Here is a 112,884-nt window from a genome sequence, read left to right as displayed (position 1 = left end):
CGCGCTGCGCGCCGCGACGCCGGAGGATGCCGGCGCGATCGCGGCCATCTATGCGCCGCACGTGCTCGCCGGCACCGTGTCGTTCGAGGAGGAGGCGCCCGATGCCCGCGCGATGCGCAGCCGGATGGCGGCGTCGCACGGCCTCTATCCCTGGATCGTCGCGGTGATGACCAATCCCGGCGACGCGGCGGAAGCGGGCGTGCTCGGCTATGCCTATGCCGCCGAATTCTCGCAGCGCCGCGCCTATCGCTGGGTGGTGGAGACGACGATCTACATGGCCGATGTCGCGCAGCGGCAGGGGATCGGCCGGCTGCTCTACGGCGGATTGATCGCAACGCTGCGCGAACAGGGCTTCACCCAGGCGATCGGCCGGATCGCCTTGCCCAACGAGCGCTCGATCGCCCTGCACGAGGCGGTCGGCTTCCGCCGCGCCGGCGTGTTCCGGGAGATCGGCTACAAGCACGGCCAATGGATCGACGTCGGCTATTGGCAGCACGAACTGACCGAACCGTCGGTGCCGCCGCGCGAGCCAAGGCCGTTCGCCGAGATCGGCGTGGTCAGGGGGTAAATGGCGACGGTTCTGGCGCGGCTCAACCACGCGGGGAGCCGGCAGACCGTCGTCATCATCGATCGCGCGATCGATCCGATTTGGCCCCTTGCATCCGGCGGCGCCACGCGGCACAGAGCGCGCATGACTTCGGCCATGATCCTGCGAATTACCGGGCGGCGACTTAGCGCCGGCGGTGTCGCCGTGTCTGCGCGTCGCCGCCAGCCGTAACGCCTCGCCGGTTCTTCGCCGCGCGCGTTTGCGCGGCCTTCGGACGGGGCCCTCATCCTCGCGCCGAAAGTCTTTCGATCATGACCGTTCCCATGCCGATGCGTGCCGCGTCGCCGTTCGTCGCCGTACAGTCCCCCGCCGCGCCGTCCCCCGCCCCCCGCCCGCGGCTGACGCTGGTCGGCGTCACCTCCGCCTGCCCCAGCGGGCTGATGCGCGTGCTTGACGCCGTGCTGGTCACCGGCGGCGTGCCGACCGAGATCAGCGTGCGCCGCGCCAGCGCCTCCTTCCGGTTCAGCGTCGTCGTCGCCGACAGCGACACCTCGCCGCAGCGGCTGCGCGACCGGGTGGCGCAGATCGTCGGCGTGCGCACCGTCGCCGCCGTCCCGGCCTGATCCTCGCCGGGCGGCTAGCGCCGGCCGCGATAGGCCGGCAGGCCGAGATGCCAGTGGATCGCCGCGGCGCGCAACGCGAAGCCCGCCGCCGCGGCGATGCCCGCAGCGACCGCGCGCGGCACGCCGAGCAGATCGAGCAGGACATAGCTCGCCGAGGCCAGCGCGGCGGCGGTGACATAGAGCTCCGGCCGCATCAGGATCGACGGCTCGCCTGCCAGCACGTCGCGGATGATGCCGCCGACGCAGGCGGTGACCACGCCCATCACCGCCGCAGGCACCGGCGGGATGCCATAGCCCAGGGCCTTGGCGGCGCCGTAGACGGCATAGGCGGCGAGGCCGATCGCGTCGAACCAGGCGAGCGCGTCGTCGCGCCACCAGCGTTCCGGCGTCACCCAGATCAGCGCGGATACCGCCAGGCATACCGTCGGCACGCGGGCATCGTGGACCCAGAAGACCGGTGCGCCGATCAACAGGTCGCGCACCGTCCCGCCGCCGACGCCGGTGATCAGGCCGAAGAAGGCGAGCGTCACCGCGGTCTGCCCCCGCTTCGCCGCGGCGAGCGCGCCCGAGGCGGCGAACACGCCGAGGCCGGCGATGTCGAACCAGGGCGCGAAGGCGGGCAGCAGCAGGGCGGTCGGCGTCAGCATCGCGACAGCGGTTAGCCCAGCCGCCGACATCGGCAAATGGTCATCCGACCCTGCCGCCGATGGCGACGACGACGACAGCGGCGGCGGCGATCAGAAGCGGTGGCCGATCACCAGATTGACCATCGGATTGATCGGGCTGCCGATCTGGTTGCGGTCGGCGCGGGTCTGGCGCGCGACATTGGCGACGTCGTTATAGGCGCGGCCCTGCATCGCCCCGACCTCGACCCCGACGCTGGTGTCGGTGTCGATCCGGTCGGTATAGCCCATCGTCACCGCGGGCGCGCGACGCATGCTGGTCTTCATCCCCGGCAGGTTGAGCCGGCGCTGGCTGGGCAGCAGGCCGCGCATCGCCACGTCGGACGGGCCGAGCGCGCGCGGATTGAACACGCGCGTGCCGGCCGACAGGTGAAAGCCGTGATCGCCGGCGGGGAAGAAGTCGACCATCTGACCGGTGATCCGCGAGTGGACCCGGTCGCGCGCGCTGCCGCCGCTATTCTCGACGGTGACGCGCATCGACAGCGTGCGGCTGAGGCGGGCGTTGCGTTCGACCCGGCCGCCCACCGCATTGGGCACCAGCGACAGATTGAGCGCGCCGCGCGCTGCGGGCGCAGGCGCCGGCAGGATGGTGGGCAGCGGCGTCGATGCCGTCGTCGGCGCGACCTGCGCCCCGGCCGCCCCGGCCGTGCCCCCAACGATCAGCCCCGCGATCCACCCCAAGCGCCGCATGTGCTCTCCCAGCCACAGCGTTGAATTCCCCGCTCCTCGTCCCCACGAGGAGCATTGTGCTGCATATCATCAGACGGCGCGGCGGCGATCAAGGCACAATTGCGGCAAGGATAAGATGCGACGAACCGTTTCGAAACGTCGCCGACATGTTGCATCCGGGAAATGCTGGCCAAGGATGAGGGAGGACGCTAAGGCCGCCGCCTTCCCTTCTATCAGATCAGAGCTCCATCCATGGGTTTCCGCTGCGGCATCGTGGGCCTGCCCAACGTCGGCAAGTCCACCCTCTTCAACGCGCTGACCGAAACGGCCGCGGCGCAGGCGGCGAACTATCCGTTCTGCACGATCGAGCCCAACGTCGGCAACGTCGCGGTGCCCGACCCGCGGCTGTACGAGCTGGCGCGGATCGCCGGATCGGCCAAGATCATCGAGACGCAGCTCGCCTTCGTCGACATCGCCGGGCTGGTCCGCGGCGCGTCGAAGGGCGAGGGCCTGGGCAACCAGTTCCTCGGCAACATCCGCGAGGTCGACGCGATCGTCCACGTGCTGCGCTGTTTCGAGGATGGCGACGTGACGCACGTGGAGGGCAAGGTCGATCCGATCGCCGATGCCGAGACGGTCGAGACCGAGCTGATGCTGTCCGACCTGGAAAGCCTGGAAAAGCGCGTCCCCGCCCTGATCAAGAAGGGGCAGCAGGGCGACAAGGAGGCGAAGATCGGCGCCGCGGTGCTCGGCCAGGCGCTCGAGCTGTTGCGCGAGGGCAAGCCGGCGCGGCTGACCCAGCCCAAGGATGCCGAGGAAGAGCGCGTCTTCGCCCAGGCGCAGCTGATCACCGCCAAGCCCGTGCTCTACGTCTGCAACGTCGAGGAAGCGAATGCCGCCACCGGCAACGCCCATTCGGCGCGCGTGTTCGAGAAGGCGGCGGCCGAAGGCGCGGAGGCGGTGGTCGTCTCCGCGGCGATCGAGGCCGATATCGCGACCATGGCGGCGGAGGATCGCGGCGAGTTCCTGAACGAATTGGGCCTGACCGAGACCGGCCTCGGCCGCGTCATCCGCGCCGGCTACAAGCTGCTCCACCTGCTCACCTTCTTCACCGTCGGGCCGAAGGAGGCGCGCGCCTGGACCGTCCATGCCGGCGCCAAGGCGCCGCAGGCGGCCGGCGAAATCCACACCGACTTCGAGCGCGGCTTCATCCGGGCCGAGACGATCGCCTATGACGACTACGTCAAGTTCAACGGCGAAGCCGGCGCGCGCGACGCCGGCAAGCTCCGCCAGGAAGGCAAGGACTACGTCGTCCATGACGGCGACGTGATGCTGTTCCGCTTCAACGTGTGAGGCGGTGACGGCGGCGGCGGGACGGGATAGCATGAGGCCATGCTGATTCTGCTCGCGCTTGCCGCCCAAGGCACCGACACCGCCCCCGCCCCCCTGTCCGACCCGGCGACCTGGTTCCCCGCCAGCGCCTATCCGGCGGATGGGCCCCGCGATGCCGGCCCGGTGTCGGCGTCGCTGGCGATCGATCCGATGGGCCGCATCATCGGCTGTCGCATCGTGAAAACGAGCGGCGTCGCGACGGTCGATCGCGCGACCTGCGAATGGGCGCATCGCAACGTCCGCTTCGCCCCGGCCCGTCATGCCGGCCAGCCGGTCGCGGGCACCTACGATCTCGATGCGATCCGCTGGACGACGGCGCGCTGACATCCCGATCGGCCGGCGCGGGCCGCCTGACCTGACCAGCGGCGTCGCAGCGATACGGCCAATCGTCCGCCGTGCGATCGGCGGGATCACCGCCCTGCCCGCGATCCGGCAATATATCCCGCCGCGTGACGGGGAGCGCGATCTGGGCTACCGTCCGCCCGTGCTGATCCGCCTGATCCTCGCGCTCCTGCTGGCCGCTTTCACGCTGCCGAATGCGGCGACCGCGGCCTGTCACGACACGATGGCGCCGGGGGCGGCGGCGCATGCGATGCCGATGTCGCACCCGGCGCCGCGGCAGGAGGCGGTGGCGGTCCATGGCTGTATCGGCTGCATCCCGCCGAGCGATTGGTGGCGGGCGCCGATCGTCGCGCCGGTGCCGGCGCCGCAGCCGCTGCTAGCCGCCACGATCCGCCCGCTCGATCTCGGCCGCGCCGCTCCGCCGGCGCTACCGCCGCCGCGCATCGCCTGAGAACGCAGGGGTCGACGCCCCTGCTTCCCCGTTCGAACGCGCGAAGAGAGATTCGATGACCAGTTATCTGTTGCTCGCGGCCCTGGCCGCGGGCCCGACTGTGCCGGCGACGGCGCAGGATCACGCCATGTCCGGCATGACGATGCCAATGCCACCGGCCAAGGACGCGGCGACGCCGCCCCCACCGCCCCACCATCAGGCCCATCCGAGCATGCGGCGACCGCCGGCGCCAGCGGGCCGTGACATGTCCGGCATGGATCACGGGCAGATGGACCAGGGCGGCATGGACCAGGCGGGCATGGCCGACGGCGCCATGACGATGCCCGCCTTCACCGCTCCCACCGCCTGGCAGGCGGCAGCCGTCGCCGCCTCTGCCAAGGCACCCGCCGGTGCGCCGCCGGCGACGATGACGATGGGCGCCGGCGGCGGCTGGTATCAGATGGGCAGCGGCACGGCGCGGCTGCCGGCGGGCGAAGGGCCGATGCGCGGCGCGATGATCCATGCCGGCGACTGGATGCTGATGGCGCACGGCTATGCCTGGGGCGTGGCGACCGAGCAGGGCGGCCCGCGCGGCGGCGGCGACGCCTTCGTCGGATCGATGGCGATGCTGATGGCGGACCGCGACCTGGGCGATAGGCTCCACCTGCAGCTGCGGGCGATGGGCAGCCTGGAGCCGGCGATGGGGCCACAGGGCTATCGCAACCTGTTCGCCACCGGCGAGGTGGCGGACGGACGGCCGCTGGTCGATCGCCAGCATCCGCACGATCTGTTCATGGAGCTGTCGGCCCGGCTGGACGCGCGAATGGGCGGCGACGCCACCGCCTTCGTCTATGCCGCGCCGGTCGGCGAACCGGCACTGGGACCGAGCGCCTTCATGCACCGCGCCTCGGCCCGCTATCTGCCGATGGCGCCGATCACCCACCATTGGTTCGATTCGACGCACATCACCTATGGCGTGATCACCGCCGGCTATGCCGGGCCGCGCGTGCAATTGGAGGCCTCCGCCTTCCGCGGGCGCGAGCCGGACGAGCGTCGCTGGGACATCGAACGGCCGAAGCTCGATTCGTGGAGCGTGCGCGGCAGCTGGACGCCATCGCCGTTCTGGGCCGTGCAGGTGAGCCACGGCCGGCTGGAGAGTCCGGAGGAGCAGCATCCCGGCGAGGACGAAGCGCGCACCACCGCCAGCATCGGCTATGCGCGCGGCGGGCTGGCGGTCACCGCCGCCTGGGCGCGCAAGCGGCGCCTGCCCGCCGATGGCACGGCCGGGCCGGTGCTGACCGCCTGGCTGGGCGAGGCGACGTGGGAGATCGACCGCCACCATGCGATCTTCGGCCGGATCGAGAATGTCGCCAACGACGAGCTGTTTCCCGCCCTGACCGACCCGCGCCACGATATCGCCTATCGCGTCACCAAGGCGGAGGGCGGCTATGCCTATCGCCTGCCGATCGCCGGCCCGTTCGGGGTCGCGCTCGGCGGCACGGTGGCGGTCTATGGCCGGCCGCGGGCGATCGCCGATGCCTATGGCAGTCCGGTCAGTGGTACGCTGTTCGCCAAGCTGGCATTGGGGTTGTAGCGCCCGGCACCATCCGAGGGAGCGCTTTCCCCGGTTACTCATAATGGCTAAGGCCCCGTAAGCAGTTAGCTTTTCGGATGGTCCCGCCGTGAGAACGCTTTCCCTCGCCGCCCTGTTGCTCTCGCTGGCGGGATGCGGCCTGCCCGTCACCCCGCCGGCGCTGGCGCCCGCCTCCCGCCCCGCGCCGCCGGCCATGGCCGCGGTGCCGAACGCCCCGGCCGCCCGACCGGCCGGGATGACGATGGCGGCGGATGCGCCGGTCACCATCCTCGTGTCGATCGACGGCTTCCGGCCCGACTATCTGACGCGCGGCGTCACGCCCAATCTCAATCGGCTCGCCGCCGGCGGGGTCAGCGCCTCAATGCGCCCGTCCTTCCCCTCGGTCACCTTTCCCAACCACTGGACGCTGGTGACCGGCAAGGTGCCGGATCACAACGGCATCGTCTCCAACAAGATGGAGGATCCGCGGCGGCCCGGCCAGACCTTCACCATGGCGAACGACGATCCCTTCTGGTGGGACGAGGCGGAGCCGATCTGGGTCACTGCCGAGAAAGCGGGCGTGCGCACCGCGACGATGTTCTGGCCGGGCGCCAACGTCGGCTGGGGCGGCACGCCGTCGCCGCACGGCCATGGCCTGATCGACGGCGCGACCCGGCCGGAGGACTGGCAGCAGTTCAACCAGGCGGTGACGCCGACCCAGCGGGTCGATGCGGTGATCGACTGGCTGCGCCGCCCCGCCGCGACGCGGCCGCGTTTCGTCACGCTCTATTTCGACACGGTCGATACCGCCGGCCACGCCAACGGCCCCTACGCGCCGGAGACGACGCAGGCGGTGGCGACGATCGACGCGCAGATCGGCCGCCTGGTCGCCGGTCTCGGCGCGCTGCACCAGCGTGCCAATCTGGTGATCGTCGCCGATCACGGCATGGCCGCGACCGACACGGCCCGCGTCGTCGCGATAGATCGCATCGCCGATCCCGCCGATTATCGCCTGTTCGATACGGGGCCGTTCGCGACGCTCTACCCCGTGCCCGGACACGAGGCGGCGCTGGCGGCGGCGCTGCTGAAGACACACGATCATCTGACCTGCTGGCGCAAGCAGGACATACCGGCCCGGCTGAACTACGGCACCAACCCGCGTATCCCGCCCTATGTCTGCCTGGCGGACGATGGCTGGCTGGTGCTCAAGTCGGCGCCGACCGAGGCCGTCCACGGCGGCATGCACGGCTATGACAACCGCGTCCCCGACATGGCGGCCTTGTTCATCGCCAACGGCCCCGCCTTCGCCGCGGGGCAGCGGCTGGCGCCGTTCGACAACACATCGATCGCGCCGCTGCTGCGCGACCTGATCGGCCTGCCCGCCGGCACGGGGCTCGACGGCACCGACGCGCCGTTCCAAAAGGTGCTCAGACGATAGGAGCGGGCGGGATATGCGCTATTTCGAGGATGTGGCGGTCGGCGACGTCGCCCGGTTCGGCGATTATGCGGTGACGCGCGACGAGGTGATCGACTTCGCACGCAAATACGATCCGCAGCCTTTCCACCTGTCCGACGAGGCTGCGGCGCAAACGCATTTCGGCCGGCTCGCCGCAAGCGGCTGGCACACGTGCGCGATGACCATGGCGATGCTGGTCGCGCATATGCACGAGGAGGGCCATGCCAGCCTGGGATCGCCGGGGATCGACGAACTGCGCTGGCTACGCCCCGTCTATCCTGGCGACCGGCTGCGATGCGAGACCGAGGTGCTCGACACGCGGCCGTCGGCGAGCCGTCCCGAGATGGGGATCGTGCGGAGCCGGATGCGCGTTCTCAACCAGGACGATGTGGTCGTGATGACCTTCGAGTCCAACGGCATGATGCGCACCCGGCCGGCGCAGGGCTGACCGTCAGCGGCGGCCGTGCCAGCCGCCATGGCCGCCACCGCCGCGGTTGCCGCCGCCCCAGCCGCGACCGCCGCCGCCCCAGTTCCGCCCGCCGCCGGTGCCGCGTGGCGTCACCGTTCCCGGCGTCGTCGCCTGGGGCTGTGCCTGCGGGGTGCCGGAGAAGTTGCGGCGCCCGTCCCAGCCGCCGGGCCGGCCGCCATTCCAGCCGCGGCCGTCGCCGCCCGGCCGGCCATTGAAGCCGCGCCAGTCGCTCTGGAAATTGCGATCACCGCGCCATTGGCCGCGACGGCCCTCCCAATAGCGGCGCTGGCCATCGTTCCAACGATAGGGGCGGCGGTAGCGGTCGTAGACGTAGACGCCGGTGCCGGGATAATAATAGTCGCCGTACCAGCCATAGTAGCTCGGATAGCCGTATCCGTAGCCGCCATAGCCGTACGGATCGCCGTAGCCGTCGTAATAGCCGGTGCCATAGCCGACGGAGACGCCGCTATAGCCATAGCCGTCGGTGCAGGCGGCGGTGCCGAGGCCGGCGCCGAGGATCAGGCCGAGGAGGCCGAGACGCTTGAGGATCATGATGCTCTCCCAATACGCGGGCGCGAGCTGAATGGCCGATACGCGCCGATCGTCGTAAAACGAGGGCGGATCATCGCTGGTTCCGGCTGAATGGTTACTGAAGCGTTGCAGATCGGGACGCGACCGTGCGCCCTTAGTGGCCGGGGAAGGCGAACAGCGCGTCGACGCGCACGCCGTCCGCGGCCAGCGCCGCGGCGCCGCCGAGATCGGGCAAGTCGATGACGAACTGCGCCTGCTCGACCGAGGCCCCGGCCTTGCGCAACAGCCGGATCGCCGCGCGCGCGGTGCCGCCGGTGGCGATCAGATCGTCGACCAGCAGCACGCGCTGGCCCGGCACCAGCGCATCCTCGTGCATCGCGATCCGGTCCTGGCCATATTCCAACGCATAATCCTCGGCGATGGTCGCACCGGGCAACTTACCGTCCTTGCGGATCAGCAGCACGCCGGCCTTGAGCGGCACCGCCAGCGCCGCGGCGAACAGGAAACCGCGCGCCTCGATCCCGGCGACGAGGTCGACCGGGCCGAGCGTGGCCGCCGCCATCCGCTTCACCGTCTCGGCGAGACCGTGCGGATCGAGCAGCAAGGTGGTGATGTCGCGGAACTGGATGCCGGGCTTGGGGAAGTCCGGGATGGTGCGGATCAGCGCCTTGAGGTCGTCGTTCATGGCCGCCGCTGTCGCGTGCGGCGATGGCGGGGTCAATGGGGTGGCGTCACCCGCCCTTTCCTTCGTCATCCCGGCGCACGCCGGGACCCATGGTTACGGGCGGCCGGTGGTGTCGCGCCATCGCTTCGCCACCGCATCCATGGGTCCCGGCATGCGCCGGGATGACGACAAAGGGAGGCCGACCTGTCCCAAACAAAAAGGGCGGGCGACGCCGTCCGCGCCCCCCGCCCCTTGCATCCACCCGCCCGTCAGGCGGCCGGCATCAATGTTTCACGTCGCGCCAGACGTTCTGATAGGCACCCCAGGCCAGCACGATGAAGATGCCGATGAAGATGATCGCGGCCAGACCGGCGGCGTGGCGTGCCTCGAGGTTCGGCTCGGCGGTCCAGGTCAGGAAGGCGGCGACGTCGCGCGCCATCTGGTCCTTGGTCGCCTTGGTGCCGTCCGAATAGGTCACCTGCCCGTCCTGGGTCAGCGGCGGCGGCATCGCGATGTTGAGGTTGGCGAAATAGGGGTTGTAGTGCAGCCCCTTGGGCGTCGTGAAATCCGGGAATTCGCGCTTCAGCGCGGGCGACGGCGTGGCATAGCCGGTGATCAGGGCATGGACGTAGTTCGGCCCATCCTCCCGCGCCTTGGTCATCAGCGACAGGTCGGGCGGCAGCGCATTGTTGTTCGCGGCGCGCGCGGCGACCTCGTTGGCGAAGGGCGACGGGAAACGATCCGACGGCAGGTTCTTGCGCGTCGCGGGCTCGCCCGTCTCCGCATTCACGCTCGGCTGTTCGATCTGCCACTGGTTGGCGATCGCCTTCACCTCGGCTTCCGAATAACCGATCTTGGTGAGATCGCGGAAGGAGACGAACTTCAGGCTGTGGCAGGCCGAGCAGACCTCCTTGTAGACCTGGAAGCCGCGCTGCAGCTGGCGGTTGTCGAACTTCCCGAACAAGCCGGCGGACGGCAGGTGGATGTTCTCCGGATGCAGGTGGAAGACCTTTTCGGGGCCTTCCTTGGCCGGTTCGGTGATCGCGGTCTTGACCGTGCCGAACAGCGCGATCGCCAGCACGAAGACGAACGCCGCGCCGACTAGGGATGAAATGAGACGGACCATGTGTTCTGTTCCCCCTAGGCCGGATCAGGCCTGCGCCGCGCTGTGCGCGATGCTGGTGCCGCCGTGCTTCGCCAGCACCGCCTCGGTGATCGAATTGGGCAGCGGGCGCGGGCGTTCCGAACGGGCGACCCACGGCAGGATGATGAGGAAGTGCGCGAAATAATAGGCCGCGGCGATCTGCCCCATGATGACGTTGCGCGCGATCGGCTCGGCGCCGCCGACATAGCCGAGCACCAGAACGTCGAGCAGCAGGATGCCGAGGAAGATGCGGTATTTCGGGCGGTAGTTGGCCGACCGCACCGGCGACGAATCGAGCCACGGCAGGAAGAACAGCAGCAGGATCGAGCCGAACATCGCCAGCACGCCCCACAGCTTGGCCGGCAGGATGAAGTCGGCGGTGAAGCTCTTGAGGATCGCGTAGAACGGCAGGAAGTACCATTCGGGCACGATATGCGCCGGGGTCGAGAGCGGGTTCGCCTCGATGTAATTGTCCGGGTGGCCGAGCAGGTTCGGGCTGAAGAAGATGAACAGCGCGAAGATCAGCAGGAAGACGCCGAGCCCGAAGCCGTCCTTCGCGGTGTAATAGGGGTGGAAGGGCACGGTGTCCTGCTCGTCCTTCACCTCGACGCCGGTCGGATTGTTCGAGCCGGGGATGTGCAGCGCCCAGATGTGCAGCATGATCACGCCCGCGATCACGAACGGCAGCAGATAGTGGAGCGAGAAGAAGCGGTTGAGCGCGGCGTTGTCCGGCGCGAAGCCGCCCAGCAGCCAGACGCGGATGGTCTCGCCGACCAGCGGGATCGCCGAGAAGAAGCCGGTGATCACCTGCGCGCCCCAGAAGCTCATCTGGCCCCAGGGAAGGACGTAGCCCATGAAGGCGGTCGCCATCATCAGCAGGAAGATGACGACGCCGAGCAGCCACACCATCTCGCGCGGCGCCTTGTACGAGCCGTAGTAAAGGCCGCGGCCGATGTGGATGTAGACGACGGCGAGGAACATCGACGCGCCGTTGGCGTGCGCATAGCGCAGGAACCAGCCGGCGTTGACGTCGCGCATGATGCTTTCGACCGAGCCGAAGGCGACGCCGGCATTGGCGGCATAATGCATCGCCAGCACGATGCCGGTGACGATCTGGATCGCCAGCGCGGCGCCGGCGAGCACGCCGAAGTTCCAGAAATAATTGAGGTTGCGCGGCACCGGATAGCCCGCACCGACGGCATTGTAGACGAGGCGCGGCAGCGGCAGCTTCTCGTCCAGCCAGCGCATCAGCGGCTGTTTCGGTTCGTAATGCTTGGCCCAGGGAAAGCTCATGTCTCGGTTCTCCCTCAGCTGGCCGCGCCGACCGTGACGGTCGTGTCGGTGTCGAATTTGTAATCGGGCACGACGAGGTTCTTCGGCGCCGGTCCCTGGCGGATGCGCGCCGCGGTGTCATAGGCCGAACCGTGGCACGGGCAGAAATAGCCCCCGAACGGGCCTCGGTTCTCGCCTTCGCCCGCGCCCAGCGGCACGCAGCCGAGATGGGTGCAGACGCCCAGCGTGATCAGCCAATTCTCCTTGCCCGCCTTGGTCCGCTCGGCGAGCGTCTGCGGATCGCGCAGCGTCTTGATGTCGACCTTGTTCGCCTCGGCGATTTCCGCGGGCGTCAGGTTGCGCACGAACAAAGGCTGTTTGCGGAACTGCGCCTTGATCGCCTGGCCGGGCGCGATCTTCGAAATGTCGATCTCGGTCGTCGACTGGGCGAGCACGTCGGCCGACGGGTTCATCTGGTTGATCAGCGGCAGGACGATCGCGACGGCGCCGACGCCGGCGAAGGACACGGCGGCGATGTTGATGAAGTCGCGGCGACGGGGATCGGCGACCTCCTCGTGGAACGGCTCCGGCGATTCACCGGGAGGCACCATGCTGTCAGTCGCCATGCGTCTCTCACCCTAACCGTCTTTATTGCGGAGAAGTCATCCCTGCTGTTCCGTGCGGAACCCGCGGAAGTGATGCCCCCGTCCGTGCCTTGCCATCCCCTTGGCAGGCCGATCGGGTGATAGACGGCGCGTGCGCGCTTTGCCAACAGGCTTTTTGCGCGAACCGCCGGTGGCAGGCGCCGCATCTCCGTCGGGACGGTTCCGGCCGGCGGCGATTCGCCCTATCGCGGCGCGATGCGCATCGCCCTGTTCGAACCCGATATCGCCGGCAATGTCGGCACGTTGATCCGCCTCGGCGCCTGCATGGGGATCGGCATCGACCTGATCGAACCGATGGGCTTTCCGTTCGGCGACCGGGCGATGGCGCGTGCCGGGATGGACTATGTCGCCCAGGCGGAGGTGCGCCGCCACGCCGACTTCCCGGCCTTTCTCGCCGCCGCGGCGGGACGGATCGTCTTGCTGACCACGGCCGGGGCGACGCCGCTGCCGGCGATGACCTTCCTGCCCGACGACATCTTGTTGCTGGGCAGCGAGGGCGCCGGCGTTCCCCCGCACGTCCATGCCCGCGCCGATGCGCGCGTGCGCGTGCCGATGCGCACAGGCGTGCGTTCGCTCAACGTCGCGATCGCCGGCGCCATCGTGCTGGGCGAGGCGCTGCGCCAGACCAATAGCTGGCCGAGCCCCGACAACTTTCCAACAAGCATCTGATAATCAATGTAAATCAAAACGATCGGGAGGCATTGGCGCTAGCAGCGGTAGACTGTCCGTCCGGAACCGCACACTTGCTCGATCACCTGCCGACCCACCGCCTCCACGAATTCACCACGCTCACCCCCGGCGAGGTGGAGCAGATCCGCGCGCTCGGCGAGCCGCCGGTCCGTCTGCCGCGGCATGGCATCGTCCGCCGCGAAGGTGAGCCGGCGCATGCCCTGTGGCTGCTGATCGACGGATGGGTCGCCTCCTCGATGCTGTTGCCCGACGGCGAACGGCAGATCGTCAAATTGCACCTGCCTGGTGACATGCTCGGTACCGCGAGCCTCAGCCTGACCCACGCCGCCGACACGCTGACGGCGCTGACCGCGATCACGATCAGCCGCGTGCCCGCCGCCGCATTTGGCCAGTTGTTCATGGCGAACCCGCGCTTCGCCGCCTGCATGTTTTTGAGCGCGCAGCGCGAGCGGGTATCGCTGATGGACCGGCTGGCCGTGATCGGCCGCACTTCGGCGGTGCAGCGGCTGGCGGCGTTGCTGCTCGACCTCAGCACGCGGCTGGCGTCGGCGGGCGGCGCCTCGGCCGAGACGTTCGAGATGCCGGTGACGCAGGAACAGATCGGCGACTATCTGGGCCTGACCGGAGTCCATGTGAACCGTATGATCCGTCAATTGGAGAGCGAGGGCGTCATCGTCCGTACCCGGCAGCGCATCACCATCGCGGAACTGGACCGGCTGCGGCGCATCGCCGCCGCCCATGACCGTGACACAATACGCGATCCCGAGTGGCTGGCGAGCGTTCCCCCCGGCGTGTAACCTTCTGCGCCACCACCGCGGCTTCAATTCCCGCCGCCACTTGCCTAAAGCCCGGCCCATGATCGCACTCGACGAGCAGCAGATGGCCGCGCGCCAATGGTTCGAAGCCCTGCGGACGCGGATCTGCGCCGAGTTCGAGGCGATCGAGCGCGAGGCCGGATCCGACGCCGCCTTCGACTATATCGCCTGGGACCGAGCCGATCCGTCGGGTGAGCCCGGCGGCGGCGGCGTGCGCGGCGTGATGAAGGGTCGCGTCTTCGAGAAGGTCGGGGTCAACGTCTCTACCGTCGGCGGCACCTTCGAAAGCGAGTTCGGCAAGACGATCCACGGCGCCGGTGACGATCCGCGCTTCTTCGCGACGGGCATCAGCCTGGTCGCGCACATGGCCAATCCGCATGTCCCGGCGGTCCATATGAACACCCGCTTCCTGGTAACCACCAAGCGCTGGTTCGGCGGCGGTGCCGACCTCAACCCACCGCTTCCCTATGCGGAGGACACCGAGGCATTCCATGCCACGCTGAAGACCGCCTGCGATGCGCATGATCCGGCCTATTATCCGCGCTTCAAGGCCTGGGCCGACGACTATTTCTACATTCCCCATCGCGGCGTGCATCGCGGCGTGGGCGGTATCTTCTACGATCATCTGGAAGGCGGGTTCGACGCCGATTTCGCCTTCACCCGCGCGGTCGGCGAGGCGTTCCTGGCGATCTATCCGCGCATCGTCCGGCGGCGCATGGGCCTGCCGTTCGATGCGGAACAGCTGGCGACGCAGCGCGCCTGGCGGGGACGCTATGCCGAATTCAACCTCGTCTACGATCGCGGCACGCTGTTCGGGCTCAAGACCGGCGGCAATGTCGACGCGATCCTGATGAGCCTGCCGCCGGTCGCGACATGGGATTGACGCCGGTCGCGCCGGATCAGCTGGCGACGGTGGTCACCACGCTGGAGATGCCGGCGCGGCCGCCGCTGCGCCCGCTTCCTGCCTCGCCGCTGCGGCTGATCGGCTGGCCGGCGCCCGATCCGGCCCGCTATCGCCTGCTGTTCGCGCGGGTCGGCGGGCCGTGGCTGTGGTATTCGCGGCTGGCGATGGACGATGCGACGCTGACCGCGACCATCCACGATCCGCAGGTAGCGGTGTTCGCAGCGGTCGATCCGCAAGGGATCGAAGTCGGCATGGTCGAGCTCGACTTCCGCGCCGCCGGGATCTGCGAATTGTCCTATTTCGGGTTGGTGCCGGAGCTGGCCGGCAAGGGCCACGGCCGGTGGATGATGGCGGAGGCGATGGCTCGCGCCTGGCGGCCGGGGATCGGCAAGGTGTGGGTGCGTACCTGCACGCTGGATCATCCGTCCGCGCTCAATTTCTATCGCGCGCAAGGCTTCGTCGCGGTGTCGCGGACGATCGAGACCTTCCCTGATCCGCGTGCGCTCGGCCTGCTGCCGGCGAGCGCGGCGCCGCACATCCCCTATCTGGCGACGGCCAGCCGGCGATAGGCGGCGACCGCGATCATCGCGCCGCCGAGTTGCGCGGCGGTGGCGACCGCCGCCGCAAGTGCATCGACCATCGCCACGGCGATCGGCTGCCCCTGCGCACCCTCGCCGAGGTAGGTGGCGAACATCAGGAACGGCTGCCCCGCCAGCATCGCGGCGAGATAGAGGAAGGCGGTAGCGCCGAGCAGCGCGAGTTGCGCGCGGCGGGTCCGCCGCCACGAGCGGCCGACCGCGGCGAGCGCGCCGACCGGCGCCTCCGCGACCAGGATCGGTCCGGCGAGCAGGAACCGGCTCATCAGCCACAGGCCGGGCAGCAGCACCAGCCACAGGCCGGCGCCGGACGGGATGGCGACGACCAGCATCGCCAGCAGGAATCGGGGGAACAGCCGCAGCGTGCGCAGCAATCCCTGTCCGACCGTCGGCCGGGCGGAGTCGAGCAACAGCACGTAGAGCAGTGCGATGCCGAAATAGGTGGCGAGATAGGCTAGGGTGCAGCCAAGGCCATAGTCGCCCATCCACCCGTCGACCGCGGTCATCCAGCTCTGCGCCCGCGCCTGCGCGTCGGCGATGGTGGCGTCGGGCATCGGAAAGGGCGCGACGAGCAGCACCAGTGCGTAACTGGGCACGAACAGGAACAGGCCCGCCGCGCGCAGCAGCAAATCGGCGTCGCGGCGGAACAAGGCCCAGGCGTCGGTCAGCAGGCCGGCGAAGCTCGGGCCGGCGGCAGGCGTCGTCATGCGGCAGGCCGGGCGCGGCGGACGAGCGCCACGTACAGCTGGGCGGTGAAGACGATGGCGATGACGCTGAACACGGTCGACACGGCCGCGCCGACGACCGCGACCAGGAAGGCGACGACATTGAGCGCCCCTGCCCCCAGCGCCAGCCGGAAGACGGTGCCGACCACCGCCTGCGCCGCCCAGGTCGCGATCAGCAGCACGATCCCCCAGAGCAGCAGCACGCCGACGATCCGCCAGGTATGGCGGCGGGTCAGCCGCCAGGCTTCGGCGATCGCGCCGATGCCGCGGCGTTCGTTGACCACCACGGCATAGAGCGGAACCAGCCGCGCACCGACGAACAGGATCACCAGTCCCAGCACCACGAGGTAGAGCGACAGGCCGATCGCCGTGCCGGGTGCCATGGTGACCGGCTGCGGCGCACCGGCGGGTGCGGTGAAGTCGAAGCCGGCTTGGATCGCGAGCACCGCCGGCGGCAACGCGAGCACGGTCAGCACCGCGACCAACAGCGCGGCGATCCCCAGCGCCGGCAGGAAACGCGCGGTGGCGAGACGGCGCGCGTCCGCCGCTTGCGTGGCCGGGTCGCTTGCTGCGGCGATCAGCGCCAATTGGCCCCACAGCGAGATCAGCGCGATGACGATGGCCAGCAGTCCGCCAACCAGCGCCGCAGCCGGCCCGGCCGCCGTGCCGGGCACCGGCGCCGTCGCCAGCGCCCACAAGGCGCGCAGCACCGCCGGCACGAACAGCGTCGGTATCGCGATGCCGGCAAGCATGCCGCCGCGCCCCGACAGCACCTCGGTGCTGCGGTCCCACACATTGCTCATCTTGACCATCACGCGTCCCCGCATTGCCTGCCCTGCCGCGCGGCCTAGCCTAAGCCGCGCGGCTTGACCATCGCACCGGCTTGCATCGCGTCGCATCGATCCCCATGCGTGACGGATCATGACCGACGACACGATGGCCGCCGCGCCCGCCGGCCTGCACGATATCGAATGGCGGGTGAGCCCCGGCCTGACCCCCTATGCCGAGGCGCTCGCCGAGATGGAGGCGCGGGCCACCGCAGTCGCCGCGGGCGAGGCGCGCGAACTGATCTGGCTGCTCGAGCATCCGCCGGTCTATACCGCCGGCACCAGCGCCGATCCCGCCGAGATGATCGACCCGCGCTTCCCGGTCCATGCCACCGGCCGCGGCGGCAAATATACCTATCACGGGCCGGGTCAGCGGATCGGCTACCTCGTCCTCGACCTCAACAAGCGCGGACGCGACGTGCGCTGCTTCGTTCACGGCGTCGAAGGCTGGGTAATCGCGGCGCTGGCGCAGCTCGGCGTCACCGCCTTCCGCGCGGAAGGCCGCGTCGGTATCTGGACGCGCGACGGGGCGGCGCCGGGCGAGCCGGAGGCGAAGATCGGTGCCATCGGCGTGCGCGTGCGGCGTTGGGTGACGCTGCACGGCTTCGCGGTCAACGTCGCGCCCGACCTGACCCATTTCGGCGGGATCGTGCCGTGCGGCCTGCCCGACTATCCGGTCACCAGCCTCGCCGCGCTCGACCGGCCTATCCCCATGGAAACCTTTGACGCCGCGCTGGCGTTGAGCGCCCGGTCGTTCCTCGAAACTCTTTCTTGTCCCCTATAAAACGAGGGTTGAGAGGCAGGCATTATACGACTAATGTCCACTGTGATTTGGGTATTAGGGGCCAGCAAGCCGTCCAAATCCTCTATCTAGGGAGCTTCCAATGCGTGCAATCATCTCCAAGGTCCTGACCGGCTCGCTGATCGCCGGCGCCGCGCTCGCCGTGTCGGCTTGCGGCCCGAAGACGGAGACCACCACCGAGAACACGATGGTCACCGACATGAACAGCACTGACGACATGGGCACCATGTCGGACAACATGACCGCCGTCGACGGTTCGATGAACGGTGGCATGATGGCCAACGACACGATGATGTCGAACGACACCATGATGTCGAACGACACGTCGGCGACCACGACCAACGCGATGTAATAACCCGCAAGGGTTCGTTACACGTACGAAACGGCCGTCCGGGCAACCGGGCGGCCTTTTCTTTTGGTTCCAGCGGCGAAACTCGGCTTGGCGACCGCCTGACCCGGTTCGTCGCCTCGGATCGTCGCAAATAGTAAATGGGGGATTGGGGAAGCCTGCGGATTCCTGTATTTGGCGTGCCATAACAGACCCGCTTCGGGAGGAACCCTTAGTCATGACCCAGTTGCGTATTGCGCTGGCGCTCGGCGGCGCGGCACTGGCCGCGATGCTGGCGACGCCTGCTTCTGCCCAATTCTTCCTGCGCTCGCACGATTTCCGCACGGACACGCTGAAGGGCGATCCCACCGGGATCAGCGAAGCGCTGCCCGGCGCCACCGATGCCGAAAAGCGCGCGATCGTCGCGTGGAACATGCGCGCCGCGCTCAACGCCGCTGCGTTGCAGTGCCAATTCGAGCCGACCTTGCTGACCCCGCAGAACTACAATGCCATCCTGACCGATCATAAGGCGGAGCTGGACGGCGTGTGGACGACGCTGACCAAATATTTCGCGCGCAACAACAAGACGCCCAAGGCCGGGCTCGCCGCGCTCGACCAGTTCGGCACGCGCCTCTATTCCGGCTTCTCGGCGGTGCCGGGCAAGATCGGCTTCTGTCAGACGGCGAGCGTGTTGGGCCGTGACGCCACCTTCGTGCCGCGCGGCGGCTTCACCGATTTCGCCACCCAGCATCTGCCGGAACTGCGCGCCAGCCTGGTGCCCTATGGCGAGCAGCATTTCTCGCGCATCCTCGGCCGGGACTATTCGTCCAAGCCGCGGTTCGACCCGATCTGCTGGAACAAGAAGGGCGACTGGGTCGTGAAGAAGTGCGGCGCCTTCAACTGGCCGCCCGCCGCCGTATCGACCAGCACGATCGCGACCAGTGCGGCCCCCGCCGCCGCGCAGACCGCGCTGCGCTGACGCCATGCCGCCGGCGGGCCCGTTCCGCCGGCGCACGGTCTACGGGCTGCTGCGGGTCAGCGCAGTCCGAGCATCTTGTGGGTCTGCAGGGTCAGCCGCCATTGCGGTCGCGCCATGACCAGGGCGATCGCCGCCTCGACATGCGCGGCGTGATCGGCATCGTCGAGCGGCTGCAGCAATCGATGCCGGAAGTCCCAGCCTTCCAGTGCGTCGATGTCGCTGCCCGCCTGCGGCCAGACCAGCTTCAGTTCGTCTCCCGAGCGCTGGACCACCGTGCTGCCCGCCTTGGGGCTGATGCACACCCAATCGATGCCGGGATGCGCGGGCAGCGTGCCGTTGCTTTCGATCGCGATGCGAAACCCGGCAGCGTGCAGCGCCTCGACCAGGGCATCGTCGACCTGCAGCATCGGCTCGCCGCCGGTTAGCACGACGAAGCGGTGATCGCGCCCCTCGCCCCAATGCCCTTCCACGGCTGCGACCAGCGCCGCCGCATCGGCGAAGCGGCCGCCGCCGACGCCATCGGTGCCGACGAAATCGGTGTCGCAGAAGCGGCAGACCGCGGTCGCGCGGTCCGCCTCGCGCCCGCTCCAGAGATTGCATCCGGCGAAGCGAACGAACACGGCGCGCGCACCGGCATTCGCTCCCTCCCCCTGCAGCGTCAGGAACATCTCCTTGACCGCATAGCTCATCGCCGCCTCACGCCCGCGTTGCGTAGACTGTCGGATCGGGGATGCCGGCCTCTTCGAACCCGCGTGAGCGCAGGCGGCAGCTGTCGCACAGGCCGCAGTGTACGCCGCCCGGCGCCGGATCGTAGCACGACCAGCTGAGACCCATGTCGACGCCCAGCCGCTGGCCCTCGCGAACGATGTCGGCCTTGGTCATGTCCTGCAGCGGCGCGTGGATGCGGAACGGCGATCCCTCGACGCCCGCCTTGGTCGCGATCTCCGCCAGTCCTTCGAACGCCTTGATGAATTCGGGACGGCAGTCGGGATAACCGGAATAGTCGAGTGCATTGACGCCGATGAACAGATCCCGCGCGCCCGCCGCTTCGGCCCAGCCGAGTGCGAGGCTGAGAAAGATGGTGTTGCGCGCCGGCACATAGGTGACGGGAATGCCGCCGCCCGCCTCCGTCCCCGCACCATCCTTGGGGACGGCGATGTCGTCGGTCAGCGCGGAACCGCCGAACGCGGACAGGTCCATCGGCAGCACGATATGCCGTTCGGCACCGAGTTCGTGCGCGACGCGACGTGCCGCGGCGAGTTCGACGCGGTGACGCTGATTGTAGTCGATCGACAGCGCGAGCAGGCGATAGCCCGCCTCGCGCGCGCTGGCGGCGGAGATCATCGAGTCGAGCCCGCCGGAGACGAGCACGACCGCAGCAGGATGGCGTGTCATGATCCGGCCGCGGCTAGGCCAGTTTCGACCAAAAGAAAAGGGCCGCGCACACATGCACGGCCCTTCGAGGGAGAGCATTGCTGCTCGCTTGGGAGAAAAGCGTGCTCACCGCAGGAGTTTGCACCCCCGCTGTCTAGCACGAGATGGTAAAAGACCGATTAACGCCATGAGGTTGCGCCAAATTTTTTTGCGAGGGCACAGCGTAGGACGAGTGGTGGCCCGTCTGCGATGAACCGCTCAGGCCTCCGCCGGCACCGGGAACTTGGTAGCGCAAAAGGCGCAATCGACCTGGATCAGGCCGTTCTCATCCGCCATTTCGCGACGTTCCTCGACCGTGAACTTGGACAGCACGCCGGCGATATACTCGCCGGTGCAGCGACAGCCGCGCGAGAGCGGCGTCTCCGCCAGCACGCGCACGTCCTCCTCCTCGTTGAACAGGCGCCAAATCAGCGTCTCGAGCGGGAGCGTCGGGTCGGCGAGCTCGTCGGCCCCCATCGTCTCGCCGAGCGCGGCGACATGTTCCCATTCGGGATGATCGAGCCGCGTGTGCAGCCGCTCACGCCCGACCTCGCCTTCCGGCAGATGCTGTAGGAACAGCCCCCCCGCGATCGTGTGGCCGTCCTTGCGGCTGATACCGACGCGGACCAAGCTGGGAATCTGCTCCGACTGGATAAAATAGCTCTGCGCCGCCTCGGCCAGCGTCGCGCCGTCGAGCGGCACGATCCCCTGATAGCGCTCGCCCGTCGTGGCGAGGTCGAAGGTGATCGCCAGATACCCCTCGCCGAACAGCGCGAACAGGGTCGGCTTCTCCGGCAGGCCGGCGAGCTTGTCGGCGTCATACTGGATATAGCCGCGCACCTCGCCACCGCGATAGTCGCAGACCATCAGGTTGATCGCGCCACGGTCGGTCCGCGTCTGGATAGTCAGCTGTCCCTGCGGATCCTTCAGCGTCGAGCCGAGCAGCGCGACCAGCGTCAGCGCCTCGGCAAGCAGTGCCTCGATCGCCGGCGGATAAGCATGGGCGGCGAGCACCTGGTCGAGCGCCGGCCCCAGACGCACGAAGCGTCCGCGGGCCGAGCGGGAGGGGATCGCGAACGCCAAAGCGCGATCGAGGTCGAACGTCACGGTCTGTTGCATCGCGACAAGATGGGGGCTCGGGAGCGGATTGAACAGTGGGCGGTTCCGCGGGGTGGCTCGTGGCCGATGACCGCCCCTCCCAGTTCCATCATTCCCGTGTTCGCGGCGATGACGAGGGACGTGAAGGCAGATGCCGTGCTATCCCACCTGTCCGAACACCCAGCGCAGCACCGCCTTTTGCGCATGCAGGCGGTTCTCCGCCTCCGGCCAGATCAGCGACTGCGGGCCGTCGATCACCGCATCCACCACTTCCTCGTCGCGATGCGCGGGCAGGCAGTGGAGGAACTTGGCGTCCGGCTTGGCCTGCGCCATCAGCGCCGCATCGACCTGGAAGGGCATCATCGCCGCCAGCTTCTCCTCGGCATGCGTCTGCCCCATCGAGATCCAGGTGTCGGTGACGACGATATCCGCCCCGGCGACCGCTTCCGCCGCCATGCCAACGACGCGGGCGCGGCCGTGCCCGAGCGCGATGTCCGCTGCGCCGGGCGCGAAGCCGGGCGGGCAGGCGGCGACGACGTCGAACTGCATCAGCCCCGCCGCCTCGATGATCGAGGCGAGGACGTTGTTGCCATCGCCGAGCCAGGCGACCTTGAGGCCGGGCAGCGCCTTGCCGCTTTCGATGATCGTCTGCAGATCGGCCATGATCTGGCAGGGATGCGACGCATCGGTGAGGCCGTTGATGACCGGGACGGTCGCATAGCGAGCCATCTCCTCGACCTTGGCATGGTCGTCGGTGCGGATCATGATCGCGTCGACATAGCCCGACAGCACGCGTGCGGTGTCGGCGATACTCTCGCCGCGGCCGAGCTGCATCGAGCCCGCGTCCATCACGATCGACGTGCCGCCGAGCTGGCGGATCGCCATGTCGAACGACACGCGGGTGCGGGTCGAATTCTTTTCGAAGATCATCGCCAGCACATGGCCGGCGAGCGGCGCGTCGGCATCGACGCGGCCTTTCGGCCAGCCGGCGCGTGCCGCCTTGCGATCGATGGCGTCGGCCAGCATCGCCGCGACCCCGTCGGCGCCGGCATCGGTCAGGTTGAGGAAATGGCGCATCGTCGATCCTTCTGTCCCCTCCCGCAAAGGGAGCCACGAAGCGCAGGGAGGAAGAGCGGCGCTGCGTCGGTGCCGCCCTCCTCCCCACGCTCGCGACGCGGGCTATGGTCGGGTCGGACAGCCACCGGCATGTCCCGAACAGTACGGGGCGCTGTTCACCCGAAATCCCCCTCCCACCGGGAGAGGGCAATCGATCAATCGTCGGCGACCGGCACGTAGACCCGCGCCGCCGCGCTCAGCTTCTCGACGCATTCGGCGACATGGCTTTCGTCGATCACCAGCGGCGGCACCAGGCGCACGACATTGTCGCCCGCCGAGACGGTGAGCAATTGATGCTCGTCGCGCAGGAAGCCGACGAAGCGGCGCGCATCGGTCTTCAGCTTGAGGCCGAGCATCAGACCATGGCCGCGTACCTCCTCGAACAAATGGTCGTGATTGGGGATCATCTGCTCGAGCGCCTGGCGCAGCCGCTGCCCCATGGCGGTGACATGGTCGAGGAAGCCCGGCTCCTGGATCACGTCGAGCACCGCCTCGCCCGCCGCCATCGCCAGCGGATTGCCGCCATAGGTCGAGCCGTGGGTGCCGAACACCATGCCCTTGGCTGCTTCCGCCGTGGCAAGGCAGGCGCCGAGCGGGAAGCCACCACCGATGCCCTTGGCCGACGCCATGATGTCGGGCGTGACGCCGTACAGTTCGTGCGCGAAGAACTTGCCCGTCCGGCCGTAGCCGCACTGGACCTCGTCAAGGATGAGTAGCAGGCCGTGCTCGTCGCACGCCTGGCGCAATCCCTTCAGGAACGCCTCGCTCGCCGGGCGCAGGCCGCCCTCGCCCTGGATCGGTTCGACCAGGAAGCCGGCGGTATGCTCGTCGACCAAGGCCAACGCCGCCGCGAGATCATCGAACGGCGCATATTTGAAGCCCGGCAGCAGCGGCTCGAAGCCGTCGCGCATCTTCGCCTGGTTGGTCGCCGAGATCGTCCCCAGCGTACGCCCGTGGAAGGCGTTGTTGAAGGTGATCAGGTCATGCCGTTCCGGATGGCCGTTGGCAAAATGGTAGCGGCGCGCGGTCTTGATCGCGCATTCCACCGCCTCGGCGCCCGAGTTGGTGAAGAACACCGTGTCGGCAAAGGTCGCGTCGACCAACCGCTGCGCGAAATGTTCGCCCTGCGGACTGCCGTACAGGTTCGACACATGCATCAGCGTCGCCGCCTGCCGCTGGATCGCCTCGATCAGCTTGGGATGGCTGTGACCCAATGCGTTGACGGCGATGCCGGCCGCCATGTCGAGATAGCGGGTGCCGTCCTCGGCGATCAGGTAGCAGCCTTCGCCTCGCACCGGTCGCACCCCGCACCGCGGATAGACGGGCATCAGGGGGGCAATGGTCACGGGACGTCTCCTCTTCTCCAAACGAGAAAGGGCGGCCCGTTCGCGGACCGCCCGATATCGTCATACCGGCAAGCTATGCGGCGAATCAACACCGTGTCGCGATCAGACCGTCAGGACACGGGCACCGTCGCATCGCCGAGGCCACCCGGCCGCACCGTCGTCACATCCATGGTCATCAGACGCCCGGCATCCGAGCGGATCGGAACCCGGCCGAAACCCGGCGTACGATCGAAGATCATCGAATAGCGTTCGACCCTGTAGACGCCGGGCGAATCGGCGCCGACGGGGAGCGGCGCATAGGTGCGCTTGGCGACATTGGCCATCTTCGCCCGCAGCCAGGCACCTGGTTCGGCAGCGGATCGCTGGACGACCTCGACATCATCGACCGATCCGTCCGGCCGCACCCAGAAGCCCACGTCCGCCCATTGCGGACGATCGTCGATCGTGCTGCCCTGAAGCTGATAACCGGTCAAATCGAGAAACGGCTCGTCGACCAACAAGGGCGAGCGCCGTTCGTCGGCAGGGAGGGTCATGAGCAATTGCCGCGCCGCCTCCCCCTTGCCGCTGCGCGCCGCGATCCGGGCTTGCAGCATCAGACCCGCACTGCGGAAGGGCGCGAACGCGGCCCCGTCATGGTCACGCAGCGCTGCAATCGCCCGTAGCGCCCGATCCTTATAAAGAGGCTGGTCGCGGGCAACTTCGGTCAGGACGGATGCCTTGCGGAAGAGCGCATGCCCCTCCACCGGCACGTTCCCGAGCTGCCGCGCCTTGGCGGCAACCTCGTCGTAGATGGCCAAGGCCATATTGAGGCGAACGACCGGATCGCCCCCGTCATTCAACAGCATCCGATCCGCCGTTTCGAGACGCTGAACTTGAATGATCGGATCGGTCGCCTTCAGGCCTGCCCGCAACGCATCCGTGGCCGATCGCGCGTCGATCCGCGACGCCATGATCCGACCGTCGTAAGATGACAGGACCGAACTCGCCCGGGCAAGATCGGACACTTCATAGGGAAATTGCGCAGCAAAATGGTCGTTGCGACTGCGCGACATGCGAATGGTGCGCAGGGCTTCAGGATAGTCGCCGGCGAGAAACTGTTCGTTGGCGTAGCTGAGTGCTGCGCGCATTTCCTTGTTCGGTGGGCATTGCTGCGCGATGCATGCGTCCAAGGCATGCTTCGCACCGGCCAGACGTGTCGCCGTGACGACGACTTCATCCTCTGCGTTGCCCGGGCTGGATGGTGCCGCGACAACTGTCTGCAAGAGAAGAAATGCTGCTAGCATCACGATCAACACTCCCCGTTTTTAGTCATCATACCTCAAAAAAGGACGGCAGGCGAGAGACCCCCGCGCAACACGTGACTGACCACCCGACCATGACAGGCCGCCGATGCTTGGCGACAGCCGCCACTTTCTGGTCTTCAAGCCCAAGGCGCTTAGCCACGGAATAGACATAATCTTTGTATTACAGCATCTTAGGTGTTTGGCATGGGTAATGCAGTGCATCAGGTACCGGGCAGCAAGCCCGGACCAGATATCAATCGCAGGAGGACCTTCATCATGACCCGTACCGCATTCGCCCGCCCCGCCCTGTTCGCCGCCGCCATCGCATTGGCCGCCGGCGCTTCCGCTCCCGCCTTCGCACGCAGCAAGGCGCCGGCGACAATCACGATGACCGCCAAGATGATGGATAACAAGGAAGGCCGTCTCTGCATGCCCAAGACGACGCTGGGCAGCAAGGCGACCAAGGACATGCCGCAGACATTGTGCCAGACCCGCGCCGACTGGGAAGCGCAGGGCGTGACCTTCGTCGTCAAGTGAGGGGCGACCCGGCTCCGCGGCCCGCGCCGCGGAGCCCCGTCACGCGTCGATCGCTTCCTCGTCCAGCCGTGCGGCATTTTCCTGGATGAAGGCGAAGCGGTGGGCCGGATTGTTGCCCATCAGCCGGTCGACCAGATCCTTGACGCCCGCCCGCTCCTCATATTCCTGCGGCAGGGTGATGCGGATCATGCCGCGTGTCTTCGGGTCCATCGTGGTTTCGCGCAGCTGCTGCGGGTTCATCTCGCCCAGCCCCTTGAACCGTGCGACCTCGACCTTCTTGCCCTTGAACGCGGTGCGCTCCAGCTCGGCGCGGTGTGCGTCGTCGCGGGCGTAGAGCGACTTGGCGCCCGCGGTCAGACGATAGAGCGGCGGCTGCGCCAGATACAGATGCCCACGCCGGACCAAATCGGGCATCTCCTGGAAGAAGAAGGTCATCAGCAGCGTCGCGATATGCGCGCCATCGACGTCCGCGTCGGTCATGATGACGATCCGCTCGTAGCGGAGATTGTCGGGCAGGCAGTCCTTGCGCGTACCACAACCCAGAGCCTGGATCAGATCGGCAATTTCCTGGTTCGCCAGGATCTTGGCGCTGGTCGCGCTGGCGACATTGAGGATCTTGCCGCGGATCGGCAGGATCGCCTGCGTCTTGCGGTCGCGCGCCTGCTTCGCCGAGCCGCCGGCCGAATCGCCCTCGACGATGAACAGCTCGGTGCCCTCCGGGCTGTCGGCGGCGCAGTCGGTCAGCTTGCCGGGCAGGCGCAGTTTGCGCGCGCTGGTTGCGGTCTTGCGCTTGACCTCGCGCTCCGCCTTGCGGCGCAGCCGCTCGTCCATCCGGTCGAGCACATAGCCGAGCAGCGCCTTGCCCCGGTCCATATTGTGGCCGAGCCAATGGTCGAAATGGTCGCGCACCGCCTTCTCGACCAGACCCGCCGCCTCCGGGCTGGTCAGCCGGTCCTTGGTCTGGCTCTGGAACTGCGGATCGCGGATGAAGACGCTGAGCATCAGCTCGCTGCCGATCATCACGTCGTCCGCAGTGATGTCCTTCGCCTTCTTCTGGTTCACCAGTTCGCCGAAGGCGCGCAGGCCCCGGACCAGCGCCTGGCGCAGGCCCTGTTCGTGCGTGCCGCCGTCGGGGGTCGGGATGGTGTTGCAATACCAGCTGTAGCTGCCGTCGCTCCACAACGGCCAGGCGACCGCCCATTCGACGCGGCCCTGCTCGCCGGGAAAATCCTGCCGCCCGGCGAAGAAGTCGGTGGTGGCGCATTCGCGAGCGCCGATCTGTTCCTTGAGATGGTCGGCGAGGCCGCCGGGGAACTGGAACACCGCCTCGGCCGGCGTATCGCTGCCCTCGACCAGCGCGGGCGCGCACTTCCAGCGGATCTCGACCCCCGCATAGAGATAGGCCTTCGACCGGGCGAGCTGGTAGAGCCGCTTGGGCTTGAAGCCGAGTTCGGGGCCGAAGATCTCGACGTCGGGCACGAAGGTCACCGAGGTGCCGCGCCGGTTCGGCGCCGCGCCGACATGCTCGAGCGGCCCCAGCGTCTGGCCGCGACTGAACCGCTGGCGATACAGCTGCCGGTCGCGCGCGACCTCGACAACCGTTTCGCTGGACAGGGCATTGACCACCGAAACGCCGACGCCATGCAAGCCTCCGCTGGTCGCATAGGCCTTGCCGGCGAACTTGCCACCGGAATGGAGCGTCGAGAGGATCACCTCCAGCGCCGACTTGTCGGGAAATTTGGGATGCGGATCGACCGGGATGCCGCGGCCGTTGTCGACGATGGTCAGCCGGTTGCCCGGCTCCAGCGTCACCTCGATCCGCGTCGCATGACCGGCGACCGCCTCGTCCATCGCATTGTCGAGCACCTCTGCGGCAAGATGGTGCAGCGCGCGCTCGTCGGTACCGCCGACATACATGCCGGGGCGACGGCGGACGGGTTCGAGCCCCTCCAGCACCTCGATCGAGGAGGCATCGTAATTCTGTTGGGTGGAAGCGTTGGAAGCGAACAGATCGTCGGCCATGTGCGAACGTATGGGGTACGGAGGCGCGAAGGGCAAGGTGCGGGCCGGATCGGCGCCCTGTCGACCGGTTTGCGGCTGCAAGGCCGATGTTCTATCTTAGCGCCGGTACGGAGGAGCGTTCGACATGATCCAGCGAGACCGCTGACGCGGCCGAACATTCGCAGGCGGCCGATGCCGCCGGTCGACCTCTGGTTACGAGACCATCATGCAACGACTGAAAGACAAGACGTGCGTCATCACCGGCGCGGCGCGCGGTATCGGCCGAGCGATCGCCCAACGCTTCCATGACGAAGGGGCGACCGTCGTCGTCACCGATATCGACGATGTTGCCGGCACTGCGACGGCCACGGCGATCGGCTGCCGGTTTGAGCCTCTTGATGTCGGAGAGGAAAGCGATTGGTCGCGCCTGGCCGCCTGCGTCCCGGTGGCGGACGTCGTGGTCAACAATGCCGGCGTCACGGGATTCGAATCCGGTATGACGCGACACGATCCGGAACATGCCAGTCTCGCCGATTGGCGGGCGGTGCATCGGATCAACCTGGACGGCACCTTTCTTGGCTGCCGCTATGCGATCGGCGCGATGAAGGCGGCGGGCGCCGGATCGATCATCAACATCTCGTCCCGTTCGGGGCTGGTCGGCATTCCCGGCGCCGCGGCCTATGCTTCATCCAAGGCGGCGATCCGCAACCACAGCAAGACGGTCGCGCTCTATTGTGCGCAGCAAGGCTGGCAAATCCGCTGCAACTCGATCCATCCCGCCGCGATATTGACGCCAATGTGGGAGCCGATGCTGGGTGATGGCGCAGACCGGGAGGAGCGGATGCAGGCCTTGGTCGCGGACACGCCGCTGCGGCGCTTCGGCTTGCCCGAGGAGGTCGCGGCGGTAGCGGTGACGCTGGCGTCCGACGAAGCCACCTATGTCACCGGGACGGAAATCACCATCGACGGCGGGCTGCTGGCAGGCTCCGCCGCGGCGCCGGGTTGAAGCAAGAATGCCCGCGCACCCCGTCATGGGAGTAAATCCCATGACGTCGGACGCGGCTCGTGGCCGCGCCGGCCGGCCCGCAGACCGCGGCGCTGAAGCTTGGCTTCAGCGCACGCGCGGGCCGCCGAAGGGCAGCGGCGGCGGCGGGCGACGGTCGCGGCGGGGCAGCTGCGCCTGATAAGCGTGGCCGCAATGGGCGACGCAATAGGGGAAGCCGGGGTTCACCTTCTCGCCGCAGAAATGGAAGTCGGGCTCGCCGGGATGGCCGAGCGGCCATTTGCAGATGCGGTCGTTGAGATCGAGCAGCGTCGTCTTGCCCGCGATCTCGGGCGAGGGCTTGGCCGGCACCAGCCGGCGCGGCGGCGCGGGGGTGGCGGGCGGCGCTTGCTCGCCGGGCGACTGGCGGACGAAGCCGCCGGGGCCGACCGAACGCAGCACCGGCTGCGGGTCGCGCACCGGTTCCGGCGTCGGCGGCGCGACCGGCTCGTCGCGGAACGGCGGTTCCTCGGCGGCGGCCTCCACCTGAGGCTCCGGCGCGGGCGGGGCCGGTGGCGCGGCGACGGCCGCGACCGGTTCGGACGCCGCCTTGGCCTCCGGCTCGTTCGGCTTGACCGGCGACGGGCGCGACTGCAGGCCCAGCCGGTGCGCCTTGCCGATCACGGCGTTGCGGCTGACGCCGCCCAGCGCGTCGGCGATCTGGCTGGCGGTCTGCCCCGCCTCCCACATCGTCTTGAGCGTATCGATCCGCTCGTCGGTCCAGGACATGGTCTTTCCTCGTTAACACGTCAGCCGGGTTGCGGGCGGCAGTCGCTGCGGTTACCCGCATCGGCCATGAGCAGCCAGCCCCCAATCGGCCAAATTCCTTCGGCGATCCGGTCCGCACCCGGTGTTCCGGTGATCCGGAACGTCAATTGGGGCGGCCTGAAGACCCTCTATGTGAAGGAGGTGCGCCGGTTCTTCAAGGTGCAGCTCCAGACGGTATGGGCGCCGGCGATCACGACTTTGCTGTTCCTGATCGTCTTTACCATCGCGACCGGCGCGAAAAGTCCGGTGCAGGTCGGCGGCACGATCATCCCCTTCGCCGATTTCATCGCCCCCGGCCTGATCATCAGCCAGGGGATGATGGGTCCCGCCTTCGCCAACGCCAGCTTCTCGCTGCTCGTCGGCAAGATCCAGGGCACGATCGTCGACTACCTGCAGCCGCCGCTGTCGACCGCCGAACTGCTCGCCGCGCTGGTCGGCGGCGCGATGACGCGGGCGTTCATCGTCGGCTTCATCTGCTGGTGCGCAATGGCGCTCTATCCCGGCGTCCACGTCACGCCAGCCCATCCGCTGGCGATCCTGTGGTTCGGCTTCCTGGGCGCGGGCTTCCTCGCCTTCCTGGGCGTGCTGACGTCGATCTGGGCGGAGAAGTTCGACCATGCCGCGGCGGTGACCAATTTCGTCATCGCACCGCTGTCGCTGCTGTCGGGCACCTTCTATTCGGTCGATCGGCTCGCCCCCGCCTTCCGCGCGTTCAGCCACGCCAATCCCTTTTTCTATATCATTTCCGGCTTCCGTTACGGCTTCCTCGGCACCGCCGATTCGCCCATCATGATCGGCAGCGTCGCGATCCTCGCGGCGGACGTGGTGCTGGGGGTGACATGCTATCTGCTCTTGCGCAAAGGCTGGAAGCTCAAGAACTGATCGCCGCGCTGGCGCTCGCCGGGCTCGCGCCGAGCGTCGCAGCCGCACAGACACCGCCGACCGAAGCGGTCGCGGCCGACCCGGCGGTGCGGACGCAGGCAGAGGCCTTGCTGCCACTGCTCGCCGGCGGTCCGGGCTATGACAGCCTGTTTGCCCCCGTCTTCCGCCAGGCGGTGCCGCTCGGCCAGTGGTCGCCGCTGACGCAGCAGCTGGCCGATACTTTGGGCGCGCCGCGGCGGATCGCGTCGCTGACGCCGCGGGGGCGTTTCGCCGCGACGGTCGAGGTCGCCTACGACCGCGGCACCGCGACGATGCTGATCGCGGTCGATCCCGCCCCGCCCCATGCGATCGCCGGGCTGCGAATCACCGGCACCACGCGCGCCGACGACAGCGCCGCCGCCCTCGCCAAGGATCTGGCCGCCCTGCCCGGCGCCACCGGCCTTGGCGTCTATGCCCTCGCGGGCGCGACGCCGAAGGCCACGCTCGCCATCGACGACGCGACGCCGGCACCGATCGGCTCCGCATTCAAGCTGTGGGTGCTGGCGGAGGCGGCGCGTCAGGTGGCGGCGGGCCGGCATCGCTGGGACGAGGTGGTGCCGGTCGGTGTGCCGTCGCTGCCCTCGGGCATCCTGCAGGGCTGGCCGCGCGGCACGCCGGTGACGTTGCAGACTTTGGCGACGCTGATGATCGCGATCAGCGACAATACCGCGACCGATACGCTGATCGGCGTGCTCGGTAGGCGCGAGGTGGATGCGATGGCGGCGCGCTTCGGCGGCGCGGGGCCGGTGCTGACGACGCGAGAGGCCTTCGCGATCAAGGCCGATCCGGCGCTCACCGCCGCCTGGACCGGCGCCGATGCCGCGGCGCGTCGAGCCCTGCTGACGGCGCAGGCCGCGCGAATCGCCGGTGAGCGGATCGATGCGATGATGTTCTCATCAGGCCCGGTCGCCAATGACGCGGTCGAATGGTTCGCCGCGCCGCGCGACATGGCGCGATTGCTCGCACATCTACGCGATGCGGGGCCGGTGGTGCGCGCGATCCTGGCTGTCAATCCGGGGATCGACCCTACGACCGCCGCGCGTTTCCGCTACGTCGGCTTCAAGGGTGGGTCGGAACCGGGGGTGATCGCCCTCAACCTGCTGGCCGAGACGCAGGACGGCCGCTGGTATGCCGTGGTCGGCGACTGGCATCGCCGCGACGCCGCGGTCGACGACGCCGCCTTCATCGCGCTGGTCACGCGCGCGCTGGCGCAGGTCACGCGATGAATAGGCGCGGCTCAGCGCGCGTGACGACCCGACCGGCGGGAGCGCACGAGCAAGACGAGGCTGGCGAGCAGCCTCGCCCGGCATTGCCGGTTGCTCAGTGGCGCCATTCGTCCCGCAACAGGCCGAAGAGCAGCGTGTCGCGAACGCCGATATGCGTCTCCCACTCCCCGCGCAGCCGCCCCTCCAGCGTGAAGCCGAGGCGGCGGAGCAACGCGATCGACCGGCCATTGTCGGGATCGGTATCGGCGAAGACGCGGCGATCCCCCTCGACGAACAGGCGGTCGATCACCGCCGACACCGCCTCCGCCGCGATCCCCTGTCCCGCAGCGTCCTGCGCGAGGAGATAGCCGATCTCCGTGACGCCGGGCCGACGCGCGCCGGCGGATACGAAGCCGATCGCGGTGTCGTCGCCCGTCCGAGTGATCGCCCAGGCACGCCACGGCCCGGTGTCGCACAGCGCGAAATGATCGGCCAGCTCCGCAACGTCGGTGAACGGCGGCCGCGACCACCAGGTCATCGCCGCCGGATCGCGCATCGTCGGGAACAGCGCCGCCGCATCGGTCGCCACCCGCGGCCGTAATGTCAGCCGCGCCGTGGCGAGGATCGGGATCACGCGGTCAGCGCGTCGACCAGCGCCCGCACCTTGGCCTGGCGCCATTGCGGCAGGGGAGCGACGAACCAATAGCCGAAGCGCGACGGTTGCGGCTCGCCGATCGCGACCAGCCGTCCCGCCGCAATGTCGGCAGCGGCGAGCAGTTCGGGCACGGTCGCCCGGCCGAGGCCGGCCGCCGCGGCGTCGATCGCCAGACCGGCATCGCCGACCCGGACCAGCGTCGTCCCCTCCGGATCGGGACCGCCGGGCCAGCCGATCGTCGCCTCGCCCGCCTTGCCGCTGCCCGGCGCGACGACGGTGATCATGCCGTCCGATTCGATCGCCTCGCCCTCATGTTCGCCGGGCCCCTCGCCCCAGCGAAGCGCGAGATCGAGGTTGGCTTCGGTGAAGTCGATCGCCGCCGCCGGCCCATGGCTGTCGGCGGCGACGAGCACGAAGCGCAGGTCGGGATCGGCAGCGGCGATCCCGGCGAGGCGCGGCATCAGCCACTTTTCGGTGACGTCGCGCGGCGCCGCGATGGTCAGCGACTTGGACGACTGACCCGCCTGCATCGCGCGGACGGCTTCCTCGAACTGCAGGAAACCGTCGCGCAGCGGGGCGAGCCCCGCCTCCGCTTCCGGCGTCAGTTCCAGTCCCCGCGTCGTGCGGCGGAACAGCACCACGCCCAGCGTGTCCTCCAGCGCGCGGATCTGCTGCCCGACCGCGGCGGGGGTCACTGCCAGTTCGTCGGCGGCACGGGTGAAGGACAGGTGGCGCGCCGCGGCGTCAAGCACGCGCATGCCGTTGAGGGGAAGGTGCGTCCGCTTCATCGCCGGCGGCTCAGATCTCTACCGCCGGGGCGCTCAGCGCGAAGCGGGGAATGGCGACGTCGAACTCTGCGCCGTCGCCACGGACCATGCGGTAGCTGCCCTGCATCGCACCGCTTGGCGTCGCCAGCGGACAGCCGGAGACGTAATCGTAGCTGGCGCCGGGAACGATCAGCGGCTGTTCGCCGACCACGCCCTCGCCCTCGACGCTGTGCCGCGCGCCACGGCCGTCGGTGATCACCCAATGGCGGGTGAGCAATTGCACGGGCTGCACCGAATCATTCTCGATGCGGATGTGATAGGCCCAGAACCACCGCCCGCGGCCCGGCTCCGACTGATCGGCAAGATAGCTGACCGAGACGCGCACGGTGACCCCGTCCGTCGTCGCGGCATGCGGGAACAGCCTCTGGACGCCGGCGGCGATCACAGGCCGACCTGGCGCAACGCCTGGTCGAGATCGTCGATCAGGTCCTGCGGATCCTCGAGCCCGACGTTGAGCCGCAGCATCCCCTCGGTCACGCCCATCTCGCTGCGCGTCTCCGCCGACACGCCGGCGTGGGTGGTGGAGGCGGGATGCGTCATCAGCGAGCGGGAATCGCCGATGTTGTTCGAAATGTCGATAAGCGTCAGCGCGTCGAGCAGGCCATGCGCCTGGGCGCGGCCCGCCACCTCGAAGGCGAAGATCGGGCCGGTCGCGCGCATCTGGCGCATCGCCAGTTCGTGCTGCGGATGGCTCGGCAGGCCGGGGTGGAGGATGTGCGGCACCCGCCCTTCGAGGAAGCGGCCGACCGTCAGCGCGCTCTCCGACTGGCGCATGATCCTGAGGTCGAGCGTCTCCAGCCCCTTCAGCACCACCCAGGCGTTGAACGGCGACAGCGTCGGGCCGGTGTTGCGGGTGAAGGGCAGCAGCGTGTTGGTGATGAAATCCTCCGTCCCGCACACCGCGCCGGCGAGGACGCGGCCCTGGCCGTCCATCATCTTGGTCGCGGAATAAGCGGTGACGTCGGCGCCGAACTCCATCGGCCGCTGCAAGGCCGGCGTGGCGAAGGCATTGTCGACGACGGTGGTGATGCCGCGCTCGCGCGCGATGCCGCAGATCGCCGCCAGATCGGCCACGTCCATCGTCGGATTGGCCGGCGTCTCGAAGAAGAACACCTTCGTCTCCGGCCGCACCGCATCGAGGAATTGCTGCGGATCGCGGGCGTCGACGATCGAGGTGGCGATGCCGAACTTGGGCAGCAACGTGTCGGTCAGCCAGCGGCACGAGCCGAAGGCGGCGCGGCCGCCGACCAGATGGTCGCCGGCCTGCAACTGGCAGAGCAGCACCGCGGTCATCGCCGCCATGCCGCTCGCCATCGTCCGGCACGCCTCGGCGCCTTCGAGCAGGGCGATGCGCTTCTCCAGCATCTCGACGGTCGGATTCTGCAGGCGGGAATAGGTCATCCCCTGCTGCTCGCCGGCGAACCGTGCCGCGGCATCCGCCGCCCGGTCGTAGGTGTAGCCGGAGGTGAGGAAGAGCGCCTCGCTCGTCTCGCCATATTCGCTGCGCGCGGTGCCGCCGCGGACGGCGAGCGTCGCGGGGCGCCAATGCTGGGTGATCGAGGGGTCCTGGCCTGCCTTGCGCTTCATGATGCCAAGCGCTTTGCCGGACCGGAGCCGCGCTCGCAAGGGCGTGCGGCTAAGCCCATGGCTTGCCAAGCGCCTGTGCAGCGGGAAGAACCATAGGGTGCGATCGTTAGCCCGCCCCCTGCCCGTCGCCGCCGCCATCGGCCTTGTCGCGCAAATGCTGTTCAGCTGGCGGCTGACGGTACCGCACCAGCTCGTCTTCGACGAGGTCCATTATGTCCCGGCGGCGCGCATCCTGAGCGGCCTGATCGGCCCGACCAACATCGAACACCCCCTGCTCGGCAAGACGCTGATCGCGGCGAGCATGCGACTGTTCGGCGACGATCCGCTCGGCTGGCGCGCCGCCTCCACGCTGGCCGGGACGGCGGTGGTGGTCGGCGTGTTCGCGATCCTGTGGCTGGGCCTCGGCCGGCTGCGCACCGCGACGATCGGCGCGCTGCTGACGCTGCTCAACTTCACCGTCTTCGTGCAGGCGCGGATCGCGATGCTCGACGGGTTCATGGCGGCGTTCGTCGTCACCGGCCTGGCGACGTTTCTCTGGTCGATGCGCGCGGAGACGACAGGCGCGGCGTGGCGGCGCTGGATCGCGGGCGGCGTGCTGCTCGGCCTGGCCGTCGGCACCAAATGGACGGCGCTGCCCTATCTGGCCTTGGTCGGGGCAGGATTCCTGTGGCTGCGACGCGGCCGCCCCGACCGCTGGGCCGGGCTGCCGGCCTTGCCCGCGCTGGTCGTGCTGGGTGCAGCCAGCACCCTGACCTATGCCGCGACCTTCTGGCCGGCCTTCCTCTACACCAACGATCCCATGACGCTGGCGCGGCTGATCCCGTTCCAGCTCGATATGTATCGCCAACAGACGCAGGTGCTGCCGCCGCATACCTATCAGTCGGCCTGGTACAGCTGGCCGTTCGACTATCGGCCGATCTGGTATCTGTACGAGCGCGCCGACGATGCGCAGCGCGGCATCCTGCTGCTCGGCAATCCGGTGGTGATGTGGGGCGGACTGGTCGCGGTGATCGCCGGCCTGTGGGCGGGCGGGCGCGACCGCGCCGTCGCCCCGGGCCTGGCGGCGCTGCTGTGGATCGCCAGCGTCGCGATGTGGGCGGTGATCCCCAAATCGCTCGGCTTCTATTATTATTACTATCTGTCGAGCATCTGGCTGGCGGTGGCGTTGGCCGCGGTGGTCGATCACTGGCGCCGGCGGCTGACCTATTGGGACGAGGGGCTGTTACTCGCCGCGGCGGTGCTGTTCGTGCATTTCTTCCCGATCCTTGCCGCAACGGCGCTCAGCGGGCCGGGGGCGTTCCATCGCTGGACGTGGTTCGCGAGCTGGATCTGACAAGGCAGGGTTTTCTGCGCGAGTCTTGACAGAATTGACGCCTGAACGCGGTATTCCGCACTCCTCGGCGAAACGTGAATGCCGGTCATGATCTGGACGGTGCAAAGAGCCGGCAGCAGGGCTGCCGACTGACGGCTAGCACAGGGCGCGCCTTGTAGGAAAACGCCCAATTCCCACCATTCGTCATCCCCGCGGAGGCGGGGATCCAGGCGCGCAGGTTTGGCTTTCGGTCGCGAGGGTCAGCGTCTCTGGACTCCCGCCTGCGCGGGAATGACAGAATGGGCCGGAACGCCGCTCAGTACCGCCCCCAGACGAACTTCGACGACAGCGCATAATTCCACACCGCGCCGACCAGGATGCCGATCAGCGCCGACGCCGCCGCACCGCCGTTGCGGAAGTCGTGCAGGAAGGCGGCGATGCCGATGTTGGCGACCAGGCCGACCGAGCAGACGACGCAGAACGACACCCAGCCGTCGAGCATCTGGCGGAACCCCTTCAGCCGGCGGTCGCGATAGGTCAGCGCGTTGTTGAGGAAGAAGTTGAACGTCATCGCCGCCATCGCGCCGAGGATCTGCGCCAGCAGGAAGGAGGCGCCGAGGATCATGCCGAGGCCCAGCACGCCCATGTGCACGCCGACGCCGAGCACGCCGATGCCGGAGAACATCGCGAAGCGGACCGGCACGACATGGCCGAACATCCGGTCGTAGAGCGCGATCAGATATTCCATCGCGACGACGTGGTCGAGCTTGCTCTCCCCCTCCGTCCGCACGCGGAACGTATAGGGCAGTTCGGCGAAGCGCAGCGGCTGCGGCGACGTCGTCATCAGGTCGAGCAGGATCTTGAAGCCGATCGCCGACAGTTCGGGGACGAGCCGCCGCACCACCTCGGCCCGGATGGCGAAGAAGCCGCTCATCGGGTCGCTGAGATCGCCCTTGAGCACGCGGCGCGACAGCTTGGTCGCGAAGGCCGATTTGGCGACGCGGTCGCGATCCCAATCGCCGGTGCCGCCGCCGTCGACGAAGCGCGACCCGACGACGACGTCGAGGTCGCCGTCACGCTGGAGCAGGTCAAGCATCTTGGGCAGCAGCGTCTCGTCATGCTGCAGGTCGCCGTCGATCACCGCCACCACCGGTGCGGCGGTGGCGCACATGCCCTCGATGCAGGCCGACGACAGGCCACGCCGGCCGATGCGCTGGATCACCCGGACGCGGGCGTCGAGCCGGCCGAGCTCGCGCGCGGCATCCGCCGTGCCGTCGGGACTGTCGTCGTCGACGAAGATCGCCTCCCATTTGCGGCCGACCAGGGCCTGGTCCAGCTTCGCGACGAGCACCGGCACGTTGGCGCGCTCGTTGAAGGTCGGGATGACGACCGCGATCTCGAGCAGGTCGCTCATAGCTGGGCGAGGATCACGTCCGCCATCGCGCGGGTCGACAGGTCGCCGCCGAGGTCCGCGGTGCGCGCGCCGCCATCCAGCGCGCTCGCCACCGCCGCCTCGATCCGTTGCGCGGACTCCTCGTCGTCGAGCGAGTGGCGCAGCAACATCGCCGCCGACAGGATCGCCGCGCACGGATTCGCCCTGCCCTGGCCGGCGATGTCGGGGGCGGAGCCGTGGATCGGCTCGTACATGCCATTGTCGCCGCTCCACGCGCGCAGCGAGGCGGAGGGCAGCATGCCGATCGACCCGGCGCACATGCTCGCCTGGTCGGACAGGATATCGCCGAACAGATTGCCGGTGACGATGACGTCGAATTGGTTGGGCGCGCGAACGAGCTGCATCGCCGCGTTATCGACATACATATGTTGCAGCGCGACGTCGGGATATTGCGCGGACAGCTCGACCACCACGTCGCGCCAGACCTGCGACGTCTCGAGCACATTGGCCTTGTCGACGGAACACAGCCGCCTCTTGCGGCGACGCGCCATCTCGAAACCGACGGTGGCGATACGCCGCACCTCCTCCTCGTCGTAGCGCATCAGGTCATAACCCTCGCGCAGTCCCCCGTCCGTGGTGCGCTGGCCCTTGTCGCCGAAATAGACGTCGCCGGTCAGCTCGCGGACGATGACGATGTCGAGGCCGTCGACCACCTCCGGCTTGAGGCTGGACGCATCGGTCAGCGCCGGGAAGATCGTCGCCGGGCGGATATTGGCGAACAGGCCAAGCGCACTGCGCAGACCGAGCAATGCCGCCTCGGGCCGGAGATGCCGTTCCAGCCGCTCGTAGCGGGGATCGCCGATCGCGCCGAACAGCACCGCATCGGCACGCTGCACCAGCGCCAGCGTCGCGGGCGGCAGCGGATGGCCCGCCGCCTCATAGCCGGCGCCGCCGACCGGCGCCTCCTCGAACGTCAGGCCGAGGTCGAGCGCCTCGAGCACGCGGCGCGCCTCGGCCGTCACCTCTGGGCCGATGCCGTCGCCGGCCAGGATTGCTACCAGCGCCATCGCTGTCCCTCTTCATGGCAAAAGAACCGTCGCGGCTTCATGGCGGCGGCGTCGGTTTCAGGCAACCGCCCTTTTCATCAGGTCGACCAGCCGGGTACGTGCGGCGAGCGGCTCACTGCGGCGATCGATGAGGATGTCGCGTGCGAGAAAGTGGCCGGTGATGCGCAGCGCGTCGAAGACGTCGGGCCAATCCGCCATTCCGCCCTCGCGTAGAAAACCCGGCAGCGCGTAGAGGCGAGCCTCATAGCCCGCCGCCGCCGCGCGGCTGACCGCGCCGCCGCTTTTCGGGCTGACGAAGGCGAGGTCGTCGAGCGCGCCGCTGGCGATGCAGGCCGACAGGTCGAGGCCGAAGCCGAGTTCGGCGAGCAGCAGCAACTCGTATCGCGCCAATGCCGCCGCCCAGCCGCGCGCGCTCGGCGCCGCCTCGACCGCGTCGAGCACGCCGGTCAGCCCGTCGTAGACGCGCGGATAGGGCTGCGCCTCGGGCAGCGCCGCCGCGGTGAGCGCGGTCAGCCAGGCGAGGGCGGCGGCGGGCAGCGGTTCGGCATGCAGCGCGGCCCGGCTGTGCAACGGCTCGACGGTCAGCGCCGCGAGCTGTTCGCCGGTACGGGCGCGCCATTCGCCGCGGATCGCATTGGCGGGCTGCAGCACGGGCCGCAGCGCGCGCGACCGGCCGCCGCGGACGTAGCCGGGCTGCACCCCGTCCTGGCGGGTCAGCGCCCGCACCACCGCGCCATGCTCGCCATGCGCGCGGACGGCGAGGATCACGGCTTCGGCGAGGCGGTGCATCGAGAGGATATAGGCGGTGGGGGTGGCGTCGTCACCGGCGCCGCTTGGCGGCTAGCGAGGGGATCGGGGGACAAGCCGTGCGGTGCTGCCATCGGCGAAGGTGATGGTCAGCCGCCCCGCTGATGCTGCCCATGAGCGCGGCCGCCGCATCTTGTCCCAGAACAGCGTGCCGTCACGATCCGCCGGCGAGTCATCACAGCGGATCGTCGTCCAGAACATCGAACCTTTGGGATCGACGGTCAGGGTTCCCCGCGTGCCGGTCCGATCGGTCGACCACCGTATCCTGTTACCACCGAATGAACTGCAGCCGGCGCTCCCGCCGATCTGGCGATCGGGCCCGAAGACGAGATGAGCCGCGTCGAACCGCCCGGTTGCGACCGGTCGACCATCGATCTCGCTCAGCATCCATCGGGTCGTTGCCGGTCCGCCACGCGACTCGGTCGGCTGCGCCGAAGCCGCCAGCGCGACGACAACGATGCGATGGTGGAGGGGCGGCATGGCAAGAGCCTATCCGCGCTGTGCCGCTGCGTCACGCAATCACTGGGGCCGTCGCGGCACCGACGCGCACCTCACCCCCGCCCGTCCCCCGTCATCCCGTGTCGAGCGGACACCACGCGCCTAGATGACGCCTCGGGCGGCCGAGCGCGACGGTGACGAAGCCCCTTCCCGCTCAGGCGCCGCGGAAGCTGAGCGTGAACATCGCGCCGCGGCGGTCTGGGCCGGGGGTGATCGTCAGCAGGCCGTGGTGCGCCTCCGCGACGCGCTGGACGATCGACAGGCCGATGCCATAGCCTTCGCTGCGCGCGCCATCGCCGCGGAAGAAGCGTTCGGTCAGCCGCGCGACCTGGTCGGGGGCGATGCCGTCGCCATTGTCGCGGACCGACAGCCGCGCGCCGGGGCCGATCGCAACGGTGATCTGCGTGCCCGGCGGGGTGTGGCGGATCGCATTGTCGACCAGATTCTCCAGAGCCAGCGTCAAGGGTCCGGCAAAGCCGTGCATCGTCGCGCGCCCCTGATCCTCGAGCGCGATCGTCCGGCCGCCGGCGAGAATTGCCGGTGCCCGCGCGGCGACGACGTCCTCGGCAAGCGCGGCAAGGTCGACGCGGCCACCGGAATCCTCGACGCGGCGCTCGAGGTCGGCGAGGCCGAGCATCTGGGTCATCACGCGCGAGGCGCGGTCGACGCTGGCGAGCAGCGCCCGGCGCAGTTCCTCGTCGGCGACCTTCTCCGCGCGCAGCCGGACGATGGCGAGCGGCGTGCGCAACTCGTGCGCGATGTCGGCGGCGAAGGCGGCCTGGACGCGATAGCCCTTTTCCAGCCGGTCGAGCGCGGCATTGGTGGCGATCGCCAGCGGTTCGACCTCGATCGGCAGGGTGCCGCGCGGCAGGCGCTGGTCGATCGCCCGCGGCCCGATGCCGGCGGCGATGGCGGAGACGGTGCGCATCCGCCGCGTCAGCCGCCGGGTGAGCAGCGCGCCGCTGAGCGGCAGCAGCGCCGCGATCGGCAGCAGCAGCAGCGCGAACCGCTTCAGGAAGGTGCGGACGATGTCGTCGGTCACCGCCTGCGGCGCGGCGGCATCCTGCGACACGACGATCCAGCCGGCGGCGAACGGCCGGCTGATCGCACGCACCGTGCCGCGGCGGAAGAAGACCGCCCTCGGCCCGTGCGGTGCCTCGGCGACCAGACCGGGCATCGCCGGTCCATGCACCAGCCGCGTATGGCCGTTGCGGTCGATGACGCTGATCGACAGGCCGCTGACCGGCAGGTCGGTGGCGGAGACCAGCACCGCATCGGGCCGTCGCGCCAGCACCCGCGCCGCCGCCCCCGCCTGCTGGACCAGCAAGTCGCGCTGATAATGGCTGGCCGTACGGTTGAGCAGCACGGAGACACCGAGCGACAGCAGCACCGCGGCGAGGATGCCGAGCAGCACGTGCAGAGCGATGAACTGGCCGAACAGCGATCGCGGGATCAGGCGTTTCATGCGCCGGCCGCCGCCGCGATCATATAGCCAACGCCGCGGACCGTATCGATGCGCACCCCGCCCCCCGCCTCCGCCAGCCGTTTGCGCAACCGGTGGACATAGACCTCGATCGCATTCGAGCCGAGATCGCCGCCGACGCCGAACAACTGGTCCTCGGCGAGCCGCTTGGGAACGACGCTGCCCTGGCGGCGGAGCAGCAGCTCGAGCAATTCGGTCTCGCGGGCCGACAGGGCGAGCACCGTCGCGCCGATCCGCGCCTGACGGCCGGCGATGTCGAAGACGAGCGCGCCGCAGCTCAGCGTCTCGCCGACGTAGCCGCCCTGCCGGCGCAGCACCGCGAGGATGCGCGCATGCAGCTCGTCGGTGTCGAACGGCTTGACCAGATAGTCGTCGGCGCCGGCGTTCAGCCCCTGGATACGTGCCTCCACCGCGCCGCGCGCGGTGAGCAGCAGCACCGGCCGCGTCACGCCGCGCGCGCGCAGCCGGCGCAGCAGCGTCAGCCCGTCGGCGTCGGGCAGACCGAGGTCGAGCAGCAGCGCGTCATGCTGCGTCGCCCGCAGGAACGCCTCGCCCTCCTCGGCGTCGCGGGCATGATCGACCGCGAGACCGCGCCGCTCCAGCGCGTCGACCAGCTCGCGTGCCAGATCGGGATCGTCCTCGACCAGCAGAATCCGCAAAGTTCTTCGCCCCTTCCCGCAACGCAGCAACCGTAAGCATCCTGTAAGCAACAGGCCCTATCCGGACCAGTCTGATCTCGTCAGGACTTCCGATGCACGCTGCCGAACTCGCCGAACCGCTTCCCGCCGCCACCACGCTGTCGCGGTCCGCGCAGTTGCGCTGGCTCGGCATCGCCGCCGCGGTGATCGTCGGGGTCGCGCTGCTCATCGCCTTGATCGGCAAGCTGACCCATCACGAGGCCACGCCGCCCGCACCGCTGCCGGCGGGCACGCTGAAGCTGACCGGCGCGCAGATGGCCGGTTTGCAGACGGTGCGCGTGGGCGTCGGCGAGTCGGGCGAACGCACGCTCGCCTCGGGCGCGATCACGGTGGACGGCAACCATTCGACGCCGGTGCTGATGCCCTATTCGGGCCAGGTCGTGCGCGTCCTCGCCGATGCCGGCCAGCGTGTCCGCCAGGGGCAGGCGCTGCTGCTGATCAAGACCAGCGACTTCGTCGACGCGCGCAGCGGGCTGTTCGCGGCGCGGGCGGCGTTGCAGAATGCGCAGGCGCAGCTCGCCACCGCCCAGCGCAACGCCGACCGCCAGCAGCAGATCTACCAGACCGCCGGCGGCGCACTGAAGGATTACCAGCAGGCCAAGGCCGACCTCATCGCCGCGCAGGCGACCGCGCGCACCGCCGCCGCCTCGCTCGGCGCGGCGCGCGACAAGCTCGCCATCCTCGGCAAGTCGCCGGGCGAGATCGCCCGGCTGGAAAATGCCGGTGAGGTCACCGGCATTCACGACGTCACCACGCTGCATGCCCCGATCAGCGGCCTGATCGCCACGCGCGACGTGTCGGCGGGCGAATATGTCTCGCAGGGCGGCGACAAGCCGGTGATGACGATCACCGATCCGTCGCGCGTCTGGCTCGTCGCGCAGGTCGCGGAAAGCGATGCCAGCGACGTCCATCTCGGCGATGCGGTGACCGTCACGACGCCGGCCCTGCCCGGCCGCACCTTCCATGCGACGATCGATCTGGTCGGCGCCGCGCTCGACCCGCAGACGCACCGCCTGCCGGTGCGCGCCAGCATCGCCAATCCCGACGGCGCGCTGAAGCCGCAGATGTTCGCCAGCTTCGCAATCCACCGCCGCAACCTCGGCGAGGCGATCCGCGTGCCCGCGCAGGCGGTGATCCACGAGGGCGATAGCGCGCGCGTCTGGCTGGTTCGGCCCGATGGCCTGCTCGTCTCGCGCAACGTCGAGACCGGCGACGCCACCGACGGCCAGGTGACGATCACCGCCGGGCTGAAGCCGGGCGAGCGGATCGTCACCGCCGGCGCGCTGTTCGTCAACGAAGCGGGCCTCGGCCAGTGAACCGCATCGTCTCCTTCGCGCTGCGTCAGCGGCTGTTGATCGTCGGCGTCTTCGTCGCGATGCTGGTCGCGGGCGTGATCGGCTTCGCCAACCTCAATATCGAGGCCTATCCCGATCCCGTGCCGCCGATGGTCGAGGTGATCACCCAGACCAAGGGCCTGTCGGCGGAGGAGATGGAGCGCAACGTCACCATCCCGATCGAGGTCGGCATGGCGGGCATCCCGCACATGACCGCGATCCGCGCGATCAGCCTGTTCGGCCTGTCCGACGTCAAGATCCAGTTCACCTACGACTACACCAACGAACAGGCCAAGCAGCAGGTCATCAACCGCCTGTCGCAGCTGCCGCCGCTCGCCGGCGGTGCGCAGCCGTCGATCTCGCCGACCAGCCCGGTGGGAGAAATCTACCGCTACAAGATCACCGCGCCGGCCGGCTATTCGGTGATGGACCTGAAGACGATCCAGGACTGGATCCTGGACCGCCGCTTCAAGCGCATTCCGGGCGTGATCGACGTCACCGGCTGGGGCGGCAAGCTCCGGACCTATGACGTCGTCATCGACAACGATCGGCTGGCGGCGCACAATGTCTCGGTCAGCCAGGTATTGACCGCGCTGTCGAAGAGCGACGGCAACGTCGGCGGCCAGACGATCAACTTCGGAAGCCAGGCGGCGATCGTCCGTGGCGTCGGCCTGATCCAGTCGGTCGGCGGCATCGAGAACGTGCTGGTCGGCACCGCCGGCGGCCAGCCGATCCTGCTCAAGGACGTCGCCCACGTCCAGATCGGCAACGCGCCGCGGCTCGGCATCGCCGGCTACAACGACCAGGACGACATCGTGCAGGGCATCGTGCTGATGCAGCGCGGCGCCCAGTCGATGCCGACGATCAAGGCGGTGCAGAAGGAAGTCGCCGACATCAACGCATCGGGCGTGCTGCCGCCGGGCGTGCAGCTGACCCGCATCTACGACCGGTCGGACCTGATCAACCTGACGATCCACACCGTGCTCGAGAATATGGTGGTCGGCATCCTGCTGATCTTCGCGCTGCAATGGGTGTTCCTGGGCAATCTGAGGAGCGCGGTGATCGTCGCGGCGACGATCCCCTTCGCGCTCGCCTTCGCGATCCTGATCCTCGTGCTGCAGGGCGAGAGCGCCAATCTGTTGTCGGTCGGCGCGCTCGACTTCGGCCTGGTCGTCGACGCCAGCGTGATCATGGTCGAGAACATCTTCCGCCACATGGTCGAACGGTCCGCCCATGTCGAAAGCGGGCGCGGGCACTTCACGCTCGCCAACCGCTTCTCGGCGGTACTCGGCGCGTCGAGCGAGGTCAGCCGCGGCATCTTCTTCGCCGCCGCGATCATCATCGCCAGCTTCCTGCCGCTGTTCACGCTGACCGGGGTCGAGGGCCACATCTTCGGCCCGATGGCCAAGACCTATGCCTATGCGATCACCGGCGGCCTGCTCGCGACCTTCACCGTCGCGCCGGTGCTGGCGACGTTGCTGCTGCCCGACAGACTGTCGGAGGTGGAGACGTGGATTGTCGGCAAGCTGCGCCGCGTCTACGAGCCGGCGGCGGCCTTCGCGCTCGCCAACCGGCTGCTCGCGATCGGCGGCGGCGTGCTGATGCTCGGCCTGGCGGTGGTCGGCGTGCGGTCGCTCGGCATCGAGTTCCTGCCGCACCTCGAAGAGGGCAACATGTACATCCGCGCGACGCTGCCGCCGTCGATCAGCCTCGAGGCGGGGCAGCCGATCGTCAACGGCGTGCGCCGGATCATCGCGCAATATCCGGAAACCACCGCGGTCCTCTCCGCCCACGGCCGCCCGGACGACGGCACCGACGCGACCGGCTTCTTCAACGCCGAATTTTTCGTGCCGCTGAAGCCGTTCGACGAATGGCCGCACGGCATGACCAAGGAAAAGCTGATCGAGGAGCTGTCGACCAAGCTGCAGGCCAAATATCCCGGCGTCGACTTCTCCTTCTCGCAGATCATCGAGGACAATGTCGAGGAGGCGGCATCGGGGGTGAAGGGCGCCAATTCGATCAAGCTGTTCGGCCCCGACCTCGCCACGCTGGAAAAATACGCCGACCAGATCAAGACGCAGATGGCCAAGGTGCAGGGCATCGAGGATCTGGGCGTGTTCCAATCGCTCGGCCAGCCGACGGTGCGCATCGACGTCGATCGTGGCAAGGCGGCGCGCTACGGCCTGACGCCGGACGACGTTAACGCCACCGTCGCGGCCGCGATCGGCGGCGAATCGACCGCCGATCTGTACGAGGCGGGCACCGACCGGCACTTCCCGATCATGGTGCGGCTGAAGCCCGAACAGCGCGATTCGCTGGAGGCGGTGCGACGCATCACCATCGGCGCGCCCGCCCCCGACGGCACCGGCACCATCCAGGTGCCGCTGTCCGAGGTCGCGGACGTGCGGCTGACCACCGGCGCCTCGTTCATCTATCGCGAGCATCAGGAACGCTACATCCCGATCAAATTCTCGGTGCGCGGCCGCGATCTCGGCGGGGCGGTCGGCGAGGCAAAGGCGCGGATCGCACGCAATGTCCACCTGCCCGCCGGCTATCACCTCGAATGGGCGGGCGAGCTCGACAACCTCCAGAATGCGATCGCGCGGCTGGAGATCGTCGTGCCGATCAGCCTGCTCGTCATCCTGTTGCTGCTCTACGCCAATTTCGGCTCGATCCGCGACAGCCTGCTCGCCTTCTCGGCGATTCCGATGGCGATCGTCGGCGGCGTCACCGCGCTGGCGCTGACCGGCACGGCGTTCAGCATCTCGGCCGCGATCGGCTTCGTCGCCTTGTTCGGCATCGCGGTGATGGACGGCATCCTGGTGGTGACGACCTACAACAACACGATCGACGAGGGCGCGAGCCGCGATGTCGCGCTGGCGACGACGGTGAAGAACAGCCTGCGCCCGGTGGTGATGACCTGTCTGGTCGCCGCGATCGGCCTGCTGCCCGCGGCGCTGTCGCACGGCATCGGCAGCCAGGTGCAGAAGCCGCTGGCGCTGGTCGTGGTCGGCGGCATGACGCTGGCGCCGGTACTGATCCTGCTGCTGCTCCCCGTGCTGATCGCCCGCTTCTCGCATCGCGTGCCGCCGGTCGATCGCGGCGCCCACGGCCGCGACGTCGGCCATCATCCGCACGATCCCGGCCCCCATGGCCCGGATGCGCCGCAGACGGAGGCTCTGGCATGACGCGGACCCGGACGGCCACGCTCGCCACCACCCTGCTCGCCGGCTCGCTGCTCGGCGGGTGCGCGGTCGGGTCGCGCAATCTCGACGCCCATGCCGCGCTGCCGCCGGCGCCCGCGCCGGTGACGGTCGCGCCCGCCGGCGGCCCGGTGCAGGCAACCGGCACCGCAGCGGTCGCCGCCGACTGGTGGCATGCGTTCGCCAGCCCGTCGCTCGACGCATTGGTCGGCGAGGCGCTGGCGCACAACACCGACGTCGCGGTCGCCGAGGCGACGCTGCGCCAGGCGCAGGAGCAGGCGCGCGCCGCCGGCGCCGCGCTGCTGCCCCAGGCGGACGCCAGCTACCAGGTCGAACGCACGCGCGTGTCGAACGCGCTGTCGCCCGCGGTCGCCGACCAGAACCAGCAGATCTATACGCTGCACACCGCGCAGGTCACCGTCTCCTACGCGCCCGACGTGTTCGGCGGCACCCGCGCCCGTGTCCGCTCGGCGCGGGCCGCGGCGGCGGTCCAGGCGCATCGGCGCGACGCCGCGCGGACCACATTGGTCGCCAATCTGGTCACCGCCGCGATCACCCGCGCCGCGCTGGCCGACCAGATCGTCGCGGCGCAGACCAGCATCCGCGTCAACCGCGACATCCTCGCCGCGCTGCAACGGCGCCAGCAGCTCGGCGACATCGGCCTGGCCGACGTCGCGACGCAGCAGACCGCGCTCGCCACCGCGGAGGGCGTCTTGCCGCCGCTGGTCCGCGCCGAAGCGCAGCAGCGGGTGCTGATCGGCACTTTGATCGGCCGCCCGGCCGGCGATCCGCTGCCGGCGCTGCCCGACATGGCGTCCTTCACCCTGCCCGCCACCCTGCCGGCGATCGTGCCGTCCGATCTGGTCGCGCGCCGCCCCGACGTACGCGCCGCCCAGGCGCAATTGGAAGGGGCGGGCGCCGATGTCGGCGCGGCGATCGCGGCACGGCTGCCCAGCCTGCAGCTGTCCGCGACCGGCGGCGGCACCGCCCAGCGGTTCGAGGACATGTTCAAGAGCGGCAATCCGTTCTGGACGCTGCTCGGTGGCATCACCCAGCCGATCTTTCATGCCGGCGCGCTGCGTCACCAGCAGAAGGCGGCGGAAGCGGCGCTGGAGGCGGCCAAGGCGCAATATCGCGCCGCGGTACTGCAGGCCTTCGGCGACGTCGCCAATGCGCTGACCGGCCTGACGACCGATGGCGACGCACTGACCGCGGCGACGCGGGCGAGCAATGCCGCCGACCAGGCGCTGACCTTCGCACGGCGGCAGCTGGCGCTGGGCAGCGTCGGCACGCTCAACCTGCTCAACGCCACCGCCGCGGACGCCCAGGCGCGCCAGCAACTGATCCAGGCGCGCGCCGCACGGCTGACCGACACGGTGGCGCTGCTCCAGGCGGCGGGCGGGCCGATCACCGGCTGACCCTCGCTCGGCCGGGCGTGTCGTTGCGTCGGCGGATCGACAGGCGGGTTGCCGCGTTCGATCGGCCGGCGCTATGCGCGCCGTCGCGCGGTTCCGCACGACCGGGATACAGGGGCCGACGGATCCGGCCCGAAGGAGACTGGACGACGATGCTGCGCACGCCCTGGACGCTGGCGGCGGTGGCCGCGCTGGCCGCGGGTCTGGCCGGCTGCGCCGCCCCCCGCGTCACGCCGCCGCCGGTCGTTGCAACGCTGCCGCCCCCTCCCCCGCCGCCGCCGACCATGCCGCGCGGCGGCTATGCCGGGATGGAGATCGCCGCCAAGCGCGACGACGGCAGCTACGTAACCCCCAATTTCCAGATGACCGACGCGGCGGCCGTCTGGCATCTGCGCGGCGCGCTGAACGTCGCCGCGCTAGCCTGCGACGGTGCGGGCGGCGGCGTCACCGACCCTTACAATGCGTGGATCGTCGCCCATCGCACCGGGCTGGACGGCTACGTCAAACGCTACCAGCATGAATGGGAAGAGACGGGCTGGGCCGATTGGCAGGCGGCCTATGACAATCAGCAGACCCGCCTCTACAATTTCTACAGCCAGCCGGCGATCCGCGTCGCCTTCTGCGCGGTCGCGCGGCAGGAGATCGCCGCCGTCGCGCCGGTCGCCGACGCCGATCTGCCGCTGCACGCGCGCGGCGCGCTGGCGCGGCTCGACAAGCCGTTCATCGACTTCTTCACCGCCTTCGACAAATGGCGCGATTATTACGAGCCGAAGGTGACGCCGCCGCCGGTCGTTCCGACGCTGCCCGCCGCCGCCCCGACACCGGTGGAGACGGTCGCCATTCCGCCGTCGTCCGGTGCGGCGGCGGTGAGCGACGTTGCCGCGCCGGCGGATGCGGGCACGCCTGCTCCCACGGTGAATCCTGCAGCGGAAGCAGCATCGACGTCGCCCGCGCCACCGGAGGTCGAGGCGACGCCGGTGCCGTCGGCGACGCGCCCGGCTGCACCGGGGCAGCCGAGTTCTTGAGAAAGGACGACCTCACGATCCTGTAAGCGCGGAGTACTGGTCGGCGCTGCCGCGATGGGGCACCTCCGGACATCGGCATTTACCGCCTCGGTGATGCTCTTGCCGTGCCAGGTCGTCGGGGGACCGGTCGCACTGCCGCCCTGGGTGGGCAGGTGACGGGGCGGGCGTTTGGCCTATCGCCCTTCGTGGCCTGGACGTTATCGCATCCGGATGGTCATGCCGCAACGGCGAGACTGCGATGTCTTACTGTCGATCAAACGGCCGGCGCCCGTTACGCGCGTGACTTCGCGAGATCGCCGGCTGCAGAGATCACCGACCGTCGCATCAATGCGGGTCAGCCCTGGCCTGATTTTGCCGCCGCGGCGGCGAAGCTCTCGTTGCTCAGATCGACCGCATAGGCATTGATGATACCGGGCAGCAGGCCGGGGAATCGTGCCTCCACCTCGTCCCAGCGCGGCGCGTTGCGCACCTCCACCCCATGGCGCTCGCTGCGGATCAGGCCCGCGTCGCGCAGGATCTTGATATGGTTGGACAGCGACGATTTGGGGATCACCCGATCGCCGACGCACGCCACCGCCGAACAGGCGTCGACGCATCCCGCCTTCATGATCGTCGCGAAGATCGCGGCGCGCGCCGGATCGGACAGCGCGTGCAGGATCGCGTCGGGCCGAATGTCTTCGATCGCCGGGTGGATCAGGGGTCGCATGTTTTTTGCATATGGGGTCTTGATCCCGCTCCGGTTAGTTCCAGATTCCCGAACTATGGGATTAACGGTTGCCGTCGTGGGGCCGGCCCATAGCAGAAGGTTCAGGTCATGGCGAAACTTAGCGGCAAGGTTGCGATCGTCACGGGGGCATCGAAGGGCATCGGTGCGGGAATCGCCAAGGCGCTGGCCGCGGAGGGCGCGGCGGTGGTGGTCAATTATGCTTCCAGCCAGGCGGATGCCGACGCGGTCGTCGGCGGGATCGCCGCCGCCGGCGGACAGGCGATCGCGGTGCGGGGCGACGTGACCAAGGCGGACGACGCACGGGCATTGGTGACGGCGGCGGTGGAGCGGTTCGGGCGGCTCGACGTGCTGGTCAACAATTCCGGCATCTACGAATTCGCGCCGATCGAAGAGGTGACGGAGGAGCATTACCGGCGTCAGTTCGACGTCAACGTGCTCGGCACGCTGCTCGTCACCCAGGCGGCGTCGCCGCACCTTCAGGCCGGGGCGAGCATCGTCAACGTCTCGTCCGCGATCACGCACGTGCATACGCCCGGCGCGGCGGTCTATGCGGGCACGAAAGGCGCGGTGAATGCGATCACCGGTGTGCTCGCCAATGAGATCGCACCGCGCCAGATCCGGGTCAATGCGGTCAGCCCGGGCTTCGTCGTCACCGAAGGAACGCACAGCGCGGGCATCGTCCAGTCGGACATGGCGGCCGGCATCGTCGCGCAGACGCCGCTGGGTCGCGCCGGCCAGCCGGAAGACATTGCCGGCGTCGTCGCCTTCCTCGCCTCCGATGCGGCGGGCTGGCTGACCGGCGAGAATATCACCGCGAGCGGCGGTATCCGCTGATCGGGACGTGCCGCCGGGATGGGCCGATCGGCGCCGCGACGCGTTGTCGACGGCATGCAGACGATCCGCTTCCCCGACGGCACCGTTGTTCCCGCGCTCGGCCAGGGCAGCTGGATGATGGCCGAGGACCCCTCGCGCCGTGGCGATGAGATCGCCGCGCTGCGCGAGGGTGTCGCCCTCGGCATGACGCTGATCGACACGGCCGAAATGTATGCCGACGGCGAATCCGAACGGCTGGTCGGGGAGGCGATCCGCGGCCTGCGCGACGAGGTCTTCCTGGTCAGCAAGGCCTATCCGCAGAATGCGTCGCGCGATCGCCTGCCCCGCGCCTGCGAGGCGAGCCTGGCCCGGCTCGGCACCGACCGCATCGACCTGTACCTACTGCACTGGCGCGGTCGCGTGCCGCTGGCGGAGACCGTGGAGGCGATGGAACGGCTGGTCGCGGCCGGCAAGATCCGCCGTTGGGGCGTCAGCAATCTCGACTCGGATGACATGGCGGAACTGATTGCCGCCGGCGGCAGCGGCTGCCAGACCGACCAGATCCTCTACAATCTCACCCGCCGCGGACCCGAGCACGACCTGATCCCGTGGCTGGCGCAGCGGCACATGCCGGTCATGGCCTACAGCCCCGTCGAGCAGGGTCGGCTGATCGCCGATCGCGGCCTCGTCCAGTTCGCACGCGAACGGCAGGTAACGCCGGCCCAGCTCGCGCTCGCCTGGCTGCTGGCGCATGACGGCGTGCTGGCCATCCCGAAGGCCGGCTCGATCTCGCATGTTCGCGACAACCGCGCCGCCGCGGATCTGATGCTGACCGCCGAGGATCGCCAGCGCCTGGAGACGATGTTTCCGCGGCCCCGCCAGCGCCAGCCGCTGGAGATGCTGTAGGCCGTCAGGGTCGGGCGGAGGCCTCGTACACGCCGCCCGCCACCGCCGCGACGAAGCGGTCCGCGGCCCAGCCCTGCGCCGCCACCGCCTCGGCCAGCGCGGCAGCGGGTTCCTCGCGCGGTTCGTCGGTCAGCTGGAAGGTACCCCAGTGAATGCCGAGCGCGCGGCGCGCCTCCACCGTCGCGCAGATCCGCACCGCCTCGGCGGGATCGACATGCTGCGCCGCCATGAACCAGCGCGGCGCATAGGCGCCGATCGGGATCAGCGCGAGGTCGGGCGCACCGAGCCTGGCGCGGACCTCGCCGAATATGGTGCCGTCGCCATAGCCGGTGTCGCCGACGAACCAGATTGTGCCCGCCGGCGTGGCGAGATGATGCCCCGACCACAAGGCCATGCGCACGTCGCTCGGCCAGCGGTTCGCCCAGTGATAGGCGGGGGTCAGCGTCGTCGCGATCCCCTCGCCCAGCGTCAGCCGGTCCCACCAGTCGCCGGTGACGCAGCGGGCGCCGGGCACCGCGGCGCGGACGATCGTGTCGTTGCCCAGCGGCATCGCCATTAGCGGCGCATGCGCAACCTGCAGCCGGCGCAGCGTCGCGACGTCGCAATGGTCGTAATGGCAGTGGCTGAGCAGCACGACGTCGATCGGCGGCAGGTCGTCGAAGGCGATCCCCGGATCGGTCACCCGCTGCGGACCGGCGAACCGGAACGGGCTGGCGCGCGGCGACCAGATCGGGTCGGTGAGGATGTTGACCCCCGCCGCCTGGATCAGCAGCGTCGCATGACCGACCATCGTCACCCGCAGCCCGGCGACGCGGGCCGCGGGGCGCGCCGGCGTCACCGGCACGGATCTGGGCCAGCGCGCCGTCTCGCCCGCCATTCGCCAGCGGATCAGATCGCGCAGGCCGCGATCGGTCGGCGGCTGGCCCGGATTGAAGAAGCGGGTGCCGTCGAAATGATCGCTCGGCGGCCCCTGGTAATAACGGTTGCGCGCCATCAGCCGCGCGGCCGGATCAACGCCCGTCCCGCGTGGCGAGGTAGCGTTCCAGATCGTCGCTGCCGCCGATCCGCTCGCCATCGATCTCGATCTGCGGGGTGGTGTCGACGCCGCGGTCCGCCTTGAACGCCTCGACCGCCTCGCGGTCTTCGAGGATGCGGTCGTCGACCGTATAGCCCGCCGCCTCCAGCATCGCCTTGGCACGAACGCCGAACGGACAGACATGGTCGGGCAGGACCATACGGTAGAGGATCGCAGTCTGCGCGTCGGCCATCACATCGCTCCATGGCGGCCGGGGCGCCGCCGCGCCAACAAGCGCCCGGCCCCCACCGGCGTTCCGAACTGCCCGAATCGGCCAGAGCGCGCAATCATCCGGTCGCGCCGTTTGCGATCAGGTCGGCGAGGCGGACCGGCGCGAAGTCATGGGGATCGACGCCGACGTCGAACTGCCGCGGCATCGGCTTCAACCGGCCATGGCTGTGGCCGTGCAGGTTGATCGCGCCCTTGTGCTGGCCGTTCCAGCTGCGGAAGGGGTAATGGCACAGCACGAGGGCGTGGCCGTCGACAGTGACTTCGGCATAGTCGCCGACGCTCGCCCACCCCGCAGCCAGCCCCGTCGCCTCCGGATCGTTGTTGCCGCGCAGCAGGTGCTTGGAGCCGTGCAGCTGCGCGAGCAGCGCCGCCACGTCCGCCGGCCGCCGCGCCACGTCGCCGAGATGCCAGACGACGTCCTGCGGCCCGACCGTCGCATTCCAGCGCGCGATCAGCTGCGCGTCCATCTCGGCGACGCTGGCGAACGGCCGGCGCTGGATGTTGATCGTGCGGTGGTCGCCGAAATGCGTGTCGGCGGTGAAGAAGACGCTCATGTCCAATAGAGGATGCGCGCCGCCGGCAGCAGCACGGCGATCCGCTCCTCGAAGAAGCCGCGCAGCGCGCGCATCGTCGCCGCATCGTACACCTGCTTCTCCGTGCCGAATTTCGTCCGCTTGGTGGTGCGGTTGCCGTCGCCCATGTCGAGCGACGAGCCCGGATACCAGCTGTCGAGCACGGCCTTCGAACCGGCGGTGAAGCGGTGGGTGATCAGTTCGATCGTCAGGTCGAGCCCCGGCACGTCCGCCAGCGCGGCGGCCGCCGCCGCCAGCAAGCCGTCATAGGCTTCACGCCAGCCGTCGGCGGCGATGATCGGCGCGATCGTCAGCCCGACCGGATAGCCCGCCGCGGCCATCCGGCCGAGCGCCGCCAGCCGCGCCGCCACCGGCGCGGTGCCGCCCTCGAAGCGGGCGAAACGCGCGGGATTGATCGAGGCCCGCATCCGCGTCCGCCCGCGATGATCGAGGGTCAGCAGCGGCGCGACGTCGGCGAACTTGCTGGTGAAACGCAGCTGCGTCGCGGCGTCCCACCCGCCGAACCAGGCGATGGCGGTCGACAGCGATCCCGTGATCGGTTCCAGCGCGAGCGGATCGGTGTAGCACGACGCCTCGAAGGTCGTGCCCTCATGCGCCCGCGCCACACTGCGCGAGGTGACCGCCCCCTGCCCCAGATAGGCAGGCAGGCCCGCGAGGATCTCGTCGAGATTGGCATAGACACGCGTGATCGGCGGCCCCTTCAACGAACCGGCGAGATAGCAATAGCTGCAATGCGCCGGGCATCCTTCGGCCAGGTCGACGCGCCAGTCCGCGCTCGGTGCGATCGGCTGCAGCCTACGCTTCGACGGCGGCGCGACGACGACGGCCAGCGTCGACTTGGCGGCGGCATAGGCCTGGCGCGGATCGTCGGGCAGGTCGAGCGCCAGCCGGTCGCCGGCCAGCACTTGCACCTCGACGCCGAGCGCGGCGGCACGATCCGCGATCGCGCGGCCATGCGCGAACCCCATCGCCGCGCGCGTCACCAGGAGGCGACGCGGCCGCCAAGCTCGTTCCGTTCCCGCGTCCGATACCGCCCTGCTCGCCATTCCCGCCCAACGAACGGCATCGGCAAATGTCCCCGCCGACGCTAAGGGACATATTGTGACCACAACCGCGCGGCACAGGCGCGGTCGATCACTGCGGTTCCTCGTGAGGGCAAGCCGGTTCGGATGTCGCGTCTTCTTCGTACACTGGGCGGCCTGGCCCTGATCTTGGCCGGCGTCGCCGCCGATGCCGCCCCGTCGCCCTTCGACCTGACCGGCCCGCGGCTGGAGGTGGCGGTGACCCGCAATGGCCAGACGCTGCCGCTGGAATGGGTGCCCAACCTTGCCGAAGGCGACCGCATCTCGGTCAAGCTGACGCTGCCGTCCGGCCAGGCCGACCAATTCCGCCTCGTCTCCGCCTTCCTGCGCGGCCCCATCGACCGGCCGCCCGACGACTGGTTTCACGACACGGTGACCGGCAAGAGCAAGGCGGGCGACCTGTCGCTGGTCGTGCCCAAGGGCGCGCAGCAGCTCGTCCTGTTCGCGCTGCCGGTGCACCAGGCGGGCAAGAAGTCGATCGTCAGCGCGGTCCGCAAACAACCCGGCACCTTCGTCCGCGCCGCACAGGACCTCAACCAGGCGTCACTCGACCGGGCGCGGCTCGACACCTATCTCGACATGCTGTTCCAGGTCGGGCGCGAGGATCCGACCGCGGTCAACGCCGCCTCACAGGCGTTGACCCGCAGCCTGGCGATCAAGCTCAAGACCGAATGCCTGCAGCAGCCCGCCGCCCTGCAGGCCGCCTGCCTGACCGGCGATCGCGAGACCCTGCTGTTCGCCGACACGCACAGTTCCGCGCTGGCCGACACGCTGACCGGCGCGCCGGTCGACCTCGCCTTCCAGCTCAGCGCGACGCCGCAGGCGGGCTATGGCACCTACAGTTCCTATATCGGCGTGGTCCGCGACCTGTTCCGGCTGTTCGGCGCCTTCCAGTCAACCCAGCTGCAATTCGTCCCCGCGCTCGCCAAGATGGGGGACGGCGGCGTCACCCTGCTGCTCAACACGCCCTTGTCCTTCGCCAAGCCGGCCTCGGTCATGGTCATCGGCCTGCCGGCGATCGAGGCCGCCAAGCCGCCTCCCTTGCAGGCCGCGGGCGACGCGCCGCTGCTCTGCGGCAATGTCGGCGCGGTCTTACCGGTCGAAGGCGCGCCGTTGGTGTTCGCGACCCGCTACGCTCATGCGATGACGCTGCGGCTCGACGGCACCGGCGGCGCACCGGTCGACATCCCCGTCCATGCCGATCCGCGCCGCGGCGGCTTCGTGCTCGACAAGGGATTGCCCGACGCAGGCCGCGGCGCGACCGTCACCGGCCGCCTGCGCGGCAATTGGGGCTTTACCCCGTTCGACGGGCCGCGCTTCCGCCTGTCGGACCCGCGCGTACAGCATTGGGCGGCGGCGCCGGATGCATCTCTGGTCGTCGGGCGCACCAACAGCCTGACGCTGAAGGGGGATGGCGGCGGCTGCATCACCCGCGTCGAGGCGCGGATCGGCGACGGCGCGCCGCAGACCGTGACCTGGAAGCAGGTCGGCACCGATGCGATCAGCATCGACCTGCCGCTCGCCAAGGCCGCACCGGGACCGGTGACGCTGACCATCGCCGCGACCGGCCAGGCGACGCCGGTCTCGCTCTCCGTTCCTGCGCTGCAGGAGGTCGGCCGGATCGACGCGCTGACCTTCGCCGCCGGCGACAACGAGGCGGTGCTGACCGGGTCGCGTCTCGATCAGGTGCGCAGCGTCGCGATCGCTGGCAGCGAATGGCAGCCGGGTGCCCTGACGCGCGCGACCAATACCGACCGGCTGATGCTGCAACCGCGCGATCCCGCCGCGGCGGCCAAATTGACCGAGGGCGCGCGGCTCAACGCAGAGGTCACCTTCACCGGCAACCGCCACAGGACGGTCACGCTCACCGTGGCGGCGGCGCGGCAGACCCCCGTCCTGCTGCATCGCAGTGTCGAGCGGCCACCGCATGCCGGTTCGCTGCCGATCGCCCTCGGCCCCGACACGATGTTCGCGCAGGACGGCCGTGTCACCTTCGCCTTCCGGCTCGACCCGGCGACCCCGCTGACCGGGGCGGAGACGATCGAGATCGGCACCGTCGCCGGCGATGCGGTCACGTCGATCGCCCAGGGCAAGGGCTATGACCTGCAGGATACGACCACCGGCATCGTCGCCTTCGTTCCGGCCGAGACGCTCGGCACGGCGGTGCACGGTGCGCTGCAGTTCCGCATCGTCCGCAATGGCGAGGCAAGCCGCTGGACCGCGCTCGGCACGGCCGTCCGCCTGCCGGACGTCCAGTCCGTCGCCTGCCTTGCGACCGCACCGGCGCATTGCACGGTCAGCGGCAACCGGCTGTTCCTGATCGCCACGGTCGCGGCCGGGACGGATGGGCCGGCGCAGGCGGTTCCCGACGGCTTCACCGCCGGGTCGGTCGATGTGCCGCTGTCCGCCAGGGCAATGCCCGGCAGCCTGACGCTGCGCCTGCGCGACGCTCCCGAAGCGACCGGCACGGTGACGATCCCGCCGAAAGGCTAGTCGGGGGCTAGTCGGGCATGGCGTGGCCCGTGCACGAAATCAGCAGGGGCGGCGAGCGACGCTTCACCCGCGGACGTTCCGCGACTAGCAGGAGGGCATGCCCGCCCTGCTCGACGCCGATACGCTCCACCCCCTCTGGCCCGACACGCCGCTCGACGGCGCGATCGTCTTCGCCGATCCCGATGCCGCGCCGGACGCGGCGGTGGTCGCCGACGTGCATCGCCCCTGGCTGTTCGGCTATGCGCCCGAACGACCCAACGGACGGGCGATGCTGGTACTTGCAGGCGGTGGTTATACCGCGCTGATGGTCGGGCGTGAGGGAGTCGCGGTGGCGCGCTGGCTCAATCGCCTCGGCTTCCACGCCTATGTTCTCGTCCACCGCTTTCCCAATGCCGCGCATGGCGTTTCGGCGGCGCTCGACGATGCGATCGCGGCGATGCGGACGATCCGAGGACTGGCGGGCTATCAGGGTGTCGGCGTCGTCGGCCTGTCGTCGGGCGGCCACCTCGCCGCCTGCCTCGCCGCCGACTATCCGGCAGAATGGGCGCTGGCGCAGACGGCGGATGGATTGGCGATGCGGCGTCCCGACGTGCTGGTCATCGGGTATGCGCCGATCTCCACCAATGCCAAGGGCCGAACGATCGTCCCCGACAAGCCGCCGCTCGTACCGCCCGAGAAACAGGCCTTCTATGATCGCATGCAGCCGGACGCGCAGCTGACCGCGGCGCCGCCGCCGGCATTCATCGTCTATGCCGCCACCGACGACGTCGTTCCGGTCGACAATGCCCATCGGCTCGACGCGGCATGGCGGGCAGCAGGCGGATCGGCGGAGCTGCACGTCTTTGCCAACGCGCCGCACGGCTTCGCCCTCGACACGCAGGGCCTGCCGGTGTCGATCTGGCCGACGCTGTGCGCCCATTGGCTGGCGCAGATCGGATTCGGCGACGGCACCGGCTGACGGCCGGTCACTCGCCCGCGGTCAGGCTTTCGATCACCTCGTCGAGCAGGCCGGTGAGCGTCCGCATCTTCTCCGGCGACAGGCTGACGCTGGCATAATGGTCCTCGCGACCCGCAAGCAGGCCGAGCCGGGCGACCATCGGCTCTGCCGCGTCGGTCGCGTACAGGCGCTTGACCCGCCGGTCACCCGGATCGCTGCGCCGTTCAACCCATTGCAGCGCCTCCAGCCGGTCAAGCGTCTGGCCCATCGCCACCGGGCCGATCTCCAGCTTCTCCGCCATTTCCTTCTGCGTCCAGCCGGGATGCAGCCAAATCGCACCAAGCGCCCGCCATTGCGCCTGGGTCAGCGCCTCGTCCGCGCTCGACGCCATCGCCCGCGCCCGCTCGTCGAATCGCTTGCGCAGCAGCCGGGCGATCAGCGCGATCTGCGACGCAAAGCTGCGCTGGACGCCCTCGGCGGCGGGTTCGGGCGGGGCTCCGGCAGGAGCGGTCATCGAATATCTTCGTCCCATGCGAAACTCGTGGCGGCGTCACCCTAACCGTGCCGCCGGCGGCTGTCAGCGTGTTGCGGCTCCGTCGATAAAGGTCAATGTCACTTATCTGTAAGTTGCCTTATTATCAGGTTGCTTTCCATTCCCAACGGGTGCACCGGCGCGACATTGACCGAGATCATCGGGGCGAGTCCCCGGATCCGCGAGGTAGCATGAGCCTGGACGATCACGCCGATTCCCGCCCCGACCACCGGACCGACCCAGACGCGCTGGCCGATGCGCCGCCGATCACCGATCCCGCCCCCGTCGTGCAGGCGGCCGACCCGACCCCGGCGCGACGCAACCGGCTGCGCCTGCCGCTGCTGCTCGCCGCGCCGATCGTCGCCATCGCGATCGGCCTGTTCTTCTACCTGAGCGGCGGCCGCTACCAGTCGACCGACAACGGCTATATCCAGGCGGGGCTGGTGCCGGTCGCCGCCAGCGTCAGCGGACCCGTGGTCGCGGTGATGGTCCACAACAACCAGCACGTCCGCGCCGGTGACGTGCTGTTCCGGATCGACCCCGCCCCCTTCCAGGCCGCGGTCGACGAGGCGGCCGCGGAGCTCGCCAACGCCCGCACGCAGGTGTCGTCGCTGCGCGCCAATTACCGCGAGGGCGAGGCCGGCCTCGCCGCCGCCCGCGCGCGGCTGGCCTATGCGGAGCGTGAGGCGGCGCGGCAGAAGTCGCTGCTCGCCGAGGGCATTTCGTCGCAGAACCAGTACGACCAGGCGGTGCTCGCCGCGCAGACCGCGCGCCAGCAGATCCAGACCTCGGTGCAACAGAATGCCGGCGTCGCCGCGACGCTGACCGGCAGCGTCGACGCGCCGACCGCGGCGCAACCGGCGGTGCAGCGGGCGGAGGCGGCGCTGGAACGCGCCCGCCTCAACCTCGGCTATACGGTGGTGCGCGCCGCGCAGGACGGCATCGTCACCAAGGTCGACCAGCTCCAGCGCGGCAGCTACGTCACCGCCGCCAAGCCGGTGTTCACGCTCGCCGGCACGCGCCTGTGGGTCGAGGGCAATTTCAAGGAAGACCAGCTCAACCATATGCGCGTCGGCCAGCGCGCGACCTTCCACGTCGACGCCTTCCCCGATCTGGAACTGACCGGCCGGCTGACCAGCTTCAGCCCCGGCACCGGCAACAGCTTCGCATTGCTGCCGGCGGAGAATGCGACAGGCAATTGGGTCAAGGTCGTCCAGCGCCTGCCGGTCGAATTCAGCATCGACCGGCTGCCGCAGAACGTACCGCTGCACGCCGGGCTCAGCGTCGAGGTCAAGGTCGACACCGGCTACCGCCGCCACCTGTTCGGCGGTGACGCCGCCGCACGATGACCGGCAGCTATCCCGACCCGGTCTCGCGGCGCTTCATCACCGCCGCGGTGATGGCGGCGACGGTGATGAACTCGCTCGACAGCACGATCGCCAACGTCGCGCTGCCGCATATCCAGGGCAGCGTCTCCGCCTCGGGCGAGGAGATCACCTGGGTGCTCACCTCGTACATCGTCGCCGCCGCGATCATGACCCCGCTGACCGGCTGGCTGGCCGGGCGGTTCGGGCGCAAGCGGCTGATGCTGTGGTCGATCGTCGGCTTCACCGCGGTCTCCGGCCTGTGCGGCATTGCCAACAGCCTCGGCGAGCTGGTCGGCTTCCGCCTGTTGCAGGGCGTGTTCGGCGCGGCGTTGGTGCCGATGAGCCAGGCGATCCTGCTCGACATCAACCCGCCCGAACGCCACGGCCCGGCGATGGCGGTATGGGGGATGGGCGCGATCCTCGGGCCGATCATCGGCCCGGCGCTCGGTGGCTGGCTGACCGACAATCTGTCGTGGCGCTGGGTCTTCTACATCAACCTGCCGATCGGCGCGCTCGCCTTCGCCGGCCTGTCGGGCTTCCTCACCGAGACCAAGGATGCGGCGCGGCCCCGGCTCGACCTGTTCGGGTTCGCGATGCTGGCGCTCGCCATCGGTTCGATCCAGCTGATGCTCGACCGCGGCCAGACCAAGGACTGGTTCAGCTCGACCGAGATCTGCCTCGAGGCGGCGCTCGGCCTGTTCTTCGGCTATCTGTTCGTCGTCCACACGCTCACCGCGCGACGGCCGTTCATCGACATCGGCATGTTCAAGGACCGCAATTTCCTGACCGGATCGATCTTCGGCTTCTTCCTCGGCACCGTTCTGTTCGGCGTGCTCGCGCTGCTGCCGACGATGCTGGAGACGCTGATGGGCTATCCCGTCGTGCTGACCGGGCTGGTCACCGCGCCGCGCGGCATCGGCACGCTGATCTCGATGATCGTCGTCGGCCGGCTGATCAAAACGGTCGATGCGCGCATCCTGATCTTCGTCGGCTTCGCCATCGCGGCCTATTCGCTGCACATCATGTCGGGCTTCACGCTCGGCATGAACGAGCGGCTGGTGATCGTCTCGGGCTTCGTCCAGGGCATCGGCACCGGCCTCGTGTTCGTGCCGCTGACCACCATCGCCTTCGCGACGCTCGACGCGCGCTACCGCAACGAGGGCGCGGCGATGTTCACGCTGACCCGCAACATCGGCTCGGCGGTCGGCATCTCGATGCTGCAGGCGCTGACCATCCGCAACGGCGCGACGGTGCACGCGCGGCTGGTCGAGGGGATCCGGCCGGACAATCCGCTGCTGCCGTCCACCTTCGACTTCGACGCGCCGTCGGCGGTCGCGATGCTCAACGCGCAGATCACGCGCCAGGCAGCGATGGTCTCCTACGTCGATGCCTTCTGGCTGCTCTTCATCCTCACCCTCGCCGTCATCCCGCTGCTGCTGCTGATGCGCCGCCCCCGCGCCGGCGGCGGCGACGGCCCGACGATCCACATGGACTGATCCGATGCGCGTTGCCCCCCTGCTCCTCTCCGCCGTCGTGGCCGGCGCGCTCGCCGGTTGCACCGTCGGCCCCGATTTCACGCGGCCGCAGGCCCCCGCCGCGAGCCGCTACCAGCCCGCCGGCGAGGCAGCGCCGCCGCGCGTCGCGTTCGGCGCGGGGCCGGAGCAGCGCTGGTGGACCGCCTTCGGCTCGCCGCAGCTCGACGCGCTTGTCGATCAGGCGATCGTGCACAACCGCAGCCTCGCCGCGAGCAACGCGACGCTTGCCGCCAGCCGCGACGAGGTCCGCGCCATCGCCGGCCGCCGCCTGCCGCAGGTCGACGCCAATGCCCGCGCCGACCAGCAGCAGGTCAACCTCGCCGCCTTCGGCTTTTCCGGCAGCAATCCGCTCGCGCCCGGCGGCAATCCGGAGTTCAACCTCTATACCGTCGGCGGCGGCATCAGCTACGACCTTGACCTGTTCGGCGGCCTGCGCCGCAGCGTCGAGCAGAGCGCGGCGCAAGCGGAGGCGCAGCAGCGCCAGACCGAAGCGGCGCATCTCTCGATCGCCGGACAGGTGGTCAATCAGGTGCTGACCATCGCCGCGCTCAACGCGCAGATCGCCACCGCCCGCGCGCTGCTCGCCGACGACCAGCGCAACGTCGACCTGACGCAGAAGCGCCGCGCCGGCGGCGAGGGCACATTGGTCGAGGTGCTCAACGCGCAGAGCCAATATGCCGCGGACCGCGGCGATCTGCCGCAGCTCGACCAGCAGCTCGCCGAAGCGCGGCACCTGCTCGCGACCCTGATCGGCACCACGCCCGACGCGCTGCCGCCGACCGACGTCGCGCTCGACCGGCTGACCCTGCCGGCGACGATCCCCGTGGCGCTGCCGTCGGCGCTGGTCCACCGCCGCCCCGACATCCTCCAGGCGGAGGCGCAATGGCACGCCGCCACCGCCGCGATCGGCGTCGCCACCGCGCGCCTCTATCCCGACATCACTTTGGGCGCGACACTGACGCAGGGCGCGCCCGCGGTCGGCGACCTCGTCAAGAACGCCTTCCGCGGCTACGACCTGTTCGCCGGCCTGACCGCGCCGATCTTCCACGGCGGCACGCTGAAGGCCGAGCGCGCAGCGGCCATCGACCGGGCCCGCGCCAGCCAGGCGAGCTACGAACAGACGGTGCTGGTCGCGTTCAGCCAGGTCGCCGACCTGTTGTCGGCGATGCAGAACGACAGTCGCTCGGTCGCCGACCAACAGGCCTCGGTCGAAGTGGCCGAACGCTCGCGCCATCTGTCGCGGCGCAGCTTCGAGGTCGGCAATTCGGGCATATTGCAGGTGCTGGAGACCGAACGCCTCTATCAGCGCGCCAGCAATGGCCTGGTCGTCGCGCGGACGCGGCAGTTCCTCAACGTCGCCCGCCTCTATGTCGCCACCGCCGGTGGCTGGATCGCACCCGCCGATGGCGCCGAAGGCGTGGCGATCCGTTAGGCCGCCGGGGTTCAGCGAGAGCGACTGCCCGCCCTGTCGCGATCGATCGGGCGGGGGACGCCAGCGGGATGACGGGCGGCGCAGCATAGCCACGGACCGCCCGCCGAGAGGATCATGATCCGCCGCGGCGGGATCGACACGTGTCGTCAAAATTCCGACCAGTCGTCGTGGCTGACGGCCAGGGCCGTCGCGCCGCGGCTGCGCGCCACCGGCCCGCTCCTTGCGTGGCCGATCGTCGTCCGGCCCGTAGCGCGACGGATCGGCACGGGATGTGCTCCCCCGCCCGCCCCCGTGTTGAACCGGGCGATCTGCTCCGCCAGCCGGTCCGCTTCGGATGCCAAGGTTCGCGCAGCGGCGGTGGATTCCTCCACCATCGCGGCATTCTGTTGAGTCACGCCGTCCATCTCGGCGACGGCGGTGTTGATCTGCTGCAAGCCGGTCGCCTGCTGCTCCGTCGCCGTGGCGATCGACGTCATCAAAGCGTCGACCGAGACGATCTGCTCGACGATGTGATGCAGCGCGGTGCCCGCCTCGCCGACGAGGTGTACGCCCGACTTGACCTGTTCGGACGAGGCGGTGATCCGCGCCTTGACGTCCTTGGCCGCATCAGCCGTTCGCTGGGCCAGCGCCCGGACCTCCGATGCGACGACCGCGAAGCCCTTGCCGGCGTCACCGGCGCGCGCCGCCTCCACCCCCGCATTGAGCGCGAGCAAATTGGTCTGAAAGGCGATGGCGTCGATCACGCTGATGATCTCGGAGATTTCCGCGGAGGTCCGCTCGATCTCGTCCATCGCGCGGATCGCGGTGCCGACGACCTGCCCCGAATGGTCCGCGCGCTCGCGCGCGAGCCGCACCGCGTCGTTGGCCTTGGCCGCATTCGCCGCGGTCATGCGGACGGTCGCGGTAATCTGGTCCATGGCGGCGGCGGTTTCCTCCAGACTGGCCGCCTGCTGCTCGGTGCGCATCGACAGGTCGTCGGACGCCCGGCGGATGTCGTTGGCGCCGTTGTGGATCTCGCCGGTCGATTCCGCGACCTGTGCCAGCGTCGCCTGCAGGGCGGCGGCGGCGGCGTTGAAGTCGTCCTTCAGCTTGGCGAAGGCGCCGACCAATTCGGCGTCGACCCGGGTGACGAGGTCGCCCTGCGCCAGTCTCGCGAGGCCCGCCCCGATGCTGTCACAGATCAGGGCGGTCTGCGCCGCCTTGGACCGTTCGGCGGCGTCCAATTGGTCGCGGAACTGACGGAGCGCCGTGGCCAGCACGCCGACCTCGTCGGCGCGTGCATCGTCGTCGACGGCGACGCTCAGGTCTCCGCCGGCAAGACGGCGCATCGCCACGGTCAAGGTGCTGATCGGCGTCGCCACGGAGCGGACCAGGAGGGCAAGCACGGCGATCATCAGGGCGATGCCAAGGATGACGGCGGCGAGCGACAGCCACTTGCCGCGCTCGAACGACGCGAAGGCAGCGGCGGCGGTGCCGTCGGCGATCGACTGTTGGTAGGTCAGCAGCTCCTGCAGCGTCGTCTCGGCCGTGATGTACAGGCCGTTCGCGCGACGCAGCGCCGCCAGCGCCGCGTCGTTCCGATTGGCATTGGCGAGCTGGCTCGCGACCGCCGATGCCGCGACATAGGCCTGCCAATTGTGCTGGAAGGTCGCGAGCAATTCCCGCGAATGCGGCTTCTGCATCATGCCGTGCAGATTGGCGATCTGCCGCTCGACGAAGGCGGCGCGCTCCTGCTTCTGCTTGACGTCCGCGGCGATGCGACCGGGATCGACGTCGAGGATCTCGTCGCGCTGCGCGATCAGATAATCCGAGGTCGCCGTGTCGATGCTCGACACCGCCATGTTGATCGGCAGGCGGCGATGCGCGAGTTCGTCCGTCCCTTCGTTGAGCGAGGCGAGCTGGGAAACGGTGAACGCCGCGAAGCCGACGATGATCAGCGCGATCGGCACGAAGGCGAGCAACAGCTTGTTGCGGATAATCAGATTCTTCATCGGCAGCCCCCCGGCGCTGGAAACGGACCCGACGCGCGAGCGCGGCCGGGGAAGCCGAATCATCTAGCTATAAGGCTGAAAAACTTTGTAAATTTTGCGATTCCGGTGCGGAGCACGGCGCCGCTCCCTGTCGATCCACAACGGTGCTGCAGATGCCGCCGCACCGACGTGGGCCGCGCTAGGCGCGCACGAAGTCGATGAAGGCGCGTAGTGGCGGCGGCACCAGGCGACGGCCGGAGTAATACAGGAACGGGCCGGAAAACGACTGCCACCAGTCGGGCAGCACCGCTTCAAGCGCGCCGCTGTCCAGCGCCGGCTGCAGCCAGCCTTCGAACAGAGAGACGATGCCGCCGCCGGCGACCGCGACGTCGACGAGCAGGTCGACCGCACCTGCAACGCTGGCGATCAGCGGCCCATGGGGTTCGATCCGCACGATCTCGCCATCCCGCTCGAACTCCCATGGGGCGGTTAGTGCGCCACTGCTGAAACGGCCGCGCAGACAAGCGTGCGCGAGCAGCTCGCGCGGGTGCGCTGGCCGCCCCCGCGCGTCGAGATAGGCAGGCGAGGCCGCGAGAGCGAAGCGCTGCACGCGCGGGCCGATCGGCAATGCGATCATATCCTGTTCCAGCCGCTCGTCGTAACGAATGCCTGCGTCGCAGCCCGATGCCACCATGTCGACGAAGCCGTCCTCGGCAACGATCTCGACCTCGATGTCGGGATAAGCGGCAAGGAAGCCGGGCAGGATCGCCGGGAGCACCAGTTTCGCAGCGCTCACCGGCACGTTGAGGCGCAACCTGCCAGCGGGCTGGTCGCGGAACAGGTTGACGACGTCGAGCGCAGCCTCGACTTCGCTCAGCGCCGGCGCCAGACGCTCGATCAGCCGCAATCCCGCTTCGGTCGGCGTGACGCTGCGCGTCGTGCGATGGAGCAGGCGTATGCCCAGCCGATTTTCGAGCCGGCGCACCGCCTCGCTCAGGGTCGAAGCGCTCGCCCCGACGGCACGCGCCGCCTCCCGGAATCCGCGTGCCCGTGCGACCGCGAGGAAAGCGTTCAGATCGGAGAGATCAGCCTGCATTGTTCGGCTTTCCGTACAGCCCGTGCGGATCACTCACGCTTATCGCGATGATCCGCAAGCCGTATCTTTGCGTCCCAGTAGGAGACGCATGATGATCGAACAGGCAGGCACGTATTTCTTCGCCGGACGCGCCGTCAATCGGCTCGGCTATGGCGCGATGCAACTCGCCGGCCCCGGCGTATTTGGTCCGCCGCGCGACCCTGATGCGGCGCTCGCGGTGTTGCGCGCCGCCGTCGCGGCTGGGGTCAATCACATCGACACCAGCGACTTCTACGGTCCCCACGTCACCAACCGGCTGATCCGCGAGGCCCTGTCCCCCTATCCGGACGAACTGCTGATCGTGACCAAGATCGGTGCACGCCGCGGCGACGACGCCGCCTGGCTGCCGGCGTTCGCACCGGATGCGTTGGCGCGCGCCGTCGACGACAATCTGACGAACCTCGGATTGGAGGCGCTGGACGTCGTCAACCTGCGCTTGATGTTCGACGTGCACGGTCCGGCCGAAGGGTCGCTGGCCGCGCCGCTCAAAGCCGTGGCGGACCTGCAGCGGCAGGGGTTGGTGCGCCATATCGGCCTCAGCAACGTCACGCCCAGGCAATTGGACGAAGCGCGCGCGATTACCGAGATCGTTTGCGTGCAGAACCAGTACAACCTCGCCCACCGCGACGACGACGCCTTCATCGACGCGCTGGCCGCCGATGGTGTGGCCTATGTCCCCTTTTTCCCGCTCGGCGGCTTCAGCCCGCTGCAATCGGCGGTGCTGTCCGACGTGGCCGCAAGGCTCAAGGCGACGCCGATGCAAGTGGCGCTGGCCTGGCTGCTCCAACGGTCGCCGAACATCCTGCTGATCCCCGGCACATCCTCGGTCGCGCACCTTCACGAGAACCTCGCGGCGGCGCGGCTCACCCTGCCCGAAGACGCCTTGGCCGAACTCGACAGGATCGGTCGCTAACCGGGGCCGATTTGCCGGCGCCGGCTTGGTCAGCAAGCCGGCGCCGATTACCCGTGACCAGGGATGCCTATGCTCGAGATGAAAACATCCGCTCGACGTGCGCGCGCGAGGCCTGCGATGCGGTCGATCGGGCGGCCGCCGCGCCAGTTGAGCGCATCGCCGCGCCCGATCTACATCATCCGCTCGCGCAGGTTGAACAGGATTACCAACGTCCCGCCGACCATCAGCGCGACGATCAGCGCCGAGAAGAGGATGAGTTGCAGATCGTCCCGCGCCGATCGGGCGAGGCTGATGTGGAGAAAGCAGCGGAACTGCACCACCATCTGCACCAGTCCGAGGCCGAGCACGATGGCAAAGAGCGTGTCTGACGCGAGCACCGGCCAATGGACAAGGGCGAAGGCGGCGCCGGTCAGGACAAGCGCACCGACATAGCCGATCAGATAGGTGCGAAGCTCACGCCGCTTGTCGTCTCGCGCATCGCTCATCGCATCAGCCCAGGCAGGTAGACGGTGGAGAAGATCGCGATCCACACGATATCGAGGAAGTGCCAGAACAACCCCAGCCGCAACAGATTGATCTTGACCCGTGCATCGGTGCCGAAGGCCAACAGCTGCGCCATCATGACGATCAGCCACAGGCTGCCGATCAGGACGTGCAGGCCGTGGAGCGGGACCAGACCGAAGAATGCGGACAGGAAGCCGCTGCGCGTCGGATAAGCGCCGTGAGCGAACATGTCGGCGAAATCGTGCCACTCCATCGCCAGAAAAGCCGCGCCGAGCAGCAGCGTCACACCCATCCACGCCAGGATATGGCGAAGCCGTGCGCCATGTTTCATGGCGATCGAGGCCATGCCGTAGGTCAGGCTGCTGGTGAGTAGCAGCAGCGTTTCGACGAACGTCGGGCCGATCTTATATTCGGATGCCGGCGTCGGACCCCCCGCCGTCGCCGGCAGCATCACTCCATAGGTCGCGAAGAGCAGCGCGAAGACCACTGCATCGCTCATCAGGAACATCCAGAAGCCGAACATCGCGGTGCCGGCCGCGTCGTGCGTGTCCCTGTCGGTATCGCCGAGGTTGAGACCGGCGTGCAGGACCGCGGCTCCGCTCATGCCTGTACCTCCGCCAAGCCCTGATTCGCGCGGGTCGTCTCCAATTCACGCGGAATCGGTTGCGCGCGGGCCACGGCGGCCAGCCATGCCGCTTCCCTCAGCGCCACTTCGTCCGCGGGGATGCGCCGCTGCGTATTGCGGTTGAAGCTGCGCACGATCACCGTGCCGACGACGACCTGAATGCCGACGATCGCGAGCCACCACATATGCCAGACGAGGCCGAAACCCGCGGCTGCACTGGCGATCCCGATCACCGGCGCGACCACGCTGTTTCGGGGCATTTCTATCGACCGGTATCCCGCCGGCGGATGATAGGGCGTCCCCTCCCGCTTCTCCTGGTAGAAGGCGTAGCGGTGGTCGACGTGCGGCTGCCGGGCGAAGTTGTATTCCGGTGGCGGCGCCGATGTGGACCATTCCAGGCCCCGCCCGTCCCAGGGGTCGCCCGCGAACACGCGATTGGCATCGCGGTCGCGGATGCTCACCCATAATTGTACGATCAGCGCAGCCAGCCCGCAGAAGAGGATCAACGCGCCCAGTTCCGCGGCATACAACCAGGGCCGGTAGACCGGCTCCATCACCGCCTGGGTGCGCCGCGCCAGTCCTGCCGCACCAAGCACGTAGAGCGGCATGAAGGCCAGATAGAAGCCGACCACCCAGCAGGCGCAGGCGATCCGCCCCCATCGCTCGTTCAGACGGAAGCCGACGGCCTTGGGAAACCAGAAGGTGTAAGCCGCTATCAGTCCGTAGAGGGTCCCCGGAATCAGCATGTTGTGAAAATGCGCGACGAGGAAGGTCGTGTTGTGGACGACATAGTCGAGCGGCGGAAAGGCGAGGATGATGCCGGTCAGGCCACCCAGCACGAAGGTTACCATGAAGGCAAGCGCGTACAGCATCGGCACCGTGAAGCGCACTTCGCCGCGAAACATCGTCCAGATCCAATTGTAGATCTTGACGCCGGTCGGCACGCCGATGGTCATGGTCGCGATGCCGAACGCCGCGTTGATACTGGGGCTCTGCCCCATGGTGAAGAAGTGGTGCAGCCAGACCGTGAACGACAGCACCGCGATCGCCATGGTCGCGATCACCAGCGAAACATAGCCGTACAGCTCTTTCGACGAGAAGGTCGACACCACCTCCGAATAGATGCCGAAAGCGGGCAGGATCACGATGTACACCTCCGGATGGCCGAACATCCAGAACAGGTTGGCGTAATTCATCATGTTGCCGCCGGCCGCGTTGGTGAAGAAATGAAAGCCGAGGTAGCGGTCCAGCGCCAGCAGCGCGGTCGCGACCGTCAGCGGCGGCATCGCGAACACCATCAGGATCGCGGTGCACAGGCTGGTCCAGCAGAACATCTGCATCCGCATCAACTGCATGCCGGGGCAGCGCATTTTGTAGATCGTAACCGCGATGTTGATGCCCGCCAGCGTCGACGCGATCGAGCCGAGGGTCACCGCCCAGATCCAATAGTCGGGACCGACGCCGGGGTTGAAGGCGATCTCGGTATAGGGCGGATAGCCGCTCCAGCCGCCGGTCGAGAAGCGGCCGATCACCAGGCTGATCATCATCAACGCCGCGCCGCTGCCGGTCAGCCACAGACCGATCGCGTTCAGCAACGGAAAGGCGACGTCCCGCGCGCCGATCTGCAACGGCACGAGATAGTTGATCACGCCGGTCAGGAACGGCATCGCCATGAAGAAGATCATGATCGAGCCGTGCGTGCTGAACAGCTCGGCAAAATGCTCCGGCGCCACCAGGCCGGGCGCGTTGATCGCCGTCGCCTGCTGCAGCCGCATCAGATTGGCTTCGATAAGGGCGCGCGCCAGCATGACGAACGCGATCACGACGTACATGATGCCGATCTTCTTGTGATCGAGGCTGGTCAACCATTCCGACCATAGCCATCGCCAACGGTGCGTCACCGTCAGCAGCAGGGCCACGGCGAGCGCACCCACGACCACCATCGCCCCCGCGCCGGCGCCGATCAGCTCGTTGATCGTCGGATCTTCCCAGGCACGGACGAACGGCAGGTCGTGCCATGCAAACCGGCCCAGCACCTCCGGCCAAACGGCTATGCTCATTGCCCCTCTTTCGTCCGGGTAACGGACATGATCCTGTCGAACAGATGCGGCGGCACGCGCGAGAACGCCCGCGGCCGCGGCTCTATCGATTGTGCGGCCATCCGGGTCAGCGCGCGGCCGTCCAATGGGACCGACGTGGCGCGTATCTTGGTCAGCCACGCTCGGTAGCGGGTGGCGTCCATGGCGATCACGTCGAACTTTTGGTCCTGAAAGCCCTTGCCATTGTATTGGGTGTTCTCGCCGCGAAACACGCCCGCACGGCTGGCGGCGAAGTTCAGCTGGGTGCGCATGCCGGCCATGGCATAGACCTGCCCCGCCAGCTGCGGGATCAGCAGCGACTGCATGACGGTGCCGCTTGTCAGGCTGACATGGACCGGCCGCCCGACCGGGATGACCAGACGGTTGACGCTGGCGATGCCCTCGTCCGGGTAGATGAACAGCCACTTCCAATCGAGCGCGACCGCCTGCACCTCGACCGCCGGCTGCGCGGCGACGAGCGGGCGATAGGGATCGAGCCGATGCGTCGCATTCCAGAGCAGGAATGCAAGGCCGATGACGATCCCGATGGGCGGCACCCAGACCATGATCTCAAGCGGCCAGGAAAAGCCCCAATTGGGGCGGTACGCATCCCGCGTGTTCGATATTCGGTAATGCCAGGCGATCAGCGGCACCAGCAGCAACACCGGGCCGGCGACGAAGATCAGGACGACGGAGAGAATGACATAGACGTGCCACTGATCCGCCGCGACCGGACCGGCATGATTGACGATGCCGAGCTGCAACGCCGCGCAGCCGCCGAGCAGAAGTGGCAGCGCGAGGGCGACCAAAGCGCCTCTTGTGCGGCGCCTTTTCAGCCTGCTGCCTGCCATCGCCTGCTTGCTCAGCCGACGTCTGCCTGGACGACGATCCGCACCGGCACACCCTTTGCCGCGGGCGTCTTCGACAGTTTGTCATGGTACCAGAGCGGCACCAGCGGATTCATCTCCGGATAATAGGCGCCGAGACACCCGTCCGGCAGATCGAACGGCGTGACCGTCAGTCCGTCGACCTGCCGATGCACCCCGTCTCCGGCATCGCTGGCGAGGCTGACGACCTGCCCTTCGCGCAGTCCCGCGGCGGCGATCTCCTTGGGGCTCATCAGCAGGACGTCGCGCGTTCCCTCGATCCCGCGCAGGCGGTCCGAATAGCCGTAGATCGTCGTGTTGAACTGGTCGTTGGAGCGCATCGTGATCAGGCGATATCGACCTGGCTGGTCGGGCACCCCCATCGCGCTCAGCGTCGTCGGCGTGGTGAACTCCGCCTTGCCGCTCTCGGTCTTCCAGATCCGCTCGCGCGCCTGATTGCCCTTGAAGAAGCCGCCGGGGGTGAACATCCGGGCGTTGAAGTCCTTGAACTTGTCCGGATACGTCGCCTCGATCAGGTCGCGGACCTTGCCATAGTCGCCGACCCATTCGTCCCATCTGATCGTCGGCTTGGGCGGCAAGGTGGCCTTGGCGATGCCGGCGACGATCGCCAGCTCGGACAGCAGGTGCTTGCTGGCGGGCTTACGCTTGCCGACCGATCCGTGGATCATCGACAGCGAGTCCTCCATCGTGACGGTCTGCGGGCCACCTTCCTGCATGTCTTCCTCAGAGCGGCCTAGGCACGGCAGCAGATAGGCGACCTCTCCGTTGATCAGGTGACTGCGGTTGAGCTTGGTCGCGATCTGGACGGTCAGGCGCATGCTCGTCCACGCCGTCTCCATCTGCTCGCGCTCGGGGATGGCACGCACGAAGTTGCCGCCCAGCCCGATGAAGGCGCGGATGCTGCCATCGACGATGCCCTCGCAGGCCTCGACGGTGTTCACCCCCTTCTCGGGCGGCGGGTCGAAATCGAAGAGCCGCTTGAGATAGTCGTAGGGCACGAGTTCGGGCTTTTCGGAGATCCCGACCGTACGCTGACCCTGCACATTGGAATGGCCACGCACCGGCGAGATGCCGGCGCCCTCGACGCCGATGTTGCCGCGCAGCAGCAGCAGGTTGACCAGCATCCCGATCGTCTGCGAGCCATGGACGTGCTGCGTCAGCCCCATGCCATAGATGCCGATGACCTTGCCGGCATCGCAATACACCTGTCCTGCGGCTTCCAAATCCGCGCGCGACAACCCCGACTCCGCCTCGATCTCCTCCCATGTCGTCGCCTTCACCTTGGCGACCATTTCGTCGAAGCCGTGCGTGTGCTGGGCGATGAAATCGACGTCGAGCAGGTGATGCTCGGTTTCCGCCCATTGCCGCTCCTCGACCGCAAGGACGTGCTTGATCATCCCCATGATCGCGGCGATGTCGCCGCCCGGCCGCACCTGATAATACAGGCACGAGATTTCGGTCGGCTTCTGGGTGATCATCTGGATCGGGTTCTGCGGGTCGACGAACTCGATCAGCCCCTTCTCGCGTACGGGATTGAACGTCACGATCCTGCAGCCGCGCTCGACCGCATCCTTGAGCGTGTGGAGGAAGCGCGGGCTGTTGCTGCCGGTGTTCTGACCGAAGAAGAAGATCGCGTCGCACAAGGAGAAGTCCTTGAGCTGGCAGGTGCCGACCGGCGACCCCGTCACCTTCTTCAGCCCGACCGAGGTCGTCTCGTGGCACATGTTGGAACTGTCGGGCAGGTTGTTGTGCCCGTAGAGGCGGGCGAACAGCGCATAGAGGTAGGACGTCTCGAGGCTGGCGCGGCCCGACGAATAGAAGACGGTGGACTTGGGATCGAGCGCCTTCAGCTCGGCGCCGATCGCGGTGAACGCCTCTTCCCAGCCCACCGGGACGTATCTGTCGGTTGCCCGGTCGTAGCGCATCGGATGCGTCAATCGCCCCGTCTGCTCGAGATCATAGTCCTTCCAGCCCTTCAGCTCGCTGACCGTATGCTCGGCGAAGAACGACGGCTCGCACGTCCGCGTCGTGAGTTCCCAAAGCGTCGCCTTGGCACCGTTTTCACAGAATTCCGCAGGATGCGGATGCTCCGGCTTCGTCCACGCACACGACACGCACATGAAGCCGCCGGGCTTGTTCTGTCGGCGCAACGTCTCCAGCGCCATGGGAGTCGCCCATTCCTTGCCGAAGATGCGCGCAACGCCCTGAAGCGATCCGAAGCCGCCTGAGGGGCCGTCGTAGTGAACGGTGTCGTCGTCTTGCGCCATGATGCGATCTCTCCGCGGCGCCCCCCCGGCAGGACATAGTCGCAACCGACAATTGGGGGCGCAACCCTCAGACGCCCCGCGACCGCCTTTATTTACCTGATGCATGTTGCTCGGAGAGCGGCAGGTCGGCGGTAGTCCTCGCAAACGGCAAACGCCCTATCAAGAGCGAAGTGGTGCAAGCTAGCCGGCTATCTTGAGGTTCGAGGGGCCAGCATCGTTCACACGAACAGAGCCCCATCCCGAGACGTGGTCAAGTGCACCCACAACGCCTCCGAGCGAGCGCTCGTTCACGAGATCATTGTCTCGTTCGGTTGGCGGCTCTGGTCCCCTCTGGCCGTTGAGGATAGCCTGACCGAAATCAGATTGCCTATTTTGCTGCAGGATTGGCGTGAGCAGGCAGCTGCACGGCGATCATGGTGCCCTGACTGTCCGACCTCTCAACCCATATCCGTCCGCCATGCGCTTCCACGATCGTTCGGCATATGGTTAGGCCCACCCCTAGGCCCCCCGCTTTACTGCTACCAAAAGCGGTGAATACCGTGCCGATTCGATCCGGCGGAATGCCGCACCCTGTGTCTTGCACATCGATCCGCACATGCCCGCCGCCGTGCGCCGTCGACAGGGTCAGGACCCGCTGTGAAGCGGTCTCCATCGCTTCCACGCTGTTGCGGATCAAATTTACCAGCACCTGCTGCAGCTGCACGGAGTCACCGCGTGCCACCCCGCGGCGGGCTCCCAGCCGTACGGTGACGCCCGACAAGGCGGAATTCGGCAAGGCGAGCGCGAGGGCATCGTCGATCAGCGCCCGCAAGGGGACCGGCTGGTCCTGGGTCTCGCCATGCGCCACCATGCGGCGGATCCTGCGCACGATCTCGCCGGCACGTGACACCTCGGAAGCGGCAAGATCGATCGCCTCGCGCGCCTTGGCGATCACCTCCCGATCGCTGCGGACCAAGAGCCGCCGCGCGCCGGCGACGAAATTGCTGGCGCTGGCCAATGGCTGATTGATCTCATGGGCGAGCGCCGAGGCGATGGTACCCATCGCACTGACGCGGGAGACATGAATGAGCTCACTCTGCAGCTGCACGACGCGGTTCTGCGCCTTCATCCGCTCGCTCAGGTCGGACATCGCGCCGATCATCCGCACGGCTTCCCCCGATTCGTTGCGCACCAGAAAGCCGCGATCAAAGACGGCGTGGAAGGTGCCATCTGCGTGACGGAACCCATATTCGCATTGCCACGTCGTCAGCTCGCCCCGGATGAACTGCGCGATGCTGTCGAGCACCCGCTCCCGGTCCGCAGGATCGATCCTGGCCTTCCACCAAAGGCCGCTCCGATCCGGCTTTTCGCCGGCGAGCCGTTCAATCGCCTCGTTCCAACTAACCTCGTCGGCGACGAGATCCCAATCCCAGATCGCTTCGTTGGTCGCACGCGCCGCCAGTCGATAGCGCTCCTCGCTTTCGCGGATCAGCGCCTCGGCGCGGTGGCGCTCCGTTATGTCGCGGGAAATGCCAATGACACCGCGCATTTCGCCGGAGACGATCCAGGGCACTTTGATCGTCTGGAACAGCCGGCGTTCGCCGCGGACCGGGATCGTCTCCTCGATCGTGCAGGATTGACCGGTACTCATGACGGCCTGATCGGCAGCATCATAGCCTTGGGCGAGATCCGTCTCATACTCCTCGAAGACCGTCTTGCCGAGGAGATCGGGAGCAGCATCGCGCAGCGCTTGATTTGTCAGAAGGAAGCGGCCCGCCATGTCTTTGACGAAGATCAGGTCGGCTGCGCTGTCCACGATGGTCTTCAGCAGAGCGTCGGCCGCCGCCGCTTCGAGCGGAGCATCCGGATCGGGCTGCTTCGCCTCGGCGGAATGCAGCAGCAGGGCAATCTGATCGTCGACGCACAACGCGCGGACGTCCCATCGGCACCCATGAAGGAGCACGGACTGTTCGCCGTGCGTCTCCGCCCCAAGCTCCTGCGCGTTCTCTACCGCAAGCAAGAATGCCTTCTTCTCCCCGTGAGCAAGCATGTCGCCCAACCGGCGATGGAGCAGCATCGAGTTGCCGAACAACTGCTCGGCCGGCTTGTTGCGGTAGGTGATCGTCCCATCGCGTTCGACGACAATCGCCGGGTTGCCGATAAAAGACAGAAGCTCGCGGACAGAAGTCGGGGACAACGGCAAGAATCCTTCAGAAACGCCCGGCTACATAAAGCAACTAAACCGTTGTCCACACACAGAAAATCGCGATATATCCGCACGGCCCTCCGGACAAAGCGCGCTCATGCGCTGGACCGCAGCCAGGCGGTTCGGGGACGTTATGCGACCGGTGTATATCGTGGATGATGACGCGTCGGTTCGGCGCTCAACCTCCTTTCTGCTGCAACAGGCCGGCTTTCCGTCGCGGGCCTTCCCTTCGGCGACGGATTTCCTGCAGGAGGCTGAGCATCTCGCACCCGGCATCTTGCTCCTGGACTTGCGAATGCCGGAGAAAGATGGTTTTGCCCTGGTCGAGGATCTTCCTCCGGCGCTGGATTCCCGTTTCCCCATCGTCATGGTGACCGGCCACGGCGACATGGCTGCGGCCATACAGGCGATGCGGCATGGCGTTCGCGATTTTCTCGAAAAGCCTTACGAGGAGCATGAATTGCTCGGCATCGTAGAGCGGCTGTCGACGGAATTGGACGCCTATCTGAAAAGCGTCGCGCAGCGGATGGCTGCTCTGGACCAGACGAGCAAGCTCACCGACCGCGAGCGCGAGGTCCTCGTCTTGCTGGCGCAGGGGAAAGCGAACAAGCTTGTCGCGCATGCGCTTGGCCTCAGCGTCCGCACCGTCGAAATGCATCGGGCACAGATGTTCGAGCGGCTTGGGGTCAGGACCCTGCCCGAAGCGACCCGATTGGCCGTAACCGCAGGTCTGCTGGAGTAAGGCCGGACCCCAATTCCAACGGGAAGGGCTGTCGCTGCAGAGCGCGCGCTCGCCGATGACTGGGCGACAGCCCGCTGGTTCGGGGCGCGACACGATCGGTGTCGTGCGGACGATTGCGGCAATTACGGTCTTCACAGCGGCCGGTGTTTGAGGCTTGCCCGCAGCACCCTGCCCATGCGGATCGACAACAGCGATAGGCGAAGAGACCAGCATGCTCGTAACCTGGATGTATGTCAGCTGGGCAACGTTCCCGATGTCCGAAGCGGTCGCGCGGATCAGATCGATCGAGGCCGTATCCCTGCGCCGTAATACGGATCTCGGCGTCACTGGCGCGCTGATCTTCGCGGCAGGCCGAGTTGGCCAGTATATCGAGGGCTCGCCCGGCGCGATCCGGCAATTGCGTGCCCTGATCGAGGGTGATTACCGGCATAGGGACATTCACACCGTCCTGGAGGATTGCCCGGCCCATCGCCGCTTCGCCGACTGGCGGATTACCTATCGAGGATGGGCGGCCTATGTCGAGAAGGCGATCGGCTCGGCGCAATCGCCCCCGCCCGGCCAGAGAGATCATGCCGCGCAACCGCTGCTGCGGCTGTTGCAGGCGTTCTCGTCCGACGAACGTTGCTGAAATGCAGTCGCCTGCACGGGTCGTCCGGGCAAGCGCTCGCGACGTGCGATATCGTCTTTGGGCCCGTTTACGGTTAAGATTTCTCTGACGCGCGGCCCGTAATTTTCGCATATTGTTAGCGCCCCCGCCCACCCGGCACATGGAGCCAGGGTAAAGGAGGGGCAGATGACTAAGGGAGCCAGTCCGCTACGCCAGATCGACGAGCCGTACGGAAAGCCTTCGTGGCGTTTTACGGACGATCTCGAGGCGGAACCGGAGTTTGATCATTTCGCAAGCCTGGCCGCCACGGTGTGCGGAACGCCGGCGGCAGCGGTGACGCTGATCGCGCAGAACATGCAGTGGATCAAGGGTGCGGTCGGTATCGATCGCGGAGCCATGCCCGCCGACCAGTCCTTCTGCATCCACACGGTCCACGCCCAACAGTATCTTGCGGTCGAAGATGCCAGTATGGATGCCCGCTTTCGCAACAATCCGCTGGTCACCGGACCGGATCACATCCGCTTCTACGCGGGTATGCCCCTGCTCATTGATGGCGAGCCCGTGGGGGCGCTCTGCGTGATCGACACGGAGGCGCGGGCGCACGGCCTGAGTTCCGAACAGCGTCAGGCGCTTGCGATGCTGGCCACGCAGGCGAGCCTGCAGCTGCAGCTGCGTCGCGCGGTGAGCGAGCGCGACGATGCGGTTCGCGAACTCAATTCTGTGGTAGGCCAGCTAAGCTGGGTCGCTACGCATGACCACCTCACCGGCGTCGGCAACCGCGCATTGCTGCGCCAGACGCTCGAAAGCCGCGCCGATACGCAAACGCCGCCTTTCGGGCTGCTCGCGATCGACGTCGATCATTTCAAGCAGATCAACGACTCCTTCGGCCACCAGACTGGCGACGAACTACTGAAGGAGATCGCCCGCCGCCTGACGCAGTCAGTCCGTACCGATGACATCGTCATCCGTTTCGGCGGGGACGAATTTGCGGTCGTGCTCGATGGCATGGCCGACGAGATTCAATTGGCCGAGCTGGCGGACCGGTTGCTGAACGCGATGCGAGCCCCGTTCTTGCATGACGGGCGGGCACTGGAATGCCGCATCACGATCGGCGGGGCGCTTTGGCCCCATCATTCCCTCGAAGTGAGCGAAGTGGTGCGATACGCCGATGCCGCCCTGTACGAGGCCAAATCGCGAGGACGTGGCGTGTTCGTAATGTTCGAGAAGCACCTGCTGGCCGAACAGTCGCGCGGACGGATCGAGATCGCCCGCGCCCGGACCGCACTGGCGGCGGGTCAGATCGTACCCTTCTACCAGCCGAAAGTCGATCTGAAGCACGGTACCATTCTGGGTCTCGAAGCCTTGCTGCGGATCGTGGAGCCCGGTCGCGTGGCGATCCTGCCGCATAGCATTGCTGCTGCCTTCGACGAAGCGGAGCTCGCCCAGGCGATCGGCCGGAGCATGTTGGACCAGGTTCTTCGCGACATGCGCAGGTGGCTGGACGCCGGTCTGCAGTTCGGCCGCGTCGCCATCAACGTGTCGGCCACGGAACTCGGCGATCCAACCTATGCCGACCGCCTCACCGCAGCGCTGGCCGAGCACGACATCGCCCCTGGGCGGCTGGAACTCGAAATCCTCGAGACCGTCTTGCTCGATCAGCGGTCCGCTGTGATGCTGGCCACGGTCAGAGCCGTGTCGGATGCAGGGGTACGCATCGCCTTCGACGATTTCGGCACCGGCTATGCCGCGCTTGCCCATCTTCCCAGCTTTCCAGTCGACACAATCAAGATCGACCAGCTCTTCGTGCGGCAACTGGACGACGGCGCCAATCAAGCAATCGTCCGCGCTCTGCTTGCACTGGCCAGCGAGCTAGGCCTGGAGGCGATCGCGGAGGGCGTGGAGACACCGCGGCATGCCGCTCAGCTCCTCTCCCTAGGCTGTGCCATCGGCCAAGGCTTTCTCTACAGCAAGGCACTGCCGGCAGAGAAGATCGCTCACGCCTTGTCACGACAGGCAAGGACGTTTCGCTCGCCCCTCAACAGATCGATCCCCGGTCGCCCCTCACTGTCGCGCAAAGCGGCTTGATCGATCCAAGGAGATGTACGATGAACGCAGCCCTTCTGACCCGGTCGGTGATTGACCGGATCCTGCCGGGCCGTTTGCGAGCGCAGCCGGCGCCAAACAGTCCGGACGACCGGCGTGTAGCCCCGCGCCGACAGGCCGCCCTGTCCGCCGAGGTCGTCACCGGAGGCCGCACCTATCCCGGCCAGATCCGGAACATCTCGACGACCGGTCTCGAACTCGCATTCGAGAAGGCGCCGCCGCTGGTGAAGGGCGCGCAGCTGCTGGTTTGCGCCGGCACGCTTGCCCCATTCACCGGCTCGGTAAGGTGGATGGCGGGTCCGGAATGCGGCATGGCGTTCAACAGCGCCTTGGCCGAGGAAATCGTTGAGGATACGTCAGCGCTTTTCGATCCGGGCAAGCGGGTGCGCCCCGGGCGCGCGCGGGTCCAGCTGACCGCCACCGTCCGAGGGCCCGGCCTCGACCGCAAGGTCACCATCGAGAATGTCTGCTCGGGCGGCGCTCAGCTCACAACGGGATTGTCGCTGGCGCTCAACACCGGAGTGATGATCGAGATTGACGGCATTCTTCCCATCGGAGGCTATGTACGCTGGAGCCACGCCGGTCGGTGCGGCGTGATGTTCAACAAGCTTCTGCCGATCACGGCAGGCGAGGAGATCAGCCGACGCTGCGGCGTGCACGCCTCCTGGATGAACGAACTGCGGGAGGCGCATGCATCGATCGTCGAGACGCCGTGAGGACCATAAGGGGGACACGGCTTCGACGACCGACCTGATTCCGGGAAACGGGTCCTTCGAACGCCAACAATCCTCTGCAGATTGCCGATGACCGACGTTTGGTCATTCGAGGCATGTCATGGCAATTGCCAGACCGCCGATGGTCACGATCGTTGGTGCTTGCTATGCCAGCTCGGCAGGTCGGCAATGCCTGGATGAACGTTCGTCACCCAGAGGGACTAGCTCGACATCCTTCATGCTCCATTGATCCGGAGCGTCTAACCGAGACCGGTTGCTCGTCGTGACCCGAGCGGCGACACGCTGCCTATGGCAATCTGCGTCAGGATGGCGTCACCCATCGGCATCGATCGACGTAGGCGCCGCCATTGTCGTGAGGGACCGCATCAAATCCATCGTGCGGAACGGCTTGGCCAGCCGCGGCAGATCGGCAGCGATATCGTCGACATCGGCATAGCCCGAGATGATCAGAACGGGCAAATGACCCCACCGCCGGCGCGTCTCGCGAGCGAGTTCGGTCCCGGTCATGCCCGGCATCAGGTGATCCGTAACGAGCAGGTCCACCCCGGGTCGACCGTCCAAGATGCTCAGCGCCTGCTCGGCGGAGCCGGCTTCGATGACGGCATAGCCGAGTTCGGCGAGCATCAGCGCAGTACTACCCCGAACCAGCGGCTCGTCGTCGACCAACAGCACCGTCTGCCGATTGGCTTTCATTACAGGCAGCGCCTGCTGCGGCAGGTCAGTCGACGCGGCACTACTTTGAGCAGCGGGTAACAGCAGCTGAATGGTCGTGCCCTCCCCAACCCGGCTGGCGATCCGCATCGCACCACCCAGCTGGGCAGCAAGCCCATGCACCATTGACAGGCCAAGGCCGGTGCCACGGCCCGTCCCCTTGGTCGAGAAGAAAGGCTCGATGGCGCGATCCACCACCGTCTGCGGCATGCCGATGCCATTATCGGATATCGTCAGCGCGACGTAGCGGCCCGCTTTCAATTCGAGGTCGGCCTCGGCTTCGCCGACCTTCAGCGCTCCGACCTCGATCGTCAGCCGGCCGCCATCGGGCATGGCATCGCGCGCGTTGACGGCGAGGTTCAGGATCGCAAGTTCGAGTTGGTTGGCATCGACGAAGGCCGGCCCGACCGCATCGTCGGCGGCAGTCTGAAGCTCGATACGCGGCCCCAGCGTGGTCGTGAGCAACCCGCGTAGCGCGTCGACCAACGCGCCCACGTCGATGGCGCTCGTCTGCAGCGGCTGACGCCGGGCGAACGCAAGCAGCCGCTGCACCAGAAGCCGGGCGCGCTCTGCGGCCTCCAACGCGCCGTCGACCAGGCGTCGCGACCGATCGTCCGCCAAGCCGCGCTGCTGAAGCAGGTCGAGCGTGCCGACGATCGGCGCGAGAAGGTTATTAAAATCGTGTGCTAATCCTCCCGTGATCTGCCCAATCGACTCCATCTTTTGGCTTTGGCGCAGGGCCTCCTCCGCCTTGCGCAGGGCTTCGGTTCGCTCGCGCTCGTCGGTAATGTCGCGCGCGACGCTGTAGAAGCGACCCTCGTTGGGAACCGCCGTCCATGACAGCCAGCGATAAGCTCCATCCAGGGTCCGCAACCGATTGACGAAGCCGGTCACCACGTGGCCGGTCGCTAGCCGCCGCTCTTCGGCCCGGCTTGCGGCCTGGTCTTCGGGGTGCTCGATCCATTCTGCGGTGCGCCCTACCAGTTCCTGTTGTGTCCAGCCGAGCAGGTCGGTCCACGCCGGACTGGCGGCCAGCCAGACGCCGCGATCGTCGGCGACGACGAACGGATCGCGGGACAAAGCCCATAAACGGTCGCGCTCCGCCGTCCGCTCAACCACGCTGCTCTCAAGCAGGCCGTTGAGGCGGCGCAATTCCTCCTCGGCAAGCTTGCGCTCGGTGATGTCGATCACCGCGCCCGTGAAGCGACGAGGCCTATCGTTGGCAAAAACCGCGGCACCATGCGAGAGCACCCAACGCACGCCGCCGTCGCGGCGGACGACGCGATACTCGAACGGCAGCGACTCGCGCAGGTCCGGATCGAGCGCGCGCGCGATCCTGTCGCTCAGCGCGTCGCGGTCGTCTGGATGGACGGCAGCCAATACCTCGTCAATTGATCGATCACCGTCGGCCGGCAGGTCGAAGAGGATCCGGGCGCGGTCGGACTGGACCAGACGACCGGAAGCGGGATCAAGGTCCCAAATGCCGATCTGTGCCGCTTCGGTGGCCAAGCTCAGCTGCGTTTGGCTGGACAGCAGCGCCTCGGCGCTCTCTCGTTCGGCCGTGATGTCGCGGACGATGCCGACCGCGCGCACATAGCGGCCATCGGCATCGAACAGCGGCCGTCCCTTGGCCGAAATCCAGCGTAGAGTGCCATCTGGATGGCGCACGCGATATTCGTTGACGGACGGTTCACGCCGTCCACGGGCGGCGATCAGACGCTCGCCATAGCCCGCCAGATCCTCGGGAAGGATCACTTCGCGCACCTGAGCCGTCGACAATGGTCCCGCGATCGCCTCGAGGCCATGCATCCGCTTGTAACTATCCGACACATAGCCGCGGTCGTTGGGCACGTCCCAGTCCCAGGCGCCGATGCCGCCCACTTCCTGAGCAAGATCAAACCTCTCGTCGCTGAGCGCCCGCGCCGCGATCGCCTCCTCAAGGACGCTGCCGACCGCGTCGATGTCGCGCAGCCCGGTGCGCACGTATCGCGCATCACCGTGATCGCGAAATGCGACGGCGGCCTGGCACAGGTGATCGACTGCTCCCGCGATACGGCGCGCCAATGCCACGCCCGCGAGGATCGCGAGGCCCAGCAGGACAGCCGCGCCAAGTAGACCACCATACAGCGCCCGAAGGCTCCCCGCACCGATCTGCGCGCGGGGAATGGCGACGATGAATGTCCAGCCCGTGCGCGGCGAGGTGCTGAATGCAGCCAGCGTCGGCACGCCTTCCATCGAGATGCTGTACAGTATGCCCTCGTGGCGCCGGGCCAAAGCGGTGCGCATGTCCGATGTCGCGAGGTGACCGACGAAGCGATCGGGATCGACGTTTCGCCAGACGATCCTCCCCCGCCGGTCGAGGACGGTCGCATACTGGCCCTGCGCCAATCGCTGTCCGTCCATCACCGACTGAAGCCAATGCGGTCGCATGATGACGGAAAGGACGTAGCTCGCACGCCCTTTCCGCCCGATCGGAACATCGATGCATGTGATCAGGCGTTCGACGGCGCCTCGGGTAAGGTCGCACGTCCGGCTCTCCCCACGATCAAGCGCCGCCCAGATCGATGGTGGGAAATGGCCGATCGGAAGCGCCGCGCCCGCGGGCAGCCGGGTGTTCACCAATTGTCGGCCCGATCGTTCAGCCAGCGTTACCCAGCTGTCGCGTCCATTGACCAGACGGCGGGCCTGACCATCGAGGGCTTGCCAGTCGCCCCGTTGGAGACGCTCGTCATCCCGCAACGCGAACAGCAGGCTTTCGTAGCGTCGTATATCACCGTCGAGGACGAGTGTGAGGGCGCGGGTCGTCGCGAGAAGCTGCGCCTCCGTCTGCTGTCGCCCGAAACCCTCGACCTGATGGATCAGCACGGCCGCTGCGGCGCAGCCGAGCAGGGCAAGGACGGTGGTTATAGCGACAAGATGGGCCCGCAGCGATCTCAACGACGAACCTTCTTTCGACAGAGGGTTATTCTTGTTTGTTGAAAGAGGTTTTCAGGGATGCCTATCGCGGCGAGGCGCGTCAACCGGCGCTATGGGATCTTGCATCCACATCAATATGTTAGCTGGCAATCGACCCGAAGTGGCGAACTGCATCACCGCGTTGGAGTACTTCCAACCAGGACCGGTCACTCAGGCATGCTCGCCCTCTTCCCGGACCGACCGTTCATTCATGTCGTGCATCAATCGCCGAGCGTCCGGGAAATCATCGGCTCGGCCTAGTGGAGTAAGATTGCGGACTGGCCGCTACACCGGGTCATTGCAAACGCGACATTGGCCGGCTTCTTGGCTTTTCAAAAGGCTGACTGATCCGACAAGTCAGCAGTTTGCACGCACCTATCGGGAAGCGGTCGGCGTGCTGCTGGCGGTAGATCGCAGTGTTTAGGAGAATGCACCCATGTCCTTTCGCTTCCTGGGACTCGATCCCAATCAATTCAGCCACCTTTATGGATTGTCGGATGCTGACCTCGCTGCCGCCGGCGCAAAGCGGTTCGTCGTTGACTCCACGCCGGGCTATCCCGATCGCGTCGAAATTCGCGACCTCGATGTGGGTGAGCGGGCGATTCTTCTCAACTACGAGCATCAGCCGGCCGACACGCCTTATCGCTCCCGGCATGCGATCTTCTTCCACGAAGGTGCCAGACGAGCGTTGGATGTCGTGGGTGTAATACCGGAAGCAATCCGCATACGCCCCATCTCGCTCAGAGCGTTCAGCGATGATGGCGAGATGGTCGACGCCGATCTCGTCGATGGCGACGCGCTTGCCCCTCTGATCGAGCGGTTCTTACGCAATCCCGCCGTGGCCTATCTGCACGCGCATTATGCGAAACGCGGCTGCTACGCCGCGCGGATCGAACGCGCCTGACTTTGCTACCCCGCGACGCATGCGGCTCCTTAGACGAAGTAACCCAGAAGCGGTCCTTCACCCCCGCCGCCCGCTTCCCAAATCCAAACACTCGTTCATCGGCGCGGATGCGCGCCGGTCCACTGCAATAACGCGGGCACACCGCCATTTCGTCGATGCGCGGAGCATCCGTGTGCTCCTGCACGTTGAAGCCTCAGGCCAGACGAGGTGCCGAGATGGCAACTAGAATACCCAAGGCGGCGGCTATGACCGGCATTAGGCAACGGAGCGCTTCCGGTATCGCCGAGATCGGTAAGCCGCATATTCGCATCGACGGGCCGGAAAAGGTCTGCGGTCTTGCCGAGTACCCGGGTGATGTATCGCTACCCGGCATGGCGCATGCTGCCCTCGCAGTAAGTGCCATTGCCTGCGGCCGGGTGACGTCGATCACGCGCAACGAAGCGGAAGCCATGCCCGGTGTGCTCCTGATCCTGACACACGAGGACGTCGGCGACGCCATAGGGCTCGTCGGCCATTTGATGGAAGGCGGCTATGCGAACAGCAGCTGGCGTCCGCTCGCATCGCCCGAAATCCGTTATGCCGGCCAGATCGTTGCCATAGTCGTGGCGGAGACGGCGGAAGTCGCCATTGCGGCCGCGGCCGCTCTTCGCATCGGCTATGCCGGGCAGTCACCGGTCGCGTCACTAGCCGATCCGCGCTGTACGACCGAACGGTTGGGGGAAGTCAGCGCCGAGCACCATGACCGCACAAAGGGCGATCTCGATACCGCATTGGCCAGCGCGGATGTCCGTGTGGAAGCACGCTACACGACCCCGATCCAGCACCATAATCCGATCGAACTGCCAAGCACGACGTGTCGGTGGGACGGAGACCAGCTCACTGTGTATGAGCCAACCCGCTATCTTGGCGCGGCGCGGCATGGCCTTGCCGCACAGCTTGGCATCGCACCTGAACAGGTGCGCGTCGTCGCCCGCTTCATCGGTGGCCATTTTGGTTCGAAGCTGGCTTTGTCGCAGCACACCGCAATTTGCGCTCTCGCGGCGCGCCGGCTCAACCGGCCGGTCAGGCTTGAGGTCAGCCGTCGCGATCAGTTCACAATTGCCAACCACCGCACAGAAACGCAGCACCGCATTCGCTTGGGCGCGACAGCCGATGGCCGCTTGCTAGGTCTCGGACATGAGGCAGCAACGGTCAGTTCGCGCTTCGACGACTTCGCGATGGAGGGTACAGATGTGTCCACCGCCCTATATGCGGCAGAGGCAGTGAAAGCGGAGGAGCGGCTTGGACGAGTGGACCGGAATACGCCGGGCCCGATGCGCGCCCCGCCTGAGGTGCCCTTCCTGTTCGCTCTGGAAAGCGCGATGGACGAGCTGGCCCATGTGCTGGAGATGGATCCCATCGAGCTGCGACGTCGCAACGATACGGATACTGATCCTGTCACTGGCAAGGCATTCACGACACGGCCGCTGATGCGCTGCTTCGATGCGGCAGCGACCGCATTCGGCTGGTTCGAGCGTGTGTCCAGGCCACGGGCCACGCTGCGCGACGGTTGGTGGATCGGCTATGGTTGCGCAGCAGCTGCGCGACCGGTGAAGATCGGTCCGGTGTCGATCCGGGTCGCGCAGGATGGTGATGGCAATGTCCGGGTGGAAACCGCGCACCACGAGATAGGCAACGGCCTGTATACGCTGCTGGCGACGATCGCGTCTGAGCGTCTCGACGTCCCGATAGAGCGCGTCACGGTTGTGCTTGGGGATACCACACTGCCCGCGGCCGGAATATCAGGAGGCTCGGCTACCACCACCAGCCTGGCGAACGCTCTGGCTGACGCATGTGCGGCACTGCTCCTCAAGCCGATAGGCCCGCGAGAGGTCCATCTCGATTATCTGCCAGCGGGTGCGAAGCCTGGTGCCTTGGAGGCGCTGCGCGCCGGCCATATCAAACTCCTGACGCTGCCTGAGGACGGGCTGGCCTGGGCCTTTGGTGCGCATATGGTCGAGGTTCGTGTCCATGCCTTGACCGGCGAGTTACGTGTGCCGCGTCACGTCGGGGCCTTTGCGGCGGGGCGAGTGCTCAATCCCTTGTCCGCGCGCAGCCAGTATCTTGGCGGTATGGCTTGGGGTCTGAGTTCGGCGCTGCTAGAGAAGACTGAGCTGGACCTGCGCACCGGCATCTACATGAACCGTGATCTCGCCGAGTATCTCGTCCCCACCGCTGCCGATATTGCCGAACAGACTGTGGTCATGGTGGCCGATGAAGACACCGCGGTGAATCCTGAGGGGATCAAGGGACTGGGTGAGATTGGCATCATCGGTGTCGCTGCGGCCGTGGCCAACGCCGTCTTCAACGCGACCGGAGTGCGCGTCCGCGACCTGCCGATCCGACCTGAGGCGATATTAGATTAAGCAAGCGAATTGAGCTCCATCCGCAAGATCGTACTTTCGACTAAACCCTGCCCCTAGACGCGATGACCCAGAAGCCGACGTGAGGCAGGCACTGCCGCTGCCGGAAAGCAGACGCGTATTCCTGTAAATGGCAAGGACCAGCGTTATTCCGTCCGGCATTAAACAATGAACCGTGTCTTTGCCGACTGATGTGAGGCCCGCCGGCCGTCCTCAGCCGACACTTGCAATAACGATAAGCCTGCGCAGTCAGGTCAATCACACTGTCGCCAACGTTCACGCCCGAACCCACGGGATGCCGCACGATGCGGAGTTAGAACGTCAGCCAAGAGTGGGACGGGATATAGTCAGGCGCGGGAACTTTGCCGCTGATGCCATGAAACCTTGGGCTAATCGCTGGCGGCTCGGCTTGCTCGAATGCGGCATGCCAGCACGATCCAGCGGCCGGTACGGCGCGCCACCCGCACCTGCCAGGAACGCCCTGTCGCCGCTAGAAATGCCCGGTGCAAATGCGCGGCATGCTGCGCGAAATCAGGATAATCGACCCGATGATGCGCCAGCACTAACATGCCGCCCCGGCGCAAGGCGGCCGCGGCATCGCGTGCCGTCTGCGCCATGTCGTGAGCCGTCAGATAATACAGGACCTCTGCGACAACCACGACGTCGTACCGCGGTCGCGGCAGACGGGCGGGCACGGCCAGTTTGATCGCCCGCGCCCGCGTTCGCCCCGCGACCGCCTTGGCGACCAACGCCACACCAGTCGACGTTGCCTCGGTGGCGTCGAAGCGCAGAGCACGCGGCGCGATGGCAGCACTGTTCGACCCGTTCCCAGCGGCGAGCTCGAGAACGCGGCCCCATGGTCCGGCGCCCATCGCATGCAGAATAGCGCGGCGCTTCAACGCCTCGTTCCGATCGGTAAACGTCGACCAAGGGTCATCGTTCTGGGCAAACTTCGCCGCAAAGCTGTCGAGCGTGATCGGCCTCATCGCCGCCGCTCCACGAAGACTTCACGCGGACCCGTAAATGCTGCGATCTGTGCGCGGGTCATCGTGAAGCCGTTCGGATCATCGGTGATCCGCCCGGTCTGGGTTCGGTAGCTGCGGAGCGCGTAGCGCTTTGCCAGCCGTTCCTGCCCGGTCAAGAACAGCGCGCCTGCCCCCGTGACCGCGCAGCCGGCCGGCCATACCGGATAGGCGAGCGTGCGGACGCCTGGCCGCCGCAGCGCTTCCACGCACGCAGCCACAGTGCGGTGATCGGCATGGTCGTCGTCATGAGCGGGGGACACCAACAGCGTCGGGCCGTGATTGCCCATCGCGCGGGCGAGGCCGCGACGCGCTGCCGCCGCACACAGGTGCAGCTGACCATCTGGAAGGTCGAGGAACGTCACGGCAGCCGCCGTCACCCCGATGCGGCGCAGCACGCGCCGACACTCGCGTCGGCGTTCCGCCACCAGCTTCCGATGGGGCCAGCGCACGCTGGAGGGATGCGACGCGGCGCCATCGGTAACGACGACGACCTGCACCGCCACGCCGCGTCGTCGCAAGCGGGTCATCATCGCATACGCCCCGATCGCCTCGTCGTCGGGGTGCGGCGCGACCACAAGCAGCCGGCGCGGGGTTCCCGCCCGCAGCGTCACAGATGCGCGGTCAGGGTACCCGCCGCGACCGCGGCACCCACCTGCATGCGCTGCGCATCGGGCGATGGCTGGCGGAGATACACCGACAGGTCGGTGATGACTGCGGCGAGTGGATGGTCGACGAACAGAGATTGAACGCCGACCGCCTGCTCGGCGAGTTCGATAGCCTGCCCGCCAGCCGCATACATCGCCGCACGCGCGGCGGCGACCAGCGGCAAACGCGCGGCAGGATCACCGAACCAGCCGGCCGCGGCAGTGCGTATTGCCCCCGCCGCGGTTTCGGCCAGCTCGTAGAGCGCCGCAAGGCGCCCCTTTTGATGCGGATCGTCCGCGCGCCCCGCCGCGACCAGATGCGCGCGCGTATGGTCGAGCAGCGCGGCAATTCCCCCGGCCTGCACGGCAACGAACCGCAGCGCACCACCGCTGAACCACGGTTCGCGGACGTAATCGCCAGGCGTACCGATCAGGTCGTCGGCGGTGACGCATGCGTCGTACCAGCGCACGACGTGCGTCTCCGACCGTTGCATCCCGGCGACCTGCCAGAATGTCCGATCGACCGCCGGCGTCGTGCGCGCAAGATCGATCAGGATCAGCTGTCGCCCGTCGCCGCCATCCGCGGTGACCAGCGCGTGTGAAAGCAGCCCGGCTCCGCTGGCGAAGCTCTTACCGCCACATAGCCTGTTTCCGATCAGTCGAAGCGGCTCTCCCGCCAGATCGGCGTTCCATACGCCGAACGCGCCGCCACCCGCAACGGTCGCGGCGGCCTGCGCACGCTGAGACGGGGTGCCGTAGCGCTGCACGATTTGCATCGCGTCGACATGCCCTTCCAGGAGCCGGCCGAGAGGCAGATCGACGCGACCGGTTTCGTAAAGCAGCCGTAGCAGATGCAACAGCGCACTGGGTTGGCCCGGATCGCCCAGATCCGGCAACAGCGCTGCGCGCACCGCGATAGCCTGTCTCAGGGCGCTCACGCGGCAAACCTTCCCGCCGAAAGCGTCGCCAGTCCCGCTTCCGCCACCGCCAGCGTCACCCGGCGCATGCCGCCCGGCGGCACCGGTACGACGCGCATCGCGAAGGCTTCGGCGTTGGGGCTGTCGCGCAGGACGCCAACGAGATGATCGCAGGTCAGCCCGATCGCGTCGGCGAGCGGAGAGACATCCCCGTCGTCATACACGCGGCGCGCCAAGGCATGACCGCGATACTGCCAGGCGGCATCCTCAGGGTGCGCGACCATTACCGCATCGCCATCGCGATCGAGTACCCGCAGTCCCCCGGCGAAACCATGGACCACGCGGCCAGTGCGCCGATCCGACGTGTAGACCACGCTCGCCGCATCGCGCCGCACCCGCAGCCCCGCGCGTGACGCGTCATCAACCAATTGGGCGTCCTCGCCCGCGGGGATCGGGGGGAAGCCGCCCAGTATCCGGTAATGGTGCACGGAAATGCCCAAGTTCGCGCCGCTTGTCTGATGGTGGGCCGCCGCCGCCTCCCACACGACTGGGTCGAGCACGCGCCGCATCGCGTAGAGCGACTCATAATATTGTTCGAGACGATCCTGCGCCGGATTGGGCCAAGTGACGGTGCGCACCACCTTCCCCGCGACAACGTCGACCTGGCCGAGCGCTGCGACCATCGCTTGCAGCCAATCGACCGCGGGCAGGCTGTCGGCGTCGGTGGTCAACAGAAGCCCTCGACCGTCCAACGCCCGTTCGCCCAGCAGCATCGCCCCGTGCCGGGCACGGCCGGCATTGGGTTCCGCCTGGGTAGCGTAGTCGATTCGTATCGGCAGCGACGCCCGCGCAGCATAGTCGTGCGCCACCGCCGCGCTTCGATCGTCGCAGCTGTCGAGCAGGAGACAGATGACGGGGTCCAAGCCGTACCGGTCGAGCCTGTCCAGCGCCGCGAAAAGCCGTGGCAATGCGTCCGCCTCGTTGCGGGCAGGCACACAGATTGCGACGCGGATACGACCTGCAGGCGACTGTTTCATCAGGTGAGATCGCCGAACAACATGCCGTCAGTCCTAGCGGCATATTTCACCTATGACACTGATCGCGATCAAGTGCTTGGCCGCCACGGTAGGATACGGCGGCAGGACACCGACACTCGCTGACCCTCTTGCATAGTAGATATAGCGGCCGCCCTGCTGTGTTGCCGTGAGAACCAATTCCAGCCGATTATCGGCAATCAAAGGCCTTCTCGAAAGCGGACGCTCGTTCATCGCAGTTCGCAGTCTGGACCATGCACCGTTCGACGACCCGGTCCCGCTCACGGTAAATTCCGGCGTATGACGAAGCCGCAGTGCATGGGCATCCGCACGTTCCTGATCTCTCTCTGGAAGTCGAGATCGGAGGTCGTTGGCCTCGGCAAAAGTCATGTGGGAGCAACGAGCGCGAAGCCACCGGTGAACGCCTTCAGCCGCCAGCTTAGCCTATTCGACGATATTGCTCAGACGGTCTGTTCATTCAGGCGCTGATCCGCCCGCTCTGCTGGGGAGGCCCGTAGCGCGTTGCCGACCTGCGCCCAGCAGGCGACGCCACCGGGCAGGCTTTCGCTCGGTAGTCGGCGCAAGCGCGGCCTTGTATAGCCACACGACGAGATCGCCGGGTGCAGGGTCGACATCGTGATCGACGCCGAAAAACACGAGTTCGCCACCAGCACGGATCAGCGCCACCGGCCAACCGTCGTCGCGACCGGGTACGTCGGTCTCGCCAATACCGAAGGGCTGCACGATGACGCTCGCGCCCGCTTCCATGAGATCGGCAAGGCGCTGAAACGTCATGTCCTCCCCGATGACGATCTTGCCGCGCCATTCACGGGACGCCTCATGCCTGGTCCCGGCGGCATCTGGCGCAAGCTGATGAACGCGTTCCCGACCAAGCTCCGGTGCGAAGCGCGTGCACACCAGTGCATTGTATGCATCGTCCGGCGTCGCGGCGAGCACCTGCTCCACATCGCGCAGATCGACGACCTCCTCCCCGATGACAGAGAGAACCTCGACGCGCAACGCGGCGAGCCCGGCAAGCCGCGCCGCCTTCAGTGCGAGGGCGGATCGGTCCACCACGACGATTGGAATGCCGGCTCCATGCAGAACCTCGCCCAGCCTGATGCTCCAGCGGGATGCGCCCACGATCAGCAAGCCGCCGCGACCTCCCGAAGCCAGCTTCAGCCGTCGTGCAAGCGGGGCGAGCGTCAGGCCGTGAAGAAGTACCGTCGACGCGATGACCGCGAATACGAGAGGAAGCACAAGGCGGGCGTCGGCATAGCCCGCTTGGGTGAGCCGCTCCCCCGCGACGCCAGCAATTGCCGCCGCGACCACGCCGCGCGGACCGATCCAGCCCACCAGAAGCCGCTCCCGCCAGCTTGCATTCGCGCCGATCGTCGCCAGCCAGATGGCCGAGGGCCGGACAATGAACAAGATGACCAGCGTGGTCAGCGCGATCGGCCAGCTCAGCATCTGGACCGTGCCGCGATCGATGTTGGCGGTGAGGAGGATGAAGAGTCCCGAGACCAGGAAGACCGTCAGCGCCTCCTTGAATCGCCGCAGCTCCTGCAGCCCCGTGACGTCGATGTTGGCCAGCACGACCCCGAACAGCGTCGCGCCGACCAGCCCGGTCTCCGGCTGTATCGCTTCGCCTGCCGCGTATATGCCTAGCGCACCAGCCAGCAGGATCGGCGTCTTGAGGTATTCAGGAGCAAGATCGCGCGCGAACAGGGTCCGGATGCCGAAGGGCACTGCCAGGCCAAGTGCCGCGGCGACACCTGCACCAAGGGCGGTATGCCAGGCGAGGCTAACGATCGCCGCCCCCCCGCTCATGCTGGTCGCGAGTGTGAGGTAGCTCAACACCAGCAGCGTCAGCGTAGCGCCGATCGGGTCGTTGACGATCGCCTCCCACCGGAGGAATGCCGCAGCCCGGGGCTCCAGCTTGGCCTGGCGCAGCAGGGGCATGATCACCGTCGGCCCCGTGACGACCAGAATGGCACCGACGAGGATCGCGACCGGCCAGGACAGTCCGGCCACCCAATGTGCTGCGATCGTACCCATCAACCAGTTGAGTGGCAGCGCCACCGCCACTAGCCGTGCAATCCCGGAACCTGCGGAGCGAAGCTCCCGCAAATTGAGGTTCAGGCCCCCTTCGAAGACGATGATCGCCACCGCCATGCCGATCGCCGGCCGCATCACGTCACCCAGGGCAACTGACGGACGGACGAAGCCGCCAATCGGCCCGAGGATGGCACCCATTATCAGCAGAGGGATGATGGCCGGCAGCCGCAGCCGCCAACCGAGCCATTGGCCAAATACGCCGGCGACGGCCACGCCGACGACGAGAAGCATAACCGTATCTTCCACCATGATCCCCCAAGGCGATCGCGGCGCCCGCGTCCCCGACATGCAAAAAGCCGCAGCGGCGACATTCGTTGCGTGTTGAGTGGCATCGTCGCGAGCGGCGCGCTCCACCCTGATGACGTGTTCAGCCGACACTGGCGCCGCGAGCAAAGCGCACATAAGCATCACGCGTGACCAGAATGTCATGCGCCGATCTAGGACAGCGTTCCACCGACCCTGCCGCCCGCAGCTGATCAAGGGTCAGCGTGACCAGTTTTGGTCATTCAGAACCGGATCGAATCTTCCGACAAGCAGACGTTCCGCTTTGCCATCAGTTCCAGGCGCTCATAGCCCCCTACCCTCACCTGAACGACCGACAACTTACGGCGTTGGTTCCCCCGAAAGCGGACTGGGGGCTATCCACTAGTGGCGAGAGTCGCGGATCGCCTACTCCGTCCGGGCGGCAACGTGGCACGCGATAAGCGAAAGCGCCTGGCCGGCAGTAGTGAGGATCAACACGCGCAACGCAACGAAGAAAAGTAGGTAAAGATATTGCCTCCGCGCCATGCGCCGGCGAGAGGTTGGCGCGACGGCGATCCATTCTGACGGAGCCGGCCGGACCGGTACGGTAAGCTAGCGCTGGCACCGGTCCCAGCAGTAACGATAGCGCAGTTCGGCGGTTTCGCCGGGCGGGACCAACACCGTCCACATGGGGGCGCCATCGACGATCGGCAGCGTCGCGTCGATCGCTTCAATGCGCTGTCCTGCGGTGCCGATCGGCACATCGACCGGCGCGGACGTGCCACTAGCGTTGGTCACCACGATCCGCATGATGTCGGCGGAGATACGCTCCTGCATCACCGTTACCTGGCGGCTGATCCCCGCGGCGAGGCGGAAGGATTCGCCCTCGGCGCGGTCGGTCAGCGCCCCCTCCCCGAGCAGCAGCCGCTCGCCGTTGCGCGTGGTATAGACCGCGGTGCTGCCCGCCGGCAGCGGCAGCCCGAGACCGGCGTCGCGGCGGTTGCGCAAGGCGAAGACGATACGCGTTGGCGAGCCTTCGATGGCCTGTCCCGGATCGAGGCGGGCGCGGTATCGGCGGTCGAATGGAACACCGACACGGGAGAGGAGCGCCACCTGCTTCTGCGCGCGCGACGCGACGGTGACGCGCATCGGCACGCGATAGAGTTTGAGGTCGCCGAGATTCTCGGGCGGCGGCGCCATCGGCACAGGAGCTGGCGGCGGTGGCGGTGCGCTTATCGGTGTCAATGATATCCGCGCCGCGGTGATGACGATGTCGGCTGCTTCCTCGATCGTTTGCTCGGGCAGGTCCGACGTCGTCGTACCGAGCGGATAGCAGGATAGCGAGAGCGCCCCGACGGCGCGCTCGAGCGTGGGCGTCCAGACCCGGTTGAGCCGGCCGGCGACCGCGCTGAGCTGCGCATCGGGAAAGCGCTCGGGATTGGCGTTGGCGAGCGTCAGCCAGGCGAAGAGGTCGAGCGTCCGGCCATCGGCCGCGACGGTGGCGACATAGCTCGACCGCCAGTCGAAGCCGCGGGCGAGATAGCTCAGGCGGACGGTGACGGTGCGCGCCACCGGGCTGACCGTCGCCACGCTAAGCACCGGTCTGGCGGAGAGCCCGCCGGGTATGCCGGCGAAACTCAGCCGTTCGGGCAGCCCCGAACAGCGCAGCGTCTCGATCCCGGCGCGGGTCTTCAGCACGACGCCGCGCGCGGGGCCGGCGACGATCGTCGCCTGTTCGGAGACGCGGCGGCCGGTCGCGCGATCGGTGCGGGTCAGCGTCACGACGTGGCCGAGCGTGCCGTCGATCAGCGCCGCGGGCGACAGCAGGCGCGCATCCCGGTTCTTCTCGACCACGCCGCCGGGCAGCCCCTCCACCACCGCACTGACCGGCACGATGCCTTCGGCCACGCCCTCGAAGCGGAGGACCGCGGCGCCCTTCGGCACGGTGATGCGGCGGGTTTCGGTGACCAAGGCAAAGCCCTCGAGATAGTCGAGGTTCATCGCGCCGCGGCCGTAGGGCGCGCGATAGACCGTGAGCGCGACCGCGGCAGGCTGTGACGACGTGACGACATCAGGCGTCGGCGGCGTTGGCGGCGGCGCGGCGCCGATCGCAACGAGGGCCGACAGGACCGTCAGCAGCGCGCGCATCAGTAGCGCGTGTCGAAGGTCGCGGTGACCACCGCCTCCCCGTTGGCGGGTACCGGCACCTGCCATGTCGCGCTGCCTGCGTTGGGCCGTTCGCTCTTGCGGCTTTCCTCGGTGATGCGCGTGTCGGTCCAGTCGAGGCCGGACTGGGCGAGTTCGACCGTCACGGCGCGCGGCCGCGCGTTGGTGAGCGTATAGCGCATCCGCGTCCGCCACCGGTCGCTGGCCAGTCGCGTGTGTTCGATGATGGTCGGCTGGACCTTGACGTCGAAGGCGTCGCCGGTCGGCAGCGCGATCGTCGAGCCCTGCGGCGTGTGCTCGATGCGGTTCTCGCCAGTGAACTGCGGCTGGCCGCGCGCATCGCGGATGTAGACGCGCACCGTACCGGCGGGCAGCGCATCGCCGACGCCACCGGCGCCGCCGCGATTGGAGAAGCGGAGCACGCTCTGCGCGCTGCGCGGCGCGTCGGCGGAGCCGAGCCAGCCGTTCTCGAAGCGATAGCCGGAGCTGGCGGCGACGCCCTTCGCATCGAGGAAGCTGACCTGCTTGGTCTGCTTGTCGGCGATCGTGGTCCGCTCGGCGAGGGGGTAGAGGTAATAGTCACCGAGCTGCTCGCGCGTCGACGTCTCGGTACCGGCACGGGTGCGTACCGGGCGCCGCGAACGCACCGGGGCATCGTCCCCGTCGGTCGCGCTGCCGACCTCGCCGGCGACGAGCAGGGTTCTGGCGTTGGTGAAGGTGGTGCCGCTCGTGTTGCGCAGCGTCACCCAGCCCTGCACGTCGATCGTGCCGGCCTTGTCGTCGAACAGCGCGACATAGTCGGCGCTCCAGCCGAGCCCCCGGGTGAGATAGGACAGCTTCGCCGGCCGCGTTCCCGATCGCGTGCTCGCCAGCGTCACCGACAGTGTTGGGCGGGCGTGCAGCGATTCGGGCACGCGGTCGAATACTGCGCGCACCGGCAGGCCGTCGTCGCGCAACACCTCGATCCGCCCGTCGATGTCGAGCACGACGCCGCCATTCACCGCCAGCACCCGCGCGCGCTCCCGCGTTTCTGCGCCGGTGGCGGGGTTGGTGCGGATCAGCGTGATCGTCTCGCCCACCGCCTTTTCCATCAGGCTCGAGGGACTGAGCAGATCATAGTCGAAATTCTGCTCGACAATGCCGGCGTCGGGCATGCTGAGCGACACCGTCTCGGGGCGGATCTGGGCGCTGACGTCGGGGAAGGACTGACGGACGCGGCCGGCGGCGAGGTCGAGCTGGCGGACATCCTGCACCAGCGCGACGTCGCCGTTGTAGATCGTCACCGACACGTCACCCTGAGCACTGCCCACACCTGGGACCGCGGCGGGCGGTGGTACGGTCGTCGGGGACAGTTGTGCCACTGCGCCCGTCGGCAGGGCGAGCAGCCCCGCGATCATCAACCCGTTCCGCATGCGTCGTCTCCCCCGGCGTTTCGTTGCGAAGCATGCGGTGACGTCGGCGCATGTGCAACGTGCAACGCGTAAACGCCTGGCAGTAGGCCGCTATTCCGCGGCGAGGGCAACTAACGTACCGGTGACCCGCTCTCGTAACACGGGATCGCGAGTGATCTCGAGCAACGCGGTAAGACTGTGGCGCGCGGCCGCGACGTCATTGTCGACGAGCTCCAATCGGGCCCGCTCCCACCAGGGATGGGGATATTGTGGCGCGATTGAGGTCATCCGACGATAAAGCGCCAGTGCCCGCCGGCCTTTGCCAACCTTCTCCGCGCGGGTTGCCTGGTTGAGCAGTAGCCGAACAAGAATCGCCCGGTTCTCCATGGCTGCGACATGCCGCACCGCGGCCGAAACGCCGCTTTTCGCCGCGGCCAGGAGCGCGTTGATCTCGTCGCCATCGACGCGCGTGCCGCCGCGAAACGGATCGATGATCACCGGCTTGGCTTCCTGTCCGACCAGGACGAGGACATGGCCGGGCAGGTTCAAGATCTCGGCGGCCCAGCCGATGCGTCGAGCGGCGGCGACGTAGAGGATCGACAGGCTGATCGGCAGACCGCGCAGACGATCGATGACGCGGATCAGGTCCGCATTGTCGGGATCGTCATAGGTCGCCGCGTCACCCGAGAAGCCGAATTCGCCGGCAAGAACCTGCGCGAGGCAAGCGGCACGCTCCGCCGCATCGGCAGCATCGACGCCGACCTCGTCCAGGCGCGACGCGATATCTGACAGCACGTCTTCATAAGCACCAATGTCGATCGCATCATGATCGAGCAGCGCCAGCGCGAGCGCGGCCTCGTCCAGGACGATGTCGGCATCGTCCACCAAACCCAAGTCTTCGAGATTATCCATAGACCCTAAGATGGTGTCCGTCTCGGGCTGTGCAAAGATGGCTCCAAGCTGCGCGGGGGCAGCGGACGTGTTTCGATCCCGCACCGGTCGGATCAGCTCGCAGAGCGGCGGCGACGACCTCAGCGGTTTCGAGGCCAACATGGCTAGGCCCGCGCTGCATAGCTATCAGGGGACCGCGGTGCAGATCGCCAGCGCCTGAAGCTTGCGAACGGAATATGTCCACCTGCCGCCGGTAACGGCCGGCGGCAGGTGGACGCACGTTCCGGTTTTCGCAGCTTGGTTCTCGTTGTCCGAAAGAGGCCGACCGTTCAGCACGACATGGCGCACTCTCCTCCCCCGGTTCTGAATGCATCGGCCGACCTTAATGGCCGTCGTCGACCGCCGACACTGATCGCGCGCTGACCGAGTCAATCCTTCAGCGCCGCCCATCCATCACGCTACACCTGGCGCATGCCGCCATCGACGCAGAGCTCGGCGCCGGTGATGAAGCTGGCGTCATCGCTGAGGAGGAACACGGCCGCAGAGGCAACCTCATCGGCGCGGGCCATGCGACCGAGCGGAATGGGCGCAATGAGCAGCTGCCGCATCTCCTCGGACACCGCCGCCATCATGTCCGTATCGGTTGGGCCTGGCGCGACGACATTGACGCGAATGCGACGCGGCGCGAGTTCGGCCGCCCAGCTGCGCGCATAGGAGCGCAACGCCGCCTTGGTCGCACCATAGGTACTGAACGGCGTCACGCCCATGACGTCGGCGATCGAACCGACCAGCACCACCGCGGCGCCGTCGCGCAGCACGGGTAGCGCCGCCTGGATGCCGAACAGCGCGCCGCGCACGTTGACGGCGAAGTGTCGATCGAAATGCTCGCCCGTCTCTTCGCCGATCGTGGCCGGCTCCGACAGTCCGGCGTTGAGCACCAGGGCATCGATATGCCCGTGCAGACGCTGGACCTCGCCAATGACCTGTAGCAGATCGACCTGGCTCGCCGCGTCGGCCACGATGCCCTGCGCCGAAGCGCCGATGCTCTCCGCCGCAGCGGCGACTTCCTCGGCCCGACGCCCCGTCAGGACAACCTTGGCCCCAGCCTGTGCAAGGCGGCGGGCGGTGGCGAGTCCGATTCCTTTCGCTCCGCCGACCACCACCGCGACCTTGCCTGCCATACTTGTCATTGTGCGCCCTTTCATTTGATAGGGCGAATCAGATATACGGTGCATATCTGCTATCAAGAACGCACTCGGAGTAGCCTAGATATGGCGAGCGATACCGACCTGCAGGCCCTGTCCTGCAAGGCGATGCTGGACGTGCCGCGCATTCGCCCCGTGCTGGACAAGATCGCGGACAAGTGGACGATCATGATCCTGACCGTGCTGTGCCCTGAGCCGGCACGGTTCAACGCCATCAAGCGACGCCTCGACGGCATCACCCACAAGTCCCTTGCCGACGCGCTGAAGCGCCTGGAACGTCATGGACTGATCACACGCACGGTCATACCGACCACGCCGATCGGCGTCGTCTATACGATCACGCCGCTAGGCCATTCGCTCCGCGAGCCCTTCGATGCTCTCTGTTCGTGGGCTCTGGCCCAGGAACAGGCGATGGCGGATGCGGTCGTCGCCTATGACAAGTCGAGAAATGCATCGCCAGACTGACCCCAATTCTGCAAATTGGTTCCAATCTACGGACGCGCGGCAACCCATTGTTCGCCGGCGGATAGACCAGGCTGACAGGTAGGGTAAAGCCAGGGGCGCGATACTTGGCTAACGCGACTTAGGCCGCCTTGGCCGCGGGTGCCTTCTTGCGCTTGCGGGTGGCTTTCGAAGCGCTGCGATTGGCTGCCTTGGCCTTGCCGCCCCGGATCAATGGCACCGCGATTGCGGCAGCGGAGGCCAGGATCGTGCCGCCGATCGCCAGCCACGCACCTGCGCCTAGGCCGCCGTGCCGATGCCGCCCCTCCCCATCCGACGTCTGCGGCGGATGCTCGTCGTGATGCAGCGGGCCAGCGTGCTTCATGACGGAACTCGGAATGTAAGACATGGGCAATCCTTCCAACGGCTTCCAACCCGGGGCCCCAGCCGATGTTCCGCGAACAACAGCGACGATCAAGCGCGCCACGCCGGCGGAGCGTGCATTCCGTCCGGCGCCCGCGGCACGCGCCGTCTAGCGCTTTTCCAGATCCCGCTCGAACGCAAGCGCAGCACCATCCCGCCCGCCGGTCAGCACCGCCTGCCGCTCGCCGTCCTCGGCGAAAAAGACGGCGAAGTCCGGTTTTTCGACATCGCCCTCGACGGTGCGGTCCTCGGGAGACTCGACATGCCCGACGTAGCGCAGGCTGACGTCATAATGACCCGACCAGAAGAACGGAACGTCGGCATAAGCGCCGTCGACCAGCCCCAGCAAATGCCGTGCGAGCCACTGACCCATATGCTGGGCGACGACCCAATGTTCGACCCGGATCGAATGGCCAAGGCGCGGATCGGGGGCGCTGGCGATGTCACCGATGGCATGGATGGACGGATCGGACGTGCGCAGCAGTGCGTCGACCTCTACGCCGCCGCCGGCCTTCTCATCGGCCAGCGTCAGGCCCGCCGCCTCCGCCAGCTCCGTACGCGGGCGGACACCGGTGCCGGCGACGAGCAGGTCGGCGTCGATCCGCGTCCCATCGTCTAGGGTCGCCGCCTGCCCGTCCCACGCCGTCAACGTGCGGCCGGTTTTAAAGCTGACGCCCTTGCTCTCGTGCAGCCGCCGGATCATCGCGCCGACCTCCGTCCCGGCCGTCTTCTCCAGCGGCACGTCGTCGTCCGACACCACCGTCACCGCCAGCTTGCGCCCGACCAGCGACGCCGCGACCTCCAGCCCTATATAGCTCGACCCGATGACGATTGCCCGGTGCCCTTCCCGCGCCGCCGCGATCAGCGCATCGGCATCGGCGAGCGTGCGCAGGACATGGACGTCGTCGCGGTTCGCACCGTCGAACGACGGCAGGATCGGCTCGGCACCGGTGGCGAGCACCAGCCGGTCGTAGGCGACCGATTCGCCCGCACCGAGTTGCACGCATCGTGCCTCGCGGTCGATCCCCGTTACCCGCGTCGCCAGGCGGACCGTTGCGCCCTTTGGCTCGGGGAGCGCAAGCGCGTCACGCTCGGCCTTGCCGGCGAGATATTGTTTGGAGCAGGCGGTGCGGTCGTAGGGCGCGTCCGGTTCGTCCGACAGCAAAGTCACCGTGCTGCCAGCACCATGCCGCGCCAGCATTTCGGCACATGCATGGCCCGCCGCGCCGCCGCCGACGATGACGATCCGTTCCGACAGGGCGGCGGCAGCGACCGGCGCGACGGCGGGCAGCGTGTCGCCGACCCGGATCGTGTCGCCGTCCTCGATCACCGCGAACCGGTCGAGCGGTTCGAACGCCGGAGCGCCGACCGCCTCGCCGGTCTCAACGTCAAAGCGTGCATGATGCCAGGGGCAGCGCAGCGTACCGTTGGCGACGAGCCCCTTGGCGAGCGGCGCCCCGGCATGGGTACAAACGCCCGCCAGGGCGCAGATCTTGCCGCCGCTGCGGAACAGCACGACATCCTGCTCGCCAACTTTGCCCGCGACGATCGTGCCGTCGTCGAGGTCGGACGAGGCGATGCCGTCCGCCAAATTGCGTTCCGTCATGGCCTCGCCCGTCCCTTCGCTGGTGATCAGTCGGCGCGCTGCAGCGCCGTGGCTGCGAGATGCTCGCCGATGAACCAGACCTGCGGCTCGTTGGAGCGGATGATGTCGCTGACCAGCAGGTCGTTGGTGCCATCATCACCCGATTCATCGGCCGCCTTGGCACCTTCGTGCGCCTGTTCCAGCACGACACGGTGCGCCTCCAGCAGCCTCGCCAGCATCGTCGGCACGTCTTCGCGTCCCTTGGGCGGGCGTGGGATGCGCGTCATCTCGGCGACGTCGTGCGGCGTCGCGATGCTGATCCCGCCAAGCGCCTGGATCCGCTCCGCCACCATATCGACCAACTCGACCTGCTTCTCGTAATGCGTGTCGAGCAGCAGGTGCAGCTGGTAGAAAGTCGCGCCGGACATCTGCCAGTGATGCTTCTTGTACAGGTCGCGCAACATCATCGTGTCCGCGAGCACCTGATTGAGGATCGACACGCTCTGCTTGCGGGCATTGTCGGACAGGCCGAGCGGCAGCTCCTTGAGCGTGCCGAACGGCTGAATCTCGCGATAGTCGATCTTGTATTGCGGCTGGGCTTCGTCCGTGGCGGCCACCATGATGCTCCGGTTATTGATGTAGGTGAAGGCCGAAGCGTTTGCCGGGCATCGCGGTTCCCTCACCACACCACCGTGACGGCCGCGCACAATTGATTTGGTGTCCGACAGAACCAACCTGGATCAAGAACATTATAAGCCGCTCAACAACTTGGGCGGCAGGCGATGGCGCAGGACGGGCAACGGCGAACGGGATCACGACCCTCGGCATGCTGACCGAATTGCTCGATCGCTGGCGACCGCACGACGCGGGTGCGCTCGATGCCCGGGTCGACGGCTATCTGCCGCTCGCCCGCTACGGTGCGCTCGGCGATGGCCGTTCGGTGGTGCTGTCGGGAAGCGACGGTTCGATCGATTGGTGGTGCGTTCCCAATATGGACTCTCCGCCGCTGTTCGATCGCCTGCTCGATGCCGATCGCGGGGGTCGCTTCAGCCTGATCCCCGATTGCGACTTCACCGTCGAGCGCCGCTATCGGCAAGATAGCAACGTGCTGGAAACGGTGTTCACCACCGCCGGCGGTCGCGCCAGACTGACCGAATCACTCAACAGCGGCACCGCCGGGCGGCTGCCGTGGGCGGAGTTGGCGCGCCGCGTCGAGGGGCTGGACGGCACGGTCCGCTTCCGGCTGACGATGCGGCCCGGCCGCCGTGGCGACACCGTCAATCCGTACCATTCGACGATCGGCAAGCATACGGTCTTCCACGTCGAACGCGTGCTCGGCCTGTTCGTGCACGATCCGCGCATCACCTGCCGCTGGTCGGACGAGGGCATCACCGGCGAGGTCGCCGTCGCGGCGGGCGACCGACGCACCGTCGCGATCGTCGCGGGTCGCGACGAGCCGCTGGTGGCGCCACCGATCGAGGAGATCGACGCGCGCATTGACGTTTCCGACGCGGAATGGCGCGACTGGGCGGCCGGCGTCACCTATCAGGGAGCGGATCGCGCGGCCTTCCTGCGCAGCGCCCTCGCCCTCAAGCTGCTGCTCTATTCGCCGTCTGGGGCGATCGCCGCGGCCGCGACCACGTCGGTACCCGAAGGGATCGGCGGCAAAAAAAATTACGACTATCGCTACGCTTGGGTCCGTGACGCCGGCTATACGATCAAGGCCTTTCTGACCGCCGGTGCGCAGGCAGAAGCCAAGGCGGCCTTCACCTGGCTGCTCGGTCAGCTTCGCGAGACGGGCACGCGCGTCTGCTACACGCTTGGCGGCGGCGTCGTGCCTCAGGTGTCCGAATGGGCGATGCCGGGCTATCGCGGTAGTCAACCGGTCGTGACCGGCAACCTCGCCACTGACCAAGCGCAGCATGGCGTCTATGGCGACATCTTCGAAACCGCCTCATGCTTCGTCGCCAGCGGCAACATCCTCGACAGTGCCAGCGCCGAATTCCTCTCGCACCTCGCCGATCAATGTGCCGATCGCTGGCGCCTGCCGGACGCGGGCATGTGGGAGTTGCAGGAGCAGCGCCATTACACGATGTCGAAGATCAGCTGCTGGCAGGCGCTCGCCCGCGCCGTCGAGCTCGCCGATCAGGGCCAGCTGCCGACCACCTGCCGCGAACGCTGGCAGCGCGAACGCGACCGGATCAAGGCGTGGATCGAGGCGGAATGCTGGTCGGAGGATCGGCAGGCGTTTGTCATGTACCCGGGCGGCGATGCCATCGATGCCTCGCTCGCCCTTGCCGTGCGCTTCGGTTTCGACGGTGCTGAGCGGCTGCGCCTGACGCTGGACGCGATCGACCGGGAACTCGGCGCCGGACCGTTCCACTACCGCTATACCGGAATGGCGGCCGAGGAGGGTTGTTTCCTGGCCTGTTCCTTCTGGATGGTCGAGGCGCGCGCGTTGTTGGGCCAGCGCACGGAGGCGCGAACCGCGCTCGACCGGCTGACCACAGCGCTGTCGCACGGCCACGGGATCCTCGCCGAAATGGTCGACCCCGACAGCGGTGCCTTCCTCGGCAATCTGCCGCAGGGCCTCAGCCATCTGGCCCATCTGATGGCGCTCTCCGTGCTCAACGAGGACGCCGTCTGCGACTGATCGACCGCCTTCTGGTTGATGCCTTCCCCCCAAAAGGAGACGATGATGACCGACCGCATGACGATGCAGGATCCGCGCGCGCAATATCCGCGCCCGCCCTTCCCCCGCCAGCCGCAGCCGGTGCCCGGTTCGGCGGCGAAGATGGACCCGACGCCAGATCATGGCGAAACCAGCTACACGGGCTCCGGCAAGCTGACCGGTCGCAAGGCGCTGATCACCGGCGGCGACAGCGGCATCGGCCGTGCCGCTGCGATTGCCTTCGCGCGTGAGGGCGCGGACGTCGCCATTTCCTATCTACCCGCGGAGCGCGATGATGCGGCGGAAGTGATCCGACTGATCGAGGCGGAGGGTCGCATCGCAGTCGACCTGCCCGGCGACATCACCGACGAGCATTGGTGTCGCGACATGGTCGAGCAGGCGGTGGCGAAGCTCGGCGGCATCGACATTCTCGTCATCAACGCCGGCCGTCAGCAGAACCGCGAGGACATCAGCAAGGTCACGTCGGAGGATTTCGACAAGACGCTGAAGACCAACCTCTACGCCTTGCATTGGATCGCCCAGGCGGCGGTGCCGCATCTGCCCGCGGGTGCGTCGGTGATCACCACCGCCTCGATCCAGGCCTATGAACCGTCGGCGATCCTGCTCGACTATGCGACCACCAAGGCGGGCATCGTCGCCTATACCAAGGCACTCGCCAAGCAGCTGCTAGAGAAGGGCATCCGCGCCAACGTGGTCGCGCCGGGGCCGTTCTGGACGCCGTTGCAATCGTCGGGTGGCCAGCCGCCGGAGGCGGTGATGCAGTTCGGATCGGAGAGCCAATACGGCCGCCCCGGTCAGCCTGTCGAGATCGCACCGGTCTATGTCTTGCTCGCCAGCCAGGAAGCGAGTTTCATCAGCGGCGAGGTCTATGGTGTCACCGGCGGTGCCGGCGTCGCCTGACGGATATTGTCCCGGCGCTATAGGGCGCCGGGACATTTCGGCTTTTGATCAGCCGGCGATCGTGAACACCGAGCCCGAGTCGACGCGGATGCCGGCGCCGTTGATGAAACTGGCGCGTTCGGAGACGAGGAAGGCAACCGCCGCCGCCACCTCTTCCGGCTTGCCGCGCCGCTTCAATACCATGCCGGGCCGTTCTTCCTCCAGGAAGCTGGCGATCGCTTCGTCGAAGGAGGTACCCTTCTCCTCCGCGCGCTTTCGCATCATCGCATCCGTCATCGGCGTCGCGATGAATGCCGGCGACACGGTGTTGACCAGGACGTTGTCGCAGCCATAGGCCTTGGACAGTCCCTTCGCGAGACTGAGGATCCCGGCCTTGGACGCGCAATAGGCGAGCTCGTCGACATAGGGCTGCACCGCATCCTCGGACGCGAACAGCACGATTCGGCCCCAACCTTTCTCGCGCATCGCCGGGATCGCCTCGCGACACATGCGCACCGCGCCCATCAGATTGATGTTGAGCGTCTCGAGCCAGCCGGCGTCCTCGACGTCGAGGAAGTCGCCGGTCGCGCCGGTGACGCCGGCGGCATTGACGTAGATATCGGGTTCGCCCAGCTTCTCGCGAACCTGACGCCAGATCGCTGCTACCTCGTCGAGCTTGGTGACGTCGCCGGTCACCGCCACGATCTCGCCGAGCGGCGACAGTTCGCTAACCGCCTCGTCCAAGGTGCCGTCCGGCTTGTCGGTGATCGCGACGCGCACGCCCGCCTCCAGCAACAGCCGCGCAGTTTCCTTGCCCATGCCCGAGTCCGCCCCGCTGATCAAAGCGATGCGGCCGTTGATACCCAGATCCATGTCTCTCTCCTTCAGCCTCGCGTTGCGAGGAAACGGTCGGCGGTGCGCAGCGACAGCGCCATGATCGTCAACGCCGGGTTAGCGGCGAGCGCGCTCGGGAACACCGAATTGTCGCAGATAAAGAGATTATCGATATCGAAGCTGCGTCCATCGGCGTCGACCACGGCGCGGTCGGCGTCATCACCCATTCGGCACGTACCGATCGTGTGTGCCGAGCGGTCGACCGCGAAGATGTCGCGCGCGCCCGCCGCCTCCCAGATCGCGGTCATCGTCTTTCGCGCATGCGAGTCGATCGCGCGCTCGTTGGGCCCGTAGCTGAAGTCGACCCGCGCCTTGCGCAACCCGTAGGCGTCTGTCTCGTCCGCAAGCGTCAGCCGGTTGCCGTCGGACGGCAAGCATTCGCCGTTGATGCCGATCCCGCCCAATTGGTTGTAATCGTCGAGGAGGTCGACCAGCGCCTGCCCCCACAGCCCGGCACCGCGCGCCAGATTGGTGGCGAGCGTCACCGGCATCACGCCGAGGCTCTGGATCAGATAGCCGCCGGCATGATCGGCGTCATCGGCCCGCATCATGTCCTCGGTGATCAGCGACGAGGGATAGCCGCGGTTCATCCGCATGTCGGCGTCGAACCGGCCCCATACCTGCGTCGCGACATGCGCCATGAAGTTGCGGCCGACCTGACCGCTCGAATTGGCGAGATCGAGGTTGAGCAGCAGCCGCGGCGTCTCGACTCCGCCCGCGCACAGGAACAGCGCGCGGCAGGCCAGTCGTCGACGCTCGCCGCGGCGGACATAGACGACGCCGGTCACCCGGCCGCTGCCGTCGCGTTCGATATCGACGACACGGCACTCCGCGCGCACCTCGGCGCCATGGGCGACGGCGAGGGGCAGCCAGCTCGTGTCGGTCGCCGCCTTGGCCGCGGTGCGGCAGCCCTGGTGGCAGGTGCCGCAGTTGACGCACGCCTTGCGCTCGCCCCAGTGTGGCTGCACGCGGTCACGCGAGATCAGAGCGGCGGGAGCGTCGGTCGCGGCGATGCCGAGCGCCGCGCAGCCGCGTGCCATCGCGTCGGCGGGGGCGTTGCGCGCGACCGGAGGCAATTCGTAGCGCCGCCCCTCGTCCCACGGATAGCGCGCCGGGCCGGACACGCCGATGAAGCGCTCGACCGCGCCGACATAGCCGATCAGTTCGTCATGCGCGATCGGCCAGTCCTCGCCCTGCCCGCTCTCGCTGCGCAGTCGCAGGTCGCGCGCGTCGGGGCGTGGGCAGAAGGCCCCCCAGTGCAACGTCGAGCCGCCGACGCCCATGCCCGAATTGTTGGCGCCGAAGGCGGTGGCGTCGGCACCGCCGCTCAGCCGCTCCTCCATCCAATAGATGTCGGCGGCGAGTTCGTCGGCGACATGATCGTCGGGCCGGAAGGCGCGCCCCGCCTCCAGCACGACGACCGAGACGCCCGCCTCCGCCAGCCGCGCGGCGAGCGGCGCGCCGCCCGCGCCGCTGCCGACGATAACGACGTCGGTCACGTCTGCCGCGGCGCTCATGCTCGCGACTCCAGCCGCTGCCAATCCTCGATCGTGTCGGCTGCGGTCAGCCGATACCCCTGCTTGTGCGGTCCGTCGCCGCCGACCGCGAAACCGTCATAGCCGATCCGAGCCATGGTCGCCGGCAGCGCCATCCATTGCCGCGCGATCTCCGCGCGCGCCTCGGCGAACCACAGTCGCATCTGGCGCGGATCGAGGTCATCGCCCTTCGTGTCGCCAGTTCCGTCGGCGATCGACCGCAGGCATCGCTCACGATCCGCCGGGGCGGCGTCGGCGAAGCCGCCGGCGAGACGGTCAAGCGTGTCGAGGCCCGACGTCCAGCCCTCGGCATCGGCAGGCAGTTCGGCGCTGCGCCAGCCGTCGCCGATCCCGCTCGTCAGCATCGCATCGATCCGCGCGGCGAGGTCGACCGGATCGGCGGCGCCCGGCAGCACCGTCTCAACCAGGGCGGCGAGCACCGCCCGCTGCTGCGGCGACAGCACTTTGCCAGGCGCGGGGGCGGCGTGTCGCTCGGTCATCACCGCGCGTGTCCGGCGGCTGACCCGATCGGACGCGAGCAGCGCGACAAACGGCGCAGGCAAAGCTCGGGCAAAAGCCGGTGTGACGTGGTCCCGGATCAGGGCCGCGACCGCAGCGGGCTGTTCATAGGGCAACAGATGCGCGGCACCGGCCACCACCTCGACGCGCGCGTCCCGATAGTGCGGCAGGTTGAGCCGCCGCTGCGCATCCTCGCCCAGATCACCGTCCTCGCCGCCGGCGACGATCAGCGCCGGTACCGCGAGCGTCCCCGCCGCCGCCTGCCAATCCTCGCGGCTGTCGCGCTCCAACCAGCCGGTCCAAGCCAGGCGGCCGGAGCGCTCCACGTCGGCAATCGCCTGATCGCGCAGCGGTTCGGGCAGGCGCCGCGCGGTATTGGCATCGACGAACGTCGCCGCCTCGTCCGCATCGATCTTGCCGTTGGCGAACCAGCCGATCATCTCGGCGCGACGCTCCTCGGCCATCGGCTCGGGTGCGGGCGGCGAGGCGGCGAGCAACACCACCGCGGCCAGGCCGGCGAAGGCCGGATCGCCGTCGCGCGCGCGGGCAGCGGCGAGCGTCGCGATCTTGCCACCCATGCTATGACCGATCACTGCCCAGCTCTGCGGTTGCCGTGCCGACACCTGCGTCGCGAACCAATCGACCAGTCCTGCGACATCGAGAACGGCGTCCGGGCTGTCGCCGAAGCCGGGGAGGTCAAGCGCGACGCAGTCCCCGACGTCGCCCAGTCCGGCGATCACCTCATCCCATTCGCGCGCACTCGCGCCCAGCGCGTGGAGGAAGAACAGTCTCGTCACCCGCGGCGCCTTCACATGTTTTATTGATCCATGATGAAGTGCACGTGGCGGGCGCTGGTTCCCGACGCTGCGAAATTGAGTGACTTAGATCGTCTTCATATGACCATGAAGGTCAGGCTGACGGGGCGACGGCCGTATAGGGCCCGTCGTCCTGGCGCACGATCAGCGTGTAGGGCGCGAGTCGAGACGCAGCATTGCCTCGGCGGCATCGAGGCCGAAACGATAGGTAAGATAGCCCTGCGCGACATAGACATCGGGCACCGGCAAGCGATGCGCCGCCATCGCCTCGGCGGCCTTCACGACACGCTCGCGCCTGTCCGGGCGCACGCCCCCCCCCCCCGAAACTGCTCGTTACCCGGGGCACGGTCATCTTCGACCCGCCGGCCGCCTCGGCGATATCGCCGATCGTGGCCCTACCCTGGTTCTTGGCACTGTGAACCTTCGGGGGCGAGCGGTTCCGGTCATTGCCGCCCGCGTCAGGTTGGCACGCCGGTGACGTGCTGCGCGGCGGTGTAGAACGCGCCAAAGGGGGCCGTCCGGAGGCGCGCCGGTGCTAGATCGGCTCCGCCCGTATGATGCCGGTGCGATGGAGCCGATCGATCGCCGATTGCAGATCGCACGCGATCCCCGTGCTCCCCTCGCCCACGTCGTCCAGGATAGCGAGCGCCAGGCCGGTCAGCGCAAGTGGTACACGCAGTTCCGCACGAATGGTCGATCGTGCCGGAGCGCTGGGCGTCGCAGCGATCACGCCCCTGATCTGCACCGCCATCTGCATCTCTCCCGACAGGTCGAGCATCTTGGCTGCCGTCTCGATTAGATCGAGCGCCGAGGTGACGATACGCGCGCGTTCAATCGCTTCCATGGCAATCCCTAAGCGGAGCCGGCGACGCACTGGACGGTGCGTCGTCGCTCGGAACCGGGTGTTGGAAACCTAGATAGCGCTAGGCGCGAACGCCTTTAGCCGGATGGCCTGGACATGCGCGTCCGCCACCCGGTCGATCGATCCGGCTCGCTATCTCCGAGGTTTCCATGCCCCGCTACGTTGACCGTAGGCGACGGCCTTTAGTCAGGAATGGATAGAATTGCAAAGCTTTTACGGAATGCCGTTAGTGGAGGAGCGTCATCGCCCGTTCGATCATCTCCACCTTGCTGCGGCACAAGCTCTTCTTTCTGACAGAAAAGCGTGGACCCATTGCATTGCCCGGCAACTCCGGCATGGCTGCGTTGATGACCGATCTCGCCATTCTTTATGAACATCCGCAATGGTTTACCCCGCTGTTCGCGGCGCTCGATCGACGCGGTGTCGCCTATCAGGCGCTGACGACCGACTTCGCCTTCGATCCGGCGGATGCCACATGCCCAGCACCGCTCGTGCTCAGCCGGCTGGCGATGTCGGCCTTTCTGCGCGATGCCGAACACCCGATCTTCTGGGCGCAGTCGCTGTTCGCGCAATGGGAACGCGCCGGCGCGCGCGTCCTCAACGGCACCGCCGCTCTTGCGGTGGATACGTCCAAGGCGCGTCAGCTGGCGCTCATCGCCTCCCTCGGCCTCGCCATCCCCGTCACCCGTGTCGTCCATCGCGCCGGCGACGTACCAGCCGCCGCAGCAACAGTGGGCTTCCCGCTGGTGGTAAAGGCCAATATCGGCGGTGCCGGGGCCGGCATCGCCCGCTTCGACAGCGCCGACGAACTGAAGGCCGCGGTCGCCGATGGCCTGCTACCGACCAGCATCGACGGCGTCCTGCTGGTCCAGGATTATGTCCCCGCCCGCAACGGCACGATCACCCGGATCGAAACCCTCGACCGCCGCTATCTGTACGCCATCGACGTCGCTGGCGGCGGCGCGTTCGATCTCTGCCCGGCCGACGCCTGTCAGGTGCCCGGCAGCACGATCACCATGACCGCGGTGGAACCCGCGGCCGAGCTGCGTGCCGCCGCCGAGGCGATCGCGCAGGCCGCCACACTCGATCTCGGCGGGGTCGAGGTGATGATCGATGATCGCGATGGCGTTCCACGCTTCTATGACGTCAACGCCCTGTCGAATTTCGTCGCCAAGCCGCTCGACGTCTTGGGCTGGGACCCCCACGATCGGCTGGTCGATCGGATCGTCGGCTGGATCGAGGAGACACGCTGATGCGCTACGGATTCTGGATGCCGGTGTTCGGCGGCTGGCTGCGCAACGTCCCCGACGAGGGAATGGAGGCGAGCTGGGCCTATACCAAAGCGCTGACGCAGAATGCGGAGCGTTGGGGCTATGACCTGACGCTGATCGCCGAACTGAACCTCAACGACATCAAGGGTGTCGAACAGCCCGCGCTCGACGCCTGGTCGACGGCGGCGGCGCTCGCGGCCGTGACCGAGCGGATCGAACTGATGGTCGCAGTGCGACCCAATTTCCATCATCCTGCGCTGTTCGCCAAGGCCGCGGCCAATATCGATCGCATCGCCGACGGTCGCCTGGCGCTCAACGTCGTGTCCAGCTGGTGGGCGGACGAGGCGCGACAATATGGCCTGCAGTTTGACCAGCACGACGACCGCTATGCCCGCACGGCGGAATGGTTGCAGGTCGTCGACGGCCTGTGGACGCAGGATCGGTTCAGCTTCGACGGCCGGTTCTACACCACCGACGCCGCGATCTGCGCGCCCAAGCCGGTCAAGCGGCCGACGATCTATGCCGGCGGCGAAAGCGAAGCGGCCAAGACGATGATCGCCGAACGCTGCGACGCCTATGTGATGCATGGCGATCCGGTGGCGGCGATCGCGCCCAAGATCGCCGACATGGCCGCCCGCCGGGCCGCGACGGGCCGCCCCCGCATGCACTATGGCATGGCAGCCTATGCGATCGTCCGCGACAGCGAGGCGGAGGCGCGACGCGAGCTCGAACGGATTACCAGCGTCACCGAACTGCCGCCAGGCTACGCCAATTTCGATCAATGGCTGTCGGGCACGCAATTGGAGCGGGAGCTGAAGCTGCAGGAATATTCCGTGTCCAACCGTGGTCTGCGGCCCAATCTGGTTGGGACGCCCGAACAGCTGAAGGAACGGATCGCGGAATATGAAGAGGCCGGCCTCGACCTGCTGCTGCTGCAGATGAGCCCGCAGGCTGAGGAGATGGAGCGCTTTGCCACACAGGTGATGGGGACGGTAGCGGAATCCGAGCCGGCTTGAGCCGTTTGCGGGCCGCCAAAGGGGCGGATGACGGTGACGCGCCTCGGCGCGGCTTATCCTGGCTGATGATCGGCCGACCCGCCCTCGTCACCTGGGCGCAACCGGGCCTTCCACAGGCGAAAGCCGAGCACGGCGATCGCTAGGAGACCGAGCGCCACCCAGGTCAGATTGCCGAGTAGATCCGCGATCGCTTGCACCTTGTCGCTGAACAGGCGTCCCAGCGAGACGTAGAGCATCACCCAGATCAATTCACCGGCGACATCGAGCACCAGGAATTTCGGCCAGGGATAGGCGGTCATTCCGCTGGTGATGTTGATCCACGGACCGAGTGGCCCGACGAGCCAGCGGCTGAAGAAGATGCCCGGCCCGCCCCATTTGCGCGCGAACGCTTCCGCCTTTGCGATGCGCTCCGCGCCGGCAACCTTGCCAGCCAGCGGGCGGCCGCCCCAATAACCGATGGCATAGCCGATCTGGTCTCCCGCCACGGCGCCCAGCGTTCCCACCATCACGACCGGCACGAATGCCAGATCGCCCTGTGCAACGAACGAACCGACTGCAACAAGCAGTAGCGAATCAGGGAATGGTGCGCCCGCCGAGGTGATCAACAGGATCATGAACAGCGCCGGCAGCCCGTAGCTGGTCAGCAGCGCCAGTAGCTCGCCGTTCACCGGGCGGCGCTCGGGGCGGCAGTGCGCGGGGGGGGCCCGGGCGGCGGATATGGCGGCCGCGCATGGATGATCGCCCGGTTCAGGATCGCGCGTATCTCGCCGATGCTTTGTCCCCGACTGGCCGCGATCGCCGCGAGGTTGCGGCGCTCGGGCGGGCCCGGCGGCATGCCCAGCGCCAAGAAGAGCACATGGGGTGGAACATGGTAGGAATGCGCGATATAGCCGATCGTCATCCAGCCCTCGATCGGCTCATCCTGATGGGCATTCCAATAGATGGCGTCGCGGACGAGGCGCATGGCATGGAAGGCCGTAAAGCCGATCGCCGCTACCAGCGCGACGATCAGCGCGATCCGCCCGAAGTGCTGATTGCCCCTGGCCATCAGAATTTGGCGATGAGGGTCACGCCCGCGATCATCAGCACAGCGCCGACGAGACGGTAGGGGTTCATCGCATGCTGCTCCATACGCAGCAAACCGTAATGGTCGATGGCCAAACTTGCGATGATGTTGGCCGTAATCGTGACGCCATTGACCGGCCCCGCGCCGAGCTTCTGGATCAGCATGAAGCCGGCGAACACCGCAACGGCGCCGACCACACCGCCAAGCGGCGCCCACCAGGGCATCTGCGCAAAATCGCCGACCGAAGGCAGCGGCTTGGGCATGCAGGCAAAGAGGGCGACGGTCGTGAACATCACCAGCATGAAGGATATCGAAGTCGCCAACCATGGATTGTGCAGCGACTTGTTGAGCTGACCGCCCATCGCGGCACCAACCGCCTGCAGCATGCCGGCGGCGAAGATGAAGGGGTAGGCCCAAGCGGCATTCATCACGATGCTCCCGTGCGGTCATGGCGGCGCTGGGGCAAAACCATTGGTGAAGCCAATGCACCCCCGCTCTCGCCCAACTCGCGACGGGCCGATGTGTTCGCCCACGGACGGGTCCGAAGTGGAATTATTTGGATGGCGCCCTTGGGGCGTGGGCGAGCCGGACGGTTGCGAGACCATTGCGGAGCGGAGTGCGGCGGGAGGTTCGGGGACGCGAAAAGC

General features: G+C 67.7%; 106 protein-coding genes (1 of these 106 only partly in view). 44 read left to right on the top strand and 62 right to left on the bottom strand.

The annotated features are described in order from the left end of the window. From D9601_RS15780 to D9601_RS15770, 3 genes are all read left to right on the top strand, one after another. A protein-coding gene (locus tag D9601_RS15780) for a GNAT family N-acetyltransferase (protein ID WP_198355043.1) crosses the window boundary here: on the top strand, positions 1-568 show its 3' portion. The gene continues 5 nt to the left of window position 1, outside the view; 568 of the gene's 573 nt are visible here — the last part of the coding sequence; the start codon falls outside the window, past its left edge; the stop codon is at positions 566-568. After that, positions 569-778 (top strand): hypothetical protein, encoded by a 210-nt coding sequence (locus D9601_RS15775; RefSeq protein ID WP_198355041.1) that lies wholly within the window; start codon positions 569-571, stop codon positions 776-778. 80 nt (positions 779-858) lie between these two features. Next, positions 859-1,170 (top strand): hypothetical protein, encoded by a 312-nt coding sequence (locus tag D9601_RS15770; RefSeq protein ID WP_198355039.1) that lies wholly within the window; start codon positions 859-861, stop codon positions 1,168-1,170. A 14-nt stretch (positions 1,171-1,184) separates the two neighbouring features. On the opposite strand, the gene D9601_RS15765 is transcribed toward D9601_RS15770, so the two are convergent. Beyond that, complete coding sequence (locus tag D9601_RS15765; protein WP_198355038.1) at positions 1,185-1,817, bottom strand: trimeric intracellular cation channel family protein; 633 nt, start codon at positions 1,815-1,817, stop codon at positions 1,185-1,187. 90 nt (positions 1,818-1,907) lie between these two features. Further along, positions 1,908-2,543: a hypothetical protein gene (locus D9601_RS15760; RefSeq protein ID WP_198355036.1), complete on the bottom strand. Its 636-nt coding sequence runs from the start codon at positions 2,541-2,543 to the stop codon at positions 1,908-1,910. A gap of 231 nt (positions 2,544-2,774) precedes the next feature. On the opposite strand from D9601_RS15760, the gene ychF reads away from it, so the two are divergent. From ychF to D9601_RS15730, 6 genes are all read left to right on the top strand, one after another. Further along, on the top strand, positions 2,775-3,875 hold the full coding sequence (gene ychF / locus D9601_RS15755) for a redox-regulated ATPase YchF (RefSeq protein WP_198355034.1): 1,101 nt from the start codon (positions 2,775-2,777) through the stop codon (positions 3,873-3,875). 39 nt (positions 3,876-3,914) lie between these two features. Beyond that, a complete protein-coding gene (locus D9601_RS15750) occupies positions 3,915-4,238 on the top strand; it encodes an energy transducer TonB (RefSeq protein WP_198355032.1) in 324 nt (107 codons plus the stop codon). Beyond that, positions 4,210-4,707 (top strand): hypothetical protein, encoded by a 498-nt coding sequence (locus tag D9601_RS15745; RefSeq protein WP_198355031.1) that lies wholly within the window; start codon positions 4,210-4,212, stop codon positions 4,705-4,707. The genes D9601_RS15750 and D9601_RS15745 overlap by 29 nt, the downstream gene beginning before the upstream one ends. Before the next feature lie 55 nt (positions 4,708-4,762). Further along, complete coding sequence (locus D9601_RS15740) at positions 4,763-6,280, top strand: hypothetical protein (protein ID WP_232474291.1); 1,518 nt, start codon at positions 4,763-4,765, stop codon at positions 6,278-6,280. A gap of 193 nt (positions 6,281-6,473) precedes the next feature. Beyond that, the gene (locus D9601_RS15735; protein ID WP_198355200.1) at positions 6,474-7,697 is read left to right on the top strand and encodes an alkaline phosphatase family protein; all 1,224 of its coding nucleotides are present in this window, start codon (positions 6,474-6,476) and stop codon (positions 7,695-7,697) included. A 13-nt stretch (positions 7,698-7,710) separates the two neighbouring features. Continuing rightward, positions 7,711-8,163, top strand: coding sequence for a MaoC family dehydratase (locus D9601_RS15730; protein ID WP_198355030.1), 453 nt, complete (start codon positions 7,711-7,713; stop codon positions 8,161-8,163). A gap of 3 nt (positions 8,164-8,166) precedes the next feature. Here D9601_RS15730 and D9601_RS15725 read toward each other — a convergent pair whose 3' ends face one another. The 5 genes from D9601_RS15725 to petA all read right to left on the bottom strand — a co-directional run bounded on the left by D9601_RS15725 (position 8,167) and on the right by petA (position 12,406). Continuing rightward, positions 8,167-8,736: a hypothetical protein gene (locus tag D9601_RS15725; RefSeq protein ID WP_198355029.1), complete on the bottom strand. Its 570-nt coding sequence runs from the start codon at positions 8,734-8,736 to the stop codon at positions 8,167-8,169. Between the two features lie 133 nt (positions 8,737-8,869). Further along, on the bottom strand, positions 8,870-9,400 hold the full coding sequence (locus D9601_RS15720; RefSeq protein ID WP_198355028.1) for an adenine phosphoribosyltransferase: 531 nt from the start codon (positions 9,398-9,400) through the stop codon (positions 8,870-8,872). 262 nt (positions 9,401-9,662) lie between these two features. After that, positions 9,663-10,505 (bottom strand): cytochrome c1, encoded by an 843-nt coding sequence (locus tag D9601_RS15715; protein WP_198355027.1) that lies wholly within the window; start codon positions 10,503-10,505, stop codon positions 9,663-9,665. 24 nt (positions 10,506-10,529) lie between these two features. Next, positions 10,530-11,816 carry a cytochrome b gene (locus D9601_RS15710; protein ID WP_198355025.1) on the bottom strand — a complete coding sequence of 429 codons (1,287 nt, stop codon included), beginning with the start codon at positions 11,814-11,816 and terminating at the stop codon, positions 10,530-10,532. A gap of 14 nt (positions 11,817-11,830) precedes the next feature. Then, positions 11,831-12,406, bottom strand: coding sequence for a ubiquinol-cytochrome c reductase iron-sulfur subunit (gene petA / locus D9601_RS15705; RefSeq protein ID WP_198355199.1), 576 nt, complete (start codon positions 12,404-12,406; stop codon positions 11,831-11,833). 249 nt (positions 12,407-12,655) lie between these two features. Between petA and D9601_RS15700 the strand changes: the two genes are divergently transcribed. From D9601_RS15700 to D9601_RS15685, 4 genes are all read left to right on the top strand, one after another. Beyond that, the gene (locus D9601_RS15700; RefSeq protein WP_198355023.1) at positions 12,656-13,129 is read left to right on the top strand and encodes a tRNA (cytidine(34)-2'-O)-methyltransferase; all 474 of its coding nucleotides are present in this window, start codon (positions 12,656-12,658) and stop codon (positions 13,127-13,129) included. A gap of 74 nt (positions 13,130-13,203) precedes the next feature. Next, positions 13,204-13,947, top strand: coding sequence for a Crp/Fnr family transcriptional regulator (locus tag D9601_RS15695; RefSeq protein ID WP_198355021.1), 744 nt, complete (start codon positions 13,204-13,206; stop codon positions 13,945-13,947). Between the two features lie 58 nt (positions 13,948-14,005). Continuing rightward, positions 14,006-14,848 carry an oxygen-dependent coproporphyrinogen oxidase gene (gene hemF / locus D9601_RS15690; protein ID WP_198355019.1) on the top strand — a complete coding sequence of 281 codons (843 nt, stop codon included), beginning with the start codon at positions 14,006-14,008 and terminating at the stop codon, positions 14,846-14,848. After that, entirely contained in the window at positions 14,839-15,438 is a 600-nt protein-coding gene (locus D9601_RS15685) for a GNAT family N-acetyltransferase (RefSeq protein ID WP_198355018.1), read from the top strand. Before hemF ends, D9601_RS15685 begins: the two co-directional genes overlap by 10 nt. Here D9601_RS15685 and D9601_RS15680 read toward each other — a convergent pair. Both D9601_RS15680 and D9601_RS15675 read right to left on the bottom strand, forming a co-directional pair. After that, positions 15,411-16,172 carry a hypothetical protein gene (locus D9601_RS15680; RefSeq protein ID WP_232474290.1) on the bottom strand — a complete coding sequence of 254 codons (762 nt, stop codon included), beginning with the start codon at positions 16,170-16,172 and terminating at the stop codon, positions 15,411-15,413. The genes D9601_RS15685 and D9601_RS15680 overlap by 28 nt on opposite strands. Continuing rightward, positions 16,169-17,002: a hypothetical protein gene (locus tag D9601_RS15675; protein ID WP_198355197.1), complete on the bottom strand. Its 834-nt coding sequence runs from the start codon at positions 17,000-17,002 to the stop codon at positions 16,169-16,171. Before D9601_RS15675 ends, D9601_RS15680 begins: the two co-directional genes overlap by 4 nt. A gap of 109 nt (positions 17,003-17,111) precedes the next feature. Between D9601_RS15675 and lipB the strand changes: the two genes are divergently transcribed. From lipB to D9601_RS15660, 3 genes are all read left to right on the top strand, one after another. Next, complete coding sequence (gene lipB, locus D9601_RS15670; protein WP_232474289.1) at positions 17,112-17,801, top strand: lipoyl(octanoyl) transferase LipB; 690 nt, start codon at positions 17,112-17,114, stop codon at positions 17,799-17,801. A 100-nt stretch (positions 17,802-17,901) separates the two neighbouring features. Continuing rightward, entirely contained in the window at positions 17,902-18,171 is a 270-nt protein-coding gene (locus D9601_RS15665; protein WP_198355016.1) for a hypothetical protein, read from the top strand. A 214-nt stretch (positions 18,172-18,385) separates the two neighbouring features. Next, the gene (locus D9601_RS15660; RefSeq protein ID WP_198355014.1) at positions 18,386-19,126 is read left to right on the top strand and encodes a hypothetical protein; all 741 of its coding nucleotides are present in this window, start codon (positions 18,386-18,388) and stop codon (positions 19,124-19,126) included. A 56-nt stretch (positions 19,127-19,182) separates the two neighbouring features. Here D9601_RS15660 and queE read toward each other — a convergent pair whose 3' ends face one another. The 6 genes from queE to D9601_RS15630 form a co-directional block, all read right to left on the bottom strand. Continuing rightward, positions 19,183-19,815: a 7-carboxy-7-deazaguanine synthase gene (gene queE / locus D9601_RS15655; protein ID WP_198355013.1), complete on the bottom strand. Its 633-nt coding sequence runs from the start codon at positions 19,813-19,815 to the stop codon at positions 19,183-19,185. 7 nt (positions 19,816-19,822) lie between these two features. Continuing rightward, entirely contained in the window at positions 19,823-20,521 is a 699-nt protein-coding gene (queC, locus tag D9601_RS15650) for a 7-cyano-7-deazaguanine synthase QueC (protein WP_198355012.1), read from the bottom strand. A 237-nt stretch (positions 20,522-20,758) separates the two neighbouring features. Beyond that, positions 20,759-21,658 (bottom strand): Hsp33 family molecular chaperone HslO, encoded by a 900-nt coding sequence (gene hslO / locus D9601_RS15645; protein ID WP_198355011.1) that lies wholly within the window; start codon positions 21,656-21,658, stop codon positions 20,759-20,761. A gap of 138 nt (positions 21,659-21,796) precedes the next feature. After that, on the bottom strand, positions 21,797-22,714 hold the full coding sequence (argF, locus tag D9601_RS15640; protein WP_198355010.1) for an ornithine carbamoyltransferase: 918 nt from the start codon (positions 22,712-22,714) through the stop codon (positions 21,797-21,799). Positions 22,715-22,908: 194 nt separating this feature from the next. Next, the gene (locus D9601_RS15635; RefSeq protein WP_198355009.1) at positions 22,909-24,099 is read right to left on the bottom strand and encodes an aspartate aminotransferase family protein; all 1,191 of its coding nucleotides are present in this window, start codon (positions 24,097-24,099) and stop codon (positions 22,909-22,911) included. 110 nt (positions 24,100-24,209) lie between these two features. Continuing rightward, complete coding sequence (locus D9601_RS15630; RefSeq protein WP_198355007.1) at positions 24,210-25,226, bottom strand: hypothetical protein; 1,017 nt, start codon at positions 25,224-25,226, stop codon at positions 24,210-24,212. A gap of 432 nt (positions 25,227-25,658) precedes the next feature. On the opposite strand from D9601_RS15630, the gene D9601_RS15625 reads away from it, so the two are divergent. Then, complete coding sequence (locus D9601_RS15625; protein WP_198355005.1) at positions 25,659-25,919, top strand: hypothetical protein; 261 nt, start codon at positions 25,659-25,661, stop codon at positions 25,917-25,919. Positions 25,920-25,958: 39 nt separating this feature from the next. On the opposite strand, the gene parE is transcribed toward D9601_RS15625, so the two are convergent. Beyond that, positions 25,959-27,941, bottom strand: coding sequence for a DNA topoisomerase IV subunit B (parE, locus tag D9601_RS15620; RefSeq protein ID WP_198355004.1), 1,983 nt, complete (start codon positions 27,939-27,941; stop codon positions 25,959-25,961). A gap of 205 nt (positions 27,942-28,146) precedes the next feature. Here parE and D9601_RS15615 point away from each other — a divergent pair, with 205 nt between their 5' ends. Further along, the gene (locus D9601_RS15615) at positions 28,147-28,926 is read left to right on the top strand and encodes an SDR family oxidoreductase (RefSeq protein WP_198355002.1); all 780 of its coding nucleotides are present in this window, start codon (positions 28,147-28,149) and stop codon (positions 28,924-28,926) included. Between the two features lie 105 nt (positions 28,927-29,031). Here the strand turns inward: D9601_RS15615 and D9601_RS15610 are convergent, their stop codons facing one another. Continuing rightward, positions 29,032-29,691, bottom strand: a complete 660-nt coding sequence (locus D9601_RS15610) for a GcrA family cell cycle regulator (RefSeq protein ID WP_198355001.1) — start codon at positions 29,689-29,691, stop codon at positions 29,032-29,034. Between the two features lie 66 nt (positions 29,692-29,757). Between D9601_RS15610 and D9601_RS15605 the strand changes: the two genes are divergently transcribed. Beyond that, entirely contained in the window at positions 29,758-30,612 is an 855-nt protein-coding gene (locus D9601_RS15605) for an ABC transporter permease (RefSeq protein ID WP_198355000.1), read from the top strand. Then, positions 30,570-31,877 (top strand): serine hydrolase, encoded by a 1,308-nt coding sequence (locus D9601_RS15600; RefSeq protein WP_198354999.1) that lies wholly within the window; start codon positions 30,570-30,572, stop codon positions 31,875-31,877. Before D9601_RS15605 ends, D9601_RS15600 begins: the two co-directional genes overlap by 43 nt. Before the next feature lie 94 nt (positions 31,878-31,971). On the opposite strand, the gene D9601_RS15595 is transcribed toward D9601_RS15600, so the two are convergent. From D9601_RS15595 to D9601_RS15580, 4 genes are read right to left on the bottom strand one after another with little or no spacing between them, the layout of a single operon-like run. Continuing rightward, the gene (locus tag D9601_RS15595) at positions 31,972-32,490 is read right to left on the bottom strand and encodes a GNAT family N-acetyltransferase (protein ID WP_332838026.1); all 519 of its coding nucleotides are present in this window, start codon (positions 32,488-32,490) and stop codon (positions 31,972-31,974) included. Continuing rightward, positions 32,487-33,299, bottom strand: a complete 813-nt coding sequence (locus D9601_RS15590; RefSeq protein WP_198354997.1) for a LysR family transcriptional regulator — start codon at positions 33,297-33,299, stop codon at positions 32,487-32,489. Before D9601_RS15590 ends, D9601_RS15595 begins: the two co-directional genes overlap by 4 nt. 10 nt (positions 33,300-33,309) lie before the next feature. Further along, positions 33,310-33,723: a Co2+/Mg2+ efflux protein ApaG gene (gene apaG / locus D9601_RS15585; protein WP_198354996.1), complete on the bottom strand. Its 414-nt coding sequence runs from the start codon at positions 33,721-33,723 to the stop codon at positions 33,310-33,312. Next, complete coding sequence (locus D9601_RS15580) at positions 33,720-34,925, bottom strand: trans-sulfuration enzyme family protein (RefSeq protein WP_198354995.1); 1,206 nt, start codon at positions 34,923-34,925, stop codon at positions 33,720-33,722. The genes apaG and D9601_RS15580 overlap by 4 nt, the downstream gene beginning before the upstream one ends. A gap of 97 nt (positions 34,926-35,022) precedes the next feature. Between D9601_RS15580 and D9601_RS15575 the strand changes: the two genes are divergently transcribed. Further along, positions 35,023-36,258, top strand: a complete 1,236-nt coding sequence (locus D9601_RS15575; RefSeq protein WP_332838025.1) for a phospholipid carrier-dependent glycosyltransferase — start codon at positions 35,023-35,025, stop codon at positions 36,256-36,258. A gap of 295 nt (positions 36,259-36,553) precedes the next feature. Here the strand turns inward: D9601_RS15575 and D9601_RS15570 are convergent, their stop codons facing one another. The 6 genes from D9601_RS15570 to D9601_RS15545 all read right to left on the bottom strand — a co-directional run bounded on the left by D9601_RS15570 (position 36,554) and on the right by D9601_RS15545 (position 42,144). After that, on the bottom strand, positions 36,554-37,651 hold the full coding sequence (locus tag D9601_RS15570; protein ID WP_198354993.1) for a glycosyltransferase family 2 protein: 1,098 nt from the start codon (positions 37,649-37,651) through the stop codon (positions 36,554-36,556). Beyond that, a complete protein-coding gene (gene leuB, locus D9601_RS15565; protein ID WP_198354991.1) occupies positions 37,648-38,697 on the bottom strand; it encodes a 3-isopropylmalate dehydrogenase in 1,050 nt (349 codons plus the stop codon). The genes D9601_RS15570 and leuB overlap by 4 nt, the downstream gene beginning before the upstream one ends. A 57-nt stretch (positions 38,698-38,754) precedes the next feature. Further along, entirely contained in the window at positions 38,755-39,486 is a 732-nt protein-coding gene (recO, locus tag D9601_RS15560) for a DNA repair protein RecO (protein ID WP_198354990.1), read from the bottom strand. Between the two features lie 51 nt (positions 39,487-39,537). Next, entirely contained in the window at positions 39,538-39,984 is a 447-nt protein-coding gene (locus D9601_RS15555; RefSeq protein ID WP_198354989.1) for an META domain-containing protein, read from the bottom strand. 172 nt (positions 39,985-40,156) lie between these two features. Next, a complete protein-coding gene (locus D9601_RS15550; protein ID WP_198354988.1) occupies positions 40,157-41,467 on the bottom strand; it encodes a sensor histidine kinase in 1,311 nt (436 codons plus the stop codon). Then, on the bottom strand, positions 41,464-42,144 hold the full coding sequence (locus D9601_RS15545; RefSeq protein WP_198354987.1) for a response regulator: 681 nt from the start codon (positions 42,142-42,144) through the stop codon (positions 41,464-41,466). Before D9601_RS15545 ends, D9601_RS15550 begins: the two co-directional genes overlap by 4 nt. A gap of 92 nt (positions 42,145-42,236) precedes the next feature. Here D9601_RS15545 and D9601_RS15540 point away from each other — a divergent pair, with 92 nt between their 5' ends. The 4 genes from D9601_RS15540 to D9601_RS15525 all read left to right on the top strand — a co-directional run bounded on the left by D9601_RS15540 (position 42,237) and on the right by D9601_RS15525 (position 49,160). Then, entirely contained in the window at positions 42,237-43,499 is a 1,263-nt protein-coding gene (locus D9601_RS15540; protein ID WP_198354986.1) for an efflux RND transporter periplasmic adaptor subunit, read from the top strand. After that, positions 43,496-46,705 (top strand): efflux RND transporter permease subunit, encoded by a 3,210-nt coding sequence (locus D9601_RS15535; RefSeq protein WP_198354985.1) that lies wholly within the window; start codon positions 43,496-43,498, stop codon positions 46,703-46,705. Before D9601_RS15540 ends, D9601_RS15535 begins: the two co-directional genes overlap by 4 nt. Then, positions 46,702-48,138, top strand: coding sequence for an efflux transporter outer membrane subunit (locus D9601_RS15530; protein WP_198354984.1), 1,437 nt, complete (start codon positions 46,702-46,704; stop codon positions 48,136-48,138). The genes D9601_RS15535 and D9601_RS15530 overlap by 4 nt, the downstream gene beginning before the upstream one ends. A 149-nt stretch (positions 48,139-48,287) precedes the next feature. Further along, entirely contained in the window at positions 48,288-49,160 is an 873-nt protein-coding gene (locus D9601_RS15525; RefSeq protein WP_198354983.1) for a hypothetical protein, read from the top strand. Positions 49,161-49,494: 334 nt separating this feature from the next. On the opposite strand, the gene D9601_RS15520 is transcribed toward D9601_RS15525, so the two are convergent. Then, complete coding sequence (locus tag D9601_RS15520; protein ID WP_198354982.1) at positions 49,495-49,866, bottom strand: ArsR/SmtB family transcription factor; 372 nt, start codon at positions 49,864-49,866, stop codon at positions 49,495-49,497. Positions 49,867-49,974: 108 nt separating this feature from the next. Here D9601_RS15520 and D9601_RS15515 point away from each other — a divergent pair, with 108 nt between their 5' ends. Both D9601_RS15515 and D9601_RS15510 read left to right on the top strand, forming a co-directional pair. Further along, positions 49,975-50,721 carry a glucose 1-dehydrogenase gene (locus tag D9601_RS15515; protein ID WP_198354981.1) on the top strand — a complete coding sequence of 249 codons (747 nt, stop codon included), beginning with the start codon at positions 49,975-49,977 and terminating at the stop codon, positions 50,719-50,721. A gap of 54 nt (positions 50,722-50,775) precedes the next feature. Beyond that, on the top strand, positions 50,776-51,606 hold the full coding sequence (locus D9601_RS15510; protein ID WP_198354980.1) for an aldo/keto reductase: 831 nt from the start codon (positions 50,776-50,778) through the stop codon (positions 51,604-51,606). 4 nt (positions 51,607-51,610) lie between these two features. Here the strand turns inward: D9601_RS15510 and D9601_RS15505 are convergent, their stop codons facing one another. The 4 genes from D9601_RS15505 to D9601_RS15490 form a co-directional block, all read right to left on the bottom strand. Continuing rightward, positions 51,611-52,600, bottom strand: a complete 990-nt coding sequence (locus D9601_RS15505) for an MBL fold metallo-hydrolase (RefSeq protein WP_198354979.1) — start codon at positions 52,598-52,600, stop codon at positions 51,611-51,613. Between the two features lie 16 nt (positions 52,601-52,616). After that, entirely contained in the window at positions 52,617-52,874 is a 258-nt protein-coding gene (locus D9601_RS15500; RefSeq protein ID WP_198354978.1) for a glutaredoxin domain-containing protein, read from the bottom strand. Positions 52,875-52,968: 94 nt separating this feature from the next. Further along, positions 52,969-53,466: a metallophosphoesterase family protein gene (locus D9601_RS15495; RefSeq protein WP_198354977.1), complete on the bottom strand. Its 498-nt coding sequence runs from the start codon at positions 53,464-53,466 to the stop codon at positions 52,969-52,971. Then, positions 53,463-54,488, bottom strand: a complete 1,026-nt coding sequence (locus tag D9601_RS15490; RefSeq protein ID WP_332838024.1) for an SPL family radical SAM protein — start codon at positions 54,486-54,488, stop codon at positions 53,463-53,465. The genes D9601_RS15495 and D9601_RS15490 overlap by 4 nt, the downstream gene beginning before the upstream one ends. Positions 54,489-54,674: 186 nt before the next feature. On the opposite strand from D9601_RS15490, the gene D9601_RS15485 reads away from it, so the two are divergent. Then, the gene (locus D9601_RS15485) at positions 54,675-57,080 is read left to right on the top strand and encodes a hypothetical protein (RefSeq protein ID WP_198354975.1); all 2,406 of its coding nucleotides are present in this window, start codon (positions 54,675-54,677) and stop codon (positions 57,078-57,080) included. A 97-nt stretch (positions 57,081-57,177) separates the two neighbouring features. Next, positions 57,178-58,038: an alpha/beta hydrolase gene (locus D9601_RS15480; protein WP_198354974.1), complete on the top strand. Its 861-nt coding sequence runs from the start codon at positions 57,178-57,180 to the stop codon at positions 58,036-58,038. Positions 58,039-58,045: 7 nt separating this feature from the next. Here D9601_RS15480 and D9601_RS15475 read toward each other — a convergent pair whose 3' ends face one another. Further along, positions 58,046-58,531 carry a MarR family winged helix-turn-helix transcriptional regulator gene (locus D9601_RS15475; protein ID WP_198354973.1) on the bottom strand — a complete coding sequence of 162 codons (486 nt, stop codon included), beginning with the start codon at positions 58,529-58,531 and terminating at the stop codon, positions 58,046-58,048. Between the two features lie 209 nt (positions 58,532-58,740). Here D9601_RS15475 and D9601_RS15470 point away from each other — a divergent pair, with 209 nt between their 5' ends. The 3 genes from D9601_RS15470 to D9601_RS15460 are packed head-to-tail and all read left to right on the top strand — an operon-like array spanning position 58,741 to position 62,883. Further along, on the top strand, positions 58,741-59,898 hold the full coding sequence (locus tag D9601_RS15470; protein WP_198354972.1) for an HlyD family secretion protein: 1,158 nt from the start codon (positions 58,741-58,743) through the stop codon (positions 59,896-59,898). Continuing rightward, positions 59,895-61,412, top strand: a complete 1,518-nt coding sequence (locus tag D9601_RS15465; RefSeq protein WP_198354971.1) for a DHA2 family efflux MFS transporter permease subunit — start codon at positions 59,895-59,897, stop codon at positions 61,410-61,412. The genes D9601_RS15470 and D9601_RS15465 overlap by 4 nt, the downstream gene beginning before the upstream one ends. A 4-nt stretch (positions 61,413-61,416) precedes the next feature. Next, on the top strand, positions 61,417-62,883 hold the full coding sequence (locus D9601_RS15460; protein WP_198354970.1) for an efflux transporter outer membrane subunit: 1,467 nt from the start codon (positions 61,417-61,419) through the stop codon (positions 62,881-62,883). 146 nt (positions 62,884-63,029) lie between these two features. Here D9601_RS15460 and D9601_RS15455 read toward each other — a convergent pair whose 3' ends face one another. Further along, the gene (locus D9601_RS15455) at positions 63,030-64,874 is read right to left on the bottom strand and encodes a methyl-accepting chemotaxis protein (protein ID WP_198354969.1); all 1,845 of its coding nucleotides are present in this window, start codon (positions 64,872-64,874) and stop codon (positions 63,030-63,032) included. 178 nt (positions 64,875-65,052) lie between these two features. Continuing rightward, positions 65,053-65,949, bottom strand: coding sequence for a LysR family transcriptional regulator (locus tag D9601_RS15450; RefSeq protein WP_198354968.1), 897 nt, complete (start codon positions 65,947-65,949; stop codon positions 65,053-65,055). A gap of 88 nt (positions 65,950-66,037) precedes the next feature. Here D9601_RS15450 and D9601_RS15445 point away from each other — a divergent pair, with 88 nt between their 5' ends. Continuing rightward, positions 66,038-66,901: an aldo/keto reductase family oxidoreductase gene (locus D9601_RS15445; RefSeq protein ID WP_198354967.1), complete on the top strand. Its 864-nt coding sequence runs from the start codon at positions 66,038-66,040 to the stop codon at positions 66,899-66,901. Between the two features lie 170 nt (positions 66,902-67,071). Here the strand turns inward: D9601_RS15445 and D9601_RS15440 are convergent, their stop codons facing one another. The 6 genes from D9601_RS15440 to D9601_RS15415 form a co-directional block, all read right to left on the bottom strand. Next, positions 67,072-67,386 carry a cytochrome o ubiquinol oxidase subunit IV gene (locus D9601_RS15440; protein ID WP_198354966.1) on the bottom strand — a complete coding sequence of 105 codons (315 nt, stop codon included), beginning with the start codon at positions 67,384-67,386 and terminating at the stop codon, positions 67,072-67,074. Next, positions 67,383-68,009 carry a cytochrome c oxidase subunit 3 gene (locus D9601_RS15435; RefSeq protein ID WP_198354965.1) on the bottom strand — a complete coding sequence of 209 codons (627 nt, stop codon included), beginning with the start codon at positions 68,007-68,009 and terminating at the stop codon, positions 67,383-67,385. The genes D9601_RS15440 and D9601_RS15435 overlap by 4 nt, the downstream gene beginning before the upstream one ends. Further along, a complete protein-coding gene (locus tag D9601_RS15430; RefSeq protein WP_198354964.1) occupies positions 68,006-70,090 on the bottom strand; it encodes a cbb3-type cytochrome c oxidase subunit I in 2,085 nt (694 codons plus the stop codon). Before D9601_RS15430 ends, D9601_RS15435 begins: the two co-directional genes overlap by 4 nt. Next, positions 70,087-70,917, bottom strand: coding sequence for a cytochrome ubiquinol oxidase subunit II (locus D9601_RS15425; protein WP_232474288.1), 831 nt, complete (start codon positions 70,915-70,917; stop codon positions 70,087-70,089). The genes D9601_RS15430 and D9601_RS15425 overlap by 4 nt, the downstream gene beginning before the upstream one ends. 53 nt (positions 70,918-70,970) lie before the next feature. After that, entirely contained in the window at positions 70,971-73,262 is a 2,292-nt protein-coding gene (locus D9601_RS15420) for an FdhF/YdeP family oxidoreductase (protein WP_198354962.1), read from the bottom strand. Positions 73,263-73,629: 367 nt separating this feature from the next. After that, positions 73,630-75,438, bottom strand: coding sequence for an ATP-binding protein (locus tag D9601_RS15415; RefSeq protein ID WP_198354961.1), 1,809 nt, complete (start codon positions 75,436-75,438; stop codon positions 73,630-73,632). A gap of 160 nt (positions 75,439-75,598) precedes the next feature. Between D9601_RS15415 and D9601_RS15410 the strand changes: the two genes are divergently transcribed. The 4 genes from D9601_RS15410 (at position 75,599) to D9601_RS15395 (ending at position 79,615) form a co-directional block, all read left to right on the top strand. Beyond that, positions 75,599-76,189, top strand: coding sequence for a response regulator transcription factor (locus D9601_RS15410; protein WP_198354960.1), 591 nt, complete (start codon positions 75,599-75,601; stop codon positions 76,187-76,189). A 211-nt stretch (positions 76,190-76,400) separates the two neighbouring features. Beyond that, positions 76,401-76,817, top strand: coding sequence for a BLUF domain-containing protein (locus tag D9601_RS15405; protein WP_198354959.1), 417 nt, complete (start codon positions 76,401-76,403; stop codon positions 76,815-76,817). A gap of 165 nt (positions 76,818-76,982) precedes the next feature. Next, the gene (locus tag D9601_RS15400; protein WP_198354958.1) at positions 76,983-78,881 is read left to right on the top strand and encodes a putative bifunctional diguanylate cyclase/phosphodiesterase; all 1,899 of its coding nucleotides are present in this window, start codon (positions 76,983-76,985) and stop codon (positions 78,879-78,881) included. 20 nt (positions 78,882-78,901) lie between these two features. After that, positions 78,902-79,615, top strand: a complete 714-nt coding sequence (locus tag D9601_RS15395) for a PilZ domain-containing protein (protein WP_198354957.1) — start codon at positions 78,902-78,904, stop codon at positions 79,613-79,615. A 330-nt stretch (positions 79,616-79,945) separates the two neighbouring features. On the opposite strand, the gene D9601_RS15390 is transcribed toward D9601_RS15395, so the two are convergent. Further along, entirely contained in the window at positions 79,946-83,281 is a 3,336-nt protein-coding gene (locus D9601_RS15390) for a PAS domain S-box protein (RefSeq protein WP_198354956.1), read from the bottom strand. Positions 83,282-83,735: 454 nt separating this feature from the next. On the opposite strand from D9601_RS15390, the gene D9601_RS15385 reads away from it, so the two are divergent. Both D9601_RS15385 and D9601_RS15380 read left to right on the top strand, forming a co-directional pair. After that, positions 83,736-84,203, top strand: a complete 468-nt coding sequence (locus D9601_RS15385) for a DUF1203 domain-containing protein (protein WP_198354955.1) — start codon at positions 83,736-83,738, stop codon at positions 84,201-84,203. 215 nt (positions 84,204-84,418) lie between these two features. Further along, positions 84,419-86,608: a xanthine dehydrogenase family protein molybdopterin-binding subunit gene (locus D9601_RS15380; protein ID WP_232474287.1), complete on the top strand. Its 2,190-nt coding sequence runs from the start codon at positions 84,419-84,421 to the stop codon at positions 86,606-86,608. Positions 86,609-86,994: 386 nt separating this feature from the next. On the opposite strand, the gene D9601_RS15375 is transcribed toward D9601_RS15380, so the two are convergent. The 9 genes from D9601_RS15375 to D9601_RS15335 all read right to left on the bottom strand — a co-directional run bounded on the left by D9601_RS15375 (position 86,995) and on the right by D9601_RS15335 (position 98,224). Next, positions 86,995-87,591 carry a methyltransferase gene (locus D9601_RS15375; protein ID WP_198354954.1) on the bottom strand — a complete coding sequence of 199 codons (597 nt, stop codon included), beginning with the start codon at positions 87,589-87,591 and terminating at the stop codon, positions 86,995-86,997. Beyond that, a complete protein-coding gene (locus D9601_RS15370) occupies positions 87,588-88,241 on the bottom strand; it encodes a PIG-L deacetylase family protein (RefSeq protein ID WP_198354953.1) in 654 nt (217 codons plus the stop codon). The genes D9601_RS15375 and D9601_RS15370 overlap by 4 nt, the downstream gene beginning before the upstream one ends. Next, positions 88,238-89,212 carry an acyl-CoA dehydrogenase gene (locus D9601_RS15365; RefSeq protein ID WP_198354952.1) on the bottom strand — a complete coding sequence of 325 codons (975 nt, stop codon included), beginning with the start codon at positions 89,210-89,212 and terminating at the stop codon, positions 88,238-88,240. The genes D9601_RS15370 and D9601_RS15365 overlap by 4 nt, the downstream gene beginning before the upstream one ends. Next, positions 89,209-90,228, bottom strand: coding sequence for a glycosyltransferase (locus tag D9601_RS15360; RefSeq protein WP_198354951.1), 1,020 nt, complete (start codon positions 90,226-90,228; stop codon positions 89,209-89,211). Before D9601_RS15360 ends, D9601_RS15365 begins: the two co-directional genes overlap by 4 nt. Positions 90,229-90,699: 471 nt before the next feature. After that, positions 90,700-92,772: a cation:proton antiporter gene (locus D9601_RS15355; RefSeq protein WP_198354950.1), complete on the bottom strand. Its 2,073-nt coding sequence runs from the start codon at positions 92,770-92,772 to the stop codon at positions 90,700-90,702. Between the two features lie 426 nt (positions 92,773-93,198). Continuing rightward, positions 93,199-94,734: a DUF4139 domain-containing protein gene (locus tag D9601_RS15350; RefSeq protein ID WP_198354949.1), complete on the bottom strand. Its 1,536-nt coding sequence runs from the start codon at positions 94,732-94,734 to the stop codon at positions 93,199-93,201. Further along, complete coding sequence (locus D9601_RS15345) at positions 94,734-96,164, bottom strand: DUF4139 domain-containing protein (RefSeq protein WP_198354948.1); 1,431 nt, start codon at positions 96,162-96,164, stop codon at positions 94,734-94,736. Before D9601_RS15345 ends, D9601_RS15350 begins: the two co-directional genes overlap by 1 nt. Before the next feature lie 90 nt (positions 96,165-96,254). Continuing rightward, the gene (locus D9601_RS15340; protein WP_232474286.1) at positions 96,255-97,193 is read right to left on the bottom strand and encodes a transglutaminase-like domain-containing protein; all 939 of its coding nucleotides are present in this window, start codon (positions 97,191-97,193) and stop codon (positions 96,255-96,257) included. Between the two features lie 299 nt (positions 97,194-97,492). Further along, entirely contained in the window at positions 97,493-98,224 is a 732-nt protein-coding gene (locus D9601_RS15335; protein ID WP_198354947.1) for an SDR family NAD(P)-dependent oxidoreductase, read from the bottom strand. 81 nt (positions 98,225-98,305) lie between these two features. Here D9601_RS15335 and D9601_RS15330 point away from each other — a divergent pair, with 81 nt between their 5' ends. Beyond that, positions 98,306-98,704 carry a winged helix-turn-helix transcriptional regulator gene (locus D9601_RS15330; RefSeq protein WP_198354946.1) on the top strand — a complete coding sequence of 133 codons (399 nt, stop codon included), beginning with the start codon at positions 98,306-98,308 and terminating at the stop codon, positions 98,702-98,704. Positions 98,705-98,822: 118 nt separating this feature from the next. Here D9601_RS15330 and D9601_RS15325 read toward each other — a convergent pair whose 3' ends face one another. From D9601_RS15325 to D9601_RS15315, 3 genes are all read right to left on the bottom strand, one after another. Further along, complete coding sequence (locus tag D9601_RS15325; RefSeq protein WP_198354945.1) at positions 98,823-99,089, bottom strand: hypothetical protein; 267 nt, start codon at positions 99,087-99,089, stop codon at positions 98,823-98,825. A gap of 123 nt (positions 99,090-99,212) precedes the next feature. Continuing rightward, a complete protein-coding gene (locus tag D9601_RS15320; RefSeq protein WP_198354944.1) occupies positions 99,213-100,709 on the bottom strand; it encodes an FAD-dependent oxidoreductase in 1,497 nt (498 codons plus the stop codon). 26 nt (positions 100,710-100,735) lie between these two features. Continuing rightward, positions 100,736-101,308, bottom strand: coding sequence for a Dps family protein (locus tag D9601_RS15315; RefSeq protein ID WP_198354943.1), 573 nt, complete (start codon positions 101,306-101,308; stop codon positions 100,736-100,738). 206 nt (positions 101,309-101,514) lie between these two features. Between D9601_RS15315 and D9601_RS15310 the strand changes: the two genes are divergently transcribed. Continuing rightward, complete coding sequence (locus D9601_RS15310) at positions 101,515-103,341, top strand: glycoside hydrolase family 15 protein (RefSeq protein ID WP_198354942.1); 1,827 nt, start codon at positions 101,515-101,517, stop codon at positions 103,339-103,341. A 45-nt stretch (positions 103,342-103,386) separates the two neighbouring features. Next, positions 103,387-104,280, top strand: a complete 894-nt coding sequence (locus tag D9601_RS15305; protein ID WP_198354941.1) for an SDR family oxidoreductase — start codon at positions 103,387-103,389, stop codon at positions 104,278-104,280. Between the two features lie 48 nt (positions 104,281-104,328). On the opposite strand, the gene D9601_RS15300 is transcribed toward D9601_RS15305, so the two are convergent. The 5 genes from D9601_RS15300 to D9601_RS15280 form a co-directional block, all read right to left on the bottom strand. After that, positions 104,329-105,132 (bottom strand): SDR family NAD(P)-dependent oxidoreductase, encoded by an 804-nt coding sequence (locus D9601_RS15300; RefSeq protein ID WP_198354940.1) that lies wholly within the window; start codon positions 105,130-105,132, stop codon positions 104,329-104,331. 11 nt (positions 105,133-105,143) lie between these two features. Further along, on the bottom strand, positions 105,144-106,670 hold the full coding sequence (locus tag D9601_RS15295) for a GMC family oxidoreductase (RefSeq protein ID WP_198354939.1): 1,527 nt from the start codon (positions 106,668-106,670) through the stop codon (positions 105,144-105,146). Beyond that, positions 106,667-108,004, bottom strand: a complete 1,338-nt coding sequence (locus D9601_RS15290; RefSeq protein ID WP_332838022.1) for an alpha/beta hydrolase — start codon at positions 108,002-108,004, stop codon at positions 106,667-106,669. Before D9601_RS15290 ends, D9601_RS15295 begins: the two co-directional genes overlap by 4 nt. A 162-nt stretch (positions 108,005-108,166) precedes the next feature. Further along, positions 108,167-108,331, bottom strand: a complete 165-nt coding sequence (locus tag D9601_RS15285) for a hypothetical protein (protein WP_198354938.1) — start codon at positions 108,329-108,331, stop codon at positions 108,167-108,169. Between the two features lie 226 nt (positions 108,332-108,557). Then, positions 108,558-108,866 carry a hypothetical protein gene (locus D9601_RS15280; RefSeq protein WP_198354937.1) on the bottom strand — a complete coding sequence of 103 codons (309 nt, stop codon included), beginning with the start codon at positions 108,864-108,866 and terminating at the stop codon, positions 108,558-108,560. 353 nt (positions 108,867-109,219) lie between these two features. Between D9601_RS15280 and D9601_RS15275 the strand changes: the two genes are divergently transcribed. Together D9601_RS15275 and D9601_RS15270 are read left to right on the top strand one after the other, a co-directional pair. Then, entirely contained in the window at positions 109,220-110,137 is a 918-nt protein-coding gene (locus tag D9601_RS15275; RefSeq protein ID WP_232474285.1) for an ATP-grasp domain-containing protein, read from the top strand. Further along, positions 110,137-111,171, top strand: a complete 1,035-nt coding sequence (locus D9601_RS15270; RefSeq protein ID WP_198354936.1) for an LLM class flavin-dependent oxidoreductase — start codon at positions 110,137-110,139, stop codon at positions 111,169-111,171. Before D9601_RS15275 ends, D9601_RS15270 begins: the two co-directional genes overlap by 1 nt. A 53-nt stretch (positions 111,172-111,224) precedes the next feature. Here D9601_RS15270 and D9601_RS15265 read toward each other — a convergent pair whose 3' ends face one another. The 3 genes from D9601_RS15265 to D9601_RS15255 are packed head-to-tail and all read right to left on the bottom strand — an operon-like array spanning position 111,225 to position 112,665. Further along, entirely contained in the window at positions 111,225-111,839 is a 615-nt protein-coding gene (locus D9601_RS15265) for a DedA family protein (protein ID WP_198354935.1), read from the bottom strand. After that, positions 111,836-112,219: a hypothetical protein gene (locus D9601_RS15260; protein ID WP_198354934.1), complete on the bottom strand. Its 384-nt coding sequence runs from the start codon at positions 112,217-112,219 to the stop codon at positions 111,836-111,838. Before D9601_RS15260 ends, D9601_RS15265 begins: the two co-directional genes overlap by 4 nt. Next, on the bottom strand, positions 112,219-112,665 hold the full coding sequence (locus tag D9601_RS15255) for a DMT family transporter (protein ID WP_198354933.1): 447 nt from the start codon (positions 112,663-112,665) through the stop codon (positions 112,219-112,221). The genes D9601_RS15260 and D9601_RS15255 overlap by 1 nt, the downstream gene beginning before the upstream one ends. Positions 112,666-112,884 lie beyond the last annotated feature (219 nt).

Source organism: Sphingomonas sp. MA1305 (assembly GCF_016107325.1).
Lineage (GTDB): Bacteria > Pseudomonadota > Alphaproteobacteria > Sphingomonadales > Sphingomonadaceae > Sphingomonas.
Note: the sequence above shows the minus strand (reverse complement) of the source record. Positions and strands in the feature narration are given on the sequence as shown.

What these genes read in the sequence shown, in the direction of transcription:
- D9601_RS15320 (WP_198354944.1), bottom strand. Translation starts at nt 100,709, where the DNA reads ATGACGGAACGCAATTTGGCGGACGGCATCGCCTCGTCCGACCTCGAC.
- D9601_RS15430 (WP_198354964.1), bottom strand. Translation starts at nt 70,090, where the DNA reads ATGAGCATAGCCGTTTGGCCGGAGGTGCTGGGCCGGTTTGCATGGCAC.
- parE (WP_198355004.1), bottom strand. Translation starts at nt 27,941, where the DNA reads ATGGCCGACGATCTGTTCGCTTCCAACGCTTCCACCCAACAGAATTAC.
- D9601_RS15395 (WP_198354957.1), top strand. Translation starts at nt 78,902, where the DNA reads ATGAACGCAGCCCTTCTGACCCGGTCGGTGATTGACCGGATCCTGCCG.
- leuB (WP_198354991.1), bottom strand. Translation starts at nt 38,697, where the DNA reads ATGGCGCTGGTAGCAATCCTGGCCGGCGACGGCATCGGCCCAGAGGTG.
- D9601_RS15540 (WP_198354986.1), top strand. Translation starts at nt 42,237, where the DNA reads ATGCACGCTGCCGAACTCGCCGAACCGCTTCCCGCCGCCACCACGCTG.
- D9601_RS15350 (WP_198354949.1), bottom strand. Translation starts at nt 94,734, where the DNA reads ATGCGCGCGCTGCTGACGGTCCTGTCGGCCCTCGTTGCGATCGGCGCC.
- D9601_RS15745 (WP_198355031.1), top strand. Translation starts at nt 4,210, where the DNA reads ATGCGATCCGCTGGACGACGGCGCGCTGACATCCCGATCGGCCGGCGC.
- D9601_RS15685 (WP_198355018.1), top strand. Translation starts at nt 14,839, where the DNA reads ATGGGATTGACGCCGGTCGCGCCGGATCAGCTGGCGACGGTGGTCACC.
- D9601_RS15385 (WP_198354955.1), top strand. Translation starts at nt 83,736, where the DNA reads ATGTCCTTTCGCTTCCTGGGACTCGATCCCAATCAATTCAGCCACCTT.
- D9601_RS15505 (WP_198354979.1), bottom strand. Translation starts at nt 52,600, where the DNA reads ATGGCGCGCAACCGTTATTACCAGGGGCCGCCGAGCGATCATTTCGAC.
- D9601_RS15750 (WP_198355032.1), top strand. Translation starts at nt 3,915, where the DNA reads ATGCTGATTCTGCTCGCGCTTGCCGCCCAAGGCACCGACACCGCCCCC.
- D9601_RS15615 (WP_198355002.1), top strand. Translation starts at nt 28,147, where the DNA reads ATGCAACGACTGAAAGACAAGACGTGCGTCATCACCGGCGCGGCGCGC.
- D9601_RS15720 (WP_198355028.1), bottom strand. Translation starts at nt 9,400, where the DNA reads ATGAACGACGACCTCAAGGCGCTGATCCGCACCATCCCGGACTTCCCC.
- D9601_RS15665 (WP_198355016.1), top strand. Translation starts at nt 17,902, where the DNA reads ATGCGTGCAATCATCTCCAAGGTCCTGACCGGCTCGCTGATCGCCGGC.
- D9601_RS15405 (WP_198354959.1), top strand. Translation starts at nt 76,401, where the DNA reads ATGCTCGTAACCTGGATGTATGTCAGCTGGGCAACGTTCCCGATGTCC.
- D9601_RS15760 (WP_198355036.1), bottom strand. Translation starts at nt 2,543, where the DNA reads ATGCGGCGCTTGGGGTGGATCGCGGGGCTGATCGTTGGGGGCACGGCC.
- D9601_RS15555 (WP_198354989.1), bottom strand. Translation starts at nt 39,984, where the DNA reads ATGCCGCCCCTCCACCATCGCATCGTTGTCGTCGCGCTGGCGGCTTCG.
- D9601_RS15660 (WP_198355014.1), top strand. Translation starts at nt 18,386, where the DNA reads ATGACCCAGTTGCGTATTGCGCTGGCGCTCGGCGGCGCGGCACTGGCC.
- D9601_RS15420 (WP_198354962.1), bottom strand. Translation starts at nt 73,262, where the DNA reads ATGGCGCAAGACGACGACACCGTTCACTACGACGGCCCCTCAGGCGGC.
- D9601_RS15380 (WP_232474287.1), top strand. Translation starts at nt 84,419, where the DNA reads ATGGCAACTAGAATACCCAAGGCGGCGGCTATGACCGGCATTAGGCAA.
- D9601_RS15625 (WP_198355005.1), top strand. Translation starts at nt 25,659, where the DNA reads ATGACCCGTACCGCATTCGCCCGCCCCGCCCTGTTCGCCGCCGCCATC.
- petA (WP_198355199.1), bottom strand. Translation starts at nt 12,406, where the DNA reads ATGGTGCCTCCCGGTGAATCGCCGGAGCCGTTCCACGAGGAGGTCGCC.
- D9601_RS15480 (WP_198354974.1), top strand. Translation starts at nt 57,178, where the DNA reads ATGCCCGCCCTGCTCGACGCCGATACGCTCCACCCCCTCTGGCCCGAC.
- D9601_RS15465 (WP_198354971.1), top strand. Translation starts at nt 59,895, where the DNA reads ATGACCGGCAGCTATCCCGACCCGGTCTCGCGGCGCTTCATCACCGCC.
- D9601_RS15740 (WP_232474291.1), top strand. Translation starts at nt 4,763, where the DNA reads ATGACCAGTTATCTGTTGCTCGCGGCCCTGGCCGCGGGCCCGACTGTG.
- D9601_RS15270 (WP_198354936.1), top strand. Translation starts at nt 110,137, where the DNA reads ATGCGCTACGGATTCTGGATGCCGGTGTTCGGCGGCTGGCTGCGCAAC.
- D9601_RS15275 (WP_232474285.1), top strand. Translation starts at nt 109,220, where the DNA reads ATGGCTGCGTTGATGACCGATCTCGCCATTCTTTATGAACATCCGCAA.
- recO (WP_198354990.1), bottom strand. Translation starts at nt 39,486, where the DNA reads ATGCACCGCCTCGCCGAAGCCGTGATCCTCGCCGTCCGCGCGCATGGC.
- D9601_RS15460 (WP_198354970.1), top strand. Translation starts at nt 61,417, where the DNA reads ATGCGCGTTGCCCCCCTGCTCCTCTCCGCCGTCGTGGCCGGCGCGCTC.
- D9601_RS15440 (WP_198354966.1), bottom strand. Translation starts at nt 67,386, where the DNA reads ATGAGCGATGCGCGAGACGACAAGCGGCGTGAGCTTCGCACCTATCTG.
- D9601_RS15330 (WP_198354946.1), top strand. Translation starts at nt 98,306, where the DNA reads ATGGCGAGCGATACCGACCTGCAGGCCCTGTCCTGCAAGGCGATGCTG.
- ychF (WP_198355034.1), top strand. Translation starts at nt 2,775, where the DNA reads ATGGGTTTCCGCTGCGGCATCGTGGGCCTGCCCAACGTCGGCAAGTCC.
- D9601_RS15400 (WP_198354958.1), top strand. Translation starts at nt 76,983, where the DNA reads ATGACTAAGGGAGCCAGTCCGCTACGCCAGATCGACGAGCCGTACGGA.
- D9601_RS15470 (WP_198354972.1), top strand. Translation starts at nt 58,741, where the DNA reads ATGAGCCTGGACGATCACGCCGATTCCCGCCCCGACCACCGGACCGAC.
- D9601_RS15335 (WP_198354947.1), bottom strand. Translation starts at nt 98,224, where the DNA reads ATGACAAGTATGGCAGGCAAGGTCGCGGTGGTGGTCGGCGGAGCGAAA.
- D9601_RS15520 (WP_198354982.1), bottom strand. Translation starts at nt 49,866, where the DNA reads ATGCGACCCCTGATCCACCCGGCGATCGAAGACATTCGGCCCGACGCG.
- D9601_RS15475 (WP_198354973.1), bottom strand. Translation starts at nt 58,531, where the DNA reads ATGACCGCTCCTGCCGGAGCCCCGCCCGAACCCGCCGCCGAGGGCGTC.
- D9601_RS15550 (WP_198354988.1), bottom strand. Translation starts at nt 41,467, where the DNA reads ATGAAACGCCTGATCCCGCGATCGCTGTTCGGCCAGTTCATCGCTCTG.
- D9601_RS15255 (WP_198354933.1), bottom strand. Translation starts at nt 112,665, where the DNA reads ATGAATGCCGCTTGGGCCTACCCCTTCATCTTCGCCGCCGGCATGCTG.
- D9601_RS15765 (WP_198355038.1), bottom strand. Translation starts at nt 1,817, where the DNA reads ATGCTGACGCCGACCGCCCTGCTGCTGCCCGCCTTCGCGCCCTGGTTC.
- D9601_RS15510 (WP_198354980.1), top strand. Translation starts at nt 50,776, where the DNA reads ATGCAGACGATCCGCTTCCCCGACGGCACCGTTGTTCCCGCGCTCGGC.
- D9601_RS15375 (WP_198354954.1), bottom strand. Translation starts at nt 87,591, where the DNA reads ATGAGGCCGATCACGCTCGACAGCTTTGCGGCGAAGTTTGCCCAGAAC.
- D9601_RS15315 (WP_198354943.1), bottom strand. Translation starts at nt 101,308, where the DNA reads ATGGTGGCCGCCACGGACGAAGCCCAGCCGCAATACAAGATCGACTAT.
- D9601_RS15590 (WP_198354997.1), bottom strand. Translation starts at nt 33,299, where the DNA reads ATGAAGCGGACGCACCTTCCCCTCAACGGCATGCGCGTGCTTGACGCC.
- D9601_RS15260 (WP_198354934.1), bottom strand. Translation starts at nt 112,219, where the DNA reads ATGGCCAGGGGCAATCAGCACTTCGGGCGGATCGCGCTGATCGTCGCG.
- D9601_RS15305 (WP_198354941.1), top strand. Translation starts at nt 103,387, where the DNA reads ATGACCGACCGCATGACGATGCAGGATCCGCGCGCGCAATATCCGCGC.
- D9601_RS15345 (WP_198354948.1), bottom strand. Translation starts at nt 96,164, where the DNA reads ATGCGGAACGGGTTGATGATCGCGGGGCTGCTCGCCCTGCCGACGGGC.
- D9601_RS15735 (WP_198355200.1), top strand. Translation starts at nt 6,474, where the DNA reads ATGGCCGCGGTGCCGAACGCCCCGGCCGCCCGACCGGCCGGGATGACG.
- D9601_RS15485 (WP_198354975.1), top strand. Translation starts at nt 54,675, where the DNA reads ATGTCGCGTCTTCTTCGTACACTGGGCGGCCTGGCCCTGATCTTGGCC.
- D9601_RS15445 (WP_198354967.1), top strand. Translation starts at nt 66,038, where the DNA reads ATGATGATCGAACAGGCAGGCACGTATTTCTTCGCCGGACGCGCCGTC.
- D9601_RS15530 (WP_198354984.1), top strand. Translation starts at nt 46,702, where the DNA reads ATGACGCGGACCCGGACGGCCACGCTCGCCACCACCCTGCTCGCCGGC.
- D9601_RS15710 (WP_198355025.1), bottom strand. Translation starts at nt 11,816, where the DNA reads ATGAGCTTTCCCTGGGCCAAGCATTACGAACCGAAACAGCCGCTGATG.
- D9601_RS15630 (WP_198355007.1), bottom strand. Translation starts at nt 25,226, where the DNA reads ATGCGCGCAGCACTCAGCTACGCCAACGAACAGTTTCTCGCCGGCGAC.
- D9601_RS15725 (WP_198355029.1), bottom strand. Translation starts at nt 8,736, where the DNA reads ATGATCCTCAAGCGTCTCGGCCTCCTCGGCCTGATCCTCGGCGCCGGC.
- D9601_RS15500 (WP_198354978.1), bottom strand. Translation starts at nt 52,874, where the DNA reads ATGGCCGACGCGCAGACTGCGATCCTCTACCGTATGGTCCTGCCCGAC.
- D9601_RS15360 (WP_198354951.1), bottom strand. Translation starts at nt 90,228, where the DNA reads ATGAAACAGTCGCCTGCAGGTCGTATCCGCGTCGCAATCTGTGTGCCT.
- D9601_RS15355 (WP_198354950.1), bottom strand. Translation starts at nt 92,772, where the DNA reads ATGACATTCTGGTCACGCGTGATGCTTATGTGCGCTTTGCTCGCGGCG.
- D9601_RS15450 (WP_198354968.1), bottom strand. Translation starts at nt 65,949, where the DNA reads ATGCAGGCTGATCTCTCCGATCTGAACGCTTTCCTCGCGGTCGCACGG.
- queE (WP_198355013.1), bottom strand. Translation starts at nt 19,815, where the DNA reads ATGAGCTATGCGGTCAAGGAGATGTTCCTGACGCTGCAGGGGGAGGGA.
- D9601_RS15675 (WP_198355197.1), bottom strand. Translation starts at nt 17,002, where the DNA reads ATGGTCAAGATGAGCAATGTGTGGGACCGCAGCACCGAGGTGCTGTCG.
- D9601_RS15455 (WP_198354969.1), bottom strand. Translation starts at nt 64,874, where the DNA reads ATGAAGAATCTGATTATCCGCAACAAGCTGTTGCTCGCCTTCGTGCCG.
- D9601_RS15325 (WP_198354945.1), bottom strand. Translation starts at nt 99,089, where the DNA reads ATGTCTTACATTCCGAGTTCCGTCATGAAGCACGCTGGCCCGCTGCAT.
- argF (WP_198355010.1), bottom strand. Translation starts at nt 22,714, where the DNA reads ATGCGCCATTTCCTCAACCTGACCGATGCCGGCGCCGACGGGGTCGCG.
- hemF (WP_198355019.1), top strand. Translation starts at nt 14,006, where the DNA reads ATGATCGCACTCGACGAGCAGCAGATGGCCGCGCGCCAATGGTTCGAA.
- D9601_RS15605 (WP_198355000.1), top strand. Translation starts at nt 29,758, where the DNA reads ATGAGCAGCCAGCCCCCAATCGGCCAAATTCCTTCGGCGATCCGGTCC.
- queC (WP_198355012.1), bottom strand. Translation starts at nt 20,521, where the DNA reads ATGACACGCCATCCTGCTGCGGTCGTGCTCGTCTCCGGCGGGCTCGAC.
- D9601_RS15770 (WP_198355039.1), top strand. Translation starts at nt 859, where the DNA reads ATGACCGTTCCCATGCCGATGCGTGCCGCGTCGCCGTTCGTCGCCGTA.
- D9601_RS15700 (WP_198355023.1), top strand. Translation starts at nt 12,656, where the DNA reads ATGCGCATCGCCCTGTTCGAACCCGATATCGCCGGCAATGTCGGCACG.
- D9601_RS15715 (WP_198355027.1), bottom strand. Translation starts at nt 10,505, where the DNA reads ATGGTCCGTCTCATTTCATCCCTAGTCGGCGCGGCGTTCGTCTTCGTG.
- D9601_RS15515 (WP_198354981.1), top strand. Translation starts at nt 49,975, where the DNA reads ATGGCGAAACTTAGCGGCAAGGTTGCGATCGTCACGGGGGCATCGAAG.
- D9601_RS15310 (WP_198354942.1), top strand. Translation starts at nt 101,515, where the DNA reads ATGCTGACCGAATTGCTCGATCGCTGGCGACCGCACGACGCGGGTGCG.
- D9601_RS15610 (WP_198355001.1), bottom strand. Translation starts at nt 29,691, where the DNA reads ATGTCCTGGACCGACGAGCGGATCGATACGCTCAAGACGATGTGGGAG.
- hslO (WP_198355011.1), bottom strand. Translation starts at nt 21,658, where the DNA reads ATGCAACAGACCGTGACGTTCGACCTCGATCGCGCTTTGGCGTTCGCG.
- D9601_RS15680 (WP_232474290.1), bottom strand. Translation starts at nt 16,172, where the DNA reads ATGACGACGCCTGCCGCCGGCCCGAGCTTCGCCGGCCTGCTGACCGAC.
- D9601_RS15280 (WP_198354937.1), bottom strand. Translation starts at nt 108,866, where the DNA reads ATGGAAGCGATTGAACGCGCGCGTATCGTCACCTCGGCGCTCGATCTA.
- D9601_RS15730 (WP_198355030.1), top strand. Translation starts at nt 7,711, where the DNA reads ATGCGCTATTTCGAGGATGTGGCGGTCGGCGACGTCGCCCGGTTCGGC.
- D9601_RS15570 (WP_198354993.1), bottom strand. Translation starts at nt 37,651, where the DNA reads ATGAGCGACCTGCTCGAGATCGCGGTCGTCATCCCGACCTTCAACGAG.
- lipB (WP_232474289.1), top strand. Translation starts at nt 17,112, where the DNA reads ATGACCGACGACACGATGGCCGCCGCGCCCGCCGGCCTGCACGATATC.
- D9601_RS15580 (WP_198354995.1), bottom strand. Translation starts at nt 34,925, where the DNA reads ATGAAGCGCAAGGCAGGCCAGGACCCCTCGATCACCCAGCATTGGCGC.
- D9601_RS15435 (WP_198354965.1), bottom strand. Translation starts at nt 68,009, where the DNA reads ATGAGCGGAGCCGCGGTCCTGCACGCCGGTCTCAACCTCGGCGATACC.
- D9601_RS15300 (WP_198354940.1), bottom strand. Translation starts at nt 105,132, where the DNA reads ATGGATCTGGGTATCAACGGCCGCATCGCTTTGATCAGCGGGGCGGAC.
- D9601_RS15775 (WP_198355041.1), top strand. Translation starts at nt 569, where the DNA reads ATGGCGACGGTTCTGGCGCGGCTCAACCACGCGGGGAGCCGGCAGACC.
- D9601_RS15295 (WP_198354939.1), bottom strand. Translation starts at nt 106,670, where the DNA reads ATGAGCGCCGCGGCAGACGTGACCGACGTCGTTATCGTCGGCAGCGGC.
- D9601_RS15525 (WP_198354983.1), top strand. Translation starts at nt 48,288, where the DNA reads ATGCTGCGCACGCCCTGGACGCTGGCGGCGGTGGCCGCGCTGGCCGCG.
- D9601_RS15600 (WP_198354999.1), top strand. Translation starts at nt 30,570, where the DNA reads ATGCTATCTGCTCTTGCGCAAAGGCTGGAAGCTCAAGAACTGATCGCC.
- D9601_RS15495 (WP_198354977.1), bottom strand. Translation starts at nt 53,466, where the DNA reads ATGAGCGTCTTCTTCACCGCCGACACGCATTTCGGCGACCACCGCACG.